108 protein-coding genes (2 of these 108 cut by a window edge) are annotated in these 113,856 nt (G+C 73.2%); 56 read left to right on the forward strand and 52 right to left on the reverse strand.

Translation table 11 applies throughout. The annotated features are described in order from the left end of the window. Positions 1–186, reverse strand: the start of a protein-coding gene (locus tag MicB006_RS29015; RefSeq protein ID WP_116510387.1) for a CdaR family transcriptional regulator. Its footprint begins 1,038 nt before the window's first position; only the first 186 of its 1,224 coding nucleotides appear in the window; the start codon lies at positions 184–186; its stop codon lies beyond the left edge, outside the window. Between the two features lie 83 nt (positions 187–269). On the opposite strand from MicB006_RS29015, the gene MicB006_RS29020 reads away from it, so the two are divergent. The 6 genes from MicB006_RS29020 to MicB006_RS29060 all read left to right on the forward strand — a co-directional run bounded on the left by MicB006_RS29020 (position 270) and on the right by MicB006_RS29060 (position 9,770). Then, on the forward strand, positions 270–1,361 hold the full coding sequence (locus tag MicB006_RS29020; RefSeq protein ID WP_116510389.1) for a ferredoxin reductase: 1,092 nt from the start codon (positions 270–272) through the stop codon (positions 1,359–1,361). A 15-nt stretch (positions 1,362–1,376) separates the two neighbouring features. After that, entirely contained in the window at positions 1,377–2,516 is a 1,140-nt protein-coding gene (locus tag MicB006_RS29025; RefSeq protein WP_073829870.1) for an acyl-CoA desaturase, read from the forward strand. 168 nt (positions 2,517–2,684) lie between these two features. Beyond that, positions 2,685–4,532 (forward strand): glycosyltransferase, encoded by a 1,848-nt coding sequence (locus MicB006_RS32545; protein WP_225980558.1) that lies wholly within the window; start codon positions 2,685–2,687, stop codon positions 4,530–4,532. 493 nt (positions 4,533–5,025) lie between these two features. Next, on the forward strand, positions 5,026–6,225 hold the full coding sequence (locus MicB006_RS29050) for an alanine--tRNA ligase-related protein (protein ID WP_116510391.1): 1,200 nt from the start codon (positions 5,026–5,028) through the stop codon (positions 6,223–6,225). Between the two features lie 247 nt (positions 6,226–6,472). Next, entirely contained in the window at positions 6,473–7,933 is a 1,461-nt protein-coding gene (locus MicB006_RS29055; protein WP_116510393.1) for a 26S protease regulatory subunit, read from the forward strand. A gap of 16 nt (positions 7,934–7,949) precedes the next feature. Continuing rightward, positions 7,950–9,770 (forward strand): acyl-CoA dehydrogenase, encoded by a 1,821-nt coding sequence (locus tag MicB006_RS29060; protein ID WP_116511941.1) that lies wholly within the window; start codon positions 7,950–7,952, stop codon positions 9,768–9,770. A gap of 173 nt (positions 9,771–9,943) precedes the next feature. Here MicB006_RS29060 and MicB006_RS29065 read toward each other — a convergent pair whose 3' ends face one another. The 3 genes from MicB006_RS29065 to MicB006_RS29075 all read right to left on the reverse strand — a co-directional run bounded on the left by MicB006_RS29065 (position 9,944) and on the right by MicB006_RS29075 (position 15,021). Next, entirely contained in the window at positions 9,944–12,988 is a 3,045-nt protein-coding gene (locus MicB006_RS29065; protein ID WP_370013515.1) for a COR domain-containing protein, read from the reverse strand. Between the two features lie 312 nt (positions 12,989–13,300). Further along, positions 13,301–13,897, reverse strand: a complete 597-nt coding sequence (locus MicB006_RS29070; RefSeq protein ID WP_116510397.1) for an HD family hydrolase — start codon at positions 13,895–13,897, stop codon at positions 13,301–13,303. Continuing rightward, positions 13,894–15,021, reverse strand: coding sequence for a DNA-binding transcriptional regulator (locus tag MicB006_RS29075; protein WP_116510399.1), 1,128 nt, complete (start codon positions 15,019–15,021; stop codon positions 13,894–13,896). The genes MicB006_RS29070 and MicB006_RS29075 overlap by 4 nt, the downstream gene beginning before the upstream one ends. Before the next feature lie 218 nt (positions 15,022–15,239). On the opposite strand from MicB006_RS29075, the gene MicB006_RS29080 reads away from it, so the two are divergent. From MicB006_RS29080 to MicB006_RS32115, 3 genes are read left to right on the forward strand one after another with little or no spacing between them, the layout of a single operon-like run. Then, positions 15,240–15,599 carry a hypothetical protein gene (locus tag MicB006_RS29080; protein WP_116510401.1) on the forward strand — a complete coding sequence of 120 codons (360 nt, stop codon included), beginning with the start codon at positions 15,240–15,242 and terminating at the stop codon, positions 15,597–15,599. Next, positions 15,596–15,814 (forward strand): hypothetical protein, encoded by a 219-nt coding sequence (locus tag MicB006_RS29085; protein ID WP_013477111.1) that lies wholly within the window; start codon positions 15,596–15,598, stop codon positions 15,812–15,814. The genes MicB006_RS29080 and MicB006_RS29085 overlap by 4 nt, the downstream gene beginning before the upstream one ends. Then, positions 15,811–15,984, forward strand: coding sequence for a hypothetical protein (locus MicB006_RS32115; protein WP_192900153.1), 174 nt, complete (start codon positions 15,811–15,813; stop codon positions 15,982–15,984). Before MicB006_RS29085 ends, MicB006_RS32115 begins: the two co-directional genes overlap by 4 nt. A 20-nt stretch (positions 15,985–16,004) precedes the next feature. Here MicB006_RS32115 and MicB006_RS29095 read toward each other — a convergent pair whose 3' ends face one another. Continuing rightward, entirely contained in the window at positions 16,005–16,589 is a 585-nt protein-coding gene (locus tag MicB006_RS29095; RefSeq protein ID WP_116510405.1) for a GIY-YIG nuclease family protein, read from the reverse strand. A gap of 59 nt (positions 16,590–16,648) precedes the next feature. On the opposite strand from MicB006_RS29095, the gene MicB006_RS29100 reads away from it, so the two are divergent. The 3 genes from MicB006_RS29100 to MicB006_RS29110 all read left to right on the forward strand — a co-directional run bounded on the left by MicB006_RS29100 (position 16,649) and on the right by MicB006_RS29110 (position 18,521). Next, a complete protein-coding gene (locus MicB006_RS29100) occupies positions 16,649–17,086 on the forward strand; it encodes a hypothetical protein (protein WP_225980559.1) in 438 nt (145 codons plus the stop codon). A gap of 63 nt (positions 17,087–17,149) precedes the next feature. Next, entirely contained in the window at positions 17,150–17,512 is a 363-nt protein-coding gene (locus MicB006_RS29105) for an antibiotic biosynthesis monooxygenase family protein (RefSeq protein ID WP_116511945.1), read from the forward strand. Positions 17,513–17,597: 85 nt separating this feature from the next. Beyond that, a complete protein-coding gene (locus tag MicB006_RS29110; protein WP_116510407.1) occupies positions 17,598–18,521 on the forward strand; it encodes an AEC family transporter in 924 nt (307 codons plus the stop codon). Here MicB006_RS29110 and MicB006_RS29115 read toward each other — a convergent pair whose 3' ends face one another. From MicB006_RS29115 to MicB006_RS29125, 3 genes are all read right to left on the reverse strand, one after another. After that, a complete protein-coding gene (locus tag MicB006_RS29115; protein ID WP_116510408.1) occupies positions 18,522–19,181 on the reverse strand; it encodes a Type 1 glutamine amidotransferase-like domain-containing protein in 660 nt (219 codons plus the stop codon). 80 nt (positions 19,182–19,261) lie between these two features. Next, on the reverse strand, positions 19,262–19,624 hold the full coding sequence (locus MicB006_RS29120; RefSeq protein WP_116510410.1) for a nuclear transport factor 2 family protein: 363 nt from the start codon (positions 19,622–19,624) through the stop codon (positions 19,262–19,264). Between the two features lie 193 nt (positions 19,625–19,817). Beyond that, a complete protein-coding gene (locus MicB006_RS29125; RefSeq protein ID WP_161565975.1) occupies positions 19,818–20,411 on the reverse strand; it encodes an ABATE domain-containing protein in 594 nt (197 codons plus the stop codon). Between the two features lie 132 nt (positions 20,412–20,543). On the opposite strand from MicB006_RS29125, the gene MicB006_RS29130 reads away from it, so the two are divergent. The 7 genes from MicB006_RS29130 to MicB006_RS29160 all read left to right on the forward strand — a co-directional run bounded on the left by MicB006_RS29130 (position 20,544) and on the right by MicB006_RS29160 (position 26,406). After that, entirely contained in the window at positions 20,544–21,725 is a 1,182-nt protein-coding gene (locus MicB006_RS29130; RefSeq protein WP_161565976.1) for an MFS transporter, read from the forward strand. A gap of 30 nt (positions 21,726–21,755) precedes the next feature. Continuing rightward, complete coding sequence (locus MicB006_RS29135; protein ID WP_225980560.1) at positions 21,756–22,595, forward strand: helix-turn-helix domain-containing protein; 840 nt, start codon at positions 21,756–21,758, stop codon at positions 22,593–22,595. Between the two features lie 66 nt (positions 22,596–22,661). Further along, complete coding sequence (locus tag MicB006_RS29140; RefSeq protein ID WP_116510416.1) at positions 22,662–23,243, forward strand: dihydrofolate reductase family protein; 582 nt, start codon at positions 22,662–22,664, stop codon at positions 23,241–23,243. Positions 23,244–23,611: 368 nt separating this feature from the next. Next, positions 23,612–24,364: a GNAT family N-acetyltransferase gene (locus MicB006_RS29145; RefSeq protein WP_116510417.1), complete on the forward strand. Its 753-nt coding sequence runs from the start codon at positions 23,612–23,614 to the stop codon at positions 24,362–24,364. Positions 24,365–24,462: 98 nt separating this feature from the next. Then, positions 24,463–24,987, forward strand: coding sequence for a hypothetical protein (locus MicB006_RS29150; protein WP_225980561.1), 525 nt, complete (start codon positions 24,463–24,465; stop codon positions 24,985–24,987). A gap of 183 nt (positions 24,988–25,170) precedes the next feature. Beyond that, complete coding sequence (locus tag MicB006_RS29155; protein WP_116510419.1) at positions 25,171–25,914, forward strand: SDR family NAD(P)-dependent oxidoreductase; 744 nt, start codon at positions 25,171–25,173, stop codon at positions 25,912–25,914. A gap of 114 nt (positions 25,915–26,028) precedes the next feature. Further along, a complete protein-coding gene (locus tag MicB006_RS29160; RefSeq protein WP_192900154.1) occupies positions 26,029–26,406 on the forward strand; it encodes an MmcQ/YjbR family DNA-binding protein in 378 nt (125 codons plus the stop codon). A 9-nt stretch (positions 26,407–26,415) separates the two neighbouring features. Here the strand turns inward: MicB006_RS29160 and MicB006_RS29165 are convergent, their stop codons facing one another. Further along, on the reverse strand, positions 26,416–26,913 hold the full coding sequence (locus tag MicB006_RS29165) for a DinB family protein (protein WP_116510422.1): 498 nt from the start codon (positions 26,911–26,913) through the stop codon (positions 26,416–26,418). Between the two features lie 94 nt (positions 26,914–27,007). After that, positions 27,008–27,322, reverse strand: a complete 315-nt coding sequence (locus MicB006_RS29170; protein ID WP_255419513.1) for a helix-turn-helix domain-containing protein — start codon at positions 27,320–27,322, stop codon at positions 27,008–27,010. A 167-nt stretch (positions 27,323–27,489) separates the two neighbouring features. Here MicB006_RS29170 and MicB006_RS29175 point away from each other — a divergent pair, with 167 nt between their 5' ends. Continuing rightward, positions 27,490–28,308, forward strand: a complete 819-nt coding sequence (locus MicB006_RS29175) for an SDR family NAD(P)-dependent oxidoreductase (RefSeq protein ID WP_225980562.1) — start codon at positions 27,490–27,492, stop codon at positions 28,306–28,308. On the opposite strand, the gene MicB006_RS29180 is transcribed toward MicB006_RS29175, so the two are convergent. Next, positions 28,293–28,760, reverse strand: a complete 468-nt coding sequence (locus tag MicB006_RS29180) for an SAM-dependent methyltransferase (RefSeq protein WP_116510426.1) — start codon at positions 28,758–28,760, stop codon at positions 28,293–28,295. The genes MicB006_RS29175 and MicB006_RS29180 overlap by 16 nt on opposite strands. Positions 28,761–28,862: 102 nt before the next feature. On the opposite strand from MicB006_RS29180, the gene MicB006_RS29185 reads away from it, so the two are divergent. Beyond that, positions 28,863–29,735 (forward strand): PhzF family phenazine biosynthesis protein, encoded by an 873-nt coding sequence (locus tag MicB006_RS29185; protein ID WP_116511953.1) that lies wholly within the window; start codon positions 28,863–28,865, stop codon positions 29,733–29,735. 50 nt (positions 29,736–29,785) lie between these two features. Next, complete coding sequence (locus MicB006_RS29190) at positions 29,786–30,154, forward strand: YciI family protein (RefSeq protein ID WP_116510428.1); 369 nt, start codon at positions 29,786–29,788, stop codon at positions 30,152–30,154. 84 nt (positions 30,155–30,238) lie between these two features. Here MicB006_RS29190 and MicB006_RS29195 read toward each other — a convergent pair whose 3' ends face one another. After that, positions 30,239–30,643, reverse strand: a complete 405-nt coding sequence (locus tag MicB006_RS29195) for a nuclear transport factor 2 family protein (RefSeq protein ID WP_116510430.1) — start codon at positions 30,641–30,643, stop codon at positions 30,239–30,241. 67 nt (positions 30,644–30,710) lie between these two features. Here MicB006_RS29195 and MicB006_RS29200 point away from each other — a divergent pair, with 67 nt between their 5' ends. The 3 genes from MicB006_RS29200 to MicB006_RS29210 all read left to right on the forward strand — a co-directional run bounded on the left by MicB006_RS29200 (position 30,711) and on the right by MicB006_RS29210 (position 32,638). Further along, positions 30,711–31,247 carry a TetR/AcrR family transcriptional regulator gene (locus tag MicB006_RS29200; protein ID WP_225980563.1) on the forward strand — a complete coding sequence of 179 codons (537 nt, stop codon included), beginning with the start codon at positions 30,711–30,713 and terminating at the stop codon, positions 31,245–31,247. 194 nt (positions 31,248–31,441) lie between these two features. Then, positions 31,442–32,230 carry an alpha/beta hydrolase gene (locus tag MicB006_RS29205; protein WP_116510434.1) on the forward strand — a complete coding sequence of 263 codons (789 nt, stop codon included), beginning with the start codon at positions 31,442–31,444 and terminating at the stop codon, positions 32,228–32,230. 9 nt (positions 32,231–32,239) lie between these two features. Further along, positions 32,240–32,638, forward strand: coding sequence for a VOC family protein (locus MicB006_RS29210; protein ID WP_073829841.1), 399 nt, complete (start codon positions 32,240–32,242; stop codon positions 32,636–32,638). A 10-nt stretch (positions 32,639–32,648) separates the two neighbouring features. Here the strand turns inward: MicB006_RS29210 and MicB006_RS29215 are convergent, their stop codons facing one another. The 3 genes from MicB006_RS29215 to MicB006_RS29225 are packed head-to-tail and all read right to left on the reverse strand — an operon-like array spanning position 32,649 to position 33,623. After that, entirely contained in the window at positions 32,649–33,038 is a 390-nt protein-coding gene (locus MicB006_RS29215; protein WP_116510436.1) for a hypothetical protein, read from the reverse strand. Beyond that, a complete protein-coding gene (locus tag MicB006_RS29220; RefSeq protein WP_192900155.1) occupies positions 33,035–33,415 on the reverse strand; it encodes a VOC family protein in 381 nt (126 codons plus the stop codon). The genes MicB006_RS29215 and MicB006_RS29220 overlap by 4 nt, the downstream gene beginning before the upstream one ends. Before the next feature lie 13 nt (positions 33,416–33,428). Next, a complete protein-coding gene (locus MicB006_RS29225) occupies positions 33,429–33,623 on the reverse strand; it encodes a DNA-binding protein (protein ID WP_116510439.1) in 195 nt (64 codons plus the stop codon). Between the two features lie 215 nt (positions 33,624–33,838). Between MicB006_RS29225 and MicB006_RS29230 the strand changes: the two genes are divergently transcribed. Next, a complete protein-coding gene (locus MicB006_RS29230; protein ID WP_370013516.1) occupies positions 33,839–35,230 on the forward strand; it encodes an alpha/beta hydrolase in 1,392 nt (463 codons plus the stop codon). Between the two features lie 12 nt (positions 35,231–35,242). Here the strand turns inward: MicB006_RS29230 and MicB006_RS29235 are convergent, their stop codons facing one another. From MicB006_RS29235 to MicB006_RS29255, 5 genes are read right to left on the reverse strand one after another with little or no spacing between them, the layout of a single operon-like run. Next, positions 35,243–36,247 carry a hypothetical protein gene (locus tag MicB006_RS29235; protein WP_116510443.1) on the reverse strand — a complete coding sequence of 335 codons (1,005 nt, stop codon included), beginning with the start codon at positions 36,245–36,247 and terminating at the stop codon, positions 35,243–35,245. Between the two features lie 32 nt (positions 36,248–36,279). Next, positions 36,280–36,600 (reverse strand): PadR family transcriptional regulator, encoded by a 321-nt coding sequence (locus tag MicB006_RS29240; protein ID WP_116511955.1) that lies wholly within the window; start codon positions 36,598–36,600, stop codon positions 36,280–36,282. Between the two features lie 41 nt (positions 36,601–36,641). Further along, positions 36,642–37,139: a YcxB family protein gene (locus MicB006_RS29245; protein WP_116510445.1), complete on the reverse strand. Its 498-nt coding sequence runs from the start codon at positions 37,137–37,139 to the stop codon at positions 36,642–36,644. 57 nt (positions 37,140–37,196) lie between these two features. Next, the gene (locus MicB006_RS29250; RefSeq protein ID WP_116510447.1) at positions 37,197–37,940 is read right to left on the reverse strand and encodes a cyclopropane-fatty-acyl-phospholipid synthase family protein; all 744 of its coding nucleotides are present in this window, start codon (positions 37,938–37,940) and stop codon (positions 37,197–37,199) included. Positions 37,941–37,993: 53 nt separating this feature from the next. Continuing rightward, positions 37,994–38,770 carry a hypothetical protein gene (locus tag MicB006_RS29255; RefSeq protein ID WP_225980564.1) on the reverse strand — a complete coding sequence of 259 codons (777 nt, stop codon included), beginning with the start codon at positions 38,768–38,770 and terminating at the stop codon, positions 37,994–37,996. Between the two features lie 112 nt (positions 38,771–38,882). Between MicB006_RS29255 and MicB006_RS29260 the strand changes: the two genes are divergently transcribed. Next, positions 38,883–39,347: a MarR family transcriptional regulator gene (locus MicB006_RS29260; RefSeq protein WP_116510451.1), complete on the forward strand. Its 465-nt coding sequence runs from the start codon at positions 38,883–38,885 to the stop codon at positions 39,345–39,347. 14 nt (positions 39,348–39,361) lie between these two features. On the opposite strand, the gene MicB006_RS29265 is transcribed toward MicB006_RS29260, so the two are convergent. From MicB006_RS29265 to MicB006_RS29280, 3 genes are all read right to left on the reverse strand, one after another. After that, positions 39,362–39,586 (reverse strand): hypothetical protein, encoded by a 225-nt coding sequence (locus MicB006_RS29265; protein WP_116510453.1) that lies wholly within the window; start codon positions 39,584–39,586, stop codon positions 39,362–39,364. A gap of 285 nt (positions 39,587–39,871) precedes the next feature. Then, positions 39,872–40,477 (reverse strand): YdeI family protein, encoded by a 606-nt coding sequence (locus tag MicB006_RS29275; protein WP_116510455.1) that lies wholly within the window; start codon positions 40,475–40,477, stop codon positions 39,872–39,874. 10 nt (positions 40,478–40,487) lie between these two features. Further along, positions 40,488–40,877: a helix-turn-helix domain-containing protein gene (locus MicB006_RS29280; protein ID WP_225980565.1), complete on the reverse strand. Its 390-nt coding sequence runs from the start codon at positions 40,875–40,877 to the stop codon at positions 40,488–40,490. A 61-nt stretch (positions 40,878–40,938) separates the two neighbouring features. Here MicB006_RS29280 and MicB006_RS29285 point away from each other — a divergent pair, with 61 nt between their 5' ends. Then, positions 40,939–41,604 (forward strand): NAD(P)-dependent oxidoreductase, encoded by a 666-nt coding sequence (locus tag MicB006_RS29285; protein ID WP_116510457.1) that lies wholly within the window; start codon positions 40,939–40,941, stop codon positions 41,602–41,604. Here the strand turns inward: MicB006_RS29285 and MicB006_RS29290 are convergent. Further along, positions 41,601–42,257 (reverse strand): HAD family hydrolase, encoded by a 657-nt coding sequence (locus MicB006_RS29290; protein WP_116510459.1) that lies wholly within the window; start codon positions 42,255–42,257, stop codon positions 41,601–41,603. The two genes, MicB006_RS29285 and MicB006_RS29290, sit on opposite strands and share 4 nt — an antisense overlap. 62 nt (positions 42,258–42,319) lie before the next feature. On the opposite strand from MicB006_RS29290, the gene MicB006_RS29295 reads away from it, so the two are divergent. The 3 genes from MicB006_RS29295 to MicB006_RS29305 all read left to right on the forward strand — a co-directional run bounded on the left by MicB006_RS29295 (position 42,320) and on the right by MicB006_RS29305 (position 44,645). After that, entirely contained in the window at positions 42,320–42,901 is a 582-nt protein-coding gene (locus MicB006_RS29295) for a carboxymuconolactone decarboxylase family protein (protein WP_225980566.1), read from the forward strand. Between the two features lie 85 nt (positions 42,902–42,986). Continuing rightward, a complete protein-coding gene (locus MicB006_RS29300; RefSeq protein WP_225980567.1) occupies positions 42,987–43,961 on the forward strand; it encodes a DUF1152 domain-containing protein in 975 nt (324 codons plus the stop codon). 39 nt (positions 43,962–44,000) lie between these two features. Next, positions 44,001–44,645 carry an alpha/beta fold hydrolase gene (locus tag MicB006_RS29305; RefSeq protein WP_116510463.1) on the forward strand — a complete coding sequence of 215 codons (645 nt, stop codon included), beginning with the start codon at positions 44,001–44,003 and terminating at the stop codon, positions 44,643–44,645. Between the two features lie 120 nt (positions 44,646–44,765). On the opposite strand, the gene MicB006_RS29310 is transcribed toward MicB006_RS29305, so the two are convergent. From MicB006_RS29310 to MicB006_RS31905, 5 genes are all read right to left on the reverse strand, one after another. Next, positions 44,766–45,533: a trans-aconitate 2-methyltransferase gene (locus MicB006_RS29310; RefSeq protein WP_116511961.1), complete on the reverse strand. Its 768-nt coding sequence runs from the start codon at positions 45,531–45,533 to the stop codon at positions 44,766–44,768. Positions 45,534–45,566: 33 nt separating this feature from the next. Beyond that, complete coding sequence (locus tag MicB006_RS29315; RefSeq protein WP_116510465.1) at positions 45,567–46,337, reverse strand: maleylpyruvate isomerase N-terminal domain-containing protein; 771 nt, start codon at positions 46,335–46,337, stop codon at positions 45,567–45,569. Then, the gene (locus MicB006_RS29320; RefSeq protein ID WP_116511963.1) at positions 46,334–46,888 is read right to left on the reverse strand and encodes an AAA family ATPase; all 555 of its coding nucleotides are present in this window, start codon (positions 46,886–46,888) and stop codon (positions 46,334–46,336) included. Before MicB006_RS29320 ends, MicB006_RS29315 begins: the two co-directional genes overlap by 4 nt. A gap of 88 nt (positions 46,889–46,976) precedes the next feature. Then, positions 46,977–48,116 (reverse strand): DNA glycosylase AlkZ-like family protein, encoded by a 1,140-nt coding sequence (locus MicB006_RS29325; protein WP_192900156.1) that lies wholly within the window; start codon positions 48,114–48,116, stop codon positions 46,977–46,979. Positions 48,117–48,182: 66 nt separating this feature from the next. Continuing rightward, complete coding sequence (locus MicB006_RS31905) at positions 48,183–48,344, reverse strand: hypothetical protein (protein WP_161565977.1); 162 nt, start codon at positions 48,342–48,344, stop codon at positions 48,183–48,185. 135 nt (positions 48,345–48,479) lie between these two features. Between MicB006_RS31905 and MicB006_RS29335 the strand changes: the two genes are divergently transcribed. Next, the gene (locus MicB006_RS29335) at positions 48,480–49,151 is read left to right on the forward strand and encodes a hypothetical protein (protein ID WP_116510469.1); all 672 of its coding nucleotides are present in this window, start codon (positions 48,480–48,482) and stop codon (positions 49,149–49,151) included. A gap of 10 nt (positions 49,152–49,161) precedes the next feature. On the opposite strand, the gene MicB006_RS29340 is transcribed toward MicB006_RS29335, so the two are convergent. The 9 genes from MicB006_RS29340 to MicB006_RS29380 all read right to left on the reverse strand — a co-directional run bounded on the left by MicB006_RS29340 (position 49,162) and on the right by MicB006_RS29380 (position 56,328). After that, positions 49,162–50,841 (reverse strand): long-chain-fatty-acid--CoA ligase, encoded by a 1,680-nt coding sequence (locus MicB006_RS29340; RefSeq protein ID WP_116510471.1) that lies wholly within the window; start codon positions 50,839–50,841, stop codon positions 49,162–49,164. 100 nt (positions 50,842–50,941) lie between these two features. After that, positions 50,942–51,121 carry a hypothetical protein gene (locus MicB006_RS29345; protein ID WP_073829821.1) on the reverse strand — a complete coding sequence of 60 codons (180 nt, stop codon included), beginning with the start codon at positions 51,119–51,121 and terminating at the stop codon, positions 50,942–50,944. 72 nt (positions 51,122–51,193) lie between these two features. Next, positions 51,194–51,904: a spermidine synthase gene (locus tag MicB006_RS29350; protein ID WP_116510473.1), complete on the reverse strand. Its 711-nt coding sequence runs from the start codon at positions 51,902–51,904 to the stop codon at positions 51,194–51,196. An 83-nt stretch (positions 51,905–51,987) separates the two neighbouring features. After that, positions 51,988–52,596, reverse strand: a complete 609-nt coding sequence (locus tag MicB006_RS29355; RefSeq protein WP_116510474.1) for a bifunctional 2-polyprenyl-6-hydroxyphenol methylase/3-demethylubiquinol 3-O-methyltransferase UbiG — start codon at positions 52,594–52,596, stop codon at positions 51,988–51,990. Then, complete coding sequence (locus tag MicB006_RS29360) at positions 52,535–53,431, reverse strand: sulfite exporter TauE/SafE family protein (protein ID WP_116510476.1); 897 nt, start codon at positions 53,429–53,431, stop codon at positions 52,535–52,537. The genes MicB006_RS29355 and MicB006_RS29360 overlap by 62 nt, the downstream gene beginning before the upstream one ends. Further along, a complete protein-coding gene (locus MicB006_RS29365) occupies positions 53,428–54,015 on the reverse strand; it encodes a rhodanese-like domain-containing protein (RefSeq protein WP_116510478.1) in 588 nt (195 codons plus the stop codon). The genes MicB006_RS29360 and MicB006_RS29365 overlap by 4 nt, the downstream gene beginning before the upstream one ends. Positions 54,016–54,098: 83 nt before the next feature. After that, a complete protein-coding gene (locus MicB006_RS29370; protein ID WP_116510479.1) occupies positions 54,099–55,496 on the reverse strand; it encodes a rhodanese-like domain-containing protein in 1,398 nt (465 codons plus the stop codon). Between the two features lie 153 nt (positions 55,497–55,649). Continuing rightward, on the reverse strand, positions 55,650–55,919 hold the full coding sequence (locus MicB006_RS29375; RefSeq protein WP_013285930.1) for a metal-sensitive transcriptional regulator: 270 nt from the start codon (positions 55,917–55,919) through the stop codon (positions 55,650–55,652). A gap of 55 nt (positions 55,920–55,974) precedes the next feature. After that, a complete protein-coding gene (locus MicB006_RS29380) occupies positions 55,975–56,328 on the reverse strand; it encodes a co-chaperone YbbN (protein ID WP_116510481.1) in 354 nt (117 codons plus the stop codon). An 893-nt stretch (positions 56,329–57,221) separates the two neighbouring features. On the opposite strand from MicB006_RS29380, the gene eccB reads away from it, so the two are divergent. Then, entirely contained in the window at positions 57,222–58,604 is a 1,383-nt protein-coding gene (gene eccB / locus MicB006_RS29385) for a type VII secretion protein EccB (protein ID WP_116510482.1), read from the forward strand. A gap of 42 nt (positions 58,605–58,646) precedes the next feature. Here the strand turns inward: eccB and MicB006_RS29390 are convergent, their stop codons facing one another. From MicB006_RS29390 to MicB006_RS29410, 5 genes are read right to left on the reverse strand one after another with little or no spacing between them, the layout of a single operon-like run. Next, positions 58,647–59,252: a bifunctional 2-polyprenyl-6-hydroxyphenol methylase/3-demethylubiquinol 3-O-methyltransferase UbiG gene (locus MicB006_RS29390; RefSeq protein ID WP_116510484.1), complete on the reverse strand. Its 606-nt coding sequence runs from the start codon at positions 59,250–59,252 to the stop codon at positions 58,647–58,649. 32 nt (positions 59,253–59,284) lie between these two features. Then, positions 59,285–59,890, reverse strand: a complete 606-nt coding sequence (locus MicB006_RS29395) for a phosphoesterase PA-phosphatase (protein WP_116510486.1) — start codon at positions 59,888–59,890, stop codon at positions 59,285–59,287. Between the two features lie 22 nt (positions 59,891–59,912). Next, positions 59,913–60,779, reverse strand: coding sequence for a carbohydrate ABC transporter permease (locus tag MicB006_RS29400; protein WP_116510488.1), 867 nt, complete (start codon positions 60,777–60,779; stop codon positions 59,913–59,915). Continuing rightward, complete coding sequence (locus MicB006_RS29405) at positions 60,779–61,738, reverse strand: carbohydrate ABC transporter permease (protein WP_116510489.1); 960 nt, start codon at positions 61,736–61,738, stop codon at positions 60,779–60,781. Before MicB006_RS29405 ends, MicB006_RS29400 begins: the two co-directional genes overlap by 1 nt. Beyond that, on the reverse strand, positions 61,735–63,126 hold the full coding sequence (locus MicB006_RS29410; protein ID WP_116510491.1) for an ABC transporter substrate-binding protein: 1,392 nt from the start codon (positions 63,124–63,126) through the stop codon (positions 61,735–61,737). Before MicB006_RS29410 ends, MicB006_RS29405 begins: the two co-directional genes overlap by 4 nt. 121 nt (positions 63,127–63,247) lie before the next feature. Here MicB006_RS29410 and MicB006_RS29415 point away from each other — a divergent pair, with 121 nt between their 5' ends. The 3 genes from MicB006_RS29415 to MicB006_RS29425 are packed head-to-tail and all read left to right on the forward strand — an operon-like array spanning position 63,248 to position 66,434. Continuing rightward, positions 63,248–64,282, forward strand: a complete 1,035-nt coding sequence (locus tag MicB006_RS29415) for a zinc-binding dehydrogenase (RefSeq protein ID WP_116510493.1) — start codon at positions 63,248–63,250, stop codon at positions 64,280–64,282. Further along, entirely contained in the window at positions 64,282–65,100 is an 819-nt protein-coding gene (locus tag MicB006_RS29420) for a sugar phosphate isomerase/epimerase family protein (protein WP_116510495.1), read from the forward strand. The genes MicB006_RS29415 and MicB006_RS29420 overlap by 1 nt, the downstream gene beginning before the upstream one ends. Next, a complete protein-coding gene (locus MicB006_RS29425; protein ID WP_116510497.1) occupies positions 65,097–66,434 on the forward strand; it encodes a hypothetical protein in 1,338 nt (445 codons plus the stop codon). Before MicB006_RS29420 ends, MicB006_RS29425 begins: the two co-directional genes overlap by 4 nt. 45 nt (positions 66,435–66,479) lie before the next feature. Here the strand turns inward: MicB006_RS29425 and MicB006_RS29430 are convergent, their stop codons facing one another. Next, positions 66,480–67,184 (reverse strand): CBS domain-containing protein, encoded by a 705-nt coding sequence (locus MicB006_RS29430; protein WP_116510499.1) that lies wholly within the window; start codon positions 67,182–67,184, stop codon positions 66,480–66,482. A gap of 95 nt (positions 67,185–67,279) precedes the next feature. Next, entirely contained in the window at positions 67,280–69,394 is a 2,115-nt protein-coding gene (locus MicB006_RS29435; protein WP_116510501.1) for a molybdopterin-dependent oxidoreductase, read from the reverse strand. Between the two features lie 149 nt (positions 69,395–69,543). Between MicB006_RS29435 and MicB006_RS29440 the strand changes: the two genes are divergently transcribed. The 11 genes from MicB006_RS29440 to MicB006_RS29490 all read left to right on the forward strand — a co-directional run bounded on the left by MicB006_RS29440 (position 69,544) and on the right by MicB006_RS29490 (position 99,631). Continuing rightward, positions 69,544–69,936, forward strand: coding sequence for a DUF2267 domain-containing protein (locus MicB006_RS29440; protein ID WP_116510503.1), 393 nt, complete (start codon positions 69,544–69,546; stop codon positions 69,934–69,936). A 340-nt stretch (positions 69,937–70,276) separates the two neighbouring features. Further along, positions 70,277–73,726, forward strand: a complete 3,450-nt coding sequence (locus tag MicB006_RS29445) for an AMP-binding protein (RefSeq protein ID WP_225980568.1) — start codon at positions 70,277–70,279, stop codon at positions 73,724–73,726. Beyond that, a complete protein-coding gene (locus MicB006_RS29450; protein ID WP_116510507.1) occupies positions 73,723–76,833 on the forward strand; it encodes a thioesterase domain-containing protein in 3,111 nt (1,036 codons plus the stop codon). Before MicB006_RS29445 ends, MicB006_RS29450 begins: the two co-directional genes overlap by 4 nt. Beyond that, entirely contained in the window at positions 76,830–79,136 is a 2,307-nt protein-coding gene (locus tag MicB006_RS29455) for a lantibiotic dehydratase (protein WP_116510509.1), read from the forward strand. The genes MicB006_RS29450 and MicB006_RS29455 overlap by 4 nt, the downstream gene beginning before the upstream one ends. After that, complete coding sequence (locus tag MicB006_RS29460; RefSeq protein WP_116510511.1) at positions 79,133–82,636, forward strand: non-ribosomal peptide synthetase; 3,504 nt, start codon at positions 79,133–79,135, stop codon at positions 82,634–82,636. The genes MicB006_RS29455 and MicB006_RS29460 overlap by 4 nt, the downstream gene beginning before the upstream one ends. Positions 82,637–82,666: 30 nt before the next feature. After that, the gene (locus MicB006_RS29465; protein WP_116510513.1) at positions 82,667–88,117 is read left to right on the forward strand and encodes a type I polyketide synthase; all 5,451 of its coding nucleotides are present in this window, start codon (positions 82,667–82,669) and stop codon (positions 88,115–88,117) included. Positions 88,118–88,148: 31 nt separating this feature from the next. Next, positions 88,149–89,102, forward strand: a complete 954-nt coding sequence (locus MicB006_RS29470) for a TauD/TfdA family dioxygenase (protein ID WP_116510515.1) — start codon at positions 88,149–88,151, stop codon at positions 89,100–89,102. Position 89,103: 1 nt separating this feature from the next. Beyond that, positions 89,104–89,292: an MbtH family NRPS accessory protein gene (locus MicB006_RS29475; protein WP_073829797.1), complete on the forward strand. Its 189-nt coding sequence runs from the start codon at positions 89,104–89,106 to the stop codon at positions 89,290–89,292. Continuing rightward, on the forward strand, positions 89,289–92,408 hold the full coding sequence (locus MicB006_RS29480; protein WP_116510516.1) for a non-ribosomal peptide synthetase: 3,120 nt from the start codon (positions 89,289–89,291) through the stop codon (positions 92,406–92,408). Before MicB006_RS29475 ends, MicB006_RS29480 begins: the two co-directional genes overlap by 4 nt. Further along, entirely contained in the window at positions 92,408–97,894 is a 5,487-nt protein-coding gene (locus tag MicB006_RS29485; protein WP_116510518.1) for a non-ribosomal peptide synthetase/MFS transporter, read from the forward strand. The genes MicB006_RS29480 and MicB006_RS29485 overlap by 1 nt, the downstream gene beginning before the upstream one ends. A gap of 84 nt (positions 97,895–97,978) precedes the next feature. After that, complete coding sequence (locus MicB006_RS29490; RefSeq protein WP_116510520.1) at positions 97,979–99,631, forward strand: DUF885 domain-containing protein; 1,653 nt, start codon at positions 97,979–97,981, stop codon at positions 99,629–99,631. On the opposite strand, the gene MicB006_RS29495 is transcribed toward MicB006_RS29490, so the two are convergent. From MicB006_RS29495 to MicB006_RS29505, 3 genes are all read right to left on the reverse strand, one after another. After that, positions 99,577–100,785 carry a hypothetical protein gene (locus MicB006_RS29495; protein WP_116510522.1) on the reverse strand — a complete coding sequence of 403 codons (1,209 nt, stop codon included), beginning with the start codon at positions 100,783–100,785 and terminating at the stop codon, positions 99,577–99,579. The two genes, MicB006_RS29490 and MicB006_RS29495, sit on opposite strands and share 55 nt — an antisense overlap. A 43-nt stretch (positions 100,786–100,828) precedes the next feature. Continuing rightward, positions 100,829–101,341, reverse strand: coding sequence for an NUDIX hydrolase (locus tag MicB006_RS29500; protein ID WP_116510524.1), 513 nt, complete (start codon positions 101,339–101,341; stop codon positions 100,829–100,831). A 144-nt stretch (positions 101,342–101,485) separates the two neighbouring features. Then, positions 101,486–102,082, reverse strand: a complete 597-nt coding sequence (locus tag MicB006_RS29505; protein WP_116510526.1) for a DUF4291 domain-containing protein — start codon at positions 102,080–102,082, stop codon at positions 101,486–101,488. A 79-nt stretch (positions 102,083–102,161) separates the two neighbouring features. On the opposite strand from MicB006_RS29505, the gene MicB006_RS29510 reads away from it, so the two are divergent. Next, a complete protein-coding gene (locus MicB006_RS29510; protein WP_073829789.1) occupies positions 102,162–102,656 on the forward strand; it encodes a type II toxin-antitoxin system PemK/MazF family toxin in 495 nt (164 codons plus the stop codon). Between the two features lie 171 nt (positions 102,657–102,827). Here the strand turns inward: MicB006_RS29510 and MicB006_RS29515 are convergent, their stop codons facing one another. Further along, complete coding sequence (locus tag MicB006_RS29515; RefSeq protein WP_192900157.1) at positions 102,828–103,463, reverse strand: GGDEF domain-containing protein; 636 nt, start codon at positions 103,461–103,463, stop codon at positions 102,828–102,830. Between the two features lie 227 nt (positions 103,464–103,690). Between MicB006_RS29515 and MicB006_RS29520 the strand changes: the two genes are divergently transcribed. The 4 genes from MicB006_RS29520 (at position 103,691) to MicB006_RS29535 (ending at position 107,386) form a co-directional block, all read left to right on the forward strand. Continuing rightward, positions 103,691–103,948: a DUF397 domain-containing protein gene (locus tag MicB006_RS29520; RefSeq protein WP_030502645.1), complete on the forward strand. Its 258-nt coding sequence runs from the start codon at positions 103,691–103,693 to the stop codon at positions 103,946–103,948. 103 nt (positions 103,949–104,051) lie between these two features. Next, the gene (locus MicB006_RS29525) at positions 104,052–104,939 is read left to right on the forward strand and encodes a helix-turn-helix transcriptional regulator (RefSeq protein WP_116510528.1); all 888 of its coding nucleotides are present in this window, start codon (positions 104,052–104,054) and stop codon (positions 104,937–104,939) included. 75 nt (positions 104,940–105,014) lie between these two features. Continuing rightward, entirely contained in the window at positions 105,015–105,863 is an 849-nt protein-coding gene (locus tag MicB006_RS29530) for an SAM-dependent methyltransferase (RefSeq protein WP_116511967.1), read from the forward strand. Between the two features lie 83 nt (positions 105,864–105,946). Continuing rightward, the gene (locus tag MicB006_RS29535) at positions 105,947–107,386 is read left to right on the forward strand and encodes a serine/threonine-protein kinase (protein WP_116510530.1); all 1,440 of its coding nucleotides are present in this window, start codon (positions 105,947–105,949) and stop codon (positions 107,384–107,386) included. A gap of 22 nt (positions 107,387–107,408) precedes the next feature. Here the strand turns inward: MicB006_RS29535 and MicB006_RS29540 are convergent, their stop codons facing one another. Beyond that, positions 107,409–108,101: a carbon-nitrogen hydrolase family protein gene (locus tag MicB006_RS29540; RefSeq protein WP_116510532.1), complete on the reverse strand. Its 693-nt coding sequence runs from the start codon at positions 108,099–108,101 to the stop codon at positions 107,409–107,411. A gap of 66 nt (positions 108,102–108,167) precedes the next feature. On the opposite strand from MicB006_RS29540, the gene MicB006_RS29545 reads away from it, so the two are divergent. Beyond that, entirely contained in the window at positions 108,168–108,953 is a 786-nt protein-coding gene (locus tag MicB006_RS29545; RefSeq protein ID WP_116510534.1) for a DedA family protein, read from the forward strand. Here MicB006_RS29545 and MicB006_RS29550 read toward each other — a convergent pair. Further along, the gene (locus tag MicB006_RS29550; protein WP_116510536.1) at positions 108,917–110,314 is read right to left on the reverse strand and encodes a S9 family peptidase; all 1,398 of its coding nucleotides are present in this window, start codon (positions 110,312–110,314) and stop codon (positions 108,917–108,919) included. The genes MicB006_RS29545 and MicB006_RS29550 overlap by 37 nt on opposite strands. 152 nt (positions 110,315–110,466) lie before the next feature. Continuing rightward, the gene (gdhA, locus tag MicB006_RS29555; RefSeq protein WP_116511969.1) at positions 110,467–111,798 is read right to left on the reverse strand and encodes an NADP-specific glutamate dehydrogenase; all 1,332 of its coding nucleotides are present in this window, start codon (positions 111,796–111,798) and stop codon (positions 110,467–110,469) included. A gap of 92 nt (positions 111,799–111,890) precedes the next feature. Between gdhA and MicB006_RS29560 the strand changes: the two genes are divergently transcribed. The 3 genes in view from MicB006_RS29560 to MicB006_RS29570 are tightly spaced (at most 56 nt apart) and all read left to right on the forward strand, a layout consistent with a single transcriptional unit that may run on beyond the window. After that, positions 111,891–112,214, forward strand: coding sequence for a MazG-like family protein (locus MicB006_RS29560; protein ID WP_073829782.1), 324 nt, complete (start codon positions 111,891–111,893; stop codon positions 112,212–112,214). A 56-nt stretch (positions 112,215–112,270) separates the two neighbouring features. After that, positions 112,271–113,098 carry a hypothetical protein gene (locus tag MicB006_RS29565; RefSeq protein WP_116510538.1) on the forward strand — a complete coding sequence of 276 codons (828 nt, stop codon included), beginning with the start codon at positions 112,271–112,273 and terminating at the stop codon, positions 113,096–113,098. A 16-nt stretch (positions 113,099–113,114) separates the two neighbouring features. Continuing rightward, positions 113,115–113,856 carry the 5' portion of a pirin family protein gene (locus MicB006_RS29570; RefSeq protein WP_116511971.1) on the forward strand. 230 nt of this gene lie beyond the right edge of the window, so only the first 742 of its 972 coding nucleotides appear in the window; it begins with the start codon at positions 113,115–113,117; its stop codon lies off the right edge, out of view.

Consider the following 113,856-nt stretch of genomic DNA (forward strand, 5'->3'; position numbering starts at 1 on the left):
TACCGCGTTTTCGATCTTCGCCCGCATGGCGCCGGTGAGCGCGCCGGAGTAGTCCGGCACCTCGGCGGTGATCGCGGAGACGGTCCGCTCGGCGACCATCGGCAGCCGTTCGCGCAGGGTCTCGGCCATCCCGGCCTCGAGGTTGAGGTGCGCGGCGCGCTGCCCGGTGCCGGCCTCCAACGTCATGTTGTTCCCTCCGAACAAAAACCTGCGACCGTTTCACCTTTGTCGGTCAAGATGTTATGCGATCGGGCGGTCACGCTGGTCATATGACCACAACTGCCTCCCGCCGCCCTCAGAAGGTCACCTTCCGGGACAGGCTGCTGCGGTTGGCCGGAGCGGTCACCACGCCGGTGCTTCCCGACGACTATCTCGACCTGATCGCGCCGCTGCGCGCGGGCGCCCCGCTGCGCGGCCGGATCGTCGCGGTCCGCCCGGAGACCCGGGACGCGGCCACGCTGGTGATCCAGCCCGGCCGTGCCTGGCAGGGGCACCTGCCCGGGCAGTACATCCGCCTCGGCGTCGACGTCGACGGCGTGCGCCAGTGGCGCGCGTACTCGGTCACCTCGGCGCCGGACGCCGCGGACGGCCGGATCAGCGTCACGGTGAAGGCCATCCCCGACGGCAAGGTCAGCAACCACCTGGTCCGCCGGATCCGGCCCGGCACGCTGATCCACCTCGACCAGGCCCAGGGCGACTTCGTGCTCCCGAGCGCGACGCCCGAGCGGGTCCTGTTCGTCACCGCCGGCAGCGGCATCACCCCGGTCATGGGGATGCTGCGCTCCGGTCTGGCCGACCGGGCCGACGTGGTGCTCGTGCACTCGGCGCCCACCCGCGACGACGTCATCTTCGGCGCGGAGCTGCGCGCGCTCGCGGAACGCGGCACGTTGCGGCTGGTCGAGCGGCACACCGACACCGACGGCCTGCTCGACGTCGCCGAACTGGCCGGCCTGGTGCCCGACCACCTCGACCGGGAGGCGTGGGCGTGCGGGCCGATCGGCATGCTCGACGCGGTTGAGGGGTACTGGTCCTCGAACGGCCTCGTCGAGCGGTTGCACACCGAGCGGTTCCGCCCGACGGTGATCACGCCGGGCGAGGGAGGCACTGTGACGTTCACCGGAGCAGGGGTGACCGTCGAGTCCGACGGTGCCACCACCCTGCTCGACGCGGGGGAGAACGCCGGAGTGCTGATGCCTTCCGGGTGCCGGATGGGCATCTGCTTCGGCTGCGTCGTACCGCTGCGCCAGGGCGCCGTCCGCGACCTGCGCAACGGCGACGTCACCACGGCCGTACCGGGGGACGGCGTGCTCGTCCAGACGTGCGTGTCGGCCGCCGCCGGTACTTGCGACATCGATCTCTGAACAGGAGCCACCCACGTGACCGTCATCCAGAAGAAGGCCGTCAACCCGATCGCCCACCTGAGCGCCGAAGACATCGAGATCATCGGCAAGGAACTGGACGCGATCCGGGACCGGGTCCTCGCCGACCGGGGGGAGCGGGACGCCCGCTACATCCGCAAGGTGGTCAAGACCCAGCGGACACTGGAGATGAGCAGTCGCGCGGTGCTGCTGTTCTCGCTGTTCCCGCCGGCCTGGATCGTCGGCACGGCCGGCCTCACGGTCGCCAAGATCCTGGAGAACATGGAGATCGGGCACAACGTCCTGCACGGTCAGTGGGACTGGATGCGCGACCCGAAGATCCACTCCACCACCTGGGAGTGGGACCACGTCTCCCCGGCCGACCAGTGGAAGCAGTCGCACAACGAGCTGCACCACCGCTACACCAACGTCGTCGGCAAGGACAACGACCTCGGGTACGGCATCATGCGCGTCGACGAGGACCAGCCGTGGCACCCCATGCACCTCGGGCAGCCGCTCTGGAACCTGATCAACGCCATGTTCTTCGAGTACGGCATCGCCGCGTACGACATGGAGCTGGGTGACCACCTCAAGCAGCGCAACCTCAAGGACCCGAAGTTCCGGGCCAAGGCCCGGGCGGTCGGCCGCAAGATCCGCCGCCAGGTGCTCAAGGACTACGTGGTGCACCCGCTGCTGTCCGGCCCGTCGTTCCTGACCACGCTCGCCGCCACGTTCACCGCGAACCTGCTGCGCAACGTGTGGAGCCATTCGGTGATCATGTGCGGGCACTTCCCCAACGGCGTGGAGACGTTCGAGAAGACCTCCATCGAGGGCGAGACGCGCGGCGAGTGGTACCTGCGCCAGATGCTCGGCTCGGCCAACATCAGCGGCAGCCGGCTGCTGCACATCATGACCGGCAACCTGTCGTACCAGATCGAGCACCACCTCTTCCCCGACCTGCCCAGCAACCGCTACCAGGAGATCGCGCCGCAGGTGCGGGCGCTGTTCGACAGGTACGGCCTGCACTACACCACCGGCCCGCTGCCCAAGCAGGTTGCCTCCGCGTGGTGGAAGGTCATCCGCCTGTCGCTGCCCAACCGCACCGACAGCCCGCAGCCGGTCGCCCCGGCCGCGCTGGCCTCCTCCGGCACGGCCTGACCCGACCGTTCGGTGCACGGCCGGTGAACTTCCACCGGCCGGCACCTGACCGTCCGCTGCACTTTTAGCGTCTTCGCAGCTCAGACCGCATTTCGTGGCCGCCGCGCCGGTCCCGTGCCCCCGTACACTCGCGCCCGTCGGGGCGTACGGGTGAAGGGGTGTTCGACGATGCGGCTTCGCCGGCGCGTGGTCATGCTCGTCGACAACGCGGTCGAGGGTGACTCGCGGGTGCAGAAGACGGCCCGCTCGGCCGCCGACGCCGGCTGGGACGTCACGCTGATCGGATGCGCCCACGTCGACGCCGAACGCCGCTGGCGGCTCGGCGACGCCGAGGTACGCGTCCTGCCGCTCGCCGCAGCTCGCGCTACTCCACCCGCCACCGCATCGGCTGTCGTCTCCCGCCCGGGCGGCGGTGTCCCCGGCCCCGGCGTCTCCGCCGGCCTCGGTCCCGGCGACGTCTCCGCTTCGGGCCGTGATGCTGGTTCGCGCGACGGCTCCGGCCTGCGTGGCGTGTCCAGCTTGCGTGACGGCTCCGGCCTGCGTGACGGCTCCGGCCTGCGCGACGGCTCCCGCCTGCGTGGCGTGTCCGGGCTGCGGGCTCGGCTGGTGGCTCGGGGCGGGCTGCCGTTGCGCGCGGCGCGGCTGGCCCGCCGGCCCGTCGAGCACGCCGAGGTCCGCTACTGGCGGGCCCGGCTGCGCGACGGGGCCTGGCGGCGGCTGGAGCCGGGGCTCTGGGACTACGAACGGGTCGCCGGATCGGTCGTCGACGACCTGCGCCCCGACCTGATCCACGCGCACGACTTCCGGATGCTCGGCGTGGCCGCCCGCGCCGTGGACCGCGCCCGCGCTGCCGGTCGCGACGTCAAGCTGGTGTGGGACGCGCACGAGTGGCTGCCCGGCGCGCGGCCCCGCCGCGACAATGCCCGCTGGCTGCCCGCCCACCTCGGCTACGTCCGCGAGTACGTCGGTCACGCCGACGCGGTCGTCACCGTTTCCGACACCCTCGCCGACCTGCTGGTACGCGACCACGACCTGCCCGACCGCCCGACAGTGGTGCTGAACGCCCCGGTCACCGCCGCCCCCGAGCCGACCGCCTCCGAGCCGACCGCCTCCGAGCCGACTGTCTCCGAGCCGACTGTCTCCGAGCCGACTGTCTCCGAGCCGACTGTCTCCGAGCCGACTGTCTCCGAGCCGACTGTCTCCGAGCCGACTGTCTCCGGGCCGACTGTCTCCGGGCCGACTGTCTCCGGGCCGACTGTCTCCGGGCCGACTGTCTCCGGGCCGACTGTCTCCGGGCCGGCCGCCTCCGGGCCGGCCGCTCCCGGGCCGGCCGCTCCCGGGCCGGCCGCTCCCGAGCCGATCGCCTCCGACCCGCCCGTCCCCGAGCCGGCCGCTCCCGAGCCCGCCGACCTGCCCGCTCCTGACCTGCGGGAGCGGTGCGGTCTGCGTCCGGGCACGCCGCTGCTGGTCTACAGCGGGGCGATGGCCGTCCAGCGCGGCGTGGACACGGTGGTCGAGGCGTTGCCGCTGCTGCCCGGCGTGCACCTGGCGCTTGTCGTAGCCGACCCGGCCGCCGCCTACGTCCGCCAGGTCGTCGCCCGCGCGGCCCGGCACGGGGTGGGCGACCGGGTGCACGTGCTGCCGTACGTGCCGCACCGCCAGCTCGTGGCGTTCCTCGCCACGGCCGACATCGGGCTGATCCCGCTGCACCACTGGCCGAATCACGAGATCGCGCTGATCACCAAGTTCTTCGAGTACGCGCACGCGCGGCTGCCGATCGTGGTCAGCGACGTCCGCACCATGGCCGAGACGGTGCGCGCCACCGGTCAGGGTGAGGTGTTCCGCGCCCGCGACGCCGCCGACCTGGCCCGCGCGGTCCGCACGGTGCTCGCCGATCCGGCCCGGTACCGCGCCGCCTACGAGGGCCCGGACTCGCCACTGCCTGGATGGACGTGGGAGGCGCAGGCCGAACGCCTCGACGCCCTCTACCGCCGCCTGCTCACCCCCACCCGCTGACGCCCGCCGCCCACCACCCGGCCGGGTGGAACATCATGGGTGTCTCCGGCCCGTTTTGGCACCCATGGCGTTCCACTCGCGTCTTGGGGCGGCATGGTCAACTCCAGCTCGGCGAGGTGGCGGCATCCGAGTGCCGGTGACCCCGCCATTTCGGGGGAGTGGTGTCGATCTTGCGGGTGCGGGTGCGGGTGCGGGTGCGGGTGCGAGCGCGGGTGCGGGTGCGAGCGCGAGGGCGAGGGCGAGGGCGCGCGCGGGGGCGCGCGGGAAAAGGGCTGGGCGGGACGGTGTGGACCGGGCTACCGTCCAAGGTATGCAGAGCAGGCGCACCCTTACCGCCGCGGCCGCGCGAGCTTCCCGCTCGCCGGTTGCCGCCGCCTGAACCTGTCCCACACCCACGCCGGCGACCGGAAACGGTCCGCCGGCGTCGTCGTGTCCACGCCGTGAAACGCGCGCGGCGGGCCGTCCGGTCACCCGTACCCGGAAGGCACCCGCCATGACGCCCGACGACATCACCCAGACGTTTCTCGACCACTACCACCGGCACGACCATCAGCGTGCGCCGGAGAGTTCCCTCGTTCCGCCACCCGGCGACCCTGTGCTGTTCACCACGTCCGGCATGCACCCGCTCACGCCGTACCTGCTGGGGCGCCCGCACCCGGGCGGACGGCGACTGGCGAACGTGCAGCGGTGCCTGCGCACCACGGACCTGGACGAGGTTGGCGACGACACCCACCTGACCGTGTTCCAGATGCTCGGCTCGTGGTCGCTCGGCGACTACGACATCGCGACCAGCCTGCGGTGGGGCTTCGACCTGCTCACCGACGGGTTCGGCATCCCGGTGGAGAGGCTGCACGCCACGGTCTTCGGCGGCGGCAGCGGAGAAGGGCCGGACGACACCGCGCGGGACACGTGGACCGGGCTCGGCGTGCCGGTGGAGGCGCTGGGCGAGGACAACTGGTGGTCCAACGGCCCGACCGGCCCCTGCGGACCGGACTCGGAGATCTTCGTGTGGACCGGCGACGGCCCGCCGACCGGCACGCCCAGCACCGACGCGCGCTGGGTGGAGGTGTGGAACCACGTGCAGATGCGCTACCACCGGCACCCCGACGGGCGGCTCACGCCGCTGCCGCACTCCAGCATCGACACCGGCATGGGCCTGGAACGGCTGGAGATGGTGCTGCGCGGCGACCGCTCCGTGTTCACCGGCGACGGGCTGCGCCAGTGGGTGGACGAGGTAGGCGACTGGGGCCTGCGCGGCACGGACCTGCGCGTGGTTGCGGACCACCTGCGGTCCGCGGTGGTCGTGCTCGGTGACGGGGTACGCCCCGGCAACACCGGCCGCGGGTACGTGCTGCGCCGCCTCCTGCGCCGCGCGCTCACGGTGCTGTGGCGCGACGACCCGGCGCGCAGCCTGGACGGGCTGCCACCCGAGCTGTACGCGGACACGCTGCGCCGCTTCCGTCAGCCGGTCGATCCGGGGACGCCGGGCGCGCAGCCCGTCGACGTCGGCTCGCTGCACGCGACGCTGGTCGAAGAGGAACGCCGCTTCCGCGGGCTGCTGCGACGCGGACGGCCGCTCGTGGATCGGGTACGGGAGCGTGGCCCGCTGACCGAACGCGACTACCACTGGCTGCACGACACCCACGGGCTGCCCCGCGACCTGGTCGACGGCCTGCTCGCTGAGACGAGCTGAGCTGCGTCGGGGCGAGCAGTGGCCGGGCGAGCAGCGGGTGGCTGAGGGGCGGCCGGGCGAGCGAGAGCCGGGCGAGCGAATGCCGGGTGAGCGGGACCCGGGCGGGGGGCGGTGAGCAGCGGCCCGGGGAGCAGCGGTCAGGTCAGCGGCGACGGCTCAGCGGTGGCCGCCCGGCCGGGCCGGTGCCAGACTCGGAGGCGGACGCCACGCGAGGGAAGCGGACGCCGCCGTGAGGAGAGGGCTGCCGATGACCGAGGTACGGCCGGACGAGGAGAGGGTGCCGCTGCTCGGCGCCGAGGTGCGCATCGCCGACGCGGCGGGGCTGCTCGCCGCCGCCGTCGACGGGCCGGTGGAGCTGCTGGTCGACGGCGACTTCCCGGCCCCGGTGCGGGAGGTGCTCTGCACCGTGCGCGCCGACACCGCAGACGGGCAGCCGGCGCACCGCTTCGAGGCGTACCTGCGGGTGGAGAGCAGCCCGGCGGGCCTGCTCGCTCTCGGTCTGGCCGGGCCGGTCGGCGTGCTGCTCGCCGAGCGGCTGGCCGCCCGCGGCGGTGACGGCCCGGCCGCCGCGGTGGGCCGGATGGCCGCGGAGGCCGGACGGCGGATCTGGCCGCGACCGGTCGCCACGCTCGCCGCGCCGCCCGGCGACGAGGCCGGCCGGGAGGTGCTGCGCGTGGCCCGGGAAGCCGGGCTGCGGCCCCGCGTCGACCAGGACAACGGCACGGTACGCATCCGCGCAGACGTGCCCAGCGCCGAGGTGGATGCGGCGCACCTGCGGGCGATGGTCGGCCTGCTGCTCCAGGCCGTACGCGAGTTGTCCGGCGACAGCGACGAGCCGACGGTGCTGCGCGGACGGACGTACCTCGTGGGGCGGCGACCGGTGACGGCGGCCGGGCCGCGCAGCGCGGCGGTGACCCTCGACCAGGTCGGCGGTCTGTCCGGCGTGGTCGCGCAGTTCCGCGAGGTGGCGGTGTCGTTCCGGCACCCGGCGGCGATGGCCCGCTGGGGCGCGCGCCGGCCGCAGGGCATCCTGATGTACGGGCCGCCCGGCACCGGCAAGACCATGCTGGCCCGGGCGCTGGCGAACGAGATCGGCGCGGACTTCGTGGAGATCCGCACCCCGGAGATCCTGGACAAGTACCTCGGCGGCTCGGAACGCAACATCAAGCGCATCTTCCGGGAGGCACGCCGCTACCGCCGGCCCACTGTCATGCTGTTCGACGAGTTCGACTCGATCATCAGCTACGCCGGGGCCGGTGGGGACGCGGCCAGCCAGGCCGTCAACGCCGTCGCGGGCATCTTCAAGCAGGAGATGAACACGCTGTTCGAGGAGAACCCCGACGTCATCGTGGTGGCCACCACGAACTTCCCGCAGCGCGTCGACGCCTCGCTGATCCGCTCCGGTCGCTTCGACCTGAAGATCGCCATTCCGGCGCCGGACGAGACCGGACGCGCCGAGATCCTCACCAAGATGGTCCGCGAGCTGATCGACCGGCACGAGCGGCCGGGTTTCAAGATGTTCGCCGACGACCTCGACCCGGCCGCCCTGGCGGCCGACACGGCCGGGCTGACCGGCGCGGACCTCCGGGAGGCGCTGCGCCGGGTGCAACTCGCCAAGGCGCTCCGGGAGGCGGCGGAGGGTGCGCCGCCGGCTCCGATCGGTCAGGATGACCTGCGGGAGGCCGTCGCCGGGTTGCGCCGCGGCTGACCGGAAGGAGTCCACGTTGTCCTCGTCCGATCTGCTGCTGTCCCGCCGTGACCTCGCGTTCCTGCTGCACGACTGGCTGGACGTGACCCGGCTGACCGAGCGGCCCCGCTACGCCGAGCACACCCGCGAGACCGTCGACGAGGTGCTGGACCTCGCCGCGCGGGTCGCCGCCGAGCGCTTCGCCCCGCACAACCGGGCCGCCGACACCGGTGAGCCCACGTTCGACGGGCAGCGCGTGCGGACCATCCCGCAGGTCAAGGCCGCCCTGGAGGCGTTCGCCGAGACCGGGCTGCTCGCCGCCACCATGGACGAGTCGGTCGGCGGGCTGCAACTGCCGCACGTGGTGGCCGCCGCCGCGTTCGCCTGGTTCCAGGCCGCCAACGTCGGCACGTCCGCGTACCCGATGCTCACCCTCGGCAACGCCAACCTGCTGCTCGCCCACGGCAGCGCCGAGCAGATCGACACCTGGGTACGCCCCATGGTCGAGGGCCGGTTCTTCGGCACCATGTGCCTGTCCGAACCGCAGGCCGGCAGTTCCCTGACCGACCTCACCACGCGGGCCGAGCCGCAGGACGACGGCACGTACCGGATCGTCGGCACCAAGATGTGGATCTCCGGCGGCGACCACGAGCTGGCCGAGAACATCGTCCACCTGGTCCTGGCCCGCATCCCCGGCGCGCCGGCCGGCGTGAAGGGCCTGTCGCTGTTCATCGTGCCGAAGGTGCTGCTCGACGACGACGGCAACCTCGGGCCGCGCAACGACGTGGTGCTGGTCGGGCTCAACCACAAGCTCGGCTACCGGGGCACCACCAACACGCTGCTGAACTTCGGCGAGGGCGTGCACCGGCCGTACGGGCGGGCCGGGGCGGTCGGCTACCTGGTGGGCCAACCGCACCAGGGGCTCGCGGTGATGTTCCACATGATGAACGAGGCGCGCATCGGCATCGGAGCCGGCGCCACGGCGCTCGGCTACACCGCGTACCTGAAGTCCGTCGCGTACGCCCGGCAGCGCCCGCAGGGCCGGCCGGTCGCCGACAAGGACCCCACCACGCCGCAGGTGCCGATTGTGGCCCACCCCGACGTACGCCGGATGCTGCTGGCCCAGAAGAGTTATGTGGAGGGCGCGCTCGCGCTGGTGCTCTACTGCGGACGGCTGCTCGACGAACAGAAGACCGCGCCTGCCGAGGCCGACCGCGAACGGGCGCAACTGCTGCTCGACCTGCTCACCCCGATCACCAAGAGCTGGCCGGCCCAGTGGTGCCTGGCCGCCAACGACCTGGCCATCCAGGTGCACGGCGGGTACGGCTACACCCGCGACTACGACGTCGAGCAGCACTGGCGGGACAACCGGCTCAACGCCATCCACGAGGGCACCCACGGCATCCAGGCGCTCGACCTGCTCGGCCGCAAGGTCACCATGCGCGACGGCGCCGCACTGGAACTGCTGCTGGAGACGATCCGCGGCACCGTCAGCCGGGCGTGGAAGGCCGACGGGTTCGCCTCCGAGCTGGCCGGTCAGCTCGCCGCCGCGGTGGACCGGATCGCCGTGGTGACGCGGCGGCTGTGGGCACCGGGCGATCCGGAGCTGGCGCTGGCGAACGCCTCGGTGTACCTGGAGGCGGTCGGGCACGTGGTGATCGCGTGGATGTGGCTGGAACAGGTGCTGGCGGTGGAGGCGCTGGGGTCGCCGGACGGGGGCGAGGGGGAGTTCCTGGCGGGAAAGCGGCAGGCGGCGCGGTACTTCTACCGGTGGGAGCTGCCGAAGGTGGGTGCGCAGTTCGACCTGCTGGAAGGGCTGGACCGGACGACGCTGGACATGCGCGAGAGCTGGTTCTAGCTCTCTTGCTTGGGGACCTCAGCTAGCGAGGTCCCCATCGCCGCATCAGCAAATCGCGCAGCACGTACGGATGTTCAGCCCACGGCCTCACACGCCCACGCGTCGAACCCAAGCATAAGTCGGTAGGTCGCCGCGTAGAGGCTCAGCCGCACCACGCTCGTGAAGAGCTGCGCTCAGAATGTAGGAGTCTGAGACTCTGGCACCTCCGGCACGGCGGGCCTCAGTGTTGGTGCTGGTACCTCGTTCGGCCTTGCGCCAAGCGCTCTCCGCGACTCGGCGAAAGGCGGCATTGCTTGGCTTGGCTCTGGTAGCTGCGGGAGCCCAGGGTCGTACTCGTGGTAGTGATGAGGGCACACCCACAGCAATTCCCCAGACGGAGCTTGTACCCGCCGCAGATCACCGAAAATTCGGTTCTCGTCGTATTTAAAGAGCAAGGCGCGAAGGCTGCGGAGGGCTTGGCCCTCCGCCTTGGTAAGTTCGTTTTTGGGCGTTCCCTCCAACCGCTCTTGGCGCTCCACCTCTGCCGGGAGACGCTCGGTAATCACCTTCATGAGCTCAATTCTCTTGGACAGATCCTCGGCTTGTTGCTTAGGCAGAGAGACGCCCGATACTGCAGCAACAATCGGAACGACGAGCCTGAGTGTTTTGAGCACGAAATTTGCGTAAGGTGTCAATCTCGCAACCCACTCACGCTCTTGTTTCAGTTCGTAGGTTGCCGGTTGCCAGGGGTGCCATTCCCCTGGATGCTCACACCAGAGAGTGAGGTAAACCAGTTGGAATGTGATTCTGCGCTGCCTGACCAATCCTGACGGGCTGAGTGGCTCGGTGTTCCGAGGTGGTGGCGCAAGAGTGAACATCCGGGGGCAATCGATTACCTCGGTCGAGACAACCTTCAGCACGCGACGGAGCGAATCAGCGCTTTGTGCGGCGAATACTTCGACCCGCTTCACTCCCCCTTCGATGCGCTCTATGCCGCCCGAAAGCGCACCAAGTTCGTCGTGCAGGGCCTCCAACTGCGCGCGAATCTCAGCCTGGGAAGAGGTGAAGCCGGTAAGCAAGATGGAGATGTCGTGATCAACGTCGCAGTTGAGGCAATCCCGAACAGTCTTTCCTCGTTCGCGCCTACGCAGCAGGCCGTTTAGTGGAAATTCCCCGCCGCAGCCAGGAGTGGGGCAGGGAATCAAAAACTCGTACTGCAAACCCGGCCAACGTCGCCGAAGCAAATGCTCCATGCTGTCGCGGAGTACATTAAAGAAAAGGTCGGGCGAGGGGGCCCGAACCTGCAACATTAGCCTTCCGTCCTGCTGTAGCTCAATCAGAGCTTCGGATGCATATGCGGTGGTCGGGTGGCGGAGGAAGACGCCGTTACGCCAGTGCTTTCCTACGGATGCGTTATGATGCCGAACGGTCATCCAGGCGATGAGGCCCGGTGCGGGCTCCTGCAATTTGCAAATGAGCGTCACAATTCGGACACTTGGTGGCGCTGGGGTCTTGAATATCCAGGGAAGTACCGGTCTCGAATGCGGGACGAGCTGGGCGATCAGGCTCTTCTTCTCATTATCATCCAGGCGATAAGAGATGTCGAACTTCTCCATGAGGCGCAAGAAGTAAGGATGATGGCGAGCCGGATATGGTACCCCTCGTGCATGCTCTTGCCATATCAGGCGTAGTCGTGCATGGTCGAGCACGCCGTTTGATGCTCTCGTCACGGGATCTTCCAGAACGAAGGCGATTGCCTTTGTTAGCCATTCGGGGTTCAGGACGACAATATCTTTCAGGCCCTCATCGTCGCCATAGTAAATAATGTGCCCGAGGTCATGTAGCAATTCTGCCAGAGTGGTGGTTTCCTCCTCGTTGAGGTGCTGGTGACTGCAGGCCTTCACGAAGTCTGTCCACGAGATCTGCGGCTCACTCTGATAACGTGAAAGGATGTCGTCCCTCGCGGCGATCCAGCGCGGGCTTAACATTCGTCCCATTTGCGGAAGCGCGGCAGCTTCCTGAGCAATCTGGTCTCGCAACTCAGCTATTCCACTGCCGCTTTGATTGTCGACGCTGAACTGGCCGGCAAGCATGTTGGGAAAGACCTGCTTGAGCTGCTCAAAATCAATCTCAGGGTTGCGCTCATCGCAATGGGTTGATACAAGAATCGCTCGCGCATCGAGACCTACCCGTAGTCGTATACGACCTAGCCAACCCTCAACCTCCCCCTGCTCTTGGCCCCTTCGGGCATTCCAGACGAGGATGTAAAGGGCGCGACGGCTAAAGAAAAACTGGTGTGTTATGCGGTAAACCTCTTGGCCGCCGAAGTCCCATGCCCTCACCGTCATCGGAAGGTCCAAGTCCGGATGCGGCAGTACAAGAGGGTGGATCTCTAGGCCGTGGGTAGTGTCGCGGTTAAGCACGAAAGGCTCGCCGCGAAGTGACGCTAGTAGGGAGCTCTTCCCGACGGCTCCCTCGCCGACGATGAGAACCTTGGCTTCGTAGTGAGGTACCGCGTCTTCCAAGCTTCGCAAATATGCTGCCAGTGCGTCCAGGCCACGAGTTAGCAGATCTGGTAGAGGGTCGGCAAGGGGATTCCGAGAAACAGACAGTGAGATTGACCGCCCGAGTAGTTGAACCATTTCGCGCGGAAGCTCACGGATTTGATTGCCGTCGAGTTCCAGTTTGTCTAGCTTGGTGAGTTGGCCAAGCTCTGGCGGCAGTTCCGTTATCAGGTTGTTGCTGAGATAGAGTCGGCGCAGGTTGGCGAGTTTGCAAATATCGGCGGGAATTTCCGTTAGGCGATTGTTCCTTAGGTCGAGCTGTTCTAGGTTGCGGAGCCGGAACAGTTCGGCGGGTAGGTGCGACAGTCTATTGCCGTCTAGGTCTAATTCGCGTAGCTCTGACAGCTTCCCAATCTCGGCCGGTAGTGTTTGCAGCCGGTTGTCATCCAAGTACAGCTCTTCGAGTCTCCGGAGTTCGCCTATCTCTTTGGGTAAAGATGATAGTCGATTACTGCGCACATCCAGTTCGGTCAGGTTGATTAGGTGACCGATGCCCGCGGGCAGGGACTCGAGTTCGTTATGGATGAGATAGAGTCGATCGAGGTTGCCGAGTTCGCTGATCTCGGCGGGTAGACTTTTGAGGCCCCAGCCGGAGAACCGCGCAAAGCCTTCTTTTCGAGCGCGGTCCGCGTCCTCGGCTGTGAACCTGCGTTCGGTCTGGTTCGCCCTATTGATGGCTCCCCCTTATTCAGAAATATGCGCGGGTCGTCACGACTTCGGCTGGCGTCGGGTCGTGGCGGCCCATGTTGTATGTGAATCGGATTTCGACCGTAACGAATAAGGGTGATGGATTGCGACCCACGAAGCGTGAAGACTTTGTCATCTTTCCGACAGTGGTGTCAGGGTGAGGTTAGCTGGTCGCGGAGATACTGCACCTGGTGTGCTTTTGCCTATGTCTTGAGTGGCAGGTCCGGACCGTCGGGCCAAGATCAAATTCGTGTTCGGTTGAATTCGTCAGGGTGGTTCGAAACTGCCGACGCTGCCAGGCTAGGGCGATTGCTTGTCCTCGGGCTTCGGAGAGCCGGTAAGCCATGCCTGCGCCGAAAGGCTTAGGGCAGCCTCGCAAAGACGGTGGGCGGAAGCGGTCTTTAGCGCCCCCCGCGAGCTGTCGATCCAGCGCTGAACGTCGGCGACGCCCTGCTGCCGGTACTCGACCGCTTGGACAAGGCACTCCAACTTGTCCGCGTCGCGGGCCACCACCGCCTCCAAGGTTTCGCCGGCCTCGTACTCGGCGACGGCGGCGTTGATCACATCAGCAACAGCCGGCGGGCAGTCGGCGACCTGGTCGGCGGTGACGGCGGTGTTGGGCGCGGCGGTGATGTAGCGCTTGGCGATGTGCGGGATGTCGGTGATCCGGGTTTCCTGCGTGTCGTGCAGGACGCACAGCATCGAGACCCGAGCCGGGTCGGCGCCCTCCATGGCCGCGAGCATCATGCCGATGAGCGCCGTGCGGAACGAGTGTTCGGCGATCGACTCGGGATGCTTTACACCGGCGAACCACCAACCGGTACGGGCAGCGCGTTTGAGCACGCCGGCCTCGAAGATGAAGCTCATGGCTCCGGCGGCGTCCTGGTCCTCGCTCATCTGCCCGTCCCTGTACCGGTGACTCCGTCAGCGCGGAGGCTGTAGAGGATAGACGTTAGTTCTTGTCGCGACTGCCTGGATAGCTGGTCGCTCTCGAGCAGCATGGCGCATCGGTCGGCCAGCGTTTGCCCGGTCGCGAGGTCGTCGTGAGTGAGGCCGCGCCTCGCCATGAGCAGAGCCCAGAGGTTGTGCACGTTGAGGTCGACAAACGGATGGCCGATGGTGAGGCGCTCAACCAGGTGCCGGAACAGCACGACTCCTCGCCAGTCTCCTAGAGCGGCGGGCATGAACGAGTCGTCGCGATGCCGGTACGGGATCTCACCGACCCAGTAGGCGGAGTAGTTGAGCGCGGCGCGCTCGCAGGCATCGTCCGGGTGGGCGCGGGTGATGAAGTCTCTCAGCGGTTCCGGGTTTCCCTGGTTAGCCAAGGAGGTCACCATCGACCGCATGTCGGGCCACAGCGGTGACCAGGTGTGGAAGCAGGTGATCTGACGAGCCGTCCGGGTGGTGCCTTCGGCTAGCCATGACGCGGACGCGCCTGTGGGATCCATGCCGGCAAGGAAGCAGGCTTGCCGGTGCAGCAGAACATCGCGCTCGCGCTCGGTGGTCGAGCGTTCGGCGAGCACGCGAAGGCGTACGAAGAAGGCCCGTCTTTCATCGACGGACAGGAGCGGGGCGGTCGCCACGGGGCCGCGTCGGCGGGGTGTGGGGATGCCCCTGATGAAGGTCGGCGTCTGCCCGAGAACGCTCCAGAGGATCAGGTCGGTCAGACGGTGCGTCAGCACCGACCAGCCGAGGGGTTGCTCGGCGATGGGGGATCGGTCCGCCTCGTCCCGGAGGAGCGCCGCAAGGATGAGGTCTGCCTCGGCGGCATCGTCGAGAGCGGCCAGCAGCTTCGTGTTCGCTCCGAGCCGTCCGAGCCGCTGGCGAATCGCAACGGCCTGACCGAATGGCACGGCGGTGAACGGTCTGCGCCCCGACTCCCAGCTCTGAACGGTCACCCGGTCCACGTCCAGATGCGCGGCGAGTTGCTCTTGGGTCAGCGGGACGGATTCCCGAACGAGCTTCAGGAGATAGCCCGTCACCTCGCCTCGATGGGGCGTGGAACTGCGGTGACCTGCCAACTGACATCCCTACGTTGACCGGTGGTCGACGTTTCGCCGGACGCGGACCGCGAGGTGGCGTTCCTGATCGGCTCACTCGTACCGCTGGTGAGTCCAGTGATCGACGCCGTGATCGTAGCGTCGCAGTTACCGAACGTTCCAGATCCGGTCCGCGATTCGTGGCCGGTCGAATTCCGCTGCCCTGCGGAGGAAACGGCGATGCGGGAGAGGACACCACCGTGGAGACGAGTCACCTACGACCAGTACGTGATCGCTGCTGCTTTGACGCTCGCACGTCGGCATCGCCCCAAGTGGTCGTGGCGGAAGTGGCGGTGGGTATGCCGGTGTGGTGCGGACCTGCCGTGCCGGAACCGCCACCGCGTACCGATCAATCGCGGTCACTGGCCGCCGCAGGAGGACCAGTGAGGACTGCGGAACAGGCGATCCTGGCTGTGCACGTACGGGGTCTGGACGGCATGTGCGTGGGTTGCCGGCTGTGGTGGGCGCGGCTGACTCCGTACCCCTGCTGGCAGGTCGCGTGGGCGACCAGCCGGCAGGCGCGCGCGAGCGTCGCCCGCTTCCTGGGGGTGCGCGGGTGAGCACCCACGGGCCGGTGCTGCCGGTCTGGACGTGCGGTGGGTGCGGTGCGCCGTGGCCGTGCGCGACGCGGCGGCGGGAGCTGCTTGCGGAGTACGAGGGCGCGCCGGTGTCGCTGGCGGTGTACCTGGGTGCGCAGCTTGTGCGGGCCACGGCGGATCTGAGCTGGGCGCCGGCGGGGACGTTGCACCGGCGGTTCCTGGGGTGGCTGCGGTGAGCGTGCTGCGGGCAGGGGACGAGAAGTTCCACTACAGCGACGGGTCGCACCGGTGGACGGCGCCGGATCCGGAGTGCGACCAGGAGGTCTGGGAGGAGCAGGTCCGCCAGCACAAGCTGGGTCACCTGCGCAACGAGCGCCCGAGGGTACGCATCCGACGGATCGGGTGATGCCAGCAGCGTGCCGGGCGTCAGGGCTCGACCGGGCCGCTGCTGACGTTGTACGCGTTCTTGGCGGCGACCACTGCCGCCTGGATGTGCTCGGGGTCGACGCCGTGGACGTTGAGCGGCGGGTGCAGACGCCGGACGAGTTCGGCCTCGATGACCGCCGGCTCGGGGTCCTCCGCCCAGGTCAGGCGCAGGTGCTCGTGCATCCATGCGGTCAGCCGTGTCTCGTCCTCGGGGACCAGGACGACGCGGTCGGTCCAGGTCGTCCGGTAGCCCTCGGACACGAGAAGCCCGGCCAGCGTGCGGCGCAGCGTCGAGCTGCCCGACCGTCGCAGATGGTTGCGCAGGATCCGGCCCCGCAGGCTGGTCGCCCGGCCGAGATAGAGCAACCGCCGCGACGGGTCGCTGTCGTTCGGCGGCCCGGGGAGGTCGGGAAGGACCGAGGGCAGGGCCCACCAGGCGTAGACGCCGCTGCCACGGGCGAGCCGCTTGACGGCGACGTCGAGCGCGACCGGCGGGCCGGAGAGCAACCGCAGGGCCTCGTCGACCCGTTCTTCGTCGGTCGGGACGTCGGCGGATCGCCGTTCGGGGAAGGTCACCGGGACCATCCTAGGCGGTTGGCGGGTTCCCTTGACTCTCGACCCGGTCGAGGGCCGACCCTTCCCGGGTGACGTTTGAGAAGCAAGACCAACTATCAGTCCCGCTCGCGATCGACCTGGAGATGCTGCGTCCGGCACTGCGCGCCGGCTGGGGAGCGGACACCTGCGACCCGCACGACCTGGAGGATTGGCACGCCGGCAACCCGGCCCGTGGGCAGTGCGGGGTGACCGCACTGATCATCCAGGACCTGCTCGGCGGAGAGCTGATCCTCAGCGAGGTCCACGCCGGAGACGCCAAGGTCGGCCACCACTACTGGAACCGGCTGGCCGACGGTCGCGAGGTGGACCTGACCGCTGACCAGTTCCGGCCATCGGAAGTCGTTGTCGGCGGTCAGGTTCAGCATCGGCCGCCGGGACCACCCGTCCGGTGCCGCCGACAGTACGAGATCCTGCGAGACCGCGTCCTCGTAGCTCTCTACGGCGGCAGGACGGTCAACGACTCTTGATGTCAACGTCGGTTGAGGTTGCAGGATGGCAGCAGCCTGCCCCGCATGATGAGGAGTGCGTACGTGAGCGCCGATGCCAGCTTCCACTCGATCATCGACTACACGGTTGACGGCCCCGACACCCAACAGGAGTTCGTAGCGGCCTTCGCGGAGATCCAGGAGCGCTGGGTGCGCTTCTATCCTGGCTACCAGTCGGCCCGCTTCTACCTGAGCACCGACGGCACCCGGGTGTACACCATCGTGCGTTGGGCCAGCGAGGCGGACTACCGCAATTTCGTGGAAACCTCAGACACCGAAGGTCGAATGGCCGCCATCTCTCAGGCCCTGGCGGGCCTGTCCGGCAGGGCCGAAGCGCGCATGACCGGCATTCCCACGTACACCGTCGCTCGTGAGGTCGGCCCCGGGCCACAGCGTCTCGACGTCTGACCGGACGGTGGGGGAGGAGCGGGCCTCCGACGGGCGATCAGGTCAGGGCCTTGCTCGGCACGGACGAGATGCGAGGCTGAGCGCGATGAGCTTGGTGTCGGCGTTCGTACCGATCTGGATCCTCACCGCGGTCGGCTACGCGGCCTGTCGCTGGGGACTGCTGGGCGAGGCGGCGGCGTCGGTGCTCGGCCGGTTCGTGTTCCACCTCGCGATGCCGTCCGCCCTGTTCCTGGCCCTGTCCCGGATGCCGCTGTCCGGGTTCGCTGGCCGCTCGCTGCTCGCCTTCGGGGTGAGCACCGCCGCGGTGGTCGGGCTCGGGTGGGTCGGCGCGAACCGGCTGTTCGGTCGCGAGCCCGGCGAACGGCCGATCTGGGGCATGGCCGCCGGGTACGTGAACTCGGCGAACCTCGGCATCCCGATCGCGACGCAGGTTCTCGGCAGCGTGTCGTTCCTGGCCGAGGTGGTGCTGCTGCAGGTGCTGGTGGTGACGCCGGTGATCCTGGTCGCGCTGGACCGGCACCGCGACCCGCACGGGCGGGTGAGGGTGCGCCGGATCGCCTCCCTGCCCGTACGCAACCCGGTGATCCTTGCGTCGCTGCTCGGTGTCGCGTGCTCGGCTGCCGGCGTGCGCCTGCCGTCGGTGGCCGCCGCGCCGCTGGCCCTGCTGGCGGGCGCCGCGGTTCCGGCCGCGCTGGTCGCGCTCGGCGCGTCGCTGCACCGTACGGCGCCGTCGCGGGCCGAGCCGGTCGAGCCCGCCGCGCTCGCCGTGATCACCGCGCTGAAGCTGGTCGCGCAGCCGGTCATCGCGTACGCGGCCGGGCTGGGCCTGCACCTGCCCGCGCCGCAGTTGCTCGCTGTGGTGGTGTGCGCGGGCCTGCCGACGGCGCAGAACACGTTCATCTTCGCCCAGGAGTACGGCGTCGGCGAGACGGTGGCCAACCGGGCGGTGGTGGTGACCACGACGCTGTCGCTGGTCACAGTGGCCGCGGCGGCGGCGCTGCTCGGGTAGCTATAGCTCGGAGGCGAACCGCCTCCACTGCCCCTCGGAGACGACCTCGACGGCGCCGTCGACCACAGTGATGGCCGTCTGGTCGTCGATCGCGTACGCCGGACCCGCGATCTCGGCCACCCACTTCTCGGCGGCGGCCATGGTGTTGTCCGGTTCGAGGCCGAGGTGCGGGAAGATCGAGAAGTCGACGAGCCCCAGCGTGCGGTCGTCGGGCGCGGACTGCCACTCGACGAAGTCCTTCCCGACGCGGGGGGTCAGCACCATGCTCCCCGCGCTCAGCCCGACCCAGACGGTGTCCCGCAGCGACGGCAGCAGGTCTGCCAGCCCGGACTGCCGCATCCAGTGGCACAGGTACGTCGCGTCGCCGCCGTGCACCAGGATGACGTCCGCCTCCCGTACCCAGGGGACCCACCGTTCCTCGCCGATGCTGGGCAGCGCGGTCAGCTCCAGGACGCCCAGCGACTTCCAGCCCAGGCCGGTCATGGGCAGCGGTGTCTGACCGGTGATGAAACGCCAGGCCGAGGCCGGCCCGCCCATCGGGTAGGCGGCCGTGGGGATGCAGAGGGCGGTGGACTCGGCGATCGGCTTGCCCAGCAGGCCGACAAGCGCATCGTGGATGCTCGGGTTCTGGACGCCCGCGGATGTGAGAAGAAGCTTCACGCCTACCTCCGGTGCGTAGCGGTTGGGTGCACGGGAATGCAGACCGGGCACCGTATCGAAACTCATCGCCACGCCTCGCGTCACTCGCGGATCTCCATCTCTGCCACCAGGCCGTTGCCGAGGCGGTAGACGTGCGTGACGGTGTGGTCGGCGAGCTTCGCTCCGGCTTTGTCGTGGACGACCTGATGAACGGTGACGGCGATGCGGTCGTCGGCCTCCGTGCTGAACGCGGTCGGCGTGACAACAGGTTCGAGCTGGTCCCACTGCCGGCGCCAGTAGGCACTCACCTGGTCCCGGCCGCGAAGGACGCCTCCCTCCCAGCCGTTGGGCCACGAGACATCGGGCGTCATGGCGGCCAGCAGCGTGGGGATGTCACGCCTGTTGAAGGCCGCGTAGAGGTTCGTGAGCAGGGCCTGGGAGGTAGGGCGTCGCGGCGGATCCACCGAGCCAGCATGGCGGGTGGGTGAGACCTCGTGCAGACGTCTTAGCGGTCAGCAGAACGCGAGCAGACCCGGACGGTAGGGACGCAGCCCGCAGCGGGCCACGACCGTCCCGTTGTGTTCTCCGCCCACCTGCCGGCGCGTGCCCGCATCTGCTCCTCGAAGGCGCTGCGGCCGGCCGTCTCGCACCATGTGCTCACCGTCTTGTGCGGATGCGTCGTACCTCGACGTAGCGGCGGATCTTCTCTGCGGTTCCGCAGTCGTCCATGCTGCACCAGCGACGGCTGCGGTTCTTGCTCTCGTCGATGAACAGGAAGCGGCAGCCCGCGCATCGCTTTATCCGGTCGAGCGCACCCGTGGTGAGAAGCTGGACCGCCGCATGGACCACCGGCCGTAAGGGCCGGGCGAGCGTGTGGTCGTCTCGCCAGGACCATGCGAATGTCGTCCCGCGCATGAGCTGTGCGTGGGCGAGCGCGTCGGCTTCGTCGTCGCGCAGCCGGGTCAGCGCCGCTACGCCCGGGTCCTCGCCGACGGCCAGTGGCCGGAACACCTCGTCCAGGTAGTCACGGGTGCGCAGTGCCTGAGCGAAGGCGGTGCGGGTGCTGTCCGGACTGCCGTGGGACAGCCGGCGCAACGCCGCCGCGTCCGTTTCGGTGAGGGCGCCCGCGTACACGCTCCAGGCGATCAGCTCGGCGTAGCCGGTGAGCACGTCATCGTCCGGAGGTCCGACGGGTGGGCCGGCGCGGGTGTTGAGGAAGTCCAGCGCGAGGTCGCCGCCGACCAGGCGCATCCGCGTAACCCCTGCTGTTTCCATCAAAACCGACTTTACCAGTTGCCCCGCGGCGGGAACGTTCCTAGAGTGTTTCCGTCATAGCCGGTTTAGGGGGTAACGATGGGCCAGGCGCATGCACACCGGCGGGCAGTGGGCGCGCTGATCGGCCTCGCCGGCGGCACGTTCCTCTACACCGCAGCCGAGGCGCTGCCGATCGGGCTGCTGTTGCCGATGGCCGTGGACCTGGCCGTTCCGCCGTCCCAAGTGGGCATGCTCGTCACCGTGTACGGCGCAGTGGTGATGGTCGCCTCGGTCCCGTTGACGGCGCTGGTGCGCAGAGTTCCTCGCCGACGGCTGCTGTCGGCGCTCCTGGCCGGCTTCGTCGTCAGCAACGCGATCACGGTGTTCGCGAGTACGTTCGCCATGCTGATGGCAGCCAGGGTCGCCACCGCGGCCACTCATGCGTTGTTCTGGGCGGTCGTCGTGCCGACCGCGGCTGAGCTGTTCCGGCCCGGACTGCACGGACGGGTGGTCGCGATCGTGTTCGCCGGCGGCAACGTCGCTCTGGTCCTGGGCGTGCCCGCGGGCACCTGGCTGGGTGAACGTGCCGGCTGGCGGGCATCGTTCCTGGCGGTGGCCGGGCTCGGTGTGCTCGTCTTCGCCGTGGTGGCCTGGTTGCTGCCGTCGACAGGGCCGGCACAGGGGCACGCCGACCGGGGCAGAACCCCCGACTCCCGCCGATTCTGGCTCCTGGTCGTCGTGGCCGTCCTGTCGACCGCCGGTGCCATCGCCGCCTACACCTACATCGCCCTGTTCGTCACCGAGGTCACCGGACTGCCCGCCGCGTCGATCGCGACCATCCTGCTGGCGCGCGGCGTCGCCAGCGTCGTCGGCATCCTCGCCGCCGGAGCGATGGTCGACCGCAGCCCGTGGTCCGCCCTGGTGGCGACGGTCGCACTGCAGTGCGTGGCGCTGCTCGGCCTGTACGCGTTCGGCCACCACCCGGCGGTTGCCGTCGTCCTGATCGCAATCGCCGGACTGGGGTTCGCCGCGTTCACCGCGGCGCTCGGCGGCCTCGTCCTTCAGGTAGCGCCCGGCCGCTCCGATCTCGCCGCCGCGACGCTGTCCGCCGCCGTCAACGTCGGCATCACCGGCGGCGCCTTTTTCGGGGCCCTCGTACTGGAAAGCCACGGTGCCGCCGGCACGATGTTGATCGGCGCCCTGCTCGGCGCTGTCGCCCTCGCGCTTGCCCTCGGCGAACGACTCATTCCGCCGCCGCACAGCAAGGGCGGCGCGGCCTTTCGTGAATCGATCCCGGCGGGGCGTCGGTGATGACGGCGGGCCGTCCGCGATGCTGTGGACGTGGAGTACGTGTCCAGGGTGCCGCGACCGCCGCTGGACGGGCTGATCGACGACCTCTACTACCTGGCGGGCACGCCGCCGTACCCCCGGCTGACGCTGCCGCCGATGCCGGCGGCGCTGCTCATCGTCAACCTCGGCCCGCCGTTCCGCGTCCGTGGCGGCACCGACATCGAAACCACCGGGTACGCCGACGGCTGCGTGATCACCACGCCCACCCGCGCGTTCGAGTTCGGCTACCCGCGCCCGACCAGGTCCGTCGGCGTACACGTCAAGCCGTGGGGCCTGGCGCCGTTCCTGCGGATGCCCGCAGCCGAGCTGTGCGACCGGCCGGTGACGCTGGAGCAGGTCTGGGGCCGGCCCGCCGTCGCCCAGCTGCGCGACCGGCTGGCCACGGCCGACGGACCGCACGAAGCGCTGACGCTGCTCGAGGAGGAGCTGAGGCGACGGCTGTCCGAGAGCACCGGCCTGGGGCTGGTCCGGCACACGAGCGGCGTCATCGCGGCGACCAGCGGCGCGGTGCCGATCGGCGACCTGAGGACGGCGGCCGGTGTCAGCAGCACCCATCTGACGCAGCGGTTCAAGGAACTCGTCGGCGTCACGCCGAAGCGGCTGGCCCGCACCTACCGCTTCGCCGCCGCCGTGTTCGCGATCGACCCCGCCCGGCCGGTCGACTGGGGCGCGCTCGCCAGTGGGGCGGGCTACTTCGACCAGGCCCACTTCGGTCACGAGTTCCGGGCGTTCACCGGGCTCACGCCGACCCGGTACGTCGAGGTCCGGCGGCGGTTCCTGCGCGAACACCCCGGCCACGTGATCGACGGCTGGCCGCTGCCGGCCGATTGATTTCCTACAAGAACAGCGGTCCACGGCCCGCTAGCTTGGGGGCAGCCGAGGCAGAGGAGAGCGGGCGTGGGCACTGTGGTCCTGTACAGCTCGGTGTCGGTGGACGGCTTCGTCGCGGACGACAACGACCAGCCCGGGCCGCTGTTCGACTGGTTGACCAGCGGGGACGTTCCGCTGGACGACAGCGGCGCGTTGCGGGTGTCGCAGACGTCCCACGACTACGTCCGGCCGTACTGGGACCAGATCGGTGTGACTGTCGTCGGACGGCGCGTCTTCGACCTGACCGACGGCTGGGACGGGACGCCGCCGAGCGGGATCGACCACGTGGTCGTCGTGACGCACCGGCCGGCGCCGGAAAGCTGGGACCACGGGGCGCCGTTCCACTTCGTCGACGGCGTCGAGGCGGCCGTGGCCAGGGCGCAGGAACTCGCGGGCGACCGCATCGTCGAGGTCGCGGCCGGTGACGTCGGAGGCCAGGCGCTCGCCGCGGGCCTGGTCGACGAGGTACGGATGGACGTCGTACCCGTGGTGTTCGGGTCCGGGAAGCGCTTCTTCGGGTCGGTCGACGCGCAGCACCTGCTGGAGGATCCGGACGTGGTGCTTCCGGGCGAGCGGGTGCTGCACCTGCGCTACCGCGTACGCCGCTGACCGGCCCGGCGGTACCGCGCTCGGTTCAGCGTGGCCCCCGCCGATTGACGCGACGCCGCGCCCTCTCCTTCTCGTCCACCGCACGAGGATGCGCGCCACGATCTCCATCCACAAGCGGGTCGGGTCGAGGCGCCCGGTCAATGCGATTGACACGTCCAGGCCGGAAGAGCAAGGTTGCCGTCGGCCACGCGCACCGCGTGGGCAACTCCGCATGAAGGAACGACGCCTGTGATCCGGGTAGGCCGAGCGGCCGCCTGAGTGTCGACCGCGCGACGGATGACCGTCGCGTGCCTGCGACACGGCGGGGCGGCCCGACGTTTCCTCCGTCCGTCGCAGTTCTTCTCATGCATCGAGGTTTCCCGTTGAGCATGGATGCCCGCATCCAACAATCAGTCGTCGTCAACCTGTCGCGCCGGCCCGCGCCCGTCGAGGTGGGGCCGTTCGTGGTCGGGCTGGACCCGACGACGACCAGCCCGTACATCAACTACGCGACGCCGCGCCCCGGCGCCGCCGTCACCGCGGCCGACGTCGCCGCCCTGGTCGCGGCGTTCCGCGCCGCGGACCGGAGACCCCGTCTGGAGTACGTCAACAGTTGCGCCCCCGACCTGGAGGCGCTGCTGACCGCCGCCGGCTTCACAGTGGAAGCCCGGCACAGCTACCTGGTCTGCGTGCCGGACGCGTTGGCGTCGCCGCCCGTGCCGGACCACCTGAGCCTGTGCGAACCGGGTGCCGACTGGCAGCGCGCCGCGTTGATCAGCGTGCAGAACGAGGCCTTCGGCGGCGATCCGGTCGCCTCGGAGGCTGACGTGGCCCGCCTACGGCGTCAGCAGGACGCCGGAGGCGTGGCCGTCATGGCCGTCAGCGAGGGCGGTGGCTGCGCGGGCGGCGGCGGTGCGGCTGCGCCTGTCAGTGCGGTCAGCGAGGTGGCCGGCATCGCCGTTCGCGCGCCCTACCGCCGCCGGGGACTGGCGTCCGCGATCACCGCCGACGTCACCCGGCGACTGTTCAGCGCTGGTACGGAGGTCGCCTGGCTGGAGGCCGGCGGCGAGGACTCGTGGCGCGTCTACCAGCGCGTCGGCTACCGGCCCGCCGGTCAGCGGCTCTACACCGCCATGAGCTGAGGACGGAGGGGAGCCAGGGTCGGGTGGTCCTCGTCAGTCAGGCGGCGGCACCGTAAATGCCGCGCTCGTCGCGGGGGTTCCGGGTACACCTGGACGGTGTGATCCTCATTCAACGGGTCCGCGTCCGGTGGACCGCCGCCGCCCGGGGCGCGCCCGCGGCGAACGCCCGCCGCGGGCTCGTCCGGGCGATGCCGCTGCCCGGCCCGCTGCCGGCCGCCGAGGTGGTCGTCCACGACGTGCTCGCCGACCAGGAGGTCGGCTACCAGCACCGAGAGGGGTCGCGCGCCGGAGGCGTCGCCTTGGCCCGCGAGGTCGGACTGTGGCTCGGGCACGACCGGGCGTCGGTCGTCGTGGACCGGCTACCCGGGTACGCGGCATACCCGCGCCCGTCGGCGTCGGCGCGACTGTTCACGCTCGCGCCGGGGCAGGTCGGCCGCTACCGGGCCAACTTCCGGTTCACCGGGTGCGCGTGCAGCCCGAGCTGGTACTACGAGGAATGGCTGGTGCACGTCGGTCACGGCACGGGGGCGCCTTTCGGGTACGGCGAGCCGGACCACGACGCCGACCACCGTGTCCGGTTGTACGGCGGTGCGGTCGCGCGGCGTGCGAGACCGGCCAGATGACTCACCGAACCAGGGGATCGTCGGCGGACGCCAGTGCCTCCACCTCGTGGAAGAACAGCGGGTCGTGGAAATGACGGACCAGGCCCGCGTACATCCAGTCCTTGCACCCAGCGGGAGACGCACGCGAACGCGGCGTCCGATCCCCGCCGGACAGACGGCCCGTCGTCGACCAGGCTTGCTCCCATGAACAACGCACTCGACGGCAAGGTAGCTCTCGTCACCGGTGGTGGCCGTGGCATCGGCGCGGCGGTGGCCCTGCGCCTGGCCGAGGACGGCGCCGACGTGGCGCTGACGTTCCAGCAGAATCAACGGCGCGCCGACGACGTGGTGGGCCAGATCAAGGCCGCGGGGCGGCGGGCGATCGCCGTGCGGGCCGACAGCGCCGACCCGGCGGCGGTGATCGCGGCGGTGGACCGGGCGGCCGGTGAGCTGGGCCGGTTGGACATCCTGGTCAACAACGCGGGCGCGTTCCTGCTCGGACAACTGGAGCAGCTGAGTCTCGACGAGTTCGAGCAGACGGTCGCGGTGAACGTCCGGGCACCGTTCGTCGCCTCGCAGGCCGCGGTGCGCCACATGTCGGCGGGCGGGCGGATCGTCAACATCGGCAGCAACGTGGCCGAGCGGGCGGTCTTTCCGGGCTTCTCGCTCTACGCGATGAGCAAGACCGCTCTGATCGGTCTGACCAAGGCGCTCGGGCGCGAACTCGGCGGTCGAGCGATCACCGTGAACCTGGTGAACCCCGGTGCCACGGACACCGAGCTGAACCCGGCCGACGGCCCGAACGCGGGCACGATCAACGGGTTCACCGCCCTCGGCCACTACGCGCAGCCGGCCGACGTGGCCGCCGCGGTGGCGTTCCTCGCCGGCCCGGACGGGCGTTACGTCACAGGCGCGACTGTGAACGTCGACGGCGGATTCACCATCTGACCATCGGGAACGGCCAGGGTCGTGACCGGAAGGACGGTTGATGGCCCGCCACCGTACGGCAGCGGGGCGGCTACGCTGTGCCGGTGTGGAAGGCGGTGTCCCGGGGTGACCGTCATGGTTGACGCGGACGACGTCCGCCGGCTGGCGTTGTCGCTGCCCCACGTGGTCGAGATCGACAGTGACGGCTTCGACTTCCGGGTCGCCGGCAAGGGGTTCGTCTGGTCCTATCCCGAGCGTACGCCCGGGAAGCCTCGGCGCATCCGCACCGACATCGCCGTGCTGTACGTGGGCGACGAGGCGGAGAAGCAGGCGTTGCTCCTCGGCGAGCCCGACCTCTTCTTCACCACGCCCGCGTACGACGGGTTGCCCCTGGTCATGCTGCGGCTGGCGCACGTAGGCGTGGAGCGCCTGACGGAACTGGTCACCGACGCGTGGCGGATGCGCGTCCCCGACTCGCTCACCGGTGAACCCGGCGAGGGCGCCGGCGCGTGACCCCGCACGCTATCCGTCGAGGATCTGCTCCCGGAGGATGTCCGCGTGCCCGCAGTGCTGGGCGAGCTCGCGCAGGACGTGCAGATACACCCAGCGCAGCGGAAGCGGGCCTCGCCGGTGGCCGGTGAGGATGTCGTCCAGACCTCGCGTGGAGGTCGCCCGGCGTGACGCGTCGAGGGCGTCGCGGTAGGCCTGCCGGACGCCGGCGATCGTGTCGCCGGCGTCGAGGAGGAATGAGTCCTCCGACCGTTCGGGGATGCCGAGCTCGGCACGTGACCGGCCCGTGACGGCCTCGTCGAACCAGACCTTCTCGACGAAGGTCGCGTGCTTCACCAGACCCAGCAGCGTGGTCCGGGATGCCACCAACGATCGGCGCGCCTGCTCCTCGGTCAGTCCGTCCAGGCAGCGGTCGAGCGCGTCGCGGTGCTCGTCGAGAAACGCCTCGAGCTGGGCCTGGATCGGCTGCGCGACGACTTCGGCGGAGAAGGTGGGCGGGAAGGACGGCATGGACGAAGCATTCCAGATCGGCGCCCGCCGCCCGGCGGGACGGCCGACGGACGCAGCATCCGTACCTCGTGCGGCCGGATGAGCGCGGGGTGTCTCAGGCGGGTCGCTGGCGAGCCGCGACGATCTCGGCATGGTGAGCGACCGCCCAGTCGGCCAGCGCGGAAAGCGGCTCCAGAAGGCTGACACCGAGTGGCGTCAGCCGGTACTCGACGCTCGGCGGCACCGTCGGAAACACCTCACGCTCGACCAGGCCGTCGCTTTCCAGCGCGCGCAACGTCCGGGTGAGCATGCGCGGGCTGATGCCCTCCACGGCGCGGTGCAACTCGTTGAACCGGTACGGATGCCGGCCGAGCAGGGTGATCAGCAACAGCGTCCACTTGTCGCTCACCCGCCGCAGCAGGTCGGTCACCGGACAGCGATCGTACTCACCGGCCGGAACCGGCACCGGCAGCCGATGATCGTGCAGCGAGGCACTCACATCGGTGTTAGCTGTGGACATGAAAGTGCCTTCTTTCGCCTCCGCCGACCTGCTGCCCAGGATGAGGCAGGTCGATGAGCAGACGATAAGGGGGCGATGTGGGCGTCGTGGTGGTCAGTGGCGGCACGAACGGGATGGGGCGCGCGTTCGCCCTGGGGCGGGCCGAACGTGGCGACCGTGTCCTGGTGCTCGGCCGCAACCGTGAACGCGGCGAGGCGATGGCCGGCGGCCTGATCGCCTTCCTTCCCGCCGATCTGTCCAGCATGGCGGAGACGCGGCAGGTCATCGAGCACATCCTCGGCGAGCACCAGGTCGTGGACGCGTTGGCGCTGTTCGCCAATGCGGTGGCGCCGCGTCGCATCGAGACGGTGGAGGGCCTGGAACGCACGTTCGCGCTCTACTACGTCAGTCGCTACCTGCTCAGTTTCGGTCTGCGTCCGGCCCTGGACCGGGCGACCAAACCGGTGATCGTGAACGTCGCCGGTGTCGGGGTCACGAAAGGCGAGGTGCGCTGGGCCGACCCACAGATGACGGGAAGCTACTCGGCCGTCGCCGCGCAGCTGCAGGCCGGGCGGGCCAACGACCTGCTCGGCGTGGGCTTCGCTCAGCGATCCGGTAGCCGCGCCCGATACGTGCTCTACCATCCCGGGTTCACCAGGAGCGGTGACCGTAGCGAGCTCCCGCTCGTGGTGCGGGGGCTGCTCGCGGTGGCGGCGGCGGTCGCCGCCCGGTCCGTCGTGGACGCGGTGGCGCCGATTCATCAGTTCCTGGACGCGCCGCCGACCGCGCCGCTGACCGCCGTCGACCGGGGGAAGCGACTTCCGCCCGGTTTCCCGACCCTCGACCCCCATGACGCCGGGCGGTTGATGGACCTCACGGAGAGGCTGCTGCCGCGCCGACGCTATGTTCGGAAGTAGTCGGACATCATGCCGCTGACCCAGTCCGGCTGCCGGACGTCGGCGGGAACGAACTCCTTCAGCACCGGCTTCAGGTCGATGACCGGCGTGCCGGACACCGCGTCGAGGCCCACCACCGTCAGCTCGCGGCCGTCGACCGACTCGATGCGGCAGCACGTCACGCCGATGCGGTTCGGCCGGCGAGGACCGCGGCCCGCGAAGACGCCCATCGGCGGCAGGTCGGCCCGGCCCCGGTAGGGACGGGGCGCGCGGTGGTCGCCGCCGTCCGGGAACCGGTCGAAGACGAACACGACCTCCACGTGGGAGAACTCCTCCAGGCCCTGCAGGCACGCCTCGCCGAAGCGTTCGTCGACGACGATCGTGCTGCGGACGGCGCCCCAGTTGTCGCTGTGCTGGATGTCCGTCCGGTCGTTGCGGACGGTGCCGACCGGAGTGATCTCGAAGGCGCTCATGACCGGAGACTAGTTCCGCGTCGATCGCCCCGGTGTCCCTGTGCGCGCCGAGAGCCGGTCACGGGGCAGACGAGCCGGACCGCCGCCGCTAGGCTCATGATCATGGACATTCTCCGATACGCCGCGTTCACCGCCGACCCCGCCGGCGGCAACCCGGCCGGTGTCGTCCTGGACGCCACCGGGGCGGGCGACGCGGAGATGCAGCGGGTGGCGGCGCAGGTCGGCTACTCCGAGACGGCCTTCCTCGTGCCCGGCGAGGGCGGGCGGTTCACGGTGCGCTACTTCAGCCCGAAGGCGGAGGTGCCGTTCTGCGGCCACGCGACCATCGCTTCGGCGGTCGCCTACGCCGAGCGGCACGGCCCCGGCGTGCTGCACCTGGAAACCCGCGCCGGGCTGGTCGCGGTCGCCACGAGCGTGCAGGCGGACGGCATCACCACGGCCACGCTGACCAGCGTCGCGCCGCGCAGTGTACCCCTTGCCGTGGGCGACCTCGCGGCGCTGCTCGCCGCGTTGCGCTGGTCGCCGGACGATCTCGACGCGACGCTGCCGCCCCGTGTCGCGTACGCCGGGGCCTGGCATCCGATCGTGGCGGCCGCGAGCCGGCAGCGCCTGGCGGAGCTGGACTACGACATGGCGGCGCTGAGCGCGCTCATGGCCGAGCGGGACTGGACGACCATCGACCTGGTGCACCGCGAGTCCGAGCTGGTGTTCCACGCGCGTAACCCGTTCCCGCCCGGCGGTGTGGTCGAGGACGCCGCGACCGGCGCGGCGGCCGCCGCGTTCGGTGGTTACCTGCGCGAGCTTGGCCTGGTGCGGCCCTCCGCGACGGTCACCGTGCGGCAAGGGGAGGACATGGGCCGCCCGAGCCTGCTCACCGTCGGCATCCCCGCCGATCCCGGCGCCGGGATCGCGGTGACCGGCACCGCCGTTCCCATCCCGGCGGATGACGTCGGATCCGGGGCGGCTCGTTCGTAGTACGGGTGAGAGGCGGCCGGACCGGGCCGCCCGGACAAGGGAGTCATGGCATGCCGCGGTACCTGATCTCGTTCAACGACGGCGCGATGGACCACATCCCCGCGGAGGAGATCCCCCAGGTGGGCAAGGACGCGCACGCGGTCATCCAGGAGGCCGTGAACGCGGGCGTGTTCGTGTACGGCACCGGGCTCGAACGCCAGCAGGCGAGCATCGTGGGTACGGACGGGGTGGTCACCGACGGGCCGTTCCCGGAGACCAAGGAGGTCATCGGCGGGTTCGTGGTCCTCGACGTGGCCTCACGCGACGAGGCGCTGAAGTGGGCCGCCAAGATCGCCGTCTCGTGCCGCTGCGCCCAGGAGGTCCGGGAGATCATGCCCGACCCCGAGACGGAGGCAATGCTCCGCGCGGCGGGCCGCTGACAGGTCCGAAGTCGACGCGATGACGGGAGGTCACGCCCACCGTGATCGCCAGCCTCGTGCGGAGACGCCCCTGCGGCCGCATGCTCATGCCTGTCCGGCGGCCTGAGCGATGGCGAGGGTGTGCTGATATTCGCGCCAGTGGGCCAGCTTGCCGTCCCGGGTCCGCAACACCCCGATGAACGGCGCGGAGGCGGTCACCCCGGTCACCGTGTGCGTGCCGACGAGTTCGTACTCGACCACGATCACTTCGGGATCGGCGGTCTCGTGCACGACCACGCCGCGACATTCGTCGAACCGCACCGGGAACGACGCCCGGCCCAATCGCGTGTACGCGAGAACGGGTTGCTTCCCCTCGGTGCGCGTCGAGTGGCCGGGCGCGGCGAAGGGCGTCTCGATCACCACGTCGTCGGTCAGCGAGTCCGCCTCGAAGGTGGGCAGGTTCGCCAGCCACCTGGCGCGCATGCTCTCGAAGATCTGCTGTGGTGTCACGCCGGCCTCCGCGATAATGAGTCGTGACTCAACTTGTGCCACAGAGAATAATGAGTGGAGACTCACTTTGGTAGAGGGTCCGCCCCTGCGCGCCGACGCGCAACGCAACCGGGCACGCATCCTGGACGCCGCCGAGGCGGTCTTCGCCGAGTTCGGCGCCCGCGCCTCCACCGAGGAGGTGGCCCGCCGGGCCGGCGTCGCCATCGGCACGGTCTTCCGTCATTTCCCCACCAAGGAGGACCTGCTCGCCGCGCTCATGAAGCGACTGCTCGCGCAGCTCGTCGAGGAGGCGGGACGACACGACCTCTTCGGGTTCTTCCGACACACGGTGGCGCAGGCCGCCGCGAAGAAGACGGCAGTCGAACTGCTCGCCGGATCCGGGGTGGACATCCGGCTTCCGGACGCGGTAGCTCACCTGGAGGAGGCCGTGGGCAGCCTGCTGGAACAGGCCCAGGCCGCCGGAACCGTCGCCGACTCGGTACGGCTGCCCGAGGTGATGGCGCTGCTCGCCTCCATGTGCCAGGGCGCGCTGCACGGTGGATGGGACGAGCATCTGCAAGCCCGGACGCTGGCGGTCGTCTTCGCCGGATTCGAGCGCGGCTGACGGGCCGGGGCGGACCACGCCGCGATAAACCGGTTGGCCCGCCCCGGCGAGCGCTGCTAGCTTGCGGTGGCCGTGCCGGAGGACGAGGGAGGTGGTACCCGTGACCGCAGTATCGACATGGGTGCTCCCCTCGGGGGTCACGGCCGGGCGATAGGTCGTCCGGGAGCGCCGTCGCACTCCCGAAAGGCACGACCATGCGCTTCACCTCCGAACAGCGCCTCGCCGACGGCGTCCGCGAACGCGAATTCACCCTCGGCGGCATCCCCGGCCTCCTGTGGACGCCCGCGTCCGCGACCGAGCCGGTCCCGCTGATCCTGCTCGGCCACCCCGGCGGACTGCGCCGGATGTATCCCCGCCTGGTGGCCCGGGCGCAGGGCTGCGTCGAGCAGGGCTTCGCCGCCGCCACCATCGAACTGCCCGGCAGCGGCGACCGGCCCGCGTCCGCCGCCGCCGAGCAGGCCCGCGCCGACCTGCGCCGGGCACTCGCGGCCGGTGAGCCGGTCGCCGACGAGGTGGTCGACCGGCTCGTCCTGCCGCTGGTGGAGAAGGCGGTCCCGGAGTGCCGGGCCGCGCTGGACGCGCTCCTCGCGTTGCCCGAGGTCAGCGGCCCGGCCGGGTACGCCGGTGGGGTGATCTCGATCGGCGTACGGCTGGCGGTGGTCGAGCCGCGCATCGTGGCCGCGCTCCTGTTCGCCGGGAGCTTCGTGCCGCGCGCCATCATCGAGGAAGCGCGGCGGGTCACCATACCGCTGCACGTCCTGCTGCAGTGGGACGACGAGGGCAACGACCGGCAGATGGCCCTGAACCTGTTCGACGCCTTCGGCTCGGCGGAGAAGACGCTGCACGCCAACATGGGCGGGCACACCGGCGTCCCGTGGTTCGAGGGGGAGGCCGCGAACCGGTTCTTCGCCCGGCACCTGAAGGCGGGCCCACCGGCGGCGGCCTCGGCGGATCCGGGGGAGCGGACGTCGCCTGGCCAATAGGGTGATCGCATGGCGCCCGTGACCGGACTGGACCACGTCGTCATCGCCGTGTCCGACTGGCGGACCGCCACCGACTTCTATCGCGACGTCGTCGGCGCCGAGGTGATCGGCGTCGGCGGCGATCGCGTCGCGTTCCGGGTCGGCCCCAATCAGCTGAGCGTGCACGGGCCGGGTCTCGACCTCGGCGGCAACGTCGCCCGCGTCCCGGTCCGCCCGGGCAACAGCGACATCTGCTTCGTCTGGGCGGGTCCGATCGAGGAGGCGGTGGCGCACCTGCGGCGGCACGGCGTCGAGGTGGAAACCGGGCCGGTCCGGCGGGTCGGCGCCGGTGGCGCCGGGACCAGCGTCTACTTCCGCGACCCGGACGGAAGCCTGCTGGAGTTCATCTCCTACCAGGAGACGCCGTGACGGTGGCCGGTCAGAGCGGTGACACCACCAGCTCGACGTGGCGGGCCTCCGTCGCGTCGTCCACGGCGAACTGCAGCAGCCAGCGGCCCGGCGCCAACTCGATCTCGTCGTTGTCGTCGGCGTCGCCGACGTAAAGCCGTCCGGAGGGGACGTCCAGGGTCACCTCGTACGGGTGCCCCGTGACGCGCTGCGACGTCACCCGGATGTCGAGGGTGACATCTGCCTCTCCCTCGTCCGCCACGGCGGCGGAGGCGACCAGGACCGCGACGTGGTGCGTCGTGGCGAGCACCGGCGCGTCAGCGGCGTGGAAGTCGATGTCGAAATCGGCCTCGCAGTGAGCGTCGCTGAGGTAGACGGCACCCCAGTGGTAAGGGCGGACCCGGCGTACAGGTGGATTCACGTGGACCTGCTCACCGGCGACGCCCAGGTGGGACGCCGGATGAGGCAGAACGGGTGACCGGCCGGGTCGGCGTACACGTGGTCGCCCGGCAGCCGCCGCGCCCCCAGCGCGAGCACCGCCGCGCCCGCCGCGTCCTGGTCGTCGACCATCACGTCCAGGTGCATCTGCTGCGGCACCGCCGGATCCGGCCACGTCGGCGCAACCATGTCGGGGGCGCGCTGGAACGCCAGGCCGGACGCCGCCGTACTGGCCGAGACGACGGCGAAGTCGTCGTCCGCGTACGTGACCGGGTCGCCGAGGACCGCGCTCCAGAACCGTGCCTCGGCCATCGGATCCGGGCAGTCGACGATCAGATGGTGGAGCCGCCCGAGCGGCATCGCGATCACCTCGTCAGCTCAGACGCAGATCGTGTTCGGCGAGGGCGGCCTCGATGACGTCCAGCGCCTTCGGCCCCATGCCGTGCAAGCGGGCCAGCTCCGCTCGCGGCACCCCGGCGAGCTGGCGCAACGTGGTGTAGCCGGCGGCGGTCAGCGCTCTCGTGGCCGGTGCGCTGATCTTCGGCAGGCGGTCCAGGGACGACGTCATCGCCCGATGCTAGACCGCCGACACCCGGCCCGATGCCCCGGCGAGCGCCCGGCCGCCCCGGACGCGAACTCGTCCCCTTCATGCGGCCCTCAGGGCGGACTCGGGGAGAAGACCCGACGGGCATATCGGGGCGCTTCCGTATAGGACTCGGGTGGGACGCCGCTGAAGAATCGACGAGCATCCACACACCGGGAGGCACTGTGTTCCGACGTACCATGGCCGTCGCTCTGGCCGCGCTCACCGTCCTGGCGGGACTGCCCGGCGCGGCGCGCGCCGATGGTCCGCCGCAGCGGCTCGTCTGGGGCGAGTGCGCCGACGATCTGCCGAACGTCCCGCCGGACGAGCGCGTGCGATGCGCCCGGCTCCGCGTGCCGGTGGACTGGAACCGGCCGAACGGCCCGACGTTCGAACTCGCCGTGGCACGCCGGCTCGCGGGAGCGCCGGAGCGGCGGGTGGGCACGCTGGTCTTCGGGCCGGGAGGCCCCGGCGACTCGGGGGTGGAACGCATCCGTAAGGGCGACCGGTTCAGCGGCGAGTTGCTGGACCGGTTCGACCTCGTCAGCTTCGACCCGCGCTCCGTGGCCCGCACCGCCGCGCCCGTCTGCGCGCCGGATCCGGCGCTCCGCAAGCCGCCCGTCCCGCTGACCGGTCAGGCCGACTTCGACGCCGCGGTGGCGTACAACCAGGCACTGTGGGGCAGGTGCCGCCCGACCAGCCCGGTGTTCGACCACGCCGACACGCTCAGCACAGTTCGTGACGTCGACGCGTTGCGGCGGGCGCTGGGGGAGCGGCGGCTGTCCTTCCACGGCAGCTCGTACGGCACATTGCTGGGCCAGCAGTACGCCGAGCGGTATCCCGGCCGCGTGCGGGCGGTCGTGCTGGAGGGCGTGTTCGACCACAGCCTCGACGTGCGGTCCTTCGTGCGGACGCAGGCCGCCACGTTGCAGGACTCGTTCGACGAGTTCGTCTCCTGGTGCGACAGGTCGGCGGACTGTGCGCTCCACGAACGGGACGTGCGGTCGGTGTGGGCGCGGGTGCTGGCCCGCGCGGACCGTGGCGAGTACACCCCTCGTACCGCCTTCGACGTCACCGCCGTGGCACTCGGCCTGCTCGCCGGCCCTCGCTGGCCGCAACTCGCGGTGATCGTGCGGGACATGGACGCCGGCACGCCGCCACCGGAGGTGAACCTTCCGATCTCGGTCGCGGCGTTCTGCGCGGACTGGCCGGCGCAGGTGCGCGACTACGCCGAATACGCCGGCCTGGTCCGGGACGCCGCAGCCGTCGCCCCGGACGTCCGGTACGGCGCCGGTCTGCTGGCCGTGCAGACCTGCCTGGGCTGGCCGTCCCCGGTCCGCAACCCGCCACACGCGCTGAATGTGCACACCCGCACGCCGCTGCTGCTGCTCAACGCCCGGCACGATCCCCGCACCGGCTACGCCTGGGCGGTGAACGTCGCCCGGCAACTCGGCCGGCACGGACGTCTGGTCACCTACGAGGGCTGGGGCCACGGCACCTACCAGCGCAACGACTGCACGGAAGCGGTGGTGGACAGGTACCTCGTCGACCTGACGTTGCCCGCCCCCGGCGCGCGATGCCCGGCGGGCTGACCCGGCGCGTTGCTAGCCGGCCGGGCTCGGCGCCCCGGCGAGCGTAGGGTCGGCCGGGCGCCGGTGCGGCAGCGCCGCCAGGCCCAGCACGAGCAGCAGCAGGACCGCGCCGAGCAGGAACGGCAGCGACATGGTGGGCTGGCCGAGCCACTCCCACGGCACGTGCCAGCGGGGATGCGGCTCGTCCAGGTGGTGCGTGAGCATCAGTGGCGCGCTCAGCAGGATCGGCGCGGCCCAGAACACCATCGCGACGCCGTACAGGAGCTTCGTCGGCCCCTGCACCAGCGGGCGTCGTCCCTCGGTGCGCCGGCTGGCCCAGCCGAACAGCACCCAGCCGCCGACAGCGCCCAGTGCGAAGGCGAGCAGTCCGGCGGGGTAGGCGGCGCCGGGGGTGGCACGGCTGAGGGTGAGGCTCATCGAGCCCTCGGCGTCGAGTTGCACAGCGAGGATGTGGTCGCCGCGTTCGGCGTACACGGTGGTGTCGGAGTGGACGGGCTCGCTCTGCTCCCACCCGGCGGTGTCCAGGCGCTGCCGCAGCTCGACGAGGGCGGCGGCCGGCAGCTGGTCGAACGACGCGGTCAGCTCGGCCAGCGCGTACTCGCCGCCGTCGCCGAGCAGCAGCTCGGACAGGAGATCCTGGTTCAGCGGGTGGCCGTAGATGAGGAACACGGCGGACGGGTCGTCCTGGTCGATGTGGCTGACCTGCCGGTCCGGGTAGAGCTGGCCGACCACGGCGGCGAGGTCCCGGTGGTCGAGCGGACGGGAGCCGAGCCAGGCGAGCCAGGTGCCGAACGACGCGGCGAACAAGCCGCAGACCACCGCGAAGACCGACGCCCAGGCCACCACGGAACGGCTCGCCGGCCGTCCCAGCCGGGCACGCAGGCCATGGCGTACGAGATTCGCCGCCACCCGGGTACGGCGGTGTGCCGGGCCGACGTCCCGTACCGTCTCCAGGATCTCGGCCCCGCGCGCGCGGCGGTAGTCACGGGGGTAGGCAAGCAGCAGCCAGCGGTGCATGGGTTCTCCCTACGGGGCCGCGACGGTGGGGGTCAGGCGGGGCGGGGCCGCAGGGCGCGCAGCCGGGTCTCGGCGGCGGACGCGAGCTGCCGCAGCCGCTCGGTCTGGCGTGCCAGCTCGGCCTGGCCGTCGCCGCGCAGCCGGTAGTAGCGGCGCAGCCTGCCGTCGACCACCTCTTCGTGACTGAGTTCGACGAGGCCCTGTGCGACGAGCCGGTCCAGTGCGGCGTAGAGGGTGCCCGGCAGCAGGTTGACGCGACCGCCGGACAGGCCGGCGACCTCCTGGATGATCCCATAGCCGTGGCGCGGCTCGTCGGCCAGCGCGGTCAGGATCAGGAAGGTCGCCTCGCGCATCTCACTCACCGAGGCAACATATACAGCCGATCAATACATCGTCAATGGCCGCCGAGCAGTCCGCGTTCGGTCATGAAGGCGCGCAGCGTCCCGGCGTCCTCGGCGGACATCAGCCAACGGGGAATCACCGTGGCCGGCATGCGTCCCACGTACACGATCCAGAAGTCCGGGGTCTCGGTGACCCGCTCGACGCCGTCCCAGGCGATGCCGCCGGACTCCGAACCGCTGCGCATCATGATGTTGCGGTCGTCGATGTCGTAGCCGCCCTCGACGGCGTAGCCGCCGGAGCGGCGCCGGGCCCGCCACCGCACCCACGGCGCGTAGAGCATCGACAGCACGCCGGCCACGATGAACGCGGTCCACAGCGAAGCGAACCGGCCACCTCGGTCCGACGCCTGCGAGGCGACCCAGCCGATCACCCCGATCGCGGCGAGGACCGCGCCGATGTAGCCGAACCGGCGCAGCCGGGCGGCGGCGAGCGCGGCGGCCACGCGGGCCGGATAGGCGGGGTCGGCCGGTACGGCGAAACGGATCTGCACGCCCGAACGATAGTGCCCCGGCCGCCTGTCCCGAGCCGGACCCGCGCCGGCGGCGGGTCAGAGCCGGCGCAGCACGAACGTCACGAAGCCCAGCATGTTCCGGTACCCGCGCAGCCACTGGTCACGGTGCTCGCGGGCGGCCGTCAGCGCCCCGGCGGCGTCCGGGTGACCGGGGTTGTCCAGCGCCCACTCGGTGAGCGAGCCGGTCCACGACCACTCGTAGTCGTCCCACTCGGCGGTGTCGCTGACGTGCGCGTACACCGGGGTCCAGCCCGCCTGCTCGGCGGCGTCGACCAGGCCGGCGAGGTCGGCGTGGTCGTCCGGTTTCGCGCCCAGCGCCGCCAGCGCCCCCGGTGTCGGCGGCACCTGCCAGAACCCCTCGCCGACCATCAGGATGCCGTCTGCCTTCACATGCCGGCCGGCCAGCCTCAGCGTCTCGCCGAAGCCGCCGAGCGCGTGCGTCGACCCGACGCACAGCACCAGGTCGTAGTCGCCGTCCGGCACGTACGCGCGGGCGTCGCGCTCGTGCAGGGTGAGCCGTTCGGCGAGGCCGCGTTCGGCGGCGGCGTCCGCTGCGCGTTCGAGCGCGTACGGGCTGAGGTCCACGCCGTCGGCGTGCCCGTCCGGGTAGTGCGCGAGGGCCTGCAACGCCCAGGCGGCCTCGCCGCAGCCGAGATCGAGGATCCGGGCCTCCGGCCGCCGGCCCGCCCGGCGCAGCAGCCGGTTGAGGCTGAGGCCGGAGATCGGGGCCGCGATCGGGTGGTGCGAGTGCGCGATGCTGCTCAGGCGTTGACGGTCCATCGCCGCAGTCAACACGAGGACGGCGGGCCCGCGCACACGGGTGGCCGCGGCGGTCAGTGCCGCCAGACGATCGTGGCGTCGTCGGCGCCGACGCCGTCGCGTGCCTCGGCCTCGCGGACCCGGCGGATGACCTCGGCGGGGCCGTCGGTCTCCAGCAGGCGCAGCAGCCCTGCCCAGTCGGAGAGCCCGAACGTGTCCACGAGACGGCTCGCGCCGTTGCTGAGCAGCGCCGCCACTGTCACGTCGTCCGCCGGGCTGCTGCCGGTGACCGCCTCGTCCACCACCCGCGGGTCGTCCTTGGCGACCCAGAACCCACCCGGGCTGTTCCGCCGGGCCCGCAGCTGCATGAACAGCCGCCGGTACTCGTCGCCGTCCTCGGGCACGTCCTTCAGCCGCTCCTCGAAGGACCGGGCGATCACCACCTCGCGCGGATCGTGGGCGACGACGGGCTCACCCGCCGCCCGGCCGACGACAGCCACCGCGTCGCCGAGGACCAGGTGCTCGACGGTCCCGCCGGAGAACCGGAGCATCGCCACAGCCGCGAACGGGCTGATCGGATGGGTGACGTCGCACGTGTCGCGGTGCGCGTCGGTGACCCACTCGATGCCCTCGGCCAGCACGTCGCGCAGGCTGCGCTCCTGGTCCAGCGCGCCGAGGAGGGCACCACCGAGCCGGGTCGCGTACCAGGCGACGCCGTGGCGGCAGACCTTCTCCACACCGGAGATGCCGCCGGCGCCGTCGACCAGGACCATGCCGCACGGTACGGCGCCGGCGAAGTCCTCGTTGCTGCGCCCGGGATGTCCCGCGTCGGTGGCCATCGTTACCCGCATCGGCCCATCATGCCGTCGTCGGCAGGTACGCGATGCCCCGCACGGCTTGATCTGAAGCGTGGTTGAGGTCCTAGCGTCGTGCTCACCCGATCACTGCCGGAGGTAGGTCACCATGACGACGCCGCACCTGTCCGACGCCGAACTCGCGGGCCAGCCGGCCGCCTACTGGACGGGCGTCGCGTACGAGTCGCTGATCGCCTTCACCCGGGCCCAGCAGGCCGTGCACGGCTTCACCCAGCCACAGTTCTGGCTCCTGCGGAACCTGTCCACGAACGACCTTCTGCCCGGCGGTGGCGGGCTGACCGTTCCCGAGCTGCGGCAGGCGATGCGCTCGTACCTGCGCGCCGAGGACGATCTGGAGGCCGAGGCGGAGGTGTTGCTGGAGCGCGGCTGGCTGACCCGCGACGCGGACGGCAGGCTGCGGATCACCGAGGCGGGGGAGGACGCCCGGCTCCGCCTCAAGCAGCACGCGCCGGGGATCCGGGCCCGCATCCACGACGGCGTCGACGACGCCGACTACCTCACCACCCTCAAAGTGCTCCGGCGGATGATCCGGAACACCGGCGGCACCGTGTAGCGCACGGGCCCGCCTCAGGACGCCCGAAGCCGCCGGACCGCCAAGCGGGCTCCCTGGTGGAGCAGCACGCCGGCACCGGTGTTGGCGACGGCGAGCACGGCCGCGCCGAGCAGCCCGACGCCGACGTCCATCACGTCGGTCGCGACCAGCAGGACCGGCCAGCCCAGCGCGGCGGCGACGAGCGACGACCGCCACCAGCGCCCGAGGAGAGCCCCGAACAGGATCAGCACCGGGATCATCGCGGGCGACCTCCTGCCGTCGGCTCGTTCGAGCGTACGCCCAGCTCACCCCCGCCGGTCGTGGCGGCTGCCGGAATCGACCGTACGGGCGCGGCCGGCCCGCCAGGATGAGGTGATGCGCGCCAGTCAGAAGATCCGCCACCGGCACGCCGACGTCGACGGGCTGGAGGTGTTCCGCCGCGAGACGCACACATCCTCGACGGCGGCCATCTGCTGCTGGAGACGCACGTGGCCGAGTGCGCCGCGCTCATGCGCGCGTTCGTCCGGGACCACTCATGAGCCGGGTCACGGCGTGGCCGGCGGCTTCGCCTTCTGCGGATAGAACGTCTCGTGGCGGGCCAGCATGGCGACGAACTCGCCGATCTTGCGCGTGCGGGTCTCCGCGCGTTTGACCGCGTTGAGCCGGTGGATGAGCGCGAACCTGTTGGCGCTGGTGAGGACGTCGAACATGGCCTGGGCGGCGGGCTCGGCGGCGACGGCTGCGAGCAGGTCGGCCGGCACCTCGGCCTCCGACGGTGGCGCATAGGCCGCCGCCCACCGGCCGTCCGCCTTCGCGGCCTCCACCGCGGCCCGGCCCGCCGGTGTCATCCGCCCCTGCTCCTCCAGCCGGGCCACGTTGGCGACGTTGCGTTGAGACCAGGCACTGCGTGCCCGTCGCGGGGTGAGCCGGACCCAGGAGCTCTCGTGGTCGCGCTTGCGGGCCTGCCCGTCGATCCAGCCGAAGCACAACGCCTCGTCGACCGCCTGCTGCCAGGTCAGCGTGGTGAGCGTGCCGCCCTTCTTCGTGAGGGCGAGCCAGACGCCGGGCGACGCGTCGTGGTGGGCGGACAGCCACGCGCGCAGCGCGTCCGCGTCGGCCACGATCAGCTCGTCCAGCTCGGCGGTTCCCATGACCGGCAGACTATGCCGGGGGTACGACATCGGCGCCGGCCCGCCGCTCGTGCGACTTCCGGGCCGCCAGCAACTCGTCCAGGTGCTCCTCGCTCCACGACCGGGCGGCCGCGACCAGCGTCAGCAGGCTGCGGCCCAGCGGCGTCAGCGCGTACTCCACGCGCGGCGGGTTCTCGTCGTAGGCGGTCCGCGTGACCAGCCCGTCGCGTTCCATCGCCCGCAACGTCTCGGCCAGCACCTTCGGCGTGATCGTGCGCAGCGGCGCGCGCAGCTCGGTGAACCGGCGCGGTCCGTGCTCCAGGCACAGCACCACCATCGCGGTCCACTTGTCGCCGATCCGCAGCGGCATCATCCGCGACGGACACGCGGGATGGAACATGTCCGGATCGAGCGGCGTCACCGCCCGAGCGTAACGCCGGTACCGTTGCGGTAACCGGCACCCGGCGCTCTAGCGTCGCGCCATGACCAGCATCGCCGTCTTCGGCGCGGGCGGCCGGGCCGGCCGCGCGATCACCGCCGAGGCCCACCGTCGCGGCCACCGAGTCACCGCCGTCGTCCGCGATCCGGCCCGCCATCGCGACCTCACCTCCGCGGTACGCGGTGACGTCACCGACCCGGAGGCCGTCACCTCCATCGGGCACGGGCACGATGTCGTCGTGCACGCGGTCAGCCCGGCCTCCGGGCCGGAGGCGCTCGCCGCCGCCGGCCTCGATCCGGAGTTCTTCGTCCGGGCAGCCGACGCGCTGCTGCACGGACTGACCCGCGCAGGCGTGCCCCGGCTCGTGGCGATCGGGCTGTTCGCCACGCTCACCGACGCGCGCGGCCGGCCCCTCCACGACGACCCGGCCGTCCTGCCCGCCGAGCTGCGGCCGTTCGCGCTCAGCCATGCCGCCGGCCTGGACCGGCTCCGCGCGACGGACACCACAGTCGACTGGCTCGTGCTCACCCCGCCCGCAGCGCTGAACGTGGACGGTCCCCGCACCGGCCGGTACCGCCTCGGCGGAGAGCGCGCCCCGGCGTCGGCGCACCTGTCGTACGCCGATCTGGCGGTCGCGGTGGTCGACGAGATCGAGTCGCCGCGCCACCACCGCACCCGGGTCTCGGTCTTCGCCGACGCCCCGGGCTAGCCGCCCGCCGCGTTGTGCCGCCGCACCAGGCCCGGCAACTCGTCCAGGGAGCCGATGCGGAACAGGCACCGGTCGGCCACGTCCGGCATGTCGAGGATGTGCCCCCACGGGCCGCGCCGGATCAGGCACGCCGACATGCCGGCGGCCATCGCCGGTGCGGCGTCGTTGTCCGGCCGGTCACCGACGTACAGGATGGTGGACGCGTCGCCGCCGCTCTCCTGGACGACCCGGGCGAAGAACTCCGGCGCCGGTTTCGTCACGCCCCAGGCCGCCGACGTGCCGATCACGTCCACCGACAGGTCCAGGGCCCGCAGCGTCGCCTCGGCGTGCTCCGGCTGGTTGCCGGCCAGACCGACGCGCAGACCCTGGTCCTTCAGGGCGGTCAGGCAGGCCCGCGCGTCCGGGTAGAGGTCCTGCTCGCCGAACGACTCCGGGTCACCGGCCGCGACCCGGCGGGCGAGTTCGGCGGTGAGGTCGAAGTCCGGCCGGAACGCCCGGAACACCTCCTGGTAGTCCAGGCCCCGGGCGATCACCGCGCCGAAGACCGCGGAGAACGTGTGCCGGGGTACGCCCAGCCAGTCCGCCCAGGTCGCGAACTCGCGGGTCTCGTCGAGGATCGTTCCGCCCACGTCGAAGAAGACCGCCTGGATCATCAGCGGATCGTACTGTCGTTGATCCGTCTGTGGGGGGCGACCGGGTGGCGCAGACTGCCCGCATGAATTCCGCCTTCCTTCCCGAACCACCGCAGAGCCCGGCGGCGAAAGCCGCGTACGAGGACGACCTCGCCGCCGACGGCTACGTCAACAACCTCACCCGCGTCTGGTGCTGGCGACCCGACGTGCTGATGTCGTTCCAGAACACGCGCACCGAGTTGCTGTCGGAGTCCACGTTGTCCGCGCGGGAGGTGGCGGTGCTGGTCGCCGCCACGGCCGCGGCCCGGGGTGACTCGTACTGCGCGCTGGCCTGGGGCGCGCGGCTGGCCGGGATGAGCGACGAGGCAACCGCCGCCGGGGTGCTGCGCGGCGCCGAGGCGGACCTGTCCGAGCGGGAGACGGCGCTGGCCGACTGGTCCCGCCGGGTCGTGGCGGACCCGAACGCCACCACCGAGGCCGACACGCAACGCCTGCGCGACGTCGGCCTGAACGACCGCGAGATCTTCGAGGCCACCACGCTGATCGCGTTCCGGCTGGCCTTCTCCACAGTGAACGACGCGCTCGGCGCCCGGCCGGATGCGCAACTGGCGGAGAAGGCCCCGAAGCTGGTCCGGGAGGCGGTCACGTTCGGCCGCCCGGTCTGAGCGAGCGGGTCCCGCCCCCGGGCCGCGCCTCGACCGGGCGGCCACGGGGGCAGCGGCCCGCCACGCGAGCGGAGATCATCATCTGGTGACCGACACCGCCGCGTACACGTTGGCCGTTCCGCCGTTGTTCGCCGCCCTGGCTCCGGCACGCGACGTCCTGATCGCCGGCGCCGGTGGCGGCTTCGACGTCTACGCCGGCCTGCCGCTGGCGCTCGCGCTGTGGCAGGCCGGCAAGCGGGTACACCTGGCCAGCCTCTCCTTCTCGGAGCTGGAACTGCTCGACCGGCAGGTGTGGGTGGACGAGCACGTCGCGGCGATCCGGCCGGACACCCTCAGCCCGGACTGGTACTTCCCGGAGGGGATCCTGGCCCGCTGGCTCGCGGGCCGGGACCTTCCGTCGACCGTGTACGCCTTCCCGCCGCTGGGCGTGCAGCCGCTGCGCGAGGCGTACCGGCACCTGGTCGACCGGCTCGACGTCGACGCGATAGTGCTCGTCGACGGCGGCACCGACATCCTGTTACGCGGCGACGAGAGCGGCCTGGGCACCCCGGTGGAGGACATCACCAGCCTGGCCGCCGTGGCCGGGCTGGACGTGCCGGTCCGGTTGGTGAGCAGCCTCGGTTTCGGCATCGACGCGCACGACGGCGTCAACCACGTCGAGGTGCTGGAGAACCTGGCCGCGCTCGACCGGGAGGGCGGCTACCTCGGCGCGCTGTCCATTCCGGGCTCCAGCCGTGAGGCGGTGCTCTACCGCGAGGCGGTCGCGCAGGCCCAGGCCGCCACCCCGCACCGGCAGAGCATCGTCCAGGGGCAGATCGCCGCTGCCACCGGTGGCGCGTGCGGAGACGTACGGTTCAGCCGGCGCACCGGCCACGGCGACCTGTTCGTCAACCCCCTCATGGCGATCTACTTCTCCGTGGACCTGGCCCGGCTCGCCGCCCGCTGCCTCTACCTCGACCGGATCGAGAACACGATGGGGCGGCGTCAGGTCATCACCCGCATCGAGGCGTTCCGCGACGAGCTGCGGGCCACCCGGGTCCCCCGGGCGTATCCGCACTGACGGCCACGGCATGTCGTACCGGTGTGGGAGGGTCCGGGCATGACGACGTTCGTGCTCATCCACGGTGGCGGGGGCAGCGCGTGGGACTGGCATCTGCTGGTTCCCGAGCTGGCCGCGCGGGGTCACGACGCGGTGGCGCCGGAGCTGCCGATCGGGGACCGGTCGGCGGGGTTCGCCGACTTCCGCCAGGCGGTGATCGACGCTGCCGGCGACCGCGACGACCTCGTGGTGGTCGGGCACTCGTACGGCGCGTTCACCGCGCCGCTGGTCGCCGACCGGCTGCCGGTGCGCCTGCTGGTCCTGCTCACCCCGATGATCCCGCGGCCCGGTGAGAAGCCGGGGGACTGGTGGGGCAACACCGGCTACCGCGAGCCGGACGGGCTCAGCGAGGAGCAGCAGTTCTACAACGGCGTGCCGGCCGAGATCGTCGCCGAGGCGCCGGCGCACGGCCGGGAACAGGTCAGCGCGGAGTGGGACGAGCCGTGGCCACTCGCCGCCTGGCCGGCCGTGCCGACGAGGGTGCTGATCGGCCGCGACGACCGGTTCTTCCCCGCCGACTTCCAACGCCGGGTGGCCGCCGACCGGCTCGGCATGGTGCCGGACGAGATCGACGGTGGCCACGCAGTGGCGCTCAGTCGTCCGGGTCCGCTCGCCGACCGGCTGACCGCCTACCTGGCGCCCTGACCCCGCGCTCGTCGCGTCCCTCCGCTCGGCCACCGACGTTCCGCCGCCCGATCCCGGGACCGCCGGGCCGGGCCCGACCTCGCCGGCCGGGCGGGCCCGGCGGCCCTCCTGGGCAAGTGATCAGGGTTGTGACGTCCGCCGGGCCAGGTGGACGGTGACGTCGGCGGTGACCTCGACCGCGTCGGGCAGGACGTCCCGTACGCGACGGAACACCTGCTCGCGTACGTGCGGCGGCAGTTCGAGATAGGCCGAGACGGTCGACAGGAGACCGACGTAGTCGCCCGCGCTCATCGTGATCCGCCGCTCGATCTCCGACTGGCGCACGTCGGTGAACCACTCGGACGCGCGCAGCTCGGTGCCGGGCCACTGCATGCCAGCCGACGGCGGCGTCCCGTCCGGCGACGGGATCTCGTCGTCGGCGAGGTACTCGGCGCGGGCCGCGGCGACCGCGTCGCGCAGGGCCGGGTCCGCCAGCCGCAGCGGCCCGCCGAACGAGGCGAAGACGCCACCGGGCGTCAGCAGCCCGGCCACCCGCTCCCATCGTCGGTGCGGGGCCGTCCAGTGCAGCGCCGCCGCCGCGTACACCAGGTCGTGGCGCTCGTCGGCGGGCAACTCCTCGAACGCGGCCTGCCGGACCCGCACGTCGGCGGGCACGTGCCGGCGCAGTTCGGCGAGCATCGCCGGGTCCGGGTCGGTGGCGGTGACGGTGATGCCGCGCCGGGCGAACAGCCGGGTGGCCTTGCCGGTCCCGGCGCCGATCTCCAGCGCGGTCCGGACGGGCCTGCCCGCGTACGCCAGAACCAGATCGGCCAGCTCCTCGGGATAGCCGGGCCGGAACCGCTCGTACGCCTGCGCGGCCGCTCCGAAGCTCAACGCACGACCCGGCATGCCGGCCATCCTCCCACGGTCAGGCCGCCGTCCCTACGCGTCCGGGTCCCACGCCGCGATCCGGTCGAGTACCTGCCGGTCCCCCTCAATGCCGAGCGCGTCCAGCGGGATCCGGCCGTAGAGGGCCAGGACCAGGTCACCGGCGGTGGAACGGGCGGCGGTGTCGGCCGGGCCCGCATCGGCTCCGGCGGGCAGGCAGGTGACCTGTACGCCGTCGGGGGAGAGCCGCACGCGCCACCATCCGCCCTCGGTGAGGTGGTAGTCGAGGACGGCGGGCTCGTACGGCCACGGCACAGTGGTCGCGCAGCAGGTGAACAGGAAGTCCTCCACACCGTCGAGGGCCACCTCGACCGGCAACGGCTGCGGTGCGCCCACTGTGAGCTGGGCGTCGTAGGTGTGCACCGCGATCTCCTGGAGCTGGTGCCGGGCGACGGCGCCGCAGTTCTGCGGCGACTGCGACGTGTCCCACCACGTCCAGCAGCCACGATCGGGCCCGGCGTCGCGCAGCGCGGCCAGCAGCTGCTCGGTGGACTCGGCGAGCCAGTCGCGCAGCGCCGTACGCTCCCGTGGCGCGCCCGGACCGCCGGGTGCGGCCCGCCCGGACGCCTCGGGGCCGGCGGCGACGGTGGCCGCCCACGAGCGGCGCCCCTGGCCGATGTGCCGGGCCAGGTCGAACAGCGTCCACCCGGGACAGGTCGGCACCGGCGCGTCGAGGTCCGGCGCGGCGGCGACCGCTTCCCGGAACGCGGCCGACCGGTCGTCGATCAGCCGCAGTCGATCGGAAAACGTCAGGGGTTCGGTCACTCCGGCTGTCTACCACCGTGCCCGGAGGCCGGACAGCGAGTTTCGGCGCGCACGTGCGCGGCGACGGCGTCGGCGACCTGCTCGGGCGGGGCGGAGGCGTCGATCAGACGGGCGTCGGTCACCGACGCGAGCGTGGCGAGCGCCCGCTCGACATGGTCGTGCCGCCAGCCGCGTGCGCCGGCCTCGACCTGGTCGGCGTCGATGCGCTCGCGCAACCGGTCCTCGGGGAGCGTGAGAACCACCTCGCGGACGTCGACGCCCGCGGCACGGACGCCGCCGAGGATCTCCGCGCGGTACGCCGGATCGAGCAGGCTCATCGGCACGATCCAGACGCCCCCGTGGTGCCGGTCCAGGCCGGTGACGGTCTGCACGACGAGGTGACGCCACAGCGGCAGATCCTGGAAGTCGCCGGTCGGCGGGGTGACGAACGCGGTGAGCATCGAGCCGAGGAACTCGGGGTCGAACAGCCTCGCATCCGGTAGCGCGCCCGTGAGCAGGCGCGCCGTAGTCGTCTTGCCGACACCGAACGCGCCGTTGATCCAGACAATCATGAGCAGGATCATGACACCGGCGGCGGCCGGTGGCCGGTGGAGGTGCCGGCCTCGGCCTGGACGGCGATCGGCCGGACGCGGTAGGCGGTCAGTCGGCGAAGTCGACACCGGCCAGCGACACGCCCCGGTACGCGGCGAGGCGCTCGGCCTCCGCGACCACCGCGTCGCGGGTGCTGCCGGTGAGCTTGCGCCACGGCTGGACAGCGACGGTGAACGTCCGGCCGGACTTGCGGGGACGCCAGGCGCCGGCCAGCTCACCGTCGGCGAGCACCGCTCCGGGGCGGCCCAGCACCGGCCACAGTTCCTTGGCGCGGGCCGCGTCCGGCACCAGCGTCGCCCGGTCCTTCGCCTGGAGGAACAGGTCGAACGGGCCGAGCAGGCGGGTCGTCGTGGCGTCCGCCGACGCCAGCGCCGCCTCGTCGGCGGCGAGCAGCCAGCGCGTCTCACCGTCGACGCTCACCTCGACCGCGTCGCGCGGCCAGCGGGCCTTGACCTCCTTGACCGTGGCGTCGAGGTAGTCGGCGACGTGCTTCGGGGTGGCCGGGCCGAGCAGCCGCAGGTAGGCGCGGATGAGATCGAACCGGTCGCCGGGCGTGGCTGCCGGACGGAACCCGCGGATGAGATCGAACCGGTCGGCGGGCGTGGCTGCCGGACGGAACCCGCGGATGCGTTCCAGCACCGGCGGTGACGTGTCGAGCCGCAGCTCCAGCCCGGCGCGTACGGCGGCCAGCCGGAACGGCATCTCGTAGAGGTGGGTCGCGTCGCAGGGACGGCAATGCCGCAGGTAGGGCTCGGGCATCAGCTCGGCGAGCCGCCCGGAGACCTCGCCCTTGACCGTCGGCTCGCGGACGATCTCCCGCATGCGCGTGGCCACCTCGTCCAGCGCGGCGAGGATGCCGATGCCGGCCGCCTTCAACGGCTTCGCCGCGTCGTAGATGCGCTTGCCCGCGTCGGCGTCGGAGAACGGCTCGACCGCGGCGGCCACCGCGCCCACGTCGGCGCGTCGGTAGAGGTGCGGGGCGCCGCGTACGGTCCAGAGCATGACCACGTCGTCGCCGGTCAGCGGGCCCACGTCGACCCCGCGCGTGGCCAGCGCCCAGCGCCCGCCGTCGGGGCCGGTGTCCTGCACGCCGATGTCGAGTACCGCGGTGTCGGCGAGCGGGCCCTGCGCCCGGTCGAGTTGCTGAGCGCGTACGCGGAAGGCCATGACCTGACGCCTGTCGACCACCGACACAGCGTAGGCGGCGGCACCGACATCTCCGGGCCAGCGCGCGGCCCGGCGCGGCGGGTGCCGTCAGCGAGCGGCGCGCGGCACGGAATCCGTCCGCCGGTCGCCGCCGGAGCGCTTGAGCAGGAACACCCCGCCGCCGATGAGAACGAGGCTGAACACGATTCCGAACAGATTGCCCTCGGCGAGCGTGCCGAAGATGCCGAGCAGGCCGAAGATGACGGCCACACCCCCGACGAGACGCATGACGTAACGACCGACCGACTTGCCCCGTGAATCCACCATGGACGGTGGCCTACCCCGGCCGCTGCGCCGGCAAACTGGAGACCGGCGCGGCGGATACCCGTGCAGTAGTGTCGCGCGGTGACCGCCTACGACATCGCCGCGAAGCTGCCCGGCATCGATCTGCTCAGGCAGCGGTGCCGGGCGCTGGCCGTCCTGGAACGTCTTCTCGACGAAGGCCACCCGTACTATGCCTACGACCCGGCCTGGGGAGCGGACGAGGCGGCGTTGATGAGCAACGGCGGCGGGGACGAGTGGGCTGTCGTCTTCACCCCGGAAGGCGCCTTCATCCGGGTCTTCGACCATGAGTCGTCCATGTCGCCGTACGCCGACGACGACATCGAACTGTGGCCGGGCCTGCTCGACGGCCTGCCGGCGGAGTTCCGCGGGCTGGTGGACGAGCCCGCGTTCGGCGACGAGGGACGGTTCGTCGCCACTGCTGTCCTGTGGCGGCTGACGGGCGACGACCGCTGGCACGCCGGTCAGGGAATCGACTTCCCGCCGTTGCGTGGGCCGTACGACCACACCGGGCCGGACGGGTCGCCGATGCTGGAGATTCTCTGCGACGACGTCGTGGACGAGTTCGTGGAGTTCGCCGGCGACTACCACGAGGTGGCGCTGGATCGGGAGGCGGTCGCGGCGGTGGTCGCCCACCGGCCGCTCACGGAGGCGCTGGTGCGGGCCGTGAACCCGGAGGCGTCGCTCGCCGCGGTCCGCGCCGATGTCGAGGCCATGGGTTACCCGGTCGTCTGAGAACGACGGGTCAGCGGTCGGCGAGCAGCCGTTCCCGGACCTCGCGGCGCAGGATCTTGCCGATCTGGGAGTACGGCAGCTCGTCGACGATCACGACCCGGCGCGGCACCTTGTAACCGGCCAGGCGGGTGCGGCACGAGGTCCGGATCGCCTCCGGGTCGCCGGCCACCGCCGGGTCGACCACCACCGCGGCGACGACCTCCTCGCCGTCGTCGGTGGGCATCCCCACGGCGGCGGCCTCGCGTACGCCGGGGACGCGGCGCAGCGCCTCCTCCACCTCGGACGGGTAGACGTTGAAGCCGCCGGTGATGATCAGCTCCTTGATCCGGTCGACCACCGTGACGAAGCCGTCGGCGTCCATGGTGACGATGTCGCCGGTGCGCATCCAGCCGCCGGGCAGCAGCACCTTCGCGGTCTCCTCCGGCCGGTGCCAGTAGCCGGAGAACACCTGCGGGCCGCGGACCAGCAGCTCACCGGCCTCGCCCGGGGCGCGGTCGCGGGACGGGTCCTCCGGGTCGACGATGCGTACGTCGGTGGAGGGGAACGGCACGCCGACGGTGCCGGGCCGGCGGGTCGGCGCGACCGGGTTGCCGACGGTGATCGGGGACGTCTCGGTCATCCCGTACCCCTCGACCAGCAGGCCGCCGGTCACCTGTTCCCACAGCTCCACGGTGGCCGGTGGCAGCGACATCGCGCCGGACAGCGCGTACCGGATGGAGGTGAGGTCGACGCCGCGTTCGCGGGCGACGGTGGCGAGCTTCGCGTAGACCGGCGGCACCGCGGGCAGGAACGTCGGCGGGCGGCGGCGGACCGCGTCGAGCACCTGGTCGGCGTCGAAGCGGGGGAACAGCACCAGCGTGGCCCCGATGCTGACGGCGAAGGTCAGGCAGAGCGTCAGCCCGTAGGCGTGGAACAGCGGCAGCACCGCGTACACGATTTCCTCGCCGTCACGCAGGCCGGGCACCCAGGCCCGGCCCTGCGCGGCATTGGCCCGCAGGTTGCGGTGGGTCAGCACCGCGCCCTTGGGCTCGCCGGTGGTGCCGCCGGTGTACTGGAGCAGCGCGACGTCGCCGGCCTCCGGCGCGGGATGCCCGGCGGGCAGCGGCCCGGCAGCGGCGACCAGGTCCGACCAGGCCAGGGCGCCGGGCGCGGGGGCGGTCATCGCGGCGCGGGCGGCGCGGACCTTCGGCAGCGGCGCCCGCAGCGCCCACCGCTTGAGCCGCGGCAGCGCCGCGGTCAGGTCGACCGCCACCACGGTACGCACGGCGCCGCGTCCCGCCACCAGCGGCGCGACCTTGTCCCACGCGATCGCGACAGTGGCGCCGTGGTCGGTGAGCTGCCGGTCCAGCTCGTCGGCGGTGTAGAGCGGGTTGTGCTCGACCACGACCGCGCCGAGGCGGAGCACGGCGTAGAAGGCGACCACGTGCTGCGGGCAGTTCGGCAGCACCAGCGCCACCCGGTCGCCCGGGCCGACGCCGAGGCCGCGCAACGCCTCGGCGGCGCGGGCCACCTGCTCGGCCAGCTCGGTGAACGTGGTGGTGGCACCGTAGAAGTCGAGCGCGACCCGGGGGCCGAACCGTCCGGCCGCCTCGGTGAGCAGGTCGACGAGCGAGCCGTCCGGCTCGGTGATCTCGGCCGGTACCCCCGGCGCGTAGCTACGGGTCCAGGGTCGCTGGGCGGTCGCGTCCATCGCCGTTACTCCTCGTCGCGCGGATGACGACCCCAGCCTAACGTGACCGGGCGGTAACCTACGCTGACGTAGGTTGCCGGGTAGGTCACACCTGCGCAGGTCAGCGTCGGCGTGTCGAATGCTGGTGCACCACCCGCCGGCCCTTCACGATGCCGACGATGATCACCGCGGCGAGCGCGATCACGCCGATGATCACGAGCCAGCGGACCGCCTCCAGCAGCAGCCCGAGCAGGATGATCACACCGGCGACCACGCCGACCACCCAGAGCAACGCGCGCATGTCCCAGCCTCCCGTCTTACGGTCGGCCGCCCGCTTTCCCGCTGGTCCTGCGGCCATGCGCCGCCGGGTGGGTCAGTGCCGGGCCACGTACACGGTGTTCGCCGCCTCCCGGCCCTGCAACGGGTTCGGGAACCGGACGACGTGCGCCACCGAGGTCGGGAACACAGCGGTGAGCGTGCGCTGGAACGCCGTGTCCGGCGGGTCGTTCGACCAGAGCGCGAAGACCCCGTCCGGGTGCAGCAGCGCGGCCAGCCGGCGCAGCCCGTCGACCGTGTAGAACGCGGCGTGGCTCGGGTGCAGCACCTGGCGAGGGGAGTGGTCCACGTCCAGCAGCACCGCGTGGAAGCGACGACCCGGCTCGTCCGGGTCGAAACCGCCGTCGGCGACAGCGGCGAAGAAATCCGCCCGGACGAACCGGGTACGCGGATCGGTGGCCAGGCCGGCGGTGAACGGCAGCAGGTCCCGGCGGTGCCAGTCGATCACGTCCTCGATCGCCTCGACCACCAGCAGCGAACGCACCCGGGGATCCTCCAGCGCGGTACGCGCGGTGTAGCCGAGGCCGAGCCCGCCGACCACCACGTCCAGCTCCGTGCCGGTGAGCGAGGCCAGCCCGAGCCGGGCCAGTTCGATCTCCGCCACCGGGAAGGCGCTGGACATGAGGTACTCGTCGTCGAGCTTCACCTCGTACACCTCGGAGCCCAGCGCCGGGTCGCGCCGCCGCCGCAGGCTGATCTCGCCGATCGGCGTCTCCCGCCAGGCCAGTTCCTCGAAGCGCGCGCCCACCCGGTGTCCTCTCCGCCGATCCGTCCCCGGATGCTACCGGCCGGTCCCGGCCCGGCCCGGCGAAACCCCGGGCGTCGCGGCGCTCAGTCGGCGGGGCGAGTGGCCACCACGACCGTGTCCAGCGCGTCGACGGCGCCGCCGTCGCTCGTCGGGACCGGCCGGCGCGTGGTCTCGGCCCGCTGGACCCGCAGCCCGGCCAGCCCGTCGACCACCGCCTCAGGCGTGAGCAGCACGGCGGGGTCCTGCGGACCGCCGGTGCCACCGGTGAGGTTGGCCAGGTCGTGCCCGACCACCACGAGCGTGCCCCCGGGACGCAGCGCCGACTTCGCCGCGGCGAGCACGCCGGCGAACTCGGCGGCGGGCAGGTGCAGGTAACTGATCAGCACCAGGTCGTAGCTGTTCGGCACCGGCCGGTACGCGGTCACGTCCGCGACCCGCCACTCGACGGTCACGCCCCGCGCGGCGGCCATCTGCCGCCCCCGCTCGACGGCCACGGTGGAGAAGTCCACCGCGTTCACCCGCCAGCCCTGACCGGCCAGCCAGACCGCGTTGCGTCCCTCGCCGGCCGCGATGTCCAGCGCCGACCCGGGGGTCAGCCCGGCGACCGACTCGACCACGAAACGGTTGGGCTCAGCGCTCCACACCAGTCCGGGCGTGTCGGCGTACCGGCTGTCCCAGGCGCTGCTGTCCACTGTGTCCCCTTCCTCGGCGGCCCCACACCGCCATGGTGACCGTACCGGCCACGGCAACCGCTCCCACGGCGAGTCCCCAGACCGGCGGCAGCTGCTGTGCGAGCACGAACACGCCCATCACCACGACGAACCAGCCGAACCCGCGGCGCAGCAGATCTGCCGGGATCCGCCCGGCGAGCCGGCCACCGAGCAGGCTGCCGACGACCGCGGCGACCGTGACCGCGCCGGCCAGCCCCCAGTGGATCTGCACGCTGGACAGGTAGCCGGCCAGGCCGGCGAACGACTTCATCGCGATGACGACGAGCGAGGTGCCGACCGCCACCGGCATCGGCAACCCACCCAGCAGGGCGAGAGCCGGTACGACCAGGAAGCCGCCGCCCGCGCCGACCAGACCGGTGACCAGGCCGACGACCACGCCGTCCCCGACCACCCGCAGCATCGGCAGCTCGTGCGGCTTCGACCGGCCCTCGGCGGACCGACGGCCCCGGAGCATCGCGACCGCGGTGGCCAGCATCATCAGCGCGAACCCGGTGAGCAGGACACCGGCCGGGACGAACTCGGCCAGCCGGCCGCCCGCGTACGCGCCGGTCATGCCGGCCACGCCGAACACGAGCCCGGTACGCCAGCGGACCCGGTTCGCCCAGGCGTGCGGCAACACGCCCACCGCGCTGGTCACGCCGACGACGAGCAGCGAGGTGGCGATGGCCTCCTTCGCGGGCAGGTCGGCGACGTAGACCAGCAGCGGCACGGCGAGGATCGACCCGCCGCCGCCGAGCAGACCCAGCGTCACGCCGATCAGCACCGCGCCGGCCAGCGTCAGCGCGAGAGTGGTCACCTACGGCCCCCGTCGCGCAACTGCCCGACGATCGTGTCGAGGTCGCAGCTCGCGCCACGGTTGTACGGCAGCTTGCTCAGCAGCATGCCCATCGCGCAGGTGTTGGTGAGCGCGGCGAACGTGAGGCCCGCGCCGATGAACGCGGCGACCCACTTCAGGCCGGGCACGAACACCGAGCCGAGCACGGCGGCGAGCACGATCGCGCCGGCCACGAGGCGTACCTGGCGCTCCAGGTCCCAGCGCGACCGGCCCTGGTTGACCGGGGCGTTGGTGGCCTGCCAGGCCAGCATGCCGCCGTCGAGCACCTTGACGTTGGGCAGGCCGACGGCGCCGAGCGCCTGGCCGGCCTGACTCGCCCGGACGCCGGAGCGGCAGACGAGCACCACGTCCTCGTCCAGGTGGCTGCGCAGCTCGGCGCGGTGCTCGCGGAGCAGGTCCAGCGGCACGTTGTACGCGCCGGGGATGTGCGCCGCCTCGAACTCGCCGGGCGTACGCACGTCCAGTACCCGGGGCGGACGGCCGGCGGCGATCAGCTCACGCAGGGTGGCCGCGTCGATGGTGGTGGTGGGGGTGGTCGTGGTCATGCTCTGTCTCCTTGGGCTGTTTTCGGGCAGGATCCGTCGCCGGCCGGCGTGTCGGCACGCCGGCCGGGCGTCGGGGGAGAGGGTCAGGCGGCGGGCGCCATCCGTACGCCGGCCTCCGCGGCCCGGGCGTACGCGTCGTCGATCAGCACCACATCGCGGCCGGCGTTGGCGAGCAGGGACGCGGCGGCGGTGGCCCGGTAGCCGGAGCCGCAGTGCACCCAGATCGTCCCGGCGGGGATGTCGGCGAGCCGCTTCGGCACGTCCGGCAGCGGCACGTGCACCGCGCCGTCGATGTGCCCGGCCTTCCACTCGTTCGTCATCCGCACGTCGAGGACGACCTGCGGCTCGGGCAGCCCGGCCGGGGTCTTCCCGGCCTGCGCGGCGGCGAGCGCGCCGAAGTCGGCCACTGCCATCTCGCGCAGCTGCGCCGGGTCGCCGGCCCACTGCTCGGGTTCGCCGGTGGCCTGTGCGGCCGGGCGGTCGATGCCGATGCGGACCAGTTCCCGCTGGGCGTCGGCGACCTGCTCCGGGGTCTGCGCCAGGAACGTCACCGGCACGCCCCAGTCGATCAGCCAGCCGAGCCACGTCGACATCGGCCCGTCGAGGCCGAGGCTGACGGTGCCGGCCAGGTGCGAGGTCGCGTACGCCTTGCGGTGACGCAGGTCGACCACCCACTCGCCGGCGGCGATGCGACGGCGCAGCTCGTCGGCGTCGGCGCGGGCCACCGGCGTGAGGTCGACCGGGGCGGGCCCGGCCGCGTTCGCCACGCCCATGTGGGCGTAGTACGCCGGGTAGGCGTCCAGCCCGGCCAGCGTCTCGGTGACGAACCGGTCGGCGGCCAGCCGCAGCACCGGGTTGGCCTCCTTCTCCCGGCCGATCGTCGACTCGGGGGCGTCGGCCTGGCTGGCCGAGCAGAAGCTGCCGAAGCCGTGCGTGGGCCACACCTGCGCGCCGTCGGGCAGCAGGTCGGCGAGCTTGCGGGCCGAGGCGTGCTGGTGGTGCGCCAGTTCGTGCGCGTACTGCTGGCCGAGCAGGTCGGTACGGCCGGTGGTGCCGAACAGCAGCGACCCGCCGGTGAACACGCCGGCCGGAGTCCAGCCGCCATCGTGCTCGTCGAGCACGTACGACAGGTGGTGGAACGTGTGGCCCGGCGTGCCGAGCACCCGCAGCCGCATCGTGTCCGAGACCGGCACGGTGTCGCCGTCGGAGACCGGCGTGCGGTCGAACTCGACGGTGTCGGCGGCGGCCACCAGGTACTGCGCGCCGGTGATCCGGGCCAGCTCCAGACCGCCGGAGACGTAGTCGTTGTGGATGTGCGTCTCCACCACGTGGGTGATCCGTACGCCCTTGGCGCCGGCCAGGTACAGGACTCGGTCGATGTCGCGCTGCGGGTCGACCACGATCGCCACCCGACCGTCGGAGGCCAGGTAGCTGCGGTCGCCGAGCGAGGAGGTCGCGATGACGGACACGTCGATAGTCATGCCGTTTCCTCTCTTTGCCTATATACCCCGGGGGGTATGTGCGGGACAGTCTGCGGCCCGGGTTCTCCGGGCAGTGGTTTTACCCACCCGCGCCATGGTCACACGGCGCGGGTGGGACTCAGCTGGTCAGGCGGGCACCGTCAGGGGGCGCCGTCAGGCGAGGGACAGGAAGAGCTTCTCCAGCTCCTCCTCGGTCATCTCCGGCTCCTCGCCGGCCTGGCGGGCGGCGTCGCAGTAGCGCATGCCGGAGGCGATGATCTTGAAGCCGGCCCGGTCGATGGCCTTCGAGACCGCGGCGAGCTGGGTCAGCGCGGCGCGGCAGTCCTCGCCGTTCTCCATCATCTCGATGACGGCGTTGAGCTGCCCCCGGGCCCGCTTGAGCCGGGTAAGCGCCTCGCCGGTCATCTCGGGTCGAAGATTCACGTCCCACCTCCTGTGCTCGAAGATACCCCAGGGGGTACCCCTGTCGCCACCCCGATCAGACGCCGGCCTGAGCCCGGACCTCGTTCATGTCGAGGTCGCGCACGGCTCGGATCAGCTCCTCCAGCCCGGCCGTCGGCAGGGCGCCCGGCTGGGCGAACACCAGCACGCCGTCCCGGAACGCCATGAGTGTCGGGATCGACCGGATCTGGGCCGCGGCCGCGAGGGCCGGCTCGGCCTCGGTGTCGACCTTGCCGAAGACGATGTCCGGATGCTGCTCGGCGGCCTTCTCGTAGACCGGCGCGAACGCCCGGCAGGGGCCGCACCAGCCGGCCCAGAAGTCGGCCAGGACGATGCCGTCCCGGTTGACGGTGTCCGCGAAGTCGGTGGTGGTCAACGCCACGCTGGCCATCAGTACCTCCGTTGGTTCGGTTCCGGCATGTGTAACACACCCCCGGGGGTATCCATTCCGGGCGGGTGCTCCGGCCGCCTTGATCGACTCCACTTCGGGGAGGTGGTTAGGTCCGGGCCGGTGTGATGCGGTCACCTCGGGGGAGGTGGCGGGCGAGTGCATCGGCGTGGCGAACGCACTGTCCCGGTGGGGCAGGGTTCCTGTGGGGGAGCTGCACAGGGCTCGGGCCTCGGCTGGCCTGGAGGTCGTCGTCGGTGGCCTGGTCGACCGGAGCCAGGGCTGGGCTGTCTGTGCCGTGGTGTGATCGACTCCAGTTCGGCGAGGTGGTGGGGTCCGGGCGGGTGTGATGCAGCCACTTCGGCGTACTTGCGCTGGGGCCTGGGGTGGGCGTGCTTTGTGCCGGTGCTCGGGCGAATTGGGGCGGATGGGCGTCCGCGTGCGCCCGTGGCGTGATCGACTCCAGTTCGGGGAGGTGGTGTGGTCCGGCCGGGTGTGATGCAGCCACTTCGGCGTACTTGCGCTGGGGCCGGGCACGGGCGCGCCCGTGTCGGTGTTCGGGCGAACTGGGGCGGGTGTGCACCCGTGCTTGATCGACTCCACCTCGGGGAGGTGGTCGGGTCCGGGTGGATGTGATGCAGCCACTTCGCCGTGCTTGCGCTGGGGCCGGGCGCCCCCGTGCCGGTGTTCGGGCGAAGTGGGGTGGGCGCACACCCTGTGGCTTGATCGACTCCAGTTCGGGGAAGTGGTCGGGTCCGGGTGGGTGAGATGCAGCCACGTCGGCGTACTGGCGGAACGGGCCGACAACCAAGGGCCGGTGAGGGACACGCAGGGTCGCCGGGGCATCGACGGAGCGCTTATCCTGTGCGCCGACCATCCCGGCGGGAAGGGACCCGATGGCGTCGCGGCAGGACCAGCTGCACTCGTACCAGTTCACCGTCCAGCGGGCGGTCGCCGCGCTCGTCATGCGGGAGACCGACCCGCCGCAGTCCCCGTTCCGCCGGCTGGCCGGCGCCGGTCTGGCCAGCGTCCTGGTCGCCGCGATCGCGCTCGGCGGCGTCGCGCTCTACGGCCTGTTCACCGGCGGCGGTGACTCGTGGCGCGAGACCGGCGCGGTGATCGTGGAGAAGGAGTCGGGCGCGCGGTTCGTCTACCGCGACGAGAAGCTGCACCCGGTGTTGAACTACGCCTCCGCGCTGCTGATCATCGGGGCGGAGCAGCCGAAGACGGTGCTGGTCAGCCGCCGCGCCATCGAGGGGGTGCCGCGCGGTCTGCCGCTGGGCATCGCCGACGCGCCGGACTCGCTGCCCGCGCCGAATCGGCTGGTCCGCGACGCGTGGACGCTCTGCTCCATGGAGGGGGACGAGAGCGGGCGCGGCGAGGCCCGGTCGGTGCTGCTGATCGGGCGGGAGGCCACCGGAGGCCGGGCGCTCGGCGATCAGGGCCTGCTGGCACGCCACCCGGACGGCGCCCTGCACCTGGTCTGGCGCGACCGGCGCTACCTGCTGCGCGACACCGACCGGGTGCTGGCCGCGCTGGCCGCCACCCGGGAACGGGCGGTGCCGGTCGCGGCGGCGCTGCTCAACTCGTTGCCGGCCGGCGTCGACCTGGCCCCGCCGCCGGTCGGCGACCTCGGTGAGCCGTCCGAGCGGGTCACCGGCGCGAGCGTGGGTGACGTCTACCTGGTGCGTAACTCCGGTGGCGGACGGCAGTACGCGGTGGCGCAGCGCGGCGGGCTGGCCGGCATCACCGAGTTGCAGGCGGCGCTGCTGCTGGCCCGCACCGGCCAGGGCGAGCCGGAACCGATCACGCTCGGCCGGTTCGCCGCGCTGCCGAAGCTGCCCGGTCTGGTGCCCGGCGGGCCGACCGCGCCGCCCGCGGTACCCGCCCGGCTGGCCGCCGCCGAGGGCGGTGCGCTCTGCGCGCGGGCCGGTGACGACACCGGGGTACGCGAGCTTCGCGTCGGCGTCACCGCGCCGGACCTCGCCGCCCCCACGCGGACGCCCGCCGGCCGGGCCGGGCTCGCCGACGAGGTGGTGGTGGAGCCGGGACGCGGCGCGCTCGTGGAGGCGGTGTCCGCACCGGGCGCTACCGGCGGCGCGATCTGCGTGGTCACCGACCTGGGACGGCGGTACGCGCTGACCGGCGCGGTGGTGGCCGGCATGCTCGGGTACGCGGGCGTGCGCCCGGCGCGGCTGCCGGCGGGCCTGGTGGACCTGCTGCCGGCGGGCAGCCCGCTCGACCCGGAGGCCGCCCGCACCGTGGCCGCACCCGCCTGACCGCCAGGAGCACGGGCGCAGGCCGGGCGAGAAAGGAGCGGGTCAGTCGGCGGGGCGGCGCAGCACGCTCACCGCGAAGTCGGCGTCGTCGCGCCAGGGACGCAGGTCCCAGGTGGCGAAGCGGTGCTCGGGGCGCAGCCCGGCGGCGATCGCGTCGGCGTCCAGGTCGGCCACCGGGTAACCGCGGTCGGTGGCGAAGCCGACCACGACCAGGCCGTCCGGGCGCACATGCGCGGCGACCCGGCCCAGCACGTCGCGTTCGGTGCCGGGGGCGACGAAGACCATCACGTTGCCGGCCAGCACGGCGGCGTCGAACGGCTCGGGCTCACCCTGGGCGGCCAGGTCCAGCTCGGCCAGGTCGGCGACCAGGAAGCGGGGCCCGGGGTGGTCGGCGCGGGCCGCCTCGACGAGTGTCGGGTCGGCGTCCACGCCCACGGCGTCGTGCCCGCGCGCGGCGAGCACGGCGGCGACCCGGCCGGTGCCGCAGCCGGCGTCCAGCACGCGCGCGCCGGGCGGTACGAGCGCGTCCAGCAGCCGCGCCTCACCGGCCAGGTCGGCGCCCTCGGAGGCGAGCTGGCGGAAGCGGTCCACGTACCACTGGGAGTGGCCGGGCTTCGTGTCGGTCACCCAGCGGGTCGGCTTGCCCATGAGGCCACCGTAGCTGATCTTGTGGGCCCGGGTCAGGCGAGCGCCAGGAACGTGCCGGCGGCCAGCGGCCCGCCCAGCGCGACGCCGGCCAGCACCTGCGGCCAGGTGTGGTCGCGCAGCCGTACCCGGGACCAGCCGACCGCCGCCACGAGCGGCCAGCCGAGGTGTGCGACCGGGCCGACCAGCGGCACCAGCACGGCGACGGTGGCGGCGACCACCGCCGCGTGGATGCTGAGCTTCCACCAGTGGTTCACCAGCGCGCACGCCGCGCCGACCACGAAGACCACGACGATGACGGCGAACAGTTCGGCGGGCGCGCGTACCGCCGCCAGCAGCAGCAACCCGGCCGCCACCGAGGCGAGCCCGATCGACAGCGGCCGGGCCCGCTGGGTGCGGTCGCCGACGTGCCGGTCGGTGAGCCGCCCCCGGCGTACGCCGTGCACGAGCACGCCGATCGGGATGACGGCGCAGAACGCCAGCGCGATGCCGCCCCAGAGCAGGAACTGGCCTGCCGAGCGGCTGACCCGGGCGGCGGCGATCAGCGGCAGCGCCGTGACCAGGACGGTCGGGGCGAGCGCCTCGGTGAGCAGCCGGGCCGCCCGCGCGCCGGCCGGCTGCTCCTCCCGTGATGCTCGCACCCGATCATCCTGGCACGGACGCTCAGCCCTTCTCGGCTCCGCTGGTGAGTCCCTCGGTCAACAGCCGCTCACCGGCGAAGAAGAGCACCACGATCGGCAGCGTGAGGATGACCGAGCCGGCCATCAGCACGGTCTTGGGCACCTCGACGCCGTCGGCGAGCAGCGACAGCCCCAGCGACACGGTCCACCGGTCGGGCCGGTCGACCAGGAACAGCAGCGCGAACAGGTACTCGTTCCAGGCGATCATGAAGTCGTACAGCGCGACAGCCATCACCGACGGCGCAGCGAGGGGCAGGCTGACCCGGCGGATGATGCCCAGGCGGCCCGCGCCGTCGATCGCCGCCGACTCCTCCAGGCTGACCGGGATGGTCTCGAAGTAGTTCTTCAGCATGTAGACCGAGACGGGCAGCGTCTGCGAGATGTAGACGAGCACGAGCCCGGTCAGCGACCCGCGCAGCCCGGCCCGGCTGAAGACCACGAACAGCGGGATCGCGATGACGATCGACGGGAACAGGTAGACCGCCAGGAACAGCGCGCTGACCTGCCGGCGGCCGAAGAACCGCAGGCGGGACACCGCGTACGCGCCGGGAATGGCGATCACCAGGGTGAGCGCGGTCGCGGCGAGCGCCACCAGGCCGCTGTTGCGGATGAACGTGAGGAAGCCCTGGCCACCGTCGGAGACGGACTTGAGGACCTCGGCGTACGTGGCGACGGTCAGCTCGCCGAACGGCACCCAGAGCGAGCCGGGTTCGAGCAGCAGGCGTTCGATCGGGCGCACCGAGAGCACCAGCATGTACCAGAACGGCAGCAGCGTGACCACCAGGAAGCCGGCGATCACCAGCCGGCGCAGCCAGCGCAGGCTCACCGTCTCGATCCGGTCCCGGTCCATCACGCCTCCCGTCGCGCGCCGAAGAAGCGCAGGTAGATCGCCACGAACACGAGCAGCACCACGGCGAGCACTACCGCCTGGGCGGCGGCCGCGCCGATGTCGGTACGGGCGGTGAGGAACTGGTAGACGCGGACGCTCACCACCTCGGTGCCGGCCGAGCCGCCGGTGAGCAGGTAGACGTCGTCGAACTTGTTGAACGTCATGATGAAACGCAGCACGCCGATCAGCGCGATCACCGGCATGAGCTGCGGCAGGATGATGTGCCGGAACCGCTGGGTGGGTGTCGCCCCGTCGACCCGGGCGGCCTCCTCCAGTTCGCCGGGCACCGCTTGGAGCCGCGCGAGCAGGAACAGGAACGCGAACGGGAAGTAGCGCCACGCCTCGAACGCGATCACCGTCCACAGCGCGGTGGACTCCTGGGACAGGAACGGCACCGGCTGATCCCAGCCCAGGAAGCGCTTCCCCCAGTCGTTGACGATGCCGAGCTGCGGGTCGAGCATGACCTGCCAGACGAACGTCATGGCGACCACCGGCGCCACGTACGGCAGCAGCATCGACGCGCGTACCAGGGTGCGGCCCCGGAACGGCCCGCGGACGGCCAGCGCCGCCACCAGGCCGACCAGAATCGAGCCGGCGGTGCCGCCGACGCTGTAGAGCACCGTGGTCCAGAGCGTGTCGGCGAATCCGGGGGTGTGCAGGACCCGGTCGATGTTGTCCAGCGTCAGCTCGCCGAACAGGCCGGTCTTGCGCAGTGTCGCCAGGCGTACCCGCTGGAAGGCCAGCACCACCGTCCAGACGATGGGTATGCCGATCACCGCGAGCACGACGAGCAGGGTCGGGGCGACGAGCGCGAGCCCGGCGCGGGACTCGCGGCGGCGCAGCGTCAGCGGGCGGCGGCCGGGTCGGCGGGGTCGCTCCGGTGCGGGGGAGCGGCCGGCCTCCGGCGCGGTGGTGGTCAATTGACGCCCTTGGCTATCGCCTCGACGTCCTTGCGGGCGCGTTCGGCGGCGGCGCGGGCGTCGGACTTGCCACCGACGACGTCGGCGAGCGCCTTGGGCACTGGTAGTTCACCCAGGATCGCGCCGACCAGCTTGCCCTGGTTCTCGGTCAGGCCCCAGCGCTGGAACGTGTCGGGGCTGCGCCGCAGCGTGGCGAGCACGTCCTCGCCGTAGACCTCGGACAGCGGCTTCTTGGTGTCCACCCCGGCGGGGCTGGTGTTCCAGGCGGTGCGGAACTTCTGCTTGTCCTCCGGCGTGCCGGTGCGCACCGGGAAGCGCCCCTCGGGGGACATGCCGAACCAGCGGGGGTAGCCGTCGGAGAGCATGTACTCCACGAACGACTTCGCCGGGTCGGCCGCGCCGTCGAGCACCGACCAGGAGCTGACCTCGCCGTACTGGGCCGGCTCGGTGCCGTTCGGGCCCTTGATCGCGGTGACGAAGCCGCTGTTCTTCGCGAGCCACGCCGCGTCGGACTGGCACTGGGGGCAGGTGGGGCGGGCGTCGGCGCGCAGGCCGGCCAGCTCGTCGAGGATGAACGGCGACCAGATCAGCATGGCTGCCTTGCCGGCGAAGTAGGTGGCGCGGGTGGTGTCCACGTCCTGGGCGCCCTTGACCGAGTTGTTCCGCATCAGGTCGCCGTAGAAGCGGAACGCCTCGACGCACTCGGGGGAGTCGAGGGTGATCTTGCCGGCGTCGTCGGTGAGCCGGCAGTTGTTCGCCAGCGCCAGGTGTTCGAACGTCTGCTGGGTGAACACGTCGCCGGGCGCGGTGGCCGCGGTGATGCCGGCGACGCCGCCGGTGTTCAGCTTCGCCGCCGCGGCGGCGATCTTCTCGTACGTGTCGGGCACGGGCAGGCCGGCGGCGGCGAACAGGTCCTTGCGGTAGACGAGCAGCTGGCCCCACCCGTCGCTGGGTACGGCGAGCTGCTTGCCGCCGTCGCTGGTGAGTTCCAGCGCGCGGGGCGTGAACGTGTCTTTGCCGAGCCGGTCGACGACCGTGCCGTTGGCGTCGGCGTCGACCAGTTCGTTGGCGGACAGCGTGCGCACCCCGGCCAGGGAGACGGAGCCGACCACGTCGGGCAGGTCGCCGGCGGCGGCGCTGGAGGCGATCAGGGACGGGAACTGGTCCTCGTTGACGGTGACGAGGTTGACCTTGACGCCGGTCTTCGCGGTGTAGTCGGCGATGATCGCCTTGGTGGCGGCGACCCGGTCCGCCACGTCTTCCAGGCTCCAGACGGTGATCCGGGAACTGTCGGATTTCTGCCCGTCGTCGCTGCATGCGGCCACGCCGGTCCCGGCCAGTGCCAGGATCAGGCCTAGTGCGAGCCGCCGCGTTGAGGGTGATGACATCGGTGGCACTCCTCTCGAAAGAGTACGGCTTGCCGCTAATACCCATCGATTCATCAATGTAATCACATATGCCCATTTTTTGGGTTAGAATCGAGGTCGGCACTTTCTTCGGAGCGACGCCATGAGCAACTGGGTTGTCTCTCTGGCCGGGCCCCGGCACGTACGCCTGGAGCCCTGCCCCGCGGACCGGCTCGGTCCGGGCCAGGTCCGCGTCCGCACCCGCTACTCGGGCATCTCCGCCGGCACCGAACTGACCCTCTACCGGGGCAGCAACCCGCGCCTGCGGAAAGACTGGGACGCCGGCAGCCGCATGTTCGTGCCCCGGCAGGCCGGCCCCGCGTACCCGGTGGTGGGTTTCGGCTACGAGGAGGTCGGCGAGATCGTCGAGGCCGCTCCGGACGTCGCCGACCGGCGGCCCGGCCAGCTCGTCTGGGGCATCTGGGGGCACCGCGCCGAAGCGGTGCTGCCCGCCGCGGCGGCGCATCCGCTGCCGCCCGGCATCGACCCGCTCGCCGCCGTCTTCGCCCGACCCGGCGCCATCGCGCTGACCGCGGTGCTCGCTGGTGACCTGCACCTGGGCGACTGGGTGGGCGTGTTCGGGCAGGGCGTGATCGGGCTGCTCGGCACCCGGCTCGCGGTGCTCTCCGGCGCCCGCGTGGTAGCCGTCGACCGGATGCCCGGGCGGCTCGCGCACGCCACCGGGCTCGGCGCCCGCCGGGTCGTCGACGCCGCCGAGTCGCCCGCCGCCGCGCTGCGCACGGCCACCGGCGGCCGGGGCGCCGACGTGTGCCTGGAGCTGTCCGGGTCGTACCCGGCGCTGCACGAGGCGATCCGGGCCACCGCGCACGCCGGCCGCGTCGTCGCCGCCGGCTTCTACCAGGGGTACGCCCACGGGCTGGAACTCGGCGAGGAGTTCCACCACAACCGGATCCAGCTGGTGGCCGCCCAGGTCTCCGGGCCGGACCCGGCACCCGGCACGGCCGGCCGGTGGTCCGGGACCCGGATCGCGGACACGTTCATGGACCTGGTGGCCGAGGGCAGCGTCGACCCGCTGCCGCTGGTGAGCCACGTCGTCGACGCGGGCGCGGTGGCCGACGCCCTGGCGTTGCTCGACCGCGGTGACGGTGACGTCCTCCAAGTGGTGCTGAGGTTCTGATGGACATTCCGCTCGCCTGCCAGGAGCAACTGCTCCCCGGCGCCGACCTGACCCGGAAGTACGCCCTCGCCGTCTCCCTCGGCTACCAGGGCATCGAACTGCGCGGCCGGGGTGACCACGCGCTGGCCGGACGGCTGCCGGAGCTGCGCCGCGCCCGCGCCGCAGGTGTGGTCATGCCGACCGTCTGCGTCGAGATGGACCACTTCATCGGCGACTTCGACCCGGTCCGCTCCCGCGACGCGGTGGACAACCTGCGCTCCCAGCTCTCCGTGATCGCCGAGCTGGGCGGCGTCGGCGCGATGACGCCGGCCGCGTGGGGCATGTTCTCCCGCCGGCTGCCGCCGTTCGAACCGCCACGCTCGGCCGACGGTGACCGGCGGGTGCTCGTCGACGCCCTGGGCGAGCTGGCCGGGCACGCCCGCGCCGAGGGGGTCACGCTGTTCCTGGAACCGCTCAACCGGTACGAGGACCACATGGTCAACCGGCTCGACCAGGCCGTGGAGCTGTGCCGCGCGGTCGGGTCACCGGCGCTGCGGGTGGCCGCCGACACCTACCACATGAACATCGAGGAGGACGACCCGAACGCCGCGCTGCGCGCCGCCGCGCCGTACCTCGGGCACGTGCAGGTCAGCGACTCCAACCGGCACCAGCCCGGCGCCGGGCACCTGGACTGGGCCGCGCTGCTGGCCACGCTCGACGCGATCGGCTATACCGGCTGGCTCGCGCTGGAGTGCCGGCTGCGCGGCGAGCCGGTCGCCGCGCTGCGCCAGGCCGCCGACGCGCTGGCCCAGGCCCGTCCCCGGCGGGCCGCCGCATGACGCTGACCACCGGGGTACGCGCCGACGCCGACCGTCACGCCCGGCTGCGCCGCCTCGCGCTGGCCACCCTGGACGCCAACTGGGAACACGACCACACGGTGCCCTCGCGCACGCTCTACCCGCACCAGTGGAGCTGGGACTCGGCGTTCATCGCGATCGGCCTGGCCCACGTCCGTCCCGACCGGGCCTGGCGGGAGCTGCGCACGCTGTTCGCCGCGCAGTGGGTCGACGGGCGGGTGCCGCACATCGTGTTCAACCCGGCCTCGCGCGCCGGGCCGTACTTCCCCGGGCCGCAGTTCTGGGACTCCGCGCGCGCCGACGGCGCCCCGGCCCGGGCCACCTCCGGGATCGTCCAGCCGCCGGTGCACGCCCCGGCCGCCTGGCTGGTGCACCGCCGGGCGCCCGGCGAGGCGTCGGTGGCCGCGCTGCGACGGCTCTACCCGAGGCTGGTCGCGCAGCAGCGCTACCTGACCGGTCGACGCGACGCCGGCGGCGCCGGGCTGGCGTCGATCGTGCACCCGTGGGAGTCCGGGCTGGACAACAGCCCCGCCTGGGACGCGCCGCTGGCCGCGGTGCCGGCCGACGAGGCGGTGATGCGCGCGTACCGCCGGCACGACACCGCGCACGCCGACGCGTCGCAGCGCCCCACCGACCTGGACTACGCGCGCTACGTCGCGCTCGTGGAGTCGTACCGCGCCGGCCGCTACCGGGACGAAGGGCTGCTCGGACGGCACCCGTTCCTGGTGGAGTGCCCCCTGGTGAACGCCGCGCTCGGCGTCTCCGAGTACGCCCTCGCGCGCATCGCCACCGTGATCGGCGCCGACCCGGGACCGCACCGCGACCGGGGCGCCCGGATCACCGAGGCGATCGTCACCCGCCTCTGGGACCCGGTCACCGGCACGTTCCGCCCCCGCGACGTACGCGCCGACCGGCTCGTGCCGGCCCGCACCGTGCTCGGGCTGATGCCGCTGGCGCTGCCCGAGCTGCCGTCGGCGCAGGTGAGCGCGGTGCTGGCCGAGGCGTGCTCGCCGCGCTTCGGGCTGGCCGCCCGGATGGACCGGCCGCTGCCCACGTACGACCGCACCGCGCCGGACTTCGAGCCGCTGCGCTACTGGCGCGGCCCGAGCTGGATCAACACCGGCTGGCTGCTCTGGCAGGGCCTGCGTACCCACCGCCGGGCCGACCTGGCCGCCGGGCTGCGCGAGTCCCTGCTCGACCTGGTCGACCGGGCCGGCTGCCACGAGTACTTCCACCCGGACACCGGCGCCGGACTCGGCTCACCGGCGTTCAGCTGGACCGCCGCGCTGGTGCTGGACGCGCTCGCCCAGGAGTGACACCGGTGGGCGCCGGACACCGGCGCCCACCGGATCCGTACCGGGTCAGACGAGGCCGGCCGGGGCGCCGCCGCCGATGCGCAGGGCCGCCATCGGGGCGTCGTCGATCGCGTAGCCGAGCGCGTCGACCACCTCGACCACGCCGCTGACCTGCCGGGCCAGCCGCACCGCGAGCTGAGCCGTGGAACGGCGCTCCACCTGCCCGGTCAGCGTCACCACGCCCCGCTGCACGGTCACGTCGACCACGCCGTCGCGGACGCCGAGGCTGCGCCACAGCACCTCCTCGACCACGTCGCGCCGGATGCCGGCGTCCGGGCGCAGGTGCACCTTGAGCAGGTCACCCCGGGTGACGATGCCGACGAGACGGCCGAGGTCGTCGACCACCGGCAGCCGCTTCACGCCGCGCGCGTCCATCAGCCGGGCCGCCTCGACGAGCGTCGCATCCGGCGTGACGGTGACCGGCGGAGCGGTCATCAGGTCCGCGGCGAGCGTCGCGCCCGCCTTCGCCCGCGCCTCGCGGCGGTGCCGGTCGGGCAGGATCCGCCGCTCCCGGGGCTGCCCCAGCAGCTCCACCTTGTACATCAGGTCCGCCTCGGACACCACGCCGAGCACCCGCCGGGTCTCGTCCACCACCGGCGCCGCCGTGACGTGCCGGTCGGCCAGCACGTCGACGATCTCCCGGTACGCCGTGCCCTCCCGTACCGACGCCACGTCCCTGGTCATCACGTCCTGCACCTGCCACGTACGCATGGCGAACCTCCCTGTGTCCGCCTCCGACGCTAGGCGGCGGCGACGGGGCCGGAGCAGGGGCGCAAAGACCAGGTCAGGGGGCCGGAGGTCCCGAATCACCCAGCCGTGACGGGCTCGGCGACCTCGTCGGCGGGCGGCTCGACGATCAACAGGCCGGCCGGCGCCGGCTCGACCTCCACCCGGCAGTCGTGGAACGTCGGCGCCTCGCCCAGGTCCGTGTCGCGGACCCCGGTGACGGCGTTGACGGTGGAGCGCCCCGGGCTGCGCCGCGCCCAGTACGCCTTGTACGTGAACGCGCACCCCGGCCGGGTCGCCTCGTCCACCGCCACCGCGGCGAGGAACGCGCCCCTGTCGTTGTGCACGCGTACCGCGTCGCCGTCGGCGAGCCCGCGCGCCGCCGCGTCGGCCGGGTGCAGGTGCACCCTGGGCGGCCCGGCCCGGCGGGCGTGCCAGGGCAGCGAGGCGAACGTGGAGTTCATCAGGTAGCGGTTGGCCGGGGTGAGCAGCGTCAGCGGGAACCGGCGGGCCAGTTCCGGGTCGGCCGCCTCGGCCGGCGGCGTGTACCCGGGCAGCGGGTCCACGCCGAGCGCTGCGAGCGCCGGGTCGTGCAGCCGGGCGCGGCCGTCCGGCGTGGGGAAACCGCCCTCGGCGTACGGCGCGGAACCGACCGGCACGCCGGTGAGCCGGGCGTACGTGCGCTCGCGCAGCTCCTCGAACGTGATCGGCGCGCCGGCCAGCAACTGCCGGGCCAGGTCCTCGTCGCTGTCCGAGAACGCCGGATGGTCCACGCCCAGCGCGGCGGCGATCCGGCGGAAGATCTCGGTGTTCGGCAGCGCCTCCCCGGGCGCCCGGGGGACCGGCAGGTTCAGCGTCGTGTAGTGGTGCCCGTACGACGTCTGCAGGTCCAGGTGCTCGGGCTGCATGGTGGCCGGGAGCACCACGTCGGCGTAGTCACACGTGTCGGTCCAGCGCTGCTCCAGCACCACTGTGAACAGGTCCGCGCGGCCGAGCCCGGTCAGCAGCCGGGCCTGGTCCGGCGCGGTCGCCGCCGGGTTGGCGTTGAACACCACGAGCGAGGTGACCGGCGGGTCCGCCTCCCCGGTGAGCACGGCGGCCAGCCGGCTCATGTTCAGCGTCCGGGCCGGCGGGGCCGGCATACCGGCGGGCCGGATCACCGGGCCGTTGTCGACCGGGTGGTGGCCGCTGGTGGTCACCAGGGCCCCGCCGCCGGGGTACCGGAAGTCGCCGGTGACCAGCGGCAACGCGCAGATGGCCCGGATCGCCTGCCCGGCGCCGTGGTGCCGTTGCAGGCCCAGCCCGACCCGTATCGCGGTGGGCCGGGTGGTGGCGATCCGCTCGCCGAGCCGGCGTACCGTCCCGGGCGGCAGGCCGCACTCGGCGGCGGCCCGCTCGACCGGCCACTCGTCGAGCCGGGCGGCCAGCTCCGGCCAGCCGGTGGTGTGCGCGGCCAGCCACGCCTCGTCGGCCGCCCCGGCGTCGCGGACGTGGCGCATCAACCCGAGCGCGAGCGCCGCGTCGGTGCCGGGCAGCGGCGCGACGTGCTCGTCGCTGCGGGCCGCCGTGTCGGTACGCAGCGGGTCGATGGTCACCACGTACGCGCCGCGCTCGCGGGCCTGCTGCACGAACGGCCACAGGTGCAGGTTGGTCACCAGCGGGTTGGCGCCCCAGAGCACGATCAGGCCCGCCTCCACGATCGACTCCGGCTCGAAGCCGACCGAGCTGCCGTAGAGCGAGCGCAGCGCCGCCCGTGCCGCCGCCGTGCAGATGGTGGTGTCCAGCCGGGACGCGCCCAGGTGGGCGAAGAGCCGGGGGCCCATGGTCCAGCCCTGGACCAGGCCCATGGTGCCGGCGAAGTAGTAGGGCAGCACCGATTCCGGGCCGTGGAGTTCGATGCTCGCGCGCAGTCCGGCGGCCACCCGGTCGACTGCTTCGTCCCAGCTCGCCGGCCGGTACGCGACCCGGCCGGCCCCCTTCGGGCCGGTGCGGACCCAGGGCGTGGTGAGCCGGTCCGGCCCGTTCACCGCGTCCAGGTAGCGGTTGACCTTCCCGCAGAGCGCGCCCCGGGTGAACGGATGGTCGCGGTCGCCGCGCAGCGCGACCGCCCGGCCGTCGGAGACGGTGAGCTGCCAGACGCAGGTGTCGGGGCAGTCCAGCGGGCAGGCGCCGGGATGGGTGGTGACGGGGGCCATGGGGCGGATGCTACCGACGCGGCCGGCCGGGTGCCCTGCGGCTTTCCCACCTGCCGGCGGGTGGGGGAGTTTGGCCGGGGTGGGGGCGGGTACCCGCCGGGGCCGACCGGGGCGGGCGTGGTGCCCGCCGTCGGCGAGGGGAGGGTGGGATGCGGTTCCCCCTGTTCGTCGAGGCGGTGGCGCGACGGTCCGAGTTGCCGTCCGACGAGGCCGCGACCATCTCCCGGGCGGTGTTGCAGACCCTCGCCGAGCGGATCACCGCGGACGAGGCGGCCGACCTGGCGGCGCAGTTGCCGGACGACGTCGGCGGCTACCTGGAGCCGGGCGGGACCGCGACGACCGGCGGCGCGGTGGACTTCCTGTACCGGGTGGCAGAACGCGCGGCGGTGGACCCGGCGGTCGCCGAGGTGGGTGCCGCGGCGGTGCTCGCCACGCTGCGCGACACGGTGACGGTGGGGGAGTTCCAGGACCTCGTGGCGCAGCTTCCGAAGGGCTTCGACGCGATGGTGGACCCGATCCCGCGCCCACCCTACGATGTCTGAGCAGGCTCCCCGCGATCCGGGTTGAGCCGCGGCACCGGGGCCGCCGTGACGAAGATTCGACGGCCAGAAAGTATTTTCACCGTAAAATAACCCGTCGATGATCACCTACGCTGTAAAACGTCTACGCGCTAGAGGGATGATCGGACGAATTCCTCCAGCCGAGGTTCCAGGACGTCTTCCTCCCTTCGGGTCAAGCCGCATCGATGCTCTTCCGGTGCGGAGATTGAGCAATATTCTGCTTCCAATGTGAAGTCCTGGGGGGGATCAATGATCACATTCGTCGATCGCTGCGTGCCTGTCCTCTGTGGAGCGTATCCCGCTTCCTGATATGGCAGAGCCGATGATTATCAATCGTTTCGGCGCGATCACGGCGGTACACGGCGGACGTCCGGCCCTGCTCGGTGAGACCCACGAGGTCACCTACACCGAGTTGGCCGAGGCGGCCGGCGGGCACGCTGCCGTGTTCGCCGCCGCGGGCCTGCGCCCCGGAGACCGGGTCGCGCTGCTCACCGCGCACGGCGCACCGACCGTCGCGGCGCTGCTCGGCGCCCTGGCCGCCGGGTGCGCGTACGTGCCACTGGACCCGGGCTTCCCGGTCGCGCGGCTGCGCCACATGGTCGGCGCCGCCGGGGTCACCGCCGTGGCGTGCGCCGCCGAGCACCGCGACCTGGCCACGGCGCTGGCCGGTGAGCGTCCGGTCGTGCCGCTGGACGAGGTGCCGCCGGCCCCGCTGCGCCCGGTCGCCGACGACCCGGACGCGCTGGCGTACGTGCTGTTCACCTCCGGCTCCACCGGCGTGCCCAAGGCGGTCGGGCAGACCCACCGCAACCTGGCCCACGTCGTCGACAACCAGATCGCCGCGCTGGCCGTCGGCCCGGACGACCGGCTCAGCCTGCTCGCGTCGTTCAGCTTCGACGCCGCCATCCCCGACCTCTACCCGGCGCTGCTCACCGGCGCCGCCGTCGTCCCGGTCGACCTGCGCCGCCAGGGGCTGGCCCACGCCGTCGAGCAACTCGACCGGCGCCGCGCCACGGTGCTGCACTGCACGCCCACCGTCTACCGCTTCCTGCTCGACACGCTCGGCGCGCGCCGGCTGCCCACCGTGCGGGCCGTGCTGCTCGGCGGCGAGCAGGCCACCTGGACCGACGCGGCACGCGGCCGGGACCGGTTCGCCGCCGGGTGCGTGCTGGTGAACGGCTACGGCGCCACCGAGATGACGTTCGCGGCCCGGCACGTGCAGCGGCTGTCCGGGGTGGAGCCCGACGCCCGCGGGCCGCTGCCGGTCGGCACCGCGTTCCCCGGCTACCGGCTCGACCTCGCCCCGGACACCGGCGAGATCGTCGTCCACAGCCGGCACCTCGCCCCCGGCTACCTCAACCAGGACAGCGACCGGTTCGGCGTCGACGCCGACGGGGTGCCGTCGTACCGCACCGGTGACCTGGGCCGGCTGCTGCCCGGCGGGGAACTGGTCTGCCTCGGCCGGCTCGACCGCCAGGTCAAGGTACGCGGGCACCGGGTCGAGCTGACCGAGATCGAAGCGGTGCTGTCCGCCCAGCCCGGCGTCGCGGGCGTCCGCGCCGTCGTCCGCGACGGCGAGCTGCTCGCGTACGCCCGGCCGGCCGGCGCCCGCCCCGACCCGGCGGCGCTGCGCGCTGCCCTGACCGCGGCGCTGCCCGACTACGCGGTGCCCCGCGCGGTGGTGGTGGTCGACGAGTTCCCGCTCACCGTCACCGGCAAGATCGACGAGCGGGCGCTGCCCGATCCGGTGGCCGAGGTGCCGGCCGAGGCGGCGCCGGCCAGCGGGACCGAGCGGGTTGTGCACGACATCTGGTGCGCGGTGCTCGGCCGCGACGCGGTCGGCCGCACCGACAGCTTCTTCGACGTGGGCGGGCAGTCGCTGCTGCTGGGCCAGGTGCAGCAGCGCCTCGCCGAGCGGTTCGGCGTCCGCCTGCCGATGCTGCGCCTGTTCGACCACCCGACCGTCGCCGCCCAGGCCGCGCTGCTCGACGCCCCGTCCGAGGCGGTCCGCGCGCCGGTGCTGCCCGCGCCCGCCGCGCCGCTGCGCGCCGCCCGGGAGTACACCGGCGACGAGATCGCCGTGGTCGGCGTCGCCGGGCGGTTCCCCGGCGCGCCCGACGTGGCGACGTTCTGGTGGAACCTGTGCACCGGCGTCGACTCGGTGCACGACCACACCGACGAGGAGCTGACCGCGCTCGGCGTCGGCCCCGGCCTGCTCGCCGACCCCCGGCACGTACGCGCCACCGGCCGGCTCGACGGGGTGGCCGACTTCGACGCCGAGTTCTTCGGCTTCGGCGCCGACGAGGCCGCCCGCACCGACCCGCAGCACCGGCTGTTCCTGGAGACCGCCTGGGAGGCGCTGGAGGACGCCGGGCACGACCCGTCGCGCTTCCCCGGCCTGGTCGGCGTCTACTCCGCCACCTCGGCCAACCGCTACTTCCTGTTCCACCTCATGGACAACCCGGCGGTGGTCGGCGACGTCGACCCGGACGACTGGGAGGCCCGGCTCGTCGGCCGCCAGTTCACCGACCACCTGCCCGGGCAGGTGGCCTACCGGCTCGGCCTGACCGGCCCGGCGATGGCCGTACAGTCCGCCTGCTCCAGCTCGCTCGTCGCGGTCTGCCTGGCCGCGCAGAGCCTCGCCGACTACCAGTGCGACCTGGCCCTGGCCGGCGGGTCCACAGTGACGTGGCCGCGGCACCGGGCGGGCGGGCTCACCTCGCCCGACGGGCGGTGCCGCGCCTTCGACGAGGCCGCCGCCGGCTCCGGGTTCGGCTCCGGCGCCGGGGTGGTCGCCCTGCGCCGGCTCGCCGACGCGCAGGCCGACGGCGACCGCATCTACGCGATCCTGCCCGGCTGGGCGGTCACCAACGACGGCCCGGACCGGGCCGGATTCGCGGTGCCCGGCCCGGCCGGGCAGGCCGCCGCCGTCGCGGGCGCGCTCGCCACCGCCGAGGTCGCGCCGGGCGAGGTCCGCTTCGTCGAGGGCCACGGCAGCGGCACGCCGCTCGGCGACGCCATCGAGGTCGCGGCGCTGCACGAGGTGTACGCGGGCGCCGCGCCCGCCGAGTCGACAGCGCTCGGCTCGGTGAAGACCAACATCGGCCACCTCGACGCCGCCGCCGGCATCGCCGGGCTGATCAAGGCGGTGCTCGCCGTCCGGCACGGGGTGATCCCGCCGAACCTGCACTTCACCCGCCCGCACCCGGAGATCGACCTGGCGGCCGGACCGTTCTACGTGCCCACCAAGGCGCGGGACTGGCCGGACGGCGCGCGCCGGGTCGCCGGGGTGAGCGCGTTCGGCCTCGGCGGCACCAACGCGCACGTGGTGGTGGAGCAGCCGCCGCCGGCAGAGCCGGCCGACCCGCCCGGCGAGGGGCCGTGGCTGCTGCCGGTCTCCGCGCGCACCCCGGCGGCGCTGCGGGCGGCCCTGGCCCGCCTGCGGACCCACCTGGCCGGCGCCGCGCCGGCGCTGCCCGACGTGGCCGCCACGCTGGCGCTCGGCCGGCGGGCGTTCGCCCACCGGGCGGCGGTGGTCGCCGCCGACCTGCCGGCCGCGCTGTCCGCTCTGGACGTGCTGCTGGACACCGACGCCCGCATCGCCGGTGACGGCGGGCCGCTGCGCGAGACGGCCGCCGACTGGGTCGCCGGGCGCGACGTCGACTGGCACGAGCTGCACCCCGACGGCACGGTGCGACGCACCGGACTGCCCACCTACCCGTTCCAGCGCCGCCGGCACTGGATCGACCCCGTGCAGAAAGGTCCGCGGTGAACTGGTTCGTCTCCGCCGGAAGCCGTCCCGAGGCCCCGGTGCGACTGTTCTGCCTGCCCTACGCGGGGGCCGGCGCCAGCGCGTTCCGGCGCTGGGCGGCCGAGTTCGGCCCGGGCGTCGACGTGACGCCTGTGCAACTGCCCGGCCGGGAGAACCGGATCACCGAGGACCCGCGCTTCAGCGTCGCCGACGTGGCCGACGCCATCGCCTCCCGGGCCGACCGCCCGTACGCGATCTACGGCCACTCGATGGGCGGGCGGCTCGGCTTCGACGTGGTCCGCGAGCTGCGCCGCCCGGGCCGGCCGCTGCCGCTGCGGCTCTACGTCGGCGGCGCCCGCGCCCCGCACGTGCGTACCCCCGGCCCGTTCGACGGCCTGTCCCGGGCCGGCGACGACGAGCTGCTGCGCCGCCTCGGCGAGGGCGGCGGCCTCCCCGCCGAACTGCTCGACCACCCGGAGCTGGTGGAGCTGCTGCTGCCGCTGCTGCGGGCCGACTTCGGCCGCGTCGACGACTACCGCCACGTGCCCGGCGAGCCGCTGCCGGTGCCGATCGTCGTGTTCGCCGGGCGTACCGACCGGGCGGTCACCCGGGACCAGAGCGCGGCCTGGGCCGAGCACACCGCGGCCGGGTTCACCCTGCACGAGCTGGACGGCGGGCACTTCTTCCTGCACGACCGGCTGCCCGAACTGGCCGCGCTGATCCGCGCCGACCTGACCGCCGCGTCCACTGACACCCGCGCCGGCACGCCGGACGCGGGTCCGGACCCGGTGCGCGCCGCCGGCCGCGGGACCGCCGGCGCCGCGCACCGGGTCCCCCTCGGCGACACCGGCTGGTCGGTGTGGCGCGACGCGGTGCTGCGGACCACCGGGTTCCCGGCCGACGGGCTGGAGCTGTTCACCGCGTCCCGGGCCGCCACGGCCGCCGACGAGCTGCTCGCCACCGGCGCGGGTGAGGACCGGTTCGACAAGGAGTTCGAGGAGGCGCTGCGCGCCGGCGCGCGGCGGTTCAGCGAGCTGGCCGCCGACCCGCTGCTGCGCGAGGCGGTCACCTGGCAGAACCGGGGCGCGCTCGTCGCGTTCGACGGGCTGGTGCGCGGCGGCGCCGACGCGGTCCGCAACGTCCGCCGCCGCGACCGGGAACGGGCGCTGCTGAAGTACTGGCAGCGCTACTGCGGCAAGAACGAGACGGTCGGCTTCTTCGGGCCCAGCTGCTGGGTCACAGTCGATCCGGCACAGCCGGAAGTTGCCCGAGTCAACCCCGGCGCCGGGCTGACCCGCCGCCGCTGGGTGTGGTTCGAGTCGTGGGCGCTGACCGCGTACGCCGAACGGATCGGCGCGGACCTGGCGGTCCGCCGCTGGTGGCCGCCGATGCTCCGCCCCCACCTGGCGGTCCGGGACCGGGCCGTGCTGCGGCCCGGACGGCCGCCGCTGACGCTGAGCCCGGTCGAGGCCGAGCTGCTGCGCGCGGCCGACGGGCGGCGCCCCGCCGCCGACCTGGTCAGCGACCCGGCGATCGGGCTGCGCCGCCCCGAGGACGGCTACGCGCTGCTCGACCGCCTGGTGGAGCGGGAGCTGATCACCTGGGACGCGGCCCTGCCGGTGAGCCCGGACGCCGAGCGGGTGCTGGCCGACCGGATCGAGGCGATCGGCGACGAGCCGGCCCGCGCCGCCGCGCGGGCCGGGTTCGACCGGCTGCGCGCCGCCCGTGACGATGTCGCCGCGGCGGCCGGGGACGCGGGCCGGCTGCGCGTCGTCCTGGACGCGCTGGACGCCACGTTCACCGAGCTGACCGGCGTCCCGGCGGCACGCCGGGCCGGACAGATGTACGCCGGACGCACGCTCTGCTACGAGGACAGCGCCCGGGACCTGGACGTGGTGTTCGGCGCGCCGCTGCTGGCCGAGCTGGCCGCCCCGCTCGACGTGCTGCTGCGCGCCGCCCGCTGGCTGGCGAACGCGCTCGCCCGCGCCTATCTCGACGTGCTGCGCGGCCTGTACGAGGAGCTGCGCGCCGAGTCCGGCGCCCCGGTGCCCCTGGCCGACCTGTGGTTCCTGGCCCAGGGCATGTTCTGGGGCGACGGCGAGCGGCCCGTCGACGCGGTGGCGGCGGAGTTCGCCGCCCGCTGGTCCGGGCTGTTCGGCCTGGACACCCTGCCCGCCGGCGCCACCGACGTACGGCTGCGCGCGGCGGATCTCGCCGACCGGGTCGACGAGGTGTTCCCCGGCGCCGGCCCGGAGTGGTCGAACGCCGCCATCCACAGCCCCGACCTGCAGATCTGCGCCACCGACGCGGACGCGCTGCGGCGCGGCGAGTACACGGTGGTGCTCGGCGAGCTGCACGCCGCCTGGTCGTCCTTCGACTGCGCGGTGTTCACGCCGTCGCACCCGGACGTGGAACGGCTGCGCGAGGCGCTGGCCGCGGACCTCGGGCAGCGGCGGGTCCGGCTGCTGTTCCCGGCCGACTGGCCGCGGCGCACCAGCCGTACCGCCGAGTCGCTGACCGGCCCCACCGACCGGCACCTGGCGTTCCTCGACGCGCCGGGCGCCGACCCGGCCCGCGTGCTGCCCACAGTGGACCTGGTCGTCGACGACGTCGACGGCGAGCTGGTCGCCACCGCCTCGGACGGGCAGCGCTGGCCGCTCACCGAGATCTTCGCCGAGCCGTTCAGCGCGCACGCCGTGGACGGCTTCAAGCTGGTCGCCGCCGCGCCGTACACGCCCCGGATCACCGTGGACCGGCTGGTGCTGGCCCGGCAGACGTGGCGGACCACTGTGGGCGAGAGCGGCCTGGCCGTCCCGAACGGCGAGCGTGAGCGCTTCCTCGCCGTCCGGGACTGGCGCCGCCGCCTCGGCCTGCCCGAGCAGGTGTACGTCAAGTTCGGCACCGAGACCAAGCCCTGCTTCGTCGACCTCGCCGCGCCGGCGTTCGCGACCACGCTCTGCGCGATGGCGCGCGCCGCCCGGGTCGACGGCGGCGACGACGTCTCGTTCACGGTGAGCGAGATGCTGCCCGCCCCGGAGCAGGCGTGGGTGCCCGACGGGCAGGGCCGCCGGTACTTCAGCGAGCTGCGCCTGCACATCACCGACGCCCGGCGGGAGGACCACCGGTGAGCCACCTGGTGCCCCTGGGCGACACCGGCTGGTCGGTGTGGCGCGACGTGGTCCTGCGGACCGCCGGTTTCCCGGCCGCCGGGCTGGACCGGTTCGCCGCGCCGGACTGCGCCGCCACCGCGGACGCGCTGCTCGCCGGCGACACCGGCCCCGAGGTGTTCGACAAGACGCTGCGCGAGGCGTTCGCCGAGTCCTCCGCGGTGGCCGGCGAGCTGGCCGCCGACCCGCTGCTGCGCGAGGCGGTGACCTGGCAGAACCCGGACATGCTGATCGCGCTGGACGGGCTGCTGCGCACCGACCCGCAGGTCCGCAACGTGCGCCGCCGCAAGCGCGAGCTGAGCCTGCTGCGCTACTGGCAGCGGTACTGCGGGAAGGCCGAGACCATCGGCTTCTTCGGCCCGGTCTGCTGGGGCACGTTCGACACCACCCGGCCCGGCGTGCGCACGGTGCCCGGTGACGCGCTGGTGCACCGGCGGCGGGTGTACTTCGAGGCGTGGGCGCTCATCGCGTACGCCGACCGGCTCGCCGACGACCTGGCGGTGCGCCGCTGGTGGGCGCCCGCGCTGCAACCGCACCTGACCGTCGCCGGCCGGGAGCTGCGCTGGCCGCTGCACCCGCCGATCGCGCTGACCCCGGTCGAGGCGCTGGTGCTCGGCGCCTGCGACGGCCGCACGCCCGCGCTGGAGCTGGCGCAGCGGCTGTGCGACGCCGGTGAGGTGCACAGCGCCGACGACGTCTACCTGCTGCTGGACCGGTGGGTCGAGCGCGGCCAGCTCAGCTGGGGCGGGAACCTGCCGATCGCGCCCGACGCCGAACTGGTGCTCGAAGCGCGGATCGCCGCGATCGGCGACGAACCGGTCCGCGCCGCGACGGCGGCCGAGTTCGGCCGGCTGCGCGCCGCCCGCGACGAGGTGGCCGCCGCGGCCGGCGACCCGGAGCGGCTCGGCGCCGCGCTCGCCGCGCTCAACGCCGGGTTCACCGCCGTCACCGGGCGCCCCGCCACCCGGCACAGCGGCCAGATGTACGCCGCCCGCACCGTCTGCTACGAGGAGACCGCCCGCGACCTGGAGTTCCAGATCGGCGCGGCAGTCGTCGACGCGCTCGCCGAGCCGCTAGCGGTGGTGCTGCGTACCGCCCGCTGGTTCACAGGCGAGGTGGCCGCCCGCTGCGACGACCTCTTCGTCGAGCTGCACGAGGAGCTGGCCGCCGACGGGAGACCGGTGCGGCTGGCCGACCTGTGGCTGCTGGCCCAGGGCACGCTCGTCTCCCCGGACGGCCCGATCGGCCGGGCCGGCGCGACGCTCACCGCACGCTGGGCCGAGCTGTTCGGCCTGGCCGACCTGCCGGAGGGGCAGGCGGAGCTGCGGCTGCGCGCGGCGGACCTCACCGACCGGGTCCGGGAGCTGTTCCCGGCGACGCGGCCCGGCTGGCCGTCGGCCCGGCTGCACAACCCGGACGTGCAGCTGTGCGCCGACTCGCCGGAGGCCGTCGAGCGCGGCGACTTCCAGCTCGTGCTCGGCGAGCTGCACCCGGCGTCGGTCGCCTTCGACAGCGCGGTGCTCAGCCCGTTCCACCCGGACCCGGCGGCGTTGCGCGCCGACCTCGACGCCGACCTGGGCCCGGTCCGGCTGCGGGTGCTGTGGCCGGACAGCTTCCCCCGCCGCACCACCCGCACCACGTACGCGCTGACCGGCCCGGCGGACCTGCAGCTCGGCATCGACACCGCACACGGCGCGGACGTCGACCGCCTGGTCCCGGCCACCGGCGTGGTGGTCGAGCGGACCGGCGACACGCTCACCGCGGTCTTTCCCGACGGGGCCCGCTGGCCGCTGATGGAGGTCTTCGCCACGCTGCTCGGCGCGCTGCTGCTCGACGCGTTCAAGCTGCTCGGCGCGGCCGCGCACACGCCCCGGATCACCATCGACCGGCTGGTGGTGGCGCGGCGCACCTGGCGCACCACGGCCGGGGCGTGCGGGCTGGGCGGCCACTCCGACGAGTCCGCCCGCTACCTGGCGGTACGCCGCTGGCGCGCCGAGACCGGCCTGCCCGAGCAGGTCTTCGTCAAGGTCGGCACCGAGATCAAACCCTGCTACGTGGACCTGACCGGGCCGCTGTACGCGCAGTCGCTGTGCGCCATGGTCGACGCCGCGCTGCGGACCGGCCCGGACGTGCCCGTCGTGGTCTCCGAACTGCTGCCCGCCCCCGCCGATGCCTGGGTGCCCGACGCCCGGGGCCGCGGCTACGTCAGCGAACTGCGCCTCCAGATCACCGACCCGGCCGAGCACCTTGGAGCACTCCGGTGACCGACACCCTGACCGTCAGCGCCGTCCACGGCACGGACCTGCCGTGGCCGGACGCCACCCTCGTCGACCTGATCACCGCGCAGGCCGCCCGGACCCCGGACGCGGTGGCGGTACGCCAGTGGGACACCCGGCTCACCTACCGGCAGCTCGTCGACCGGGCCGCCGGGGTGGCCGCCGCGCTGCGTGGGCACGGCGTCGGCCGGGGCGACCGGGTCGGCGTGTGCGGCGCGCGTACCCCCGACCTGGTGGTGAGCGTGGTCGGCGTGCTGCTGGCCGGCGCGGCGTACGTGCCGCTGGAGCCGGGCGGTCCCCGGGCCCGGCTGCGCGGCATCGCCCGCGACGCGGGCGTGCGGGTGGTGGTCGGTGACGCGGCGGTGGCCGAGTTCGGCGACGAGCCCGGCGTGGTGGCGCTCGCGCTGCCCGGCCCGGCCCCGCTCGCGCCGTGCCCGGCCCGGCCCGGTGACCCGGCGTACGTGCTGTTCACCTCCGGCTCCACCGGCCGCCCCAAGGGCGTGCTGACCACCCACCGCAACGCCGTCGAGTTCGTCACCGGGGTGAGCGCGCTGACCGGCGCCGACGCCTCGGTACGCAGCCTCGGCATCGCCTCGCTCGGCTTCGACGCGGCCACCATGGACCTGTTCGTGCCGCTCACGCTCGGCGGCGCGGTGCAGCTGCTCGGCGCCGACGACCGGGCCGACCCGGTACGGCTGGCCCGGTTCGTCGCCGAGCACGAGGTCACCTGGGGCTTCATCACCCCGACCGTGCTGTCGCTGCTGGACCCGGCCGGGTTCCCGTCGTGGCGGGTGCTGCTCTGCGGCGGCGAGGCGGTACCGGCTGAGCTGGTCGCCCGCTGGGCGCCGGGCCGGCGGTTCCTCAACGGCTACGGCCCGACCGAGACCACGGTGCTGGCGGTCACCTGCGACCTCACCCCGGCCGACACCGACCCGATGCCGATCGGCCGGCCGCTGCCCAACCACCGGGCGTACGTGGTCGACGCCGACCTGCGCCCGGTGCCGGCGGGGGAGACCGGCGAGCTGCTGATCGGCGGGCCGGGCCTGGCCGACGGCTACCTGAACCGGCCCGGCCTGACCGCCGAGCGGTTCGTGCCCGACCCGTTCGGCGACGTCCCCGGCGAGCGGCTCTACCGCACCGGCGACCTGGTCCGGCAGGGCCCGGACGGCCGGATCGTCTACCTCGGCCGCGCCGACCGGCAGGTGAAGGTGCGCGGCCAGCGCATCGAGCTGGGCGAGATCGAGGCGGTGCTGGCCGCCTGCCCGGGCGTCGAGCGCGTCGCGGTGGAGGCGGTGCCCGGCCCGGCCGACGCCGAGCTGGTCGCGTTCCTCGCGCCGGCCGGCGCGCCCGGCGACGACGAGCTGCGCGCGTACGCGCAGACGCGGCTGACCACCGCGATGCTGCCGGCCCGGACGGTGCGGCTGGACGCGCTGCCGGTCAGCCCGGTCACCGGCAAGCTGGACCGGCCGGCGCTGCGCGAGCTGGCCGCGGCCGCCCCGGCCGGCGTGGACGACGCGCCCACCGACGGCGACCCGGTGACGGTGGCGGTCCGGCGGATCTGGACCCGGCTGCTCGGCGCCGCGCCCGCCCCGGACAGCGACTTCCTCGCCGCTGGTGGCAACTCCATCGCCGCGATGCGGCTGGTCGCGGCGCTGCGCGCGGATCTGGGCCGGCAGGTGGACACGCGGGTGCTGTTCGCCGACCGCACGTTCGCCGCGCTGGTGGACCGGGTCCGCGCCGCCGACCCGGCCGACGCCGACGTGCTGACCACCGGCAACCCGCCCACGCTGTCCCCGCCGCAGCGGCGGTTGTGGTTCATGGACCAGCTCGCCCCGTCCAGCGCGCCCTACAACATCGCCGTCGCGCACCGGCTGCGCGGGCCGCTGGACGTCGCCGCGCTCGGCGCGGCGCTGCGCGCCGTGGCCGAACGGCACGACGTGCTGCGCTGGCGGATCCCGCAGAACGGCGGCGTGCCGTACGCGGTCCGCGAGGAACCGACCGACGTGGCGGTGCCGGTGGTCGACCTGACCGGCGGCGCCGACCCCGACACCGAACTGGCCGGCATGCTCGCGGCCGGCGCCGGGCACGCGTTCGACCTGGCCACCGGCCCGCCCTGGCAGGTGACCGTGTACCGGCTCGCCGCCGAGGAGCACGTGCTCGCGGTCACCGTGCACCACGCGGTCTTCGACGGCTGGTCCGAGGCGCTGCTCTACGACGAGCTGGCGCTCGCGTACGCCCGCGCGCTCGGCCGGTCCGTGCCGGGCCGCCCGCCGCTGCCCGCCACGTACGCCGACTACGCGGTGTGGCGCGCCGACCGGGACCGGCGTCGCGGCGAGGCGGACCTGGCCTGGTGGACCGCGCACCTGGCCGGCGCGCCGACGGTGCTGGACCTGCCCCGCGACCGGCCCCGCCCCGCCGTGCAGACGTACGCCGGCGCGGAGGCCGCGGTACGGCTGGACGCCACCGCCGACCGGGACGTGCGCGACCTTGCCGCCCGGCGCGGCACCACAGTCGCGGCGGTGCTGCTGGCCGCGTTCGGCGAGCTGCTGCGCCGGGTCACCGGCGGCGACGAGCACGTGCTCGGCGCGATCGTCGCCGACCGGCGGCTGGCCGCGTTCGACGAGGTGATCGGCTTCTTCATCGACACCGTGCCGGTGCGGGTCCGTTCCGGCGGCGCGAGCTTCGCCGAACAGGTCGACCGGGCCGCCGCCGAGCTGCACGAGGTCACCGCCCACCCGGGCGCGCCGCTGGAACGCATCGTGGAGTCGCTCGGCGTGGGCCGGGACACCTCACGTGCCCCGTTGGTGCAGGTGCTGTTCAACGTGCTCAACTTCGCCCCGCCCCGGCTGACGCTGACCGGTCTCACGGCCGAGCCGCTGCCGGTGCCCAAGCCCGGCTCACCGTTCGACCTGACCGTCTACGTGGTGGAGCGCGACGGGCGGGCCGGCGTCGAGGTGGTGCACAACCCGGACCTGTTCGAGGCCGAGCGGATCAGCGCGCTCCTGGCCGACCTGGCCGCCCTGGTCGGCGCGCTCGCCGCCGACCCGCACACGCCGGCCGCCGAGGTGGCGCCCGAGCTGCCCCGCCCGGCGGTGCGCGTCGCCGCGCTCGGCGCGATGACTGTCGCCACCGCCGAACCGGCCCGCGCGCCGCTGCCCACCGGCTCGGACGCGCTCACCGGCACCGAGGAGCTGATCGCCGGGATCTGGCGCGACGTGCTCGGCCGGGACACCGTCGGCGTCACCGACAACTTCTTCGACATCGGCGGCCACTCGATGGCCCTCGCCGCCGTGTACGCCCGCCTCACCGAGGCCACCGGCCGCTCGATCACCATGCTCGACCTGTTCCGCCACCCGACCGTGCGGGCGCTCGCCGCCAGCCTCGACGGGGCCGCCGACCGGCCGGAGCTGGCCCGCGCCGCGCTGCGCGCCGCCGCCCGGCGGGGCCGCGCCCGCCGTACCCCGCCACCACGCCGACCTCACCCGTGACGCGATCCCTTGTGAACTGAAGGAACCCCCATGCAGAACGACATTCCCGCCGACGACGGCCTCGAGCCCATCGCCATCGTCGGGCTCGCCGCCCGCCTGCCCGGCGCGGCCGACGTCGACGAGTTCTGGCGCAACCTGGTCGACGGCGTGGAGTCGACGACCGAGCTGACCCGCGAGGAGCAGCTCGCCCGCGGCGCCCGGCCGGAGGAGGTCGACGACCCGGGCTGGGTCAACCGCGCGCCGCTGGTGGACGGCTACGACGAGTTCGACGCCGGCCTGTTCGGGATGACCGCCCGCGAGGCCGAGATCACCGACCCGCAGCACCGGCTGTTCCTGGAGACCTGCTACACCGCGTTGCAGGACGCCGGCTACGACCCGGGCCGCTACGACGGCGCGGTCGGCGTGTACGCCGGCACCGGCGGCAACACGTACCTGCAACGCAACGTGTACCGCAACAAGCGGGTCGGTGGAAACCCGCACGGCGCGGTGTCGCTTGCCACCGGCAACTCGCCGAACTACGTGGCCACGAACGTGTCGTACCGGCTGGACCTGCGCGGCCCGAGCATGACAGTGCACACCGCCTGCTCCACCTCACTGGTCGCGTTCCACCTGGCCTGCGAGGCGCTGCGCAACGGCGAGTGCGACATGGCCCTGGCCGGCGGCGTCAACATCGAGCTGCCGCACGTCGGCTACCTCGGCATGGACGGCTTCACCTCGCCGGACGGGCGGTGCCGGCCGTTCGACGCCGGAGCGAACGGCACGGTGTGGGGCAGCGGCGTCGGCGTGACGCTGCTCAAGCGGCTCTCCGACGCGATCGCCGACGGCGACCACATCCGCGCGGTCGTGCTCGGCAACGCCATCAACAACGACGGCGCCGGGAAGGTCGGCTTCACCGCCCCCAGCATCGACGGGCAGACGGAGGCCATCGCCCAGGCCGTCGCGCTCGCCGGCGTCGACCCGCGCAGCATCAGCTACGTCGAGGCGCACGGCACCGGCACCGCGCTCGGCGACCCGATCGAGATCGCCGCGCTGTCCGCCGTCTACACCAGGGACACCGACGAGCGCGGCTGGTGCGGCATCGGGTCGGTGAAGTCGAACATCGGCCACCTCAGCCAGCCCTCCGGCATCGTCAGTGTGATCAAGACGGTGCTGGCGATGGAGCACGGGCTGATCCCGCCGACCATCAACTACGAGACGCCGAACCCGGCCATCGACTTCGCCGACACCCCGTTCTACGTGGCGAACACGCTGACCAAGTGGGACACCGACGGCGGGCCGCGCCGGGCCGGGGTCAGCTCCTTCGGCATCGGCGGCACCAATGCCCACGTGGTGCTCCAGGAGGCCCCCGCCGCGGAGCGGGACGAGCCGCCGGCCCGCCCGGCGCACCTGCTCCAGGTGTCGGCGAAGACCCCGGCCGCGCTGGACGTCGCCGTGCGGCGGCTCGCCGAGCACCTGGAGGGCGGCAGCGACGTGGCGCTCGCCGACGTGGCGCACACGCTGCGCGTCGGCCGCCAGACGTACGCCCACCGCGCCGCCGTCGTGGCCGGCGACCCGGGCAGCGCCGCCGCCGCACTGCGCGAGCGGCGCAAGGGCCACCGGGGCGTCGCCGACGGACCCGCGCCCCGGGTGGCGTTCCTGTTCAGCGGTCAGGGCTCGCAGTACGCCGGGATGGGCGCCGAACTGTACGCCCAGGACCGGGCGTTCGCCGCCGCCGTGGACGAGTGCGCCGACCTGCTCCGGCCCGAACTGGGCCTGGACATCCGGGACCTGATCCTCGGCCGCGACCCGGACGCGGCGGACAAGCTCACCGAGACCCGCTGGACGCAGCCCGCGCTGTTCACAGTCGAGTACGCCCTCGCCGTCGCGTGGCGGGCCGCCGGGGTCGTCCCGGCCGCGATGATCGGCCACTCCATCGGCGAGTACGTGGCCGCCGCGCTCGCCGGGGTGCTCGACCTCGCGGACGCGCTGCGGGTGGTGGCCGCCCGGGGCCGGCTGATGCACTCCCTGCCGGCCGGTTCGATGCTGGCGGTCACGCTCGACGAGTCGGCGGTGACCGACCGGCTGCCCGCGGGCCTGTCGGTGGCGACGGTCAACGGCCCCGGCACCTGCGTGGTGGCCGGTGAGACCGCCCTGGTGGAGGAGTTCGCCGCGAGCCTGGGCGGCAAGAACAAGTCGAAGCTGCTGCGCACCTCGCACGCGTTCCACTCGCCGATGATGGACCCGATCCTGGACGAGTTCACCGCGCTGATGGCCACCGTGCCGCTGCGCGCCCCGGCGGTGCCGTTCGTGTCGAACGTGACAGGCACCTGGATCACCGAGGCGCAGGCCACCGACCCGGCGTACTGGGCCGCGCACCTGCGCCGCCCGGTCCGCTTCGGCGCGTGCGTGGCCACACTGCTCGCCGAGGGCACCTGGGCGCTCGTCGAGTGCGGCCCCGGCCGGCAACTGGCCAACCTGGCCCGGATGCAGGTCGCCAAGGCCGCCGAGGCGCAGCGCGCCCTCACCCCGCTGGGCAGCCTGCCCGGTCCGGGCGAGCAGACCGGTGACCTGGCCGCGCTGCTCGGCACGGCTGGCGCACTGTGGTGCGGGGGCGTGCCGGTGCGGCTCCCGGCCGACCCGGACGCGCGGCGGGTGCCGCTGCCCACGTACCCGTTCGAGCGGCGCCGCTACTGGATCGACCCGGACCCGGAGCAGGAGGTCGCCGCGGCGCCCGCCGAGACCGGTCCCCGTCCGCTGCCGGAGTGGTTCGCGGTGCCGGTGTGGCGCCAGGCCGCCCCGGCCCGCACGGTCGAGCCGCTGGGCCGCTGCCTGGTGCTGGCCGACGGCCCGCGCGGCGAGGCGCTCGTGGCCGCGTTGCGCGCCGCCGGCGACGACCCGGTCGAGGTACGCGCCGGTGAGGCGTTCTCCGCCGGCCCCACCGGTTTCCGGCTGCGCCCTGGCGTACGCGCCGACGCGGAGGCGCTGGTCGCCGCGCTCGGCGCCGACCTGCCACGCCGGGTCGTGCACGCGTTCGCCCTCGACGGCGAGCCGGCCGGCATCGACCCGGCGGCCGCCTGGACGGCGCAGGAGCGCGGCTTCTTCGGCGCGCTGCACCTGGTGCAGGCGCTCGCCGGTGCCGGTGTGACGGCCGACGAGACGGGCGTACGCCTGGACCTGGTCACCGCCGGCATCGGCGACGTACGCGGCGACGACCTCGTCCGCCCCGAGCACGCCACGCTCGCCGGCCTGGCCCGGGTCCTCCCGGCCGAGCTGCCCGGCCTCACCGTTCGGCTGCTCGACACCGACCCGGCCGCGCGCGGCGTGGCCGCCCTGGTGGCCGAGCTGCGCAGCCCGGTCGACGCCGAGCACCCGGAGGTGGCGCTGCGCGGCGACCGCCGCTGGCTCGGCGGCTACGAGCAGGTGAGCGTGGCCGCCGAGGACGAGCCGGGCGTACTGCGCGAGGAGGGCCGCTACCTGATCACCGGCGGTCTCGGCGGCATCGGCGTCACCCTGGCCGAGGACTTCGCCCGCCGGGCCCGCGCCAAGCTGGTGCTGCTGGCCCGCTCCGGGCTGCCCGAGCGGGACGACTGGGACGCGCACCTGGCGGTGCACGGCGGCGCCGACCGGGCCGGGCGCGCCATCGCGGCGATCCGCCGGATGGAGGCGGCCGGCGCCGACGTGCTGGTGCTGGCCGCCGACGTCACCGACCCGGACGACCTGCGCCGGGTCCGCGACGAGGCCGAGCGCCGGTTCGGCGGGCTCGACGGCATCGTGCACGCCGCCGGCCTGCCCGGCGGCGGCATGGCCGAGGTCAAGGAGCGCGACGAGGCGCAGCGCGTGCTGGCCCCGAAGCTGGCCGGCACGCTCGCGCTGGCCCAAGTCTTCGGCGACCTGCCGCTCGACTTCGTCGTCCTCTGCTCCTCGATCACCGCCGTGATCGGCGGTTTCGGCCAGGTCGACTACTGCGCCGCGAACAACTTCCTGGACGCCTTCGCGCGTTCCGGGGCCGGGTTCCGCGCCCCCGTGGTGTCGCAGAACTGGGGCGGCTGGGCCGAGGTCGGCATGGCGGTCGAGACCGCCGCGCCGGCCGCGTTCCGGGCCGCCGGGCGGGACACCGTGACCACCGCGCTCACGCACCCGGTGCTGACCACCATGGTCGCCGGGCCGGACGGCACGGTGCTGCACGGCCTGGTCGCGGCCGACACCCACTGGCTGCTCGACGAGCACCGGATCGGCGGGGTGCCGGTGGTGCCGGGCACCGCCCACCTGGAGTCGGTGCGCGCCGCGATGGCCGCCGCGCTGCCCGCGCCGGGCCCGGACGCCGCTGTCGAACTGCGCGACGTGGTCTTCCTGGAGCCGTTCTCGGTGCCGGACGGCACTGTGGCCCAGTACCGGGTCGAGCTGACCCCGGCCGAGGACGGCACCGACTTCACTGTCGCCAGCCTCGCCGCCGGCCAGGCGCGTACCCACGTGCGCGGCACCGCCGGGTGGACCACCGAGGCGGCCCCGCCGGCAGCCGTGCCCGCCGTCGCCGGGCGGCGGGTCGACGACGACGCCTCGTTCGGCCGGGGACGCACCAGCATGCTGACGTTCGGCCCGCGCTGGGCGGCGCTGGCCGAGCACCACCTCGCCGACGGCGAGGAGCTGGCCCGCGTGCAGGCGCCCGCCGCCGCGCTCGGCGATCTGCCCTCGTGGGGGCTGCACCCGGCGCTGCTGGACGTGGCCACCGCGTTCGGCCGCGGCCAGGGCTCCGGCACCTACCTGCCGCTGTCGTACGGCCGGATCGTGGTGCGCGGCGCGCTGCCGGCGACGTTCCACAGTCACCTGCGGCACCGGCCCGCCGCCACCGACGAGGTGGTCGCCGCCGACCTGTCGCTGCGCGACCCGGACGGGCGCGAGCTGGTCGCGATCAGCGACTTCGTGCTGCGCCGGGTCGACCAGGGCGCGTTCACCGGCAACCTGGCCGAGGCCCCGGCGGCGGACGCTGACGCCCCGGCGCCGGTGACCGAGGACATCCGCCCGGTCGACGGCGCGGAGGCGTTCCGGCGCAGCCTCGCCGCCGGACTCGGCGCCCAGGTGGTGATCGCCACCCGCACCGTCGCCGACATCCGGCGCCGGGCCGCCCGGGTCACCACCGACAGCATCGCCGAGGAGACCGGCGCGCCGTCCGGCACGTCGGACGGCGCCGGCGGCGGTTCGGCCGCCCCGAGCACCGAGCTGGAGAGGACCATCGCCCAGGTGTGGCGCGACGGCCTCGGCGTCACCGACGTCGGCGTGGACGACGACTTCTTCGCCCTCGGCGGCAACTCGCTGGTCGCCGTGCAGCTGATCGCCGCCATGCGCAAGGCGACCGGGGTGCGGCTGCCGATGCGCAGCCTCTTCGAGACCCCCACGGTGGCCGGCCTGGCCGCCCGGATCGAGGAGCTGCGCGCCGAGGCGCCCGCCGACCAACCGGCCGCCCCGGCGGCGATCCCGGCCATCCCGCGGCTGCCCCGCGGCTGACACCCCGACGCAAACAAGGAGACACCGCACCATGAGCGAGACAACCGCGACGCTGCCGGTGGTCGTCGAGAGCGACGGCCGGGCGCTGACCGACCTGATCACCGCCCGGCGCGCCGAGCTGCGGGACACCCTCGTCGTCAGCGGAGGGCTGCTGTTCCGCGGCTTCGACGTGGGCGGCGTGGACGGCTTCGACCAGGCCGTACGGGCCCTGGCCGGCGAGCCGCTGACCTACACCGAGCGCTCCTCGCCCCGGCACTCCATCAAGGGCCGGGTCTACACCTCGACCGACTACCCGCCGGACGAGGAGATCTTCCTGCACAACGAGAACTCGTACCAGGCGCGCTGGCCGCTGACGCTGTTCTTCTACTGCGTCACGCCGCCGGACAGCCAGGGCGCCACGCCGCTGGCCGACGTGCGCCGGGTGTACGAGCTGATCGACCCGGCGGTACGCGAGGAGTTCGTCCGCCGCCGCTGGATGCTGGTGCGCAACTTCCACGGCGACTTCGGCACCCGCTGGCAGGAGGTGTTCAACACCGAGAACCGCGCCGAGGTCGAGGCGTACGCGGCGGCGAACGGGATCACAGTGGAGTGGGTCGGCAAGGACGGCCTGCGTACCCGCGCGGTCCGCGACGTGGTGCACCACCGGCCGGGATCGGACACCCCGCGCTGGTTCAACCACGCCACCTTCTTCCACCTCAGCACCCTGCCGAAGGACTACCAGGAGGGCCTGCTGGCCATGTTCGGCGCCGACGGGCTGCCGTCGAACACCTACTACGGCGACGGCGGCGAGATCCCCGCCGACGTCATGGACCACCTGCGCGCCGCCTACCGGGCGGCCACGGTCCGCTTCGACTACCAGCGCGACGACGTGCTGGTGGTGGACAACATGACCGCCGCGCACGGCCGGGAGCCGTTCACCGGCCCCCGGAAGATCGCCGTGGCGATGGCCGAGCCGCACACCCCCGAGAACGCAGGAGCGAACTGACATGGCCGAATCCCGATTCCTTGTCGTCCGCAACGACGAGGAGCAGTACTCGATCTGGTCGGCCGACCGCGAGCTGCCCGCCGGCTGGCACGGCACCGGCTTCGCCGGCAGCCGCGAGGAGTGCCTGGCCCACGTGGACGAGGTCTGGACCGACATGCGTCCCCGCTCGGTGCGCGAGGCCCTCTCATGACGCAGGAGTGGACCTTCCCGGCCTCCTACGCCCAGGAGCGGGTGTGGATGGCCAACCAGCTCGACGCCGGGTCGCCGGTGTTCAACGTCTCCTTCCCGTGGCTGTTCCCGGCCGGCGTGGACGCCGACACGGCAAGCGACGTGGTCAACCGGGTTGTCGCCCGGCACGAGGCGCTGCGTACCCACCTGCGTGTGGACGACGGCGCGCTGGTGCAGGTCGTGCGCGCCCACGAGCCGGCGCCGCTGCCCGTCACCGACGTCACCCACCTGCCCGCCGGTGAGCAGCGAGGCGAGTTCGAGCGGATTCGCGGCGAGATGGCGCGGATGCCGATCCCGCTGGACGCGGCGCCGCTGTGGCGGGCCCGGCTGATCCGCATGGATGAAGGGCTGGCGCTGGCATTCGTGGCGCACCACGCCGTCTTCGACAGCCACTCGGCGGTGCTGTTCCACGGCGAGCTGGTCGCGTTCTGCGCGGCCGCGCGCACCGGCGCCGAGCCCGCCGTGCCCGAGCTGCCCATCCAGTACGCCGACTTCGCGGTCTGGCAGCGCCAGCAGCTCACCGGTGCGGAACTGGACCGGCAGCTCGCGTTCTGGACCGGCCACCTGGCCGGCGCGCCGCCGGTCACCAATCTGCCGCTGGACCGGCCCCGTCCGGCCCAGCTCGGCTTCGCCGGTGACGAGGTGCGCTTCACGCTGCCCGACGGGCTGCTGGACCGCGTCGGCACGCTGGCCACCGGCGCGCAGGCCACCCCGTACATGGTGCTGCTGGCCGGTTTCGCGGCGCTGCTGTCGCGGGTCTCCGGCGACGCCGACGTGGTGGTCGGCGTCTCCACCGCGGGCCGGGACAACCCGGAGCTGACGCCGCTGATCGGCATGTTCGTCAACCCGGTGGCGCTGCGCTGCGACGTCTCCGGCGACCCGACGTTCGCGACGCTGCTCGGCCGGATCCGCAACGGCCTGATCGACGCCATGGAGCACGGGCAGGCGCCGTTCCAGAAGATCGTCGAGGCGGTCGACCCGCAGCGGGACCCGTCGGTGCAGCCGATCTTCCAGACCGCCCTGAACTGGATCCCGGACTCCGGCCTCGACCCGGTGGAGCTCGGCACCACGAAGGACGACCTGGCCTTCGACATCACCACCGGCGACTGCCGCCTGGTCTACCGCACCGACCTGTTCGACCGGTCCACGGCCGAGACGGTGGTCAGCCGCTACGTGCGGCTGCTCGCCGCCGCCGTTGCCGAGCCGGAGCGGACCGTGGCCGCGCTGCCGCTGCTCACCGACGACGAGCGTGACATGGTGCTCGGCGCCTGGAACGACACCGCCCGCGACGTGCCGGCGACCACAGTGGTCGACGAGGTGCAGCGGCAGGCCGCCGCCACCCCGGACGCGGCGGCGCTGGTCAGCGACGGCGTGACGCTGCGCTACGCCGAGCTGAACACCGCCGCGAACCGGCTGGCCCGGCTGCTGGTGGCGCGCGGGGCCGGCCCGGAGACCCGGGTCGCGCTGGCCCTGCCCCGCTCCTGCGACCTCGTCGTGGCGATGCTCGCCGTGCTGAAGGCGGGCGCCGCGTACGTGCCGGTGGACACCACGTACCCGGCCGGGCGGATCGCGTACCTGCTCGAGGACGCCGCGCCCGCGCTGGTGGTGGCCGACCCGGACACCGCCGCCCTGGTGCCCGGCGACGCGCTGGTGCTCGACGGCGAGGTCGGCTCCGACCAGCCCGGCGACGACCTCACCGACGCCGACCGGGTCGCCCCGCTGCGCCCCGAGCACCCGGCGTACGTGCTCTACACCTCCGGCTCCACCGGCCGCCCGAAGGGCGTGGTGGTCGAGCACCGGGCGGTGACCGCGTACCTGGCGTGGGCCCGCGCCACCTACCCGGGGCTTTCCGGGGTGGCGCTGCTGCACTCGCCGGTCTCGTTCGACCTCACCGTCACCGGCCTGCTCGGCACGCTCACCGCCGGCGGCACGGTGCGGCTGGCCGCGATCGACGAGCCCGCCGCCCGCGCCGGCGGCCGGCCGGCCTTCCTCAAGGTCACGCCGAGCCACCTGCCGCTGCTCGACGCCGAGCTGTCACCGACGACCGACCTGGTGATCGGCGGCGAGGCGCTGACCGGGGAACAGCTCGCCGCCTGGCGGACCGCGCACCCCGACGTGGCCGTGATCAACGAGTACGGCCCGACCGAGGCCACAGTGGGCTGCGTCGCGGCCCGCATCGCCCCCGGCGCGCCGGTCCCGGGCGGTCCGGTGCCGATCGGCACGCCCACCTGGAACACCCGGGCGCTGCTGCTCGACGCCGCCCTGCGCCCGGTGCCCCCGGGCGTGGTGGGGGAGCTGTACGTCACCGGCACGCAGCTCGCCCGTGGCTACCACGACCGGCCCGGGCTGACCGCCGAGCGGTTCCTGCCCTGCCCGTACGGTCCGCCCGGCGCCCGGATGTACGCCACCGGCGACCTGGCCCGCTGGCGCGCCGACGGCACGCTGGACTACCTGGGCCGCCGCGACGACCAGGTCAAGGTGCGCGGCATGCGCATCGAGCTGGGCGAGGTCGAGGCGGCGCTGCTGGCCCACCCGGACGTGCGCGCCGCCGCCGCGGCGGTACGCGCCGACGGCGGCGAGCCGATGCTCGTCGGCTACCTGGTGGGCCCGGCCCACGAGGACTCGGTCCGCGCCGAACTGGCCCGCGAGCTGCCCGCGCACCTGGTGCCGGCCGCCCTGGTCCGGCTGGACACGCTGCCGCTGACCCCGAACGGCAAGCTGGACCGCGCCGCGCTGCCCGCCCCGGCGGCGGCCGAGCCGGCCCAGGACAGCTACGTCGCGCCCCGCAGCGAGGCCGAGGCCCTGGTCGCCGAGGTGTACGCCGACATCCTCCAGGTGGAGAAGGTCGGCGCGCACGACGACTTCTTCGCCCTCGGCGGCAACTCGCTGCGCGGCATGCGGGCGATGGCCCGGATCCGCGCCGAGGTGGACGTCGAGCTGCCCATGCGGGCGCTGTTCAGCAGCCCCGTGGTGGCGGACCTGGCCGCCCAGATCGAACAGCGGATCGCCGCCGAGCTCGACGGGCTCTCCGACACCGAGGTCGCCGCGCTGCTCGCGGCGGAAGAGGGAACCAACTGATGACCGACCTGAAGGATCCGGCCCGCGAGGCGGCCCGGCAGGCGCTGATCGCCCGACGGCTACGCGCCCGCCAGACCGCCCCAGCGGCCCGGATCACCCCTCGCCCGGCCGGCGCCCAGGTGCCGCTGTCCTACGCCCAGGAGCGGGTCTGGTTCATGGACCAGCTCGCCCCGGGCGAGGCGGCCTACCACATCGCGGTGCCGCTGCGGGTGCGCGGGCCGCTCGACGTGGACGCGCTGCGCGCCGCCCTGACCGGGCTCGCCGAGCGGCACGAGTCGCAGCGCACCCGCTTCCCGGCCGACGCCGACGGCCGTCCCACTGTGGTGATCGCGGACACCGCGGACGTGCCGCTGACGGTGGTGGACGCGCCCGACGAGGCCGCCGCGCAGGCGCTGGTCGACGCGGCGGCGGCCGAGCCGTTCGACCTCGCCGACGGGCCGCTGCTGCGGGCGCTGCTGATCCGGCTCGCCGCCGAGGAGCACGTGCTGTTCCTCGCCCAGCACCACATCGTCGGCGACGGCTGGTCGGTGGACGTGCTGCTGCGTGACCTGATCACGCTCTACCGGGGCGGCGAGCCGCCCGCCCTGCCGGTCCAGTACGGCGACTTCGCCGTCTGGGAGGCCCAGGAGCTGGACGGCCCGCAGGCGCGGGCGCACATCGACTACTGGAAGCAGCGGCTGGCCGGCATCACCCCGCTGGAACTGCCGCTGGACCGGCCGCGCCCGGCCACCCAGACCTACCGGGGTGACTTCGTCGAGTTCCAGCTCGACCCGGCCGCCACCGAGGCGCTCAACGCGCTCACCCGCGACAGCGGCGGCACGCTGTTCATGACGCTGCTCGCCGCGTACGAGGTGCTGCTGGCCCGGCTCTCCGGCCAGGACGACTTCGCGATCGGCGCCTCGGTCGCCGGCCGGTCCGCGCCGGAGCTGGAGAACCTCGTCGGCATGTTCATCAACATGCTGCCGCTGCGCGCCGACCTGGACGGCGACCCGACGTTCACCGAACTGCTGGAGCGCACCCGCCGCACCGTGCTGGACGGGTTCGAGCACGCCGAGGTGCCGTTCGCCAAGGTGGTGCACGAGCTGGGCCTGCCGCGCGACGTCAGCCGCTCCCCGGTGTTCCAGGCCATGTTCGTGCTGCAGAACTACGAGATGGGCCGGTTCACCGGCGTGTCCCGCACCGACGAGGTCACGTTCACCTGGACGCCGATGGAGTTGCGGGCCACCCGCTTCGACTTCGAGCTGCACGCGGTCGAGACCGTCGACGGGCTCTGGGGCAAGCTGGTCTTCAACACCGACCTGTTCGACCGGGCCACCGTCGAGCGGATGGCCCAGCGGTGGACCGCGCTGCTGGACGCGCTCGTCGCCGCGCCGGACACCCCGGTGTCCCGGTTGCCGCTGCTGCCCGCCGCCGAGCGGGAACTGCTGGCCGCCTGGAACGACACCACAGCCGACTTCCCGCGCGCGCAGACGCTGCACGGCCCGATCGAGGAGCGCGCCGCCGCCACCCCGGACGCGGTGGCGGTCACCATCGACGGGCACAGCCGCACGTACGCGCAGCTCAACGCGCAGGCCAACCGCGTCGCGCACCGGCTGCGCGCGGCCGGCGTCGGCCCGGAGACCCTCGTCGGGGTCTGCGCGGAACGTTCCGTGGAACTGGTCGCCGGGCTGCTCGGCGTGCTCAAGGCCGGCGGCGCGTACCTGCCGCTGGACCCGGAGTACCCGGCCGACCGGCTCGCATTCATGGTCGGCGACGCGGACGCGCCGGTGGTGCTGGTCCAGTCGCACCTGCGCGACGTGCTGCCGGACACCGGCGCCACGGTGCTCGAACTGGACGACGCCGCGGTCTGGGCCGGCCAGCCCGAGACCGACCCGGTGCCCGCCGCCGGGCCGGAGCACCTGGCGTACGTCATCTACACCTCCGGGTCCACCGGCCGCCCGAAGGGCGTGCCGAACACCCACCGGGGCATCGTCAACCGGCTCGACTGGATGCAGAAGACGTACCGGCTCGGCGCCGACGACGCGGTGCTGCAGAAGACGCCTGCCAGCTTCGACGTGTCGGTGTGGGAGTTCTTCTGGCCGCTGCGCGCCGGCGCCCGCCTCGTGCTGGCCAAGCCCGGCGGCCACAAGGACGCCGGCTACCTGCGTGACCTGCTGGTGTCCGAGCGGGTCACCACCGCCCACTTCGTACCGTCGATGCTGACGGTCTTCCTCGCCGAGGACGGGGTGGAGGCGGCGACCGCGCTGCGCCGGGTGATCTGCTCCGGCGAGGAGCTGCCGCTGGCCTCGGCTGTCGACTTCACCGCCCGGCTGCCCTGGTGCGGCCTGCACAACCTGTACGGCCCGACCGAGGCGGCGATCGACGTGACCGCCTGGGCATGCGAGCCGGACCGGCTCGCGGAGGTGACGAGCGTGCCGATCGGCGCGCCGATCGCCAACCTGCGGCTGCACGTGCTCGACCCATCCGGTGCGCAGTGCCCGGTCGGCGTGGCCGGTGAGCTGCACATCGGCGGTGTCGGGCTGGCCCGCGGCTACCACCGCCGGCCGGCGCTGACGGCGGAGAAGTTCGTCCCCGACCCGTTCTCCGGCGAGCCGGGCGCCCGCCTCTACCGCACCGGCGACCTGGCCCGCTGGGTGATCGGCCCGGACGGCGCCGGAGTGATCGAGTTCCTGGGCCGCATCGACCACCAGGTCAAGCTGCGCGGCCTGCGCATCGAGCTGGGCGAGATCGAGAGCGCGCTGCGCGAGCAGCCGGGCGTCACCGAGGCCACGGTGATCGTCCGCGAGGACAGCCCGGGCGACAAGCGGCTCACCGCGTACCTGGTGGGGGCGGCCGAGCACACCGCGTTGAAGGCGGCGCTGAAGGACACGCTGCCCGAGTACATGGTGCCGGCCGCGTTCGTCACGCTCGACGCGCTGCCGCTGACCCCCAACGGCAAGCTGGACCGCAAGGCGCTACCGGCGCCGGTGGTCACCCGCGAGGCGTCGGTGGCGCTCGTCGAGCCGCGCGACGACACCGAGCGGGCGCTCGCCGCGATCTGGTCCGAGGTGCTCGGCGTGGACACGCTCGGCATCGACGACGACTTCTTCGACCTGGGCGGGCACTCGATGCTCGCCACCCAGGTGGTCGCGAAGATCCGCAAGGCGGAGCTGGGCGGCCGGGCGGTCGGCGTGATGGACCTGTTCCAGCAGCGCACCATCCGCGACCTGGCCGCGTTCATCTCCGGAGACGCCGCCCAGGAGGGGCCGCGCCGGCTGCTCTACGAGCTGACCAAGCCGATCCCGGCGGCGAAGCGGGTGCTGACGTACGTCTGCGTGCCGTACGGCGGCGGCAGCGCCATCGTCTACCAGCCGCTGGCCGACGCGCTGCCCGCCGGGCACGCGCTGTGGTCGCTGGCCATCCCCGGCCACGACGTCGGCCTCACCGAGGACGCGCTGCCGTTCGAGGAACTGACCAGCCGGGTCGCCGACGAGATCCTGGAACGGGTCGAGGGGCCGATCGCCCTGTACGGCCACTGCGGCGTGGGCAGCGCGATCGTCGCCGAGGTGGCCCGCAAGGTCGAGGCGGCCGGCCGGGATCTGGAGGCCGTCTACATCGGCGCGATGTTCCCGTTCGCCCGCCCCAAGGGCGTCTTCTCGGCCGCCCGCAACAGGCTGGAGCAGCTGCGCAGCAACAAGCACTACGCGAGCTGGCTCAAGTCGATGGGCGTGGACACCGACGAGCTGGACCCGGAGCAGGCCGACCGGATCATCAGCAACATGCGGGCCGACTCCCGCGCCTCGGAGGAGTACTTCACCCGGCTGCTGGACCAGCAGGCGACGAAGCTGCGCGCGCCGATCGTCTCGGTGGTCGGCTCGGAGGACCCGGTCACCGACTACTACCGCGAGCGGTACACCGAGTGGCAGTTCCTCAGCGACACGCTCGGGCTGGTCGTGCTCGACCAGGCCGGCCACTTCTTCCTCAAGTACCGCGCCGAGGAACTGGCCGAGATCGTCAGCCGGACACATCCCGCCGTGGCGGCCGGCGACGTCAGCGCGCTGACGCCGCCGGCCCGGGGTGAGGATGCCGGCTGGGCGGTGGCGGACACGCTGCGCGTGGGCGTGACCCGCAAGGTCAGCACCGCGGTCAAGCCGAGCATGGGCCGCTTCCTGGCCATCACGGTCGGGCAGCTCGTCTCCAGCACCGGATCGGCGCTCACCGCGTTCGCGCTGCCGATCTGGCTGTTCAACCGCACCGGCTCGGTGGCGAACCTCGGCCTGCTCTGGGCGCTCGCGCTGATCTGCGGCGTGCTCATGCTGCCGGTGGCCGGCGCGCTGGTCGACCGGGTCAGCCGGCGGCGGATCATGATGACGGCCAGCTGCTTCGCCGGATCCGTCCAGCTGGTGCTGGCCGCCCTGCTGTGGACCGACAACCTGGTGCTCTGGCACATCTACATGCTGGTGGCGCTGAGTTCGGTGGCCGGGTCGTTCCAGCGGATCGCGTTCCAGTCGGCGGTGCCGCAACTGGTGCCCAAGCGCTACCTCGGGCACGCCATGGGCATCACCCAGCTGTCCACCGGCGTGGCCACGCTGCTCATGCCGGCGTTCGCGGCCGGCCTGCTCGCCACCATCGACCTCAAGGGCATCCTGCTCGTCGACGTGGCCAGCTACGTGCTCGCGGTGCTCACCCTCGCCGTGGTCCGCTTCCCGGACATGCTCGGCTGGCGGCCCCGGGAACGGCTGCTCGTGGCCATCGCCAACGGGATGCGCTACTCCTGGCGGCACCGCGGGTTCCGGCTGATGCTCGGCTACTTCGCGCTGGGCAACATCTTCCTGGCGCCCGCGCTGGTGCTCATCACCCCGCTCGTGCTGTCGTTCGGCAGCCCCACCCAGGTCGCCCAGGTCGCGCTGGCCGAGGCGGTCGGCGCGGTGCTCGGCGGCGTGCTGATGTCGCTGTGGGGCGGTCCGCGCAAGCGCCGGATGATCGGCGTGCTGATCGGCAACCTGGGCACCGCCATCGGCTGCATCCTGATCGGCCTGGACGCGTCGGTGGCGATGATCTGCGTCGGCTTCTGCTGGCTGGCCATGTCGATGACCACCGCGCAGTCCATCTACGCGACGATCGTGCAGGTGAAGGTGCCGCAGCGCTTCCACGGCCGGGTGTTCAGCCTGAACCAGACCATCTCCTGGTCCACGCTGCCGATCGGGTTCGCGCTGCTCGCGCCGGGCGCCACCGCGCTGTTCGAGCCGATGCTCGCGCCGGGCGGGTCGCTGGCCGGCACTGTGGGCGCGGTGATCGGCACCGGACCGGGCCGGGGCATCGGCTTCGCGTACATCTGTTTCGGCGCGGCGCTGGTCCTGGTCACGCTCGGCGGGTTCGCGATCCGCCTGCTGCGCCGCTTCGACATCGAGGTGGAGGACTCCCTGCCGGACGACCTGATCGGTGCCCAGGAGCGTGAGAAGCGCCTGGCCGCCAAGGCGGAGGAGAAGGAACTCGTCTCGGTCTGACCGTGTCGATCAAGGAGTTCGTGTCGGTTCCGGGCCGCCTCCCGGCCGGCACGAACTCCTTGATCACGGGCTAGCATCGGCGACGTGATCGACGAGTTCACCGACGGGTTGCTGGGGGAGGTGACCCGCCTCGATCCGTGTGTGGCGGTGGTCGAGGCCGGTGAGCAGGACGTCGACGGGCTCACCGACTACAGCCCGGAGGGTCACCAGGCCCGCGCCGATCTCGCCGCTCGCGCCCTGCGCCGGATCGAGGCGCTGCCCGCCACGAGCCCGCTGCACGAGCACCTCGCCGAACGGCTGCGCGCCCGGATCGCCTTCCACACCGCCGGGGAGGACCTGCGGGAACTGCACGTCGCGGCCACCGGCCCGCTCCAGCTCATCCGCCAGTGCGTCGAGTCCACGGTGCCGGGCCGCGACGCCGGGCGCGCGGCCTACGAGGACGGCTGGGCCCGCGTGGGCGCGCGCCAGGCCGCGATCCCGGCATCCCTGGACGGGTACGCCAGCAGTCTGCTGGTCGCCGTCGAACGCGGTCACCTGCCCACGCGACGCCAGGTGGACCTGGTGACGCAGCGCTGCCGCAACTGGATCGACGACGACACGGCGCTCGTGGAGCGCTACGGCGACGGCCCGCAGCGCCCGTCGTTGCAGGCGGCGGCGCGGGACGCGCGGGAGGCGTACCGGAGGTTCGCGACGACGCTCACCGCGGACCTGGCGCCGCTCGCGTGCGACGACGAGGCGTTCGGCCCGGCGCGGTACGCCCTCTGGGTGCGGACCTTCCTCGGCATGGAACCGGACCTGCGCGAGCTGTACGAGTGGGGCTGGGACGAGTTCGCCGCGACCGAGGCGCAACTGGTCGCGGAGGCGAAGACCCTGGGCGGGACCGTGCCCGAGGCGCTGGACCGGCTCGGCCGTCCCGACGCGCCCGGCACCCTGCACAGCCGGGCCGCGTTCGGCGCGTGGTTGCAGGAGCTGCTGGAGGCCACCACCGAGCGGCTGCACGGCACGCACTTCGACATCCCCGCGCCGCTGCGCCGCGTCGAGTCGCGCATCACCGCGTCAGGCGGCACCGCCTACACCGCGCCGTCGCGGGACCTGACGCGGCCGGGCCGGGTCTCGTGGCTGCTGCCCGCGGGCCAGGAGAGCTTCCCCACCTGGTGGGCCTACAGCACCGCGTACCACGAGGCCGTTCCCGGCCACCACCTGCAACTCGGCGCCGAGGCGTGCCGGGGCGGCCCCGGGCAGCGGCTGAACCTGCTCGGCGGGCTCTCCGGCGCCCAGGAGGGCTGGGCGCTGTACGCCGAGCGGTTCATGGACGAGCTCGGGCTCTACGAGCAACCCGGCGCCAGGCTGGGACACCTGTTCATGCAGTTGCTGCGGGCGGCGCGGGTCGTGCTCGACATCGGACTGCACCTGAAGCTGCCGATGCCGTCCGCCGACGGCGCGCCGTGGACGCCGGAGTCCGCGCTGGACCTGCTGCGCGACCGCTGCCACCAGGGGCCGTACGCGCCCCTGGAACTGGCCCGCTACCTGGGCCGCCCCGGGCAGGCGCTCACCTACAAGGTGGGGGAGCGGGTGTGGCGGGACGGCGGCGCGGCGTTCCCCGGCGACCGGCGGGCGTTCCACAGCCACGCCCTGGCGCTCGGCTCGCTGGGACTGGACCAGCTCACGAGCGCGCTCGCCGCCTACCCGGCCTCGTCGGCGGGCAGCTCCTCCGGGTCGGTGACCCAGGCGGAGTAGACGGGCAGGGCGTGCCAGGGGCCACCGGCCGGGTCGGTGGTCACCGCGACCACCGCGTACGGGTTACCGAACCGCAGCTCGGCGACGCGGGCGACACCCTCCGGCGGCAGCGCTGTCGCCCGGCCGAACGCGGTCACCGCGGCGGCCTCGAAGCCGTAGCGGCCGAACCGGGCAACCGCCGACTGCGCGGCGTCGAACCCCGGCCCGGCCAGTCCCAGCAGCCGGCCCAGCGCCCGCGCCGCCGCCTCGAAGCCGAACCCGGCCCCGGTCAGGTCGTGCCGGCTCTGCGCCGACCAGCACGGCAGCACCGCCGTCGCGCGTTCCTCCCGGCCGTCGTCCGCGTACGTCCGGGTCGGCTCCTCCCGCAGCGTCCACAGCGGCGTCTCGCCCAGCGGCAGGTCGAACAGCGAGCGGCGCCCCGGGTCCGACGCCGTGGCGGCGGCCACGGCCAGCTCCTGCGCGGCGGCCAGCACGTCGGCGGCCGGAACCTGCGGCGCGGCGGCCACCGACACCACGAGCATCCCGGCGCCGTCGTCGCCCTCGGCAGCCGGGACCGCGTGCACCGCCACCTCGCCGGCCCGGTCGGTGGCCGCCACCCAGCAGCGGTGCCCGAACGGCGGCGTGCGCAGCACCCGGCTCAGGCGGCCCGACCAGGCGCTGCCCGCGCCCAGTTCCGTGCCCGGGGCGGTGTCGAACGGGTCGGCCCACGACACCCGGGTGGCCAGCGCGTTCGCCAGGACCAGCAGCGTGTCCGGGCTGACGTCGAGCGGGAACCGCTCGATCAGCCCGCCGGTACGCTCCCGCGCCCAGGCGTCCAGCGCCGCCTGGTCGGGCAGCACGCCGCGTTCGGTGTCCTCCGGCAGGGCGGCCCGCCACGCGGCCAGCTCCGCCATCGGCGTGCGCTCCCACAGCGCGGTGGCCGCGGCGACCATCGGGTGCGGCGCGGCGAGCAGCGCCCGCGCCTCGGCGGCGGCGTCGTCCGGGTCGAGGCCGAGCGCCCCGGTCAGCGCCGCACGGTCCTCCCCGGTGGCGGTCGGGCCGGTCAGCGCCAGCAGCAGCCATGCGCCGAGCGGCGAGGCGACGTGGTGGGTGTCACCGGCGGCGCGGTGCAGCCGCTCGGCGTAACGGGCCAGGGGTGCGCGCAGGGGAGTCACGGCTCCACTCTGCCCGCTCGCGCGCCGCGTGGCACGCCCGCGCTCAGGACCACAGTTCGAACGGCTCGTCGATCTCCTCGCCGGCCAGGAACGCCGGCAGCAGCTCCGGCAGCCGCCCGGGGTAGCAGCGCGGCCGCGCGGCGAGCACCTCGGCCAGCGGCCACCAGCGGAACCCGAAGTAGTCCTCCACCTCGTAGTCCAGCCGCAACGCCTCGTCCACGTCCGGCCCGGGGCCGGGCAGCCGTACCGCCACGATCACCTCGTCCTGGAGGTGGCGGCGCTGCCGGTGCCGGAAGCTGGCCCGCCGCCGCCACGTCGGCGCGCCCACCTCGTCCGGGCCGATGGCGATGCCGGTTTCCTCACGCAGTTCGCGTACCGCTGCCTCCCGGTACGTCTCGCCCGGGTCCAGGCCGCCGCCGGGCAGCTCCCACCACACGCCGAGGTCGGGGTGGTCCGGGTCGCGGGTGTGGAACAGCAGCAGGCGGTCGGTGGCGTCGAGCACCACCAGCCGCACCGCGCTGCGCTCGAACACCGGCAGATCGTCGGGTAGCTGCACGCCCCCAGCGTAAGGAAGGGCCCCTTGTTAACGCCTCCGGTAGTAGAAGGGCCCCTTATTAACAGCGCGCCTCGCGGCGCCCTCGCCTCGCGGCGTCGCGCCGCGCGACGCCCGCCCGTCCGGCGTCGCGCGTGCCGGTGCCGCTCAGCCGGCGTCGACGATCCGGGCCACGTCGGCCGGCAGCGGGTACGGCCGTTCCACCGGCAACAGCGCCGCCGCGCCGGCCTCGTCGCCGTCGGTGAGTCGATCGTGCACGGACCGGGCCAGCCCGGTGACGTCGGTCAGCCCGAGGACCCACTCGTCGACGTACCGGTGGACCGCCTCGCCGGACAGCCCGACCTGCAGTGAGCGGTACGGCAGCGGCGCCAGCCGCAGCGAGCGTTCCGGGTCCCACTGCACCCGCACCGGGCTGACCCGCAGGCCGCGCCGCCACGCCTCCCGGTCCGGGTGCAGGCGGGGGTCGTGGCTGCTGAGGCAGGCGTGCCGCAGTGCCCACTCGAAGCCGGCCCGGCTGATGTCGACCGCCAGCACCCGTTCCTGCCCCGGCTTGAGCGCCCAGCCGCAGCGGTACATCATCCAGCGGAACGACGGCTTGATCCAGGTCATCCGTTCCCGTTTGAACGGCGGCACGAACCGGCCCGCGCGTAGCGCGGCGTCGGCGATCTCCGGCGGGTACGCCTGGTAGACGGTGACGGCGTCCGGGGTGAACGCGGCGCGGATCTGGTGGCGGGGCACTGTCACCGGCGCATGATGGCACCGCGTACCCGACCCGGCGACCCGATTCCCGGGCGGTCGCACCCCGGCCGATAGGCTGCCCGCCGTGGCAGGTCTGTTGAAGAACGTGGCGTCGCGGCTCGGCCGGATCACCCGGGGCGTGCCCGCCCCGCCCCGCACGGGCGGGCCGATCCCGGCCCAGGTCGCACGCCGCCGCCAGGTCAGCGCGCTGCAGCGCCGCGAGTTGTCGTACGCGCCGGAGCCGGACGGCCAGGCCGACCCGGGCGAGATCGTCTGGACCTGGGTGCCCTACGAGGACGACCCCCGCCAGGGCAAGGACCGCCCGGTGCTGGTGGTGGGACGGCACAGCCGCACGTTGTTCGGGCTGATGCTGTCCAGCCAGAGCGACCGGGACGGTCAGCGGCACTGGCTGGCGCTCGGCCCGGGGGAGTGGGACCGGGACAACCGGCCCTCCTGGGTGCGCCTGGACCGGGTGCTCACCATGCGCGAGGACAGCATCCGCCGCGAGGGCGCGGTGCTGGACCGGCCGCGGTTCGACCGGGTCGGGCAGGCGCTGCGCGCCGGCTACGGCTGGCGCTGACCGAGCGCCCGGGACACGCGCCGAGCGGAAACGCGGACCGGCCGAACACGCGGACCGGCGGGCCACGCGGACCGGCCGAACACGCGGACCGGCGGGCCACGCGGACACGGGGTACGCGGGCCGACCGGGCACACGGACTGATCGAGCAGGGGGCGCGCCGGACCGGGCCGGTCAGTACTCGGCGACGAGCTGCCGAGTCGGCCGGGCCGCGCCGAGTGTCTTCGCCTCGTACATGGCGGCGTCGGCGCGGCACAGCGCGTCGGTGAGCTGCTTCGGGCAATGGACCGGCGCCAGCCCGACCGAGGCGGTGACCTGGATGCTGCGCGCGCCCAGCGGGATCGGCGCGGCGAGCGCCTCGCAGAGCCGCCGGGTGGCGTGCTCGATCCACCGGCGGTCCGCCGTGGGGCTGGCCAGCAGGCCGGCGAACTCGTCGCCGCCGAGGCGGGCCACCAGGTTGTTGCCGGCGAACGCGGCGAGCCGCTGCGCGACGGCGATCAACACCTGGTCGCCGGCGGCGTGCCCGTAGCGGTCGTTCACCTGCTTGAAGTTGTCGAGGTCGAGGACGACAGCGACCAGTGGCTGGCCGGCCGGGTCGGTGAGCAGGGTGGCGGCCAGCCGGAAGAACGCGCGGCGGTTGGGCAGCCCGGTGAGCGGGTCGTGGCTGGCCGCGTGCCGTTCGGCGGCCAGTTCGGCCTGGAGCAGCTCGATTTCGGCCTCGGCGCGTACGGCGCGACGGCGCAACTGCCAGGCCGAGATCAGGGCGCCGGCGGCGGATATGCCGGAGGCGACGGTCATCGGATCCGGCACGCGCGTCCTCCTCACCGCAGTCCCCTAGCCGCGCGCGGCGGCATCCGGAGGCCGGGTTCGGGTCACCGAATGTGAGCGACCCGGCACACCGTACGTTTCGGCTATCATGCTCTCCGTCCATTGCAGATGCAATAGCAGATGCACGTGCATCTCACTCCTCAGTCGACAGACGTCGCCACCCACCGCTCCTCCCCGCGGCCTCGGCTGGCTCATCCCGAAGGACGCTCATGCAACAACCCCCGAACGGTGTGCCCGTACCCGAGCTGCCCCCGATGCGCTGGTCGAAGAGTCGTCGCAGCAACCCCAGCGGCAACTGCGTCGAGTTGGCCGAGCTGCCCGGCGGCACCGGAATCGCGGTCCGAAACTCCCGGCACCCGGAGGGTCCGGCGTTGATCTACACAGTGGACGAGATCGCCGCCTTCGTGCTCGGCGCGCGCGACGGCGACTTCGACCACCTGATCCCGCCGTCCCGCACACGGGACTGATTCGTCGCTCCGGAGGAGTTCACCTCACTGTCAGTTCATGGCATGCTTACTCGTCGGCCGGGACGGCACCCGGCCGGGGCAGTCGGGATGCGAGGGCGGTCAGGTGGCGACGGTGCCCGTCGAGGGTGGTCCGACAAGCGGGCCCACCGTGCTGCGCATGTTGCTCGGTGGGCAGCTGCGACGGCTGCGTGAGGGGGCGGGGGTCAGCCGGGAGACGGCCGGCTGGGAGATCCGCTCCTCCGAGTCGAAGATCAGCCGGATGGAGCTGGGCCGGGTCGGCTTCAAGGAGCGCGACGTGGCCGACCTGCTCACGCTCTACGGCGTCACCGACGCCGACGAGCGCGAGGCGCTGCTCAAGCTCGCCCGGGACGCGAACAGCCCGGGCTGGTGGCACCGCTACGGCGACGTGCTCCCCGCGTGGTTCCAGGCGTACCTGGGCCTGGAGGCCGCCGCCGCGCTGATCCGCACGTACGAGGTGCAGTTCGTGCCCGGCCTGCTGCAGACCGCCGCGTACGCCCGGGAGGTGATCCTGCTCGGGCACCGCAGCGCGTCGGCGGCGGAGCTGGACCGGCGGGTGGAGCTGCGGATGCAGCGCAAGGAGCTGCTGCGCCGCAGCAACCCGCCGCAGTTGTGGGCGGTGCTCGACGAGGCGGCGCTGCGCCGCCCGATCGGCGGAACCGCGGTGATGCGCGAGCAGTTGGACGCGCTGATCGAGGCGACCGCCGCGCCGCACGTACGGCTGCAGATCGTCCCGTTCTCCGCCGGCGGGCACGCCGCGGCCAGCGGCGCCTTCAGCATCCTGCGCTTCGGCGACGCCGACCTGCCGGACATCGTCTACATCGAGCAGCTGACCAGCGCCATCTACCTGGACAAGCGCGACGACCTCGACTTCTACGCCGAGGCGATGGAACGGCTGTGCGTGGAGGCCGCACCGCCGGAGCGCACCCGTGAGATGCTGGCCCGCCTCCGCGACGAGCTGTACCCCGCCTGACCGGCCCGGCGCCGGGCAGTAGCATGATCCGCACCGGAGACAGTGGACTGTGGCATCCGAGTCGTGGAGGCGGCCTTGACCAGCGACGCACCAGGGACGGCGCCCGGTCCGGGGCCGCTCGGCGACCGGATCGACACGACAGTGGCGCACCCCGCCCGCCGGTACAACTACTGGCTCGGCGGCAAGGACAACTTCCAGGCCGACCGTGACTCCGGCGACGCCATGGCCGCCCGCTTCCCGACCATCCGGATCAGCGCGCTGGAGAACCGGCGGTTCCTGCGCCGCGCGGTGCGTCACCTGGCCGGTGAGGCGGGCATCCGGCAGTTCCTGGACATCGGCACCGGCATCCCCACCGCCGACAACACCCACGAGGTGGCGCAGGCGATCGACCCGCGCGCCCGGGTGGTGTACGTCGACAACGATCCGATCGTGCTGGCCCACGCCCGCGCGCTGCTCACCAGCTCGGCCGACGGCGTCACCGCCTACCTCGACGCGGACCTGCGTGACCCGGAGCGGATCCTGGCCCATCCCGACCTGCGCCGCACGCTCGACCTGTCGCAGCCGGTGGCGTTGATGCTGCTGGCGGTGCTGCACTTCGTGCCCGACGGCGAGGACCCGTACACGATAGTCGACACCCTTCTCGACGCGCTGCCGGCCGGCAGTTACCTGGCCGCCTCGCACGCCACCCACGACTACCTTCCGGCGGAGGTGGCCGCCGAGGCGAAGGCGGCGGCCCGGGGCGGTGGCCCGCACGGCGTGATCAACCTGCGCAGCCGGGAGGAGGTCGTGCGCTTCTTCGACGGCCTCGAACTGGTCGAGCCGGGCGTGTGCTCGGTGGCCGAATGGCGCGCCGACGGCGAGCCGGAGCCGCGGCCGTCGGTGGTCGACGTCAGCATGTACGGCGGGGTCGCCCGCAAGCCCTGACGCGGGCGGAAGAACGCCGGAACGGTACGAAACGGGGGCGCGGGTTGGTGCGGCCGGTGCCGCACGTGGCAGCCTGGTGAATTATGTCGCCGTTCACGCCCGCACTGCGCCTGCACGACCGCTACGTCCTGCGTGAGCGCATCGGCCTCGGCGGGATGTCCGAGGTGTGGCGCGCCGACGACGAGGTGCTGCACCGTTCCGTCGCGGTCAAGGCCCTCGCCGGGCAGCTCGCCGCCGACCCGCAACTGCGGGCGGTGATCCAGCGCGAGGCCCGCGCGGCGGCGCGGCTCACCCACCCGCACGTGACCCAGGTGTACGACTACGGCGAGGCGACGCTGGACAGCGGCGTCGTGGTCCCGTACCTGGTGATGGAGCTGGTGGAGGGGCAGACGCTCGCCGACCGGCTGGCCGGCGGGCCGCTGGCCTGGCCGGACGCGGTCCGCACGGCCGGGCAGGTCGCCGGGGCGCTGGCCGCGGCGCACCGCATCGGCGTGGTGCACCGCGACATCAAGCCGGCGAACGTGATGCTCACCGAGACCGGCGCGAAGGTGCTCGACTTCGGCATCGCCGCGCCCGCCGGCCCGCACCCGGTCACCGGGCAGACCGGTGCGCTGCTGATGGGCACCCCCGCCTACTTCGCCCCGGAACGTCTCGACCCGGGCCCGGCGCACCCGGCCGGCGACGTGTACGCGCTCGGCGTGCTGCTGTACCGCAGCCTCACCGGCCGGGCCCCGCTGCCGGTGCGCAGCTGGGACGACGTGCTGGAGGTGCGGCGCAACCGGCCGCCGGTGCCGCCGCCGCGGGTGTCCGGCCTGCCGCCGGAGATCGCCGATCTGGTGCTGGCCTGCCTCGCGGCGGACCCGGAGCGGCGACCCACAGCGGCCCGGCTAGCCGAGCGTCTCGGCGCGGGCCGGCCGGCGGATCCGCCGACCGCGATCCTGCCCACCGTGGCGCCGGTGGCGCATTCGCCCACTCTGGTCGAGCGGGTTCCGGCCGCCACGGCCCGCCCGGTAGCGCGGCAGCGTCCCGTCGCGCCGCCGCGCCCGGCGGTCTCCTCGAACCGGCTGTTCGGGCTGCTCGTCGCCGGCGCCGTGGTGCTGCTGCTCGCGGTGGTCGGCTCGCTGCTGTGGGGCGACGGCTCCGGCACCCCGCCGGCCGCCGCGCCCACGGCCGGCCCGTCGACGCGGGCCGCCGAGCCGCCCGCGCCCGAGCCGAGCAGCGCGGCGCCGCCGTCGACGGCGCCCGAGCCGGTGACGCTGCGGCAGCTCGGCGACCGGTTCGACGAGTTGCTCGACCGGGCCGAGTCGATCGGGCTGATCGACCGCAAGGTCGCCGACGACCTGCGCAAGAAGGCCGCCGAGCTGGAGCGGGGCAAGCCGAAGGACCGGGAGAAGCGGGTCGAGGACCTGCGCGAGAAGATCGAGGACGCCGCCGAGGACGACAAGATCGATCGCGTCACCGCCGCCGGGCTGCGCAAGCTGCTCGACGGCTACGAGCGGCTGCGCGGCGGGGACGAGGGCTGAGGCGCCCGGCGGTCTCTCGTCCTCAGTGCAGGGTTCCGGTGACCACCTCACCGGCGCCCGTGCCGGCGCGGACCACCGGCTCACCCGCCGGTGACCAGATGCCCGAACCACCCGCGGCACGCGCGTACCCGCCTCCGGTCGAGCCGGCGAAGCTGGCCGTCACCACCCACACGCCGTGCGCGGCGGCGACCCGGCGGGCGCGTTCGTCCGGCACCGCCGCGTCGTCGGCGGACTCCAGCACCCCGGCCAGGTAGGCGTCCGCGCCCAGGGCCACCGTCGCCGCCGCGTGCTCCGGCGTGCCGGTGTCCTTGCAGACCGCCAGGCCCAGCCGCCAGCCGTCCACATCGAGCACCGCCGGCTCCCGGCCCGGCCGCATGTGCCGCGGCTCCGCGCCGCCCAGGCACATCTTCCGGTACGCCACCCGCACGCCCTCGACGTCGACCGCGAGCACCCCGATGTGCGGCCCGGGCACCGGCGCGCCGGCCAGCGCCAGCGTCCCGGTCTCGGCGCACGCCGCGCGCAGCGGCGCGAGCCGGGGATCGTCCGGGTCCAGCGGCGCGGCCGTCAGCTCGTACCCGGTCAGTGACATCTCCGGGAAGACCACCACCCGGGCCGACGCGGCGCGCACGGCGTCGGCGTGCCGTGCCGCGTTGCCCTCGACGTCGTCGGAGAGGGTGAGCGGCTGGGCGACCGCGATCCGCAACGGCGTACGCATGCCGCACACGATAATGGTTCCCATCACGCGTGGCCGTCCACGGCTTCGCCCCGTAACGTTGGTCGGATGATCGGAAACGCACAGCTGCTCGCCGGCCCCCGGGTGAGCGCCGCGCGGGCGGCAGAGCCGTCCGGTGACGGGGTGACCGGGTGGGTCACCGGCCTGATGGAACGGCTCGGCGGTCCCGGCGCCGGGCTCGCGGTGGCGCTGGAGAACCTGTTCCCGCCCATCCCCAGCGAGGTGATCCTGCCGCTGGCCGGCTTCACCGCGAGCCAGGGCCGGATGAGCCTGGTCGGCGCGATCGTCTGGACCACACTCGGGTCGATCGTGGGCGCGCTGGCGCTCTACTACATCGGCGCGGCGCTGGGGCGGGACCGGATGCGCGCCCTCGCCGCGCGGCTGCCGCTGATCAAGCTGGAGGACGTGGACCGCACCGAGGCGTGGTTCCTGCGCCACGGTGTCAAGGCGGTGTTCTTCGGCCGGATGATTCCGATCTTCCGCAGTCTCATCTCCATCCCGGCCGGGGTGGAACGGATGCCGGTGCCGGTGTTCCTGCTCTACACCGCGCTGGGCAGCCTGATCTGGAACACCACGTTCGTGCTGGCCGGGTATCTGCTCGGTGAGCAGTGGCACGTGGTCGAGGCGTACGCCGGCACGTTCCAGAAGATCGTGATCGTGGCGGTGGTCGCCGGGTTCTGCTGGTTCGTGGTCAGCCGGGTCCGCCGCTCGCGCCGGACCGCCATCGCGCCGGACCCGGCGCCGGCACCGGAGTCGGCACCGGCGCCGGAGTCGGAGTCGGCCCGGCAGGGCACTGTCTACCGGGGCGGCTGGTACGGCCGCGAGGAGGGCTGAGCCGGGCAGGCCGGATAGAGCGGGCGGGTGCCGGCGCCGACGGCCCGGGCGGCGTGGTCGCTGAACCGGCAGCCGAAGTCCGGCGCCGCCACCGCTCGCGCGTCGGTGACCGGGTCACCGGCCGGGCGCTTTCCGGTGCGTACCCAGCGGGTCAGGTCGTCCCAGGCGGCGCCGGCCTCGGCCGGGCTGAACTCGCAGTGCTGCGCGGTACGGACGGCCCGCTGCACCAGCAGCCGGGACCGGCCGTGCCGGGCCACGTCCCGGGCGTACGCCTGCTCCATGCCGAACGGCACGAACAGGTCGCCGAGGCCGTGCAGGCTCAGCACCGGCGCGGTGGGCCGCCCGGCGATCCGGGGCACCTCGGTCAGGGTCGGCGAGAGCCGCTGGCGCAGGTTCTCCGGCGCGACCCGCTGCACCGTGGCGTTGAGGTTCACCGGCTGGTTCGGGGTGTACCTGGTGAACAGGTTCGTGGCGAGCTGACCGGGGCGCCGGGCGGGGGAGCCGTCCGCCTCGCTGACCGCGATGCCGAACAGGAAGTCCTTCCACACGGCGAAAGCGGCGTCGGCGCCCGGCCGGGGCCCGCCGGAGCGCGCCACGGTGACCTCGCGCAGCTGCTTGCCGAGCGCGTTGGTGGTGTCCGGGCCGCCCGGGCTCAGCCCGGCCAGGCCGAGCGTGACCTGGATCCGGGGCACCGCCGAGGTCAGGTAGTCCGGCGGCGTCGGGTACGCGCGCACCCCGCCCAGCGCCTGCGCCACCAGGTTGTAGTCCAGGAAGAAGTCGAACAACTCCTGGTCGCCGAGCACCCCGCACATCGGCAGCGCCCCGGCGTAGTAGCCCGGGTACTGCTCGAGCGAGCGGCCGATGACGTGACCGCCCATCGACACCCCGGCGATCAGCACCCGGTGCGGGCGGCGGACGGTACGGCTGAACAGGTCTGCGAGGGCGCGGGTGCTGCGCACCCCGGAGCGCACGTCGTAGCCGTTGCGGTCGTACGATGACGACGCCCACGCGTACCCCTGCGCCACCAGGCGCTGCCGCAGGTCGAAGCCGGGCGGCTCCGGCGACAGCTCGGTGCCCTGGCCGCGGTAGCCGTGTGCCCACATCACCAGCTCGCCGTTCCAGCGCGCGGGGATCTCGATGACGTACCCGGCGTTGGCGTGCACGCCCTGCCGCACGGTGGTGGCGGCCCCGCCGACGACGAGCGGCGGCAGCGGCGGGTTGACGATGGTGTAGCCGGGCAGCGGACCGCTGCCGTCGTCGCGGCCGGTGGCGGCGGCGGGGGTTGCGCCGGTGAGGCCGAGCGTCAGGGCGAGGGCCATGCCGACGGCGAGCAGCCGGCGGCGGACGGGTGAGGGCTGCATCGCTGCTCCCCGGGGGACGGGTGCCACCCCGGGACGGGGGCGACGACGCGGGACGGATGCCTACCGACCGGTAGCGCCCTGAACCTAGGCCGGGCTTCGAGAGCTGTCAATCAGTGACTGAGCGCGCCGTCAGCGTCCGTCCCGCCGTCCGCTCACACCAGGCCGTGCGCCAGCATCGCCTCGGCCACCCGCCGGAACCCCTGGATGTTCGCGCCGGCCACGTAGTCGCCCGGCAGGCCGAACTCCTCCGCGGTCGCCCAGCACCGGTCGTGCACGTCCCGCATGATCTCGCGCAGCCGCTGCTCCGACTCGCCGAACGTCCACGTGTCGCGGCTGGCGTTCTGCTGCATCTCCAGCCCGCTCACCGCCACGCCGCCGGCGTTGGCCGCCTTGCCCGGCGCGAACCGCACCCCGGCCCGGCCGAGGATCCGCACCGCCTCCGGCGTGGTGGGCATGTTCGCCCCCTCCACCACCGCGACGCAGCCGCCCGCGACCAGCGCGGCGGCCTCCGCGCCGCCGATCTCGTTCTGCGTGGCGCAGGGCAGCGCCAGGTCGCAGGGCACCTCCCAGACGTTGCGGTCCGGGACCGCGACGGCGTTGCGCGCGTGCTCGGCGTACTCGGCCAGCCGCCCCCGGCGCTGCTCCTTCAGCTCCCGCAGCAGCGCCAGGTCGATGCCCTTCTCGTCGACCACGTAGCCGCCGGAGTCGGAGCACGCCACCACCGTGCCGCCGAGCTGGTGCACCTTCTCGATCGCGTAGATGGCGACGTTGCCGGAGCCGGACACCACCACCCGCTTGCCCTCCAGGCTGTCACCCGCCTGCCGGAGCATCTCGTCGGCGAAGAACACCGCGCCGTACCCGGTCGCCTCCCGGCGCGCCTGCGCGCCCCCGTACGCCAGGCCCTTGCCGGTGAGCACGCCCGCGTCGTACCGGTTGGTGATCCGCTTGTACTGCCCGAACAGGTAGCCGATCTCCCGGCCGCCCACCCCGATGTCACCGGCCGGCACGTCGGTCTGCGGGCCGATGTGCCGGTACAGCTCGGTCATGAAGCTCTGGCAGAACCGCATCACCTCGCGGTCGGAGCGACCCTTCGGGTCGAAGTCCGCGCCGCCCTTGCCGCCGCCGATCGCCAGACCGGTCAGCGCGTTCTTGAAGATCTGCTCGAATCCGAGGAACTTCACGATGCCCAGGTAGACCGACGGGTGGAAGCGCAGGCCGCCCTTGAACGGGCCGAGCGCGCTGTTGAACTCCACCCGGAAGCCGCGGTTCACCCGTACCCGGCCCTGGTCGTCCTCCCATGGCACCCGGAAGATGACCTGCCGCTCGGGCTCGCAGACCCGCTCGACCACCTCGGCGTACTCGGGATGCCGGGCCAGGGCCGGACCGATGCTCTCCAGCACCTCACGGACCGCCTGGTGGAACTCGGGCTCTCCCGGGTTCCGGGCGACCACGTCGGCGAACACCGACTCGACGGTCTCCGGCATCACGGGCACCTCCTCTCGCCTCGCACACCGGCCCTGCGACCGGCGTCGCCCCAGGATACGAACGGTTTGAGCGGTCAGGTTCACTGGTTGCCGTGGACGCCACCATCTGGACAACGGCGCGGGACGCGCGCGCCTGGCTGGACGCCGCGAACGGCCGCGGCGACACCGAACTGACCTGTCGCATCCTCAAGATCGGCGAAGAGGCCGGCGAGGTCGCCGCGGCCTGGATCGGCCTGCTCGGCCAGAACCCGCGCAAGGGCGTGACGCACACCCGCGAGGAGGTGGCCGCCGAACTCGCCGACGTGGCGTTCACCGCGCTCGTCGCCATCGAGAGCCTCGGCCTGGACGCCCACGCCGTGCTGACCGCGTGCGCCGCCAAGGTGCGCTCCCGTACCGCTGCCGCCCAAGGGGAATGAACCGAGTGGGAAACGGACACGTATGACCCGGTGGGGACCGGCGAGAGGGGACGACCATGACCGCATCCGAGGATGAGCCCGGCCTGACCCGACCCCGCTGGTCCGGCGCGGCCCGCCTGCTGGCCGCCGCCGCCGCGCTGGTGGTCGTGCTCGGCGGGGTGGCCGTGGCGGTGACCCTGTCCAACCCGGGCCGGCTCGGCGTGGTCTTCTCCGGCGGCGCGCCCCCGTCGCCGGCCACCGGCGCCGGAGGTGTGGGCGCGGCCGAGGCCGCCGGGGCGCAGACGCTCGCCGCGCCCCGGGCCGGCCGGCAGCGCGCCGAGTTCGAGCTGACCGACGGCCTGACCCGGTTCACCCTGCGGACCGCCGACCTCGGCGCCGACCTGTACCGCATCGACGTGCCCGAGGACGCCGGGGTCACGCCGCGCCCGCTGATGGTCGGGGACCGGGTCCGCCTGCGGATCGAGGAGAACGGCCGCCGGGGGCCGGCCGCCGTCGACGTGGTGCTCAACTCCCGGGTCACCTGGCGGCTGCGGCTCGTCGGCGGCGTCAGCGAGCAGCGGCTCGACCTGGGCGAAGCCCGGCTCGCCGGGATCGACCTGGTCGGCGGCGCCTCGCGTACCCGGCTGCTGCTGCCCCGGCTGAACGGCTCGCTCACCGTCCGGATGACCGGCGGGGTCAGCGAGCTGACCGTCACCGTGCCCGGCGCGCCGCCGGTCCGGGTGCGGGTCGCCGCCGGGGCCGGTTCCCTGACCGTCTACGAGGAGCGGCACGGCGGGATCGCCGCCGGGGACCTGGTCAGCTCACCGGGCTGGGACCGGGCGGCCGACCGGCTCTACCTCGACCTGGCCGCGGGCGCGAACGCGGTGAGCGTCACGGCGGACTGAGCGTACAGTCGGGGTGGTGGACCGCACCGAATCCCTGCCTGCCCAGACGCTTCCGCCCGGCGTCGGCCCGACCGACCCGGGCAGCGTGCTGCTGCCGGGGCACGACGTACCCCTCGGCCGCTACACCACGGTGCGCCGGCTGCTGCCCCAGCGGCAGCGCCGGATGGTGGGCGCCTGGTGCTTCGTCGACCACTTCGGGCCCGACGACGTCGCCGACCGGCCCGGCATGGAGGTGCCGCCGCACCCGCACACCGGGCTGCAGACCGTCACCTGGCTGCTCGACGGGGAGATCCTGCACCGCGACAGCCTCGGCAACGTCCAGCCCATCCGTCCCGGCCAGCTCAACGTGATGACCTCCGGGCGCGGCATCGCGCACTCCGAGCGCTCCCCGCTGGTGCACCCGCCGCTGATGCACGGCGTACAACTCTGGGTGGCGCTGCCCGACCCCGCGCGCGCCGGCGACCCGGACTTCGCCCACCACGCCGACCTGCCCCGCTGGCGCGACGGCGACCTGGAGGTCACGTTGCTCGTCGGCGAGTTCGGCGGGCATCGCTCGCCCGCCGTCGTGCACACCCCGCTGGTCGGCGCGCAGCTCGAGGTCCGCGGCGCGGCGCCGGCCACGCTGCCGCTGCGTCCGGACTTCGAGTACGTGCTGCTGGCCATGTCCGGCGCCGCAGACTGTGACGGCACGGCGCTGGCTCCCGGCGCGCTGCTCTACCTGGGCCGCGGCCGGAGCGCGCTGACGCTGAGCGCCGAAC

Origin of the sequence: Micromonospora sp. B006 (genome assembly GCF_003408515.1) — a bacterium.
GTDB classification, from domain to species: Bacteria; Actinomycetota; Actinomycetes; order Mycobacteriales; family Micromonosporaceae; genus Micromonospora; species Micromonospora echinospora_A.

Excerpts from the sequence above, each read along its gene's own strand:
- MicB006_RS29055 (WP_116510393.1), top strand. The coding sequence starts at position 6,473 with ATGACCGAGGTACGGCCGGACGAGGAGAGGGTGCCGCTGCTCGGCGCC.
- MicB006_RS29190 (WP_116510428.1), top strand. The coding sequence starts at position 29,786 with ATGCCGCGGTACCTGATCTCGTTCAACGACGGCGCGATGGACCACATC.
- MicB006_RS29240 (WP_116511955.1), bottom strand. The coding sequence starts at position 36,600 with ATGCGCGAGGCGACCTTCCTGATCCTGACCGCGCTGGCCGACGAGCCG.
- MicB006_RS29535 (WP_116510530.1), top strand. The coding sequence starts at position 105,947 with ATGTCGCCGTTCACGCCCGCACTGCGCCTGCACGACCGCTACGTCCTG.
- eccB (WP_116510482.1), top strand. The coding sequence starts at position 57,222 with ATGGCGTCGCGGCAGGACCAGCTGCACTCGTACCAGTTCACCGTCCAG.
- MicB006_RS32545 (WP_225980558.1), top strand. The coding sequence starts at position 2,685 with ATGCGGCTTCGCCGGCGCGTGGTCATGCTCGTCGACAACGCGGTCGAG.
- MicB006_RS29220 (WP_192900155.1), bottom strand. The coding sequence starts at position 33,415 with ATGCCGCTCGGGCGGCTCCACCATCTGATCGTCGACTGCCCGGATCCG.
- MicB006_RS29440 (WP_116510503.1), top strand. The coding sequence starts at position 69,544 with ATGCGGTTCCCCCTGTTCGTCGAGGCGGTGGCGCGACGGTCCGAGTTG.
- MicB006_RS29430 (WP_116510499.1), bottom strand. The coding sequence starts at position 67,184 with ATGCGTACGTGGCAGGTGCAGGACGTGATGACCAGGGACGTGGCGTCG.
- MicB006_RS29465 (WP_116510513.1), top strand. The coding sequence starts at position 82,667 with ATGCAGAACGACATTCCCGCCGACGACGGCCTCGAGCCCATCGCCATC.
- MicB006_RS29185 (WP_116511953.1), top strand. The coding sequence starts at position 28,863 with ATGGACATTCTCCGATACGCCGCGTTCACCGCCGACCCCGCCGGCGGC.
- MicB006_RS29545 (WP_116510534.1), top strand. The coding sequence starts at position 108,168 with ATGATCGGAAACGCACAGCTGCTCGCCGGCCCCCGGGTGAGCGCCGCG.
- MicB006_RS29370 (WP_116510479.1), bottom strand. The coding sequence starts at position 55,496 with ATGACTATCGACGTGTCCGTCATCGCGACCTCCTCGCTCGGCGACCGC.
- MicB006_RS29210 (WP_073829841.1), top strand. The coding sequence starts at position 32,240 with ATGGCGCCCGTGACCGGACTGGACCACGTCGTCATCGCCGTGTCCGAC.
- MicB006_RS29565 (WP_116510538.1), top strand. The coding sequence starts at position 112,271 with ATGACCGCATCCGAGGATGAGCCCGGCCTGACCCGACCCCGCTGGTCC.
- MicB006_RS29380 (WP_116510481.1), bottom strand. The coding sequence starts at position 56,328 with ATGGCCAGCGTGGCGTTGACCACCACCGACTTCGCGGACACCGTCAAC.
- MicB006_RS29050 (WP_116510391.1), top strand. The coding sequence starts at position 5,026 with ATGACGCCCGACGACATCACCCAGACGTTTCTCGACCACTACCACCGG.
- MicB006_RS29295 (WP_225980566.1), top strand. The coding sequence starts at position 42,320 with ATGAATTCCGCCTTCCTTCCCGAACCACCGCAGAGCCCGGCGGCGAAA.
- MicB006_RS29020 (WP_116510389.1), top strand. The coding sequence starts at position 270 with ATGACCACAACTGCCTCCCGCCGCCCTCAGAAGGTCACCTTCCGGGAC.
- MicB006_RS29365 (WP_116510478.1), bottom strand. The coding sequence starts at position 54,015 with ATGACCACGACCACCCCCACCACCACCATCGACGCGGCCACCCTGCGT.
- MicB006_RS29345 (WP_073829821.1), bottom strand. The coding sequence starts at position 51,121 with ATGCGCGCGTTGCTCTGGGTGGTCGGCGTGGTCGCCGGTGTGATCATC.
- MicB006_RS29415 (WP_116510493.1), top strand. The coding sequence starts at position 63,248 with ATGAGCAACTGGGTTGTCTCTCTGGCCGGGCCCCGGCACGTACGCCTG.
- MicB006_RS29285 (WP_116510457.1), top strand. The coding sequence starts at position 40,939 with ATGACCAGCATCGCCGTCTTCGGCGCGGGCGGCCGGGCCGGCCGCGCG.
- MicB006_RS29160 (WP_192900154.1), top strand. The coding sequence starts at position 26,029 with ATGGTTGACGCGGACGACGTCCGCCGGCTGGCGTTGTCGCTGCCCCAC.
- MicB006_RS29520 (WP_030502645.1), top strand. The coding sequence starts at position 103,691 with ATGCAACAACCCCCGAACGGTGTGCCCGTACCCGAGCTGCCCCCGATG.
- MicB006_RS29110 (WP_116510407.1), top strand. The coding sequence starts at position 17,598 with ATGAGCTTGGTGTCGGCGTTCGTACCGATCTGGATCCTCACCGCGGTC.
- MicB006_RS29095 (WP_116510405.1), bottom strand. The coding sequence starts at position 16,589 with ATGGTCCCGGTGACCTTCCCCGAACGGCGATCCGCCGACGTCCCGACC.
- MicB006_RS29540 (WP_116510532.1), bottom strand. The coding sequence starts at position 108,101 with ATGCGTACGCCGTTGCGGATCGCGGTCGCCCAGCCGCTCACCCTCTCC.
- MicB006_RS29275 (WP_116510455.1), bottom strand. The coding sequence starts at position 40,477 with ATGGGAACCGCCGAGCTGGACGAGCTGATCGTGGCCGACGCGGACGCG.
- MicB006_RS29155 (WP_116510419.1), top strand. The coding sequence starts at position 25,171 with ATGAACAACGCACTCGACGGCAAGGTAGCTCTCGTCACCGGTGGTGGC.
- MicB006_RS29310 (WP_116511961.1), bottom strand. The coding sequence starts at position 45,533 with ATGCCGGGTCGTGCGTTGAGCTTCGGAGCGGCCGCGCAGGCGTACGAG.
- MicB006_RS29340 (WP_116510471.1), bottom strand. The coding sequence starts at position 50,841 with ATGGACGCGACCGCCCAGCGACCCTGGACCCGTAGCTACGCGCCGGGG.
- MicB006_RS29265 (WP_116510453.1), bottom strand. The coding sequence starts at position 39,586 with ATGATCCCGGTGCTGATCCTGTTCGGGGCTCTCCTCGGGCGCTGGTGG.
- MicB006_RS29550 (WP_116510536.1), bottom strand. The coding sequence starts at position 110,314 with ATGCAGCCCTCACCCGTCCGCCGCCGGCTGCTCGCCGTCGGCATGGCC.
- MicB006_RS29480 (WP_116510516.1), top strand. The coding sequence starts at position 89,289 with ATGACGCAGGAGTGGACCTTCCCGGCCTCCTACGCCCAGGAGCGGGTG.
- MicB006_RS29445 (WP_225980568.1), top strand. The coding sequence starts at position 70,277 with ATGATTATCAATCGTTTCGGCGCGATCACGGCGGTACACGGCGGACGT.
- MicB006_RS29250 (WP_116510447.1), bottom strand. The coding sequence starts at position 37,940 with ATGGACCGTCAACGCCTGAGCAGCATCGCGCACTCGCACCACCCGATC.
- MicB006_RS29305 (WP_116510463.1), top strand. The coding sequence starts at position 44,001 with ATGACGACGTTCGTGCTCATCCACGGTGGCGGGGGCAGCGCGTGGGAC.
- MicB006_RS29230 (WP_370013516.1), top strand. The coding sequence starts at position 33,839 with ATGGCCGTCGCTCTGGCCGCGCTCACCGTCCTGGCGGGACTGCCCGGC.
- MicB006_RS29320 (WP_116511963.1), bottom strand. The coding sequence starts at position 46,888 with ATGATTGTCTGGATCAACGGCGCGTTCGGTGTCGGCAAGACGACTACG.
- MicB006_RS29260 (WP_116510451.1), top strand. The coding sequence starts at position 38,883 with ATGACGACGCCGCACCTGTCCGACGCCGAACTCGCGGGCCAGCCGGCC.
- MicB006_RS29235 (WP_116510443.1), bottom strand. The coding sequence starts at position 36,247 with ATGCACCGCTGGCTGCTGCTTGCCTACCCCCGTGACTACCGCCGCGCG.
- MicB006_RS29420 (WP_116510495.1), top strand. The coding sequence starts at position 64,282 with ATGGACATTCCGCTCGCCTGCCAGGAGCAACTGCTCCCCGGCGCCGAC.
- MicB006_RS29425 (WP_116510497.1), top strand. The coding sequence starts at position 65,097 with ATGACGCTGACCACCGGGGTACGCGCCGACGCCGACCGTCACGCCCGG.
- MicB006_RS29390 (WP_116510484.1), bottom strand. The coding sequence starts at position 59,252 with ATGGGCAAGCCGACCCGCTGGGTGACCGACACGAAGCCCGGCCACTCC.
- MicB006_RS29435 (WP_116510501.1), bottom strand. The coding sequence starts at position 69,394 with ATGGCCCCCGTCACCACCCATCCCGGCGCCTGCCCGCTGGACTGCCCC.
- MicB006_RS29410 (WP_116510491.1), bottom strand. The coding sequence starts at position 63,126 with ATGTCATCACCCTCAACGCGGCGGCTCGCACTAGGCCTGATCCTGGCA.
- MicB006_RS29125 (WP_161565975.1), bottom strand. The coding sequence starts at position 20,411 with ATGCGCCTGGTCGGCGGCGACCTCGCGCTGGACTTCCTCAACACCCGC.
- MicB006_RS29165 (WP_116510422.1), bottom strand. The coding sequence starts at position 26,913 with ATGCCGTCCTTCCCGCCCACCTTCTCCGCCGAAGTCGTCGCGCAGCCG.
- MicB006_RS29205 (WP_116510434.1), top strand. The coding sequence starts at position 31,442 with ATGCGCTTCACCTCCGAACAGCGCCTCGCCGACGGCGTCCGCGAACGC.
- MicB006_RS29290 (WP_116510459.1), bottom strand. The coding sequence starts at position 42,257 with ATGATCCAGGCGGTCTTCTTCGACGTGGGCGGAACGATCCTCGACGAG.
- MicB006_RS29400 (WP_116510488.1), bottom strand. The coding sequence starts at position 60,779 with ATGGACCGGGACCGGATCGAGACGGTGAGCCTGCGCTGGCTGCGCCGG.
- MicB006_RS29145 (WP_116510417.1), top strand. The coding sequence starts at position 23,612 with ATGGATGCCCGCATCCAACAATCAGTCGTCGTCAACCTGTCGCGCCGG.
- MicB006_RS29485 (WP_116510518.1), top strand. The coding sequence starts at position 92,408 with ATGACCGACCTGAAGGATCCGGCCCGCGAGGCGGCCCGGCAGGCGCTG.
- MicB006_RS29255 (WP_225980564.1), bottom strand. The coding sequence starts at position 38,770 with ATGCGGGTAACGATGGCCACCGACGCGGGACATCCCGGGCGCAGCAAC.
- MicB006_RS29070 (WP_116510397.1), bottom strand. The coding sequence starts at position 13,897 with ATGAGCGAGGACCAGGACGCCGCCGGAGCCATGAGCTTCATCTTCGAG.
- MicB006_RS29180 (WP_116510426.1), bottom strand. The coding sequence starts at position 28,760 with ATGAGCGCCTTCGAGATCACTCCGGTCGGCACCGTCCGCAACGACCGG.
- MicB006_RS29475 (WP_073829797.1), top strand. The coding sequence starts at position 89,104 with ATGGCCGAATCCCGATTCCTTGTCGTCCGCAACGACGAGGAGCAGTAC.
- MicB006_RS29470 (WP_116510515.1), top strand. The coding sequence starts at position 88,149 with ATGAGCGAGACAACCGCGACGCTGCCGGTGGTCGTCGAGAGCGACGGC.
- MicB006_RS29225 (WP_116510439.1), bottom strand. The coding sequence starts at position 33,623 with ATGACGTCGTCCCTGGACCGCCTGCCGAAGATCAGCGCACCGGCCACG.
- gdhA (WP_116511969.1), bottom strand. The coding sequence starts at position 111,798 with ATGCCGGAGACCGTCGAGTCGGTGTTCGCCGACGTGGTCGCCCGGAAC.